Origin of the sequence: Pseudomonas sp. MWU16-30317 (genome assembly GCF_020515695.1) — a bacterium.
In the GTDB taxonomy this organism is placed as follows: Bacteria; Pseudomonadota; Gammaproteobacteria; order Pseudomonadales; family Pseudomonadaceae; genus Aquipseudomonas.
This window is the reverse complement of sequence record NZ_JAIWJA010000001.1, coordinates 1-112503: the sequence shown is the minus strand read 5'-3', so window position 1 is coordinate 112503 and position 112503 is coordinate 1. Positions and strand designations below refer to the sequence as shown.

The following is a 112503-nucleotide window of genomic DNA, read 5'->3' as shown; positions in this document are numbered from 1 at the left end:
TCGACGAGCGAGCGGATAACACCACGACTGACCAGATCGACGATGTCGTGGGCATCCTGCAGGGTCGAGCCGACCGAGCCCATGACCTGAATCTCGCGCACGATCAGGTCAATAGGGTGAACCTGCAGCACATCGGCGCTGTAGCCGACCAGCACATAACGGCCGCGGCGGCGCAGCATCTGCAGCGAGGCACGCAGGGTCGCCTCGCGCCCGACCAGTTCGAACACCACGTCGGCGCCGCCCGTGAGGGCCATGACCGCTGCTGCCACATCGACCTGCGCAGTGGCATCGATGACATGCTCGGCACCCAGGGTCGAGGCCAGCTCCAGGCGTTTGGCGCTGCGATCGATGGCGATCACCCGCCCGCCCATGTGCCGCGCATATTGCAGCAGTGCCAGGCCGACACCGCCGGTGCCATGGATCACCACCCAATCGCCGGGCCGGATGCGGGCCATCTTGCCGGCATGCACGGCGGTGGTACCGGCGCACGCCATGGGCGCGATCTCCTCCAGGCTGACATGCGCAGGGACCACTACACAGTTGGTGGCGCGCACCACCATATAGTCGGCGTAGCCACCATCGCTGGAAAACCCCGGCTGCGCCTTGACCGCCGGGCACAGCTGTTCGTCACCCGTGCGGCAGTATTCACAGTGGCCGCAGCCTTCGTAGTAGTAGACCAGCACCCGCTCACCCAGCCGGGCCGGATCGACACCTGCACCCAAGGCCTCGATCTCGCCCGCGATTTCATGGCCCATGGTCACGTCGCGGCAACCTAGGTCGAGCAGCCCGTCACGAAAGTGCAATTCGGTGTGGCACATGCCGCAGGCCTTGAGCTTGATACGCACCTGCCCGGCGGCGGGCTCGGGACGCGGTATCGATTGCAGGGAAAACGGCTGGCCGGGGCCCAGATATCTGACGGCGCGCATGTGCATGGTGAAGGCTTCCTAAGGGATCACGATGCGGGCTGTGCATACAAGAAGGGTGCCATCTCGATAAATGGCCTTGCCACAGCGATGTGTGAAACTCGGCAAACCCCAGCAATTATTGGAATTTAGCCAGAATACTTGAGAGATAGCGATATTTCCGTGTGTACTCAGCGCAAAGCCCTTTGCCACGCACGCAACAGCTATTAGGCTAGCGCCATCCTCCTTTGCGGCCCTGTACAGATGAAACGACGCGTCCCTACCCTCGCCAGCAAGATCCAGAGCCTGGTGCTCGATGAAATCCGCCAAGGCCAACTGGTACCGGGTATGCACCTGGAAGAACTCGAACTCGCCGAGCGCTATCAAGTGTCACGTACGCCGGTGCGCGAGGCGCTGCGCCAGCTCGATGCCTTGGGGGTGGTGAAGATCACACCGCGCCAGGGCGCCATCGTGGTCGACCACTCCACCGCCGATCATCAACGCGAAACGCTGGAGGTGATCGCCGACCTTGAAGCGAGCGCCGCCCGCTACGCCGCCAGCCGCCGCACCCCGGCGCAACGCAGCGAATTGCTCAAGCTCTCCGAACGTGCGCGACACATCCTGGCGACCGACGACCACGCCGCGTTCGATGCCCTCAACCTGGAGCTGCACCAACTGATCCATATGGCCGCCGCCAACGCTCTGTTGACCGAGACCATTGCCAACATGCGTCTGCGCATCGTGCCGTACACCCGTGCTGAACTCATGAGCAGCCGCGACTCGCTGGAAATCTCCTATCGCGAGCATGAAATGTTTCTTAATGCCGTGCTGCGCGGCGACACCGAGCTGGCCTATCACTCGATGCGCGCCCATGTATTGCGCACAGGGGTAATGGACGAAGATTTACTCGACGAAATAGGGTAAGCCCCGCTCTATGTATACTCAAACCACCAAATAGGTACTCCCATGTATTTTTTATATGTCTTCCAAAGCGCTTTTTTTGCTCACAAAAGCATCCGTCCGCACCTTTATAGATCATTCATACCTGCTTAAAACCCGCGCAAAATCGGGTAAAACCCAAATGTTCAGGTGAAGTCGCTCCGTATCCGCCCCGCGCATGCACAGGATTGTAAAATTCGCCGAGTGGCACAGCTATTGCTAACTCCGTGTATACACAGAGACTTCCCTCTCTGTTTCTACTCCCCGGAGCCAAGCGATGATTCAGACCTTGTTGAGCAAGCCGGTTGTATCGGCCACCGTAGCCGCTTTTGTTGCCCGTGAGCAGCGGATGCTCATTGGCGGGCAATGGTGCGATGCCTTGGGCGGCGACCCCATAGCCGTGCTCGACGCTGCCACTGGCGAGGTCATCGCCCACGTCCCCAACGGCATGCAGGCTGACGTCGACGTCGCCGTGGCGGCGGCTCGCAACGCGTTTGAAAAAGGCGCCTGGGCGTTGATGGGTGGCGCCGAGCGGGCGCGCCTGATGATGAAACTCGCCGACCTGATCGACGCCCATGCTGAAGAACTCGCCGAACTGGAAGCCTACGACACCGGCCGGCCGATCTACGAAACGCGCATGGTGGACATCCCTGGCTCATCGCTGATGCTGCGCTACATGGCCGGCTACGCCACCAAGATCACCGGCGAAACCCTCGCGACCTCCACGCCTTGGGAAATGTTCGCCTACAGCCTGCGCCAGCCCATCGGCGTCGCCGCCATTATCGTGCCCTGGAACTACCCGTTCGAACTGGCGGTATGGCGCATGGCGCCGGCCCTGGCCGCCGGCTGCACAGTGATCATCAAGCCCGCCGAGCAGACCCCGCTCAGCACCTTGCGCCTCGGCGAACTGGCCGAACTGGCCGGCTTCCCCCCGGGCGTGATCAACGTGGTCACCGGCTACGGCGAAACCGCCGGCGCTGCGCTGTGCAACCACCGGGATGTCGACAAGGTGTCGTTCACCGGTTCCACCGAGACCGGCAAACGTATCGTGCAGGCCAGCGCCGCCAGCAACCTTAAAAAACTCACCCTCGAACTGGGTGGCAAGAATCCCGCCGTGGTGTTCGCCGACGCTGATCTGGAGCAAGCCATTGCCGGTATCGCCAGCGGCATCTTCTTCAGTTCAGGCCAGGTCTGTACCGCCAGCTCGCGGGTGCTGATCCACCGCAAGGTCTACGACCAAGTGGTCGACGGCCTGGTCGAGCGTGCCCGCAACATGCGCCTGGGCCATGGCCTCAACCCCCATACCGAACTGGGCCCCTTGGTCAGCGCCGAGCAATTGCAGCGGGTGGCGGGCTACCTCAAGGCCGGCGCCGAAGCCGGTGCCGAAAACCTGGTGGGCGGCGAGGTCGTCGGCGACCGGGGTTACTTCATGACCCCCTGCGTGCTCACCCATGTCAGTGCGCAGATGAGCGTGTACCGCGAGGAAATCTTCGGGCCGGTGCTCTGTGCCATGCCCTTCGACAGCGACGACCTGGACGAAATCGCCGCACTGGCCAACGACAGCGATTTCGGCCTGGCGTCCAGCGTCTGGACCCGCGACCTCGCCACCGCCCACCGCATGGCCAAGAAGATCAAGGCCGGCAATGTCTGGATCAACATCCACAACTGCTTCGACCCGGCCCTGCCCATGGGCGGCTACAAGCAGTCGGGATGGGGCCGCGCCGCCAGCTTCGCGGCCGTCGAGGACTACACCGAACTCAAGGGCGTCGCGGCTCGCTTGTAATTCCGTCTACCGGTTTGAAGAGGAACCACCCTGTGAATGCAATCACCCAACAGCCGCTGCCGGCTGTGGCCAATCCTGCTGTCGGCACAACGCCTCCAGGCATCGTGGTCAAGGACTTGGCCCTGCGTTACGGCCAGCAGACCATTTTCGAGCATATGAACCTGGAGATCCGCAGCGGCGAGTTCATCGCCCTGCTTGGCGCCAGCGGCGTGGGCAAGAGCAGCCTGCTGAAGATCATTGCCGGCCTGGCCACGCCCAGCGCCGGCAGCGTGATGGGCAGCGATGGCCTGCCCCTGGCCGGGCGCATCGCCTACATGGGCCAGCAAGACCTGCTCTACCCCTGGCTCAATGTGCGCCAGAACGTCACCCTTGGCGCGCGTCTGCGCCGCGAAAAAACCGATGACGCCTGGGCCGACCACTTGCTCGAGCAAGTCGGCCTGGCCGGGCGCGACAAGCTGCTGCCCGCTGCGCTGTCCGGCGGCATGCGCCAACGCGCGGCCATCGCCCGCACTCTGTATGAGCGTCGGCCCATCGTGCTGATGGACGAGCCCTTCTCGGCACTCGACGCCCTCACCCGCGCCAAGGTCCAGGACCTCGCCGCCGAATTGCTGACCAACTGTACGGCCCTGCTGATCACCCACGATCCGCTCGAGGCCTGCCGCCTGGGCCGCCATTTGATCGTGCTGGCCGGTCATCCCGCCACCCTTGGCGAGCCCATCACCCTGGACGGCTTGCCGCCCCGCGCCCCCGACAACCCGCAAGTGCTGCAGAGCCAGGGTCGCCTGCTGCGAATTCTCACGGAGCTGCATCAATGAATCGCCTGCAACGCGGCGTGCGGCCGCTGATCATTTTCCTCGGCCTGTTGCTGATCTGGTATGCGGTGACCCTCACCGGTATTCCGAGCTACATGCTGCCGACCCCGTTCGCCGTCGCCAAGGCGCTGTGGAGCGGGCGCGAATCCCTCAGCCACCACTTTCTGGTGACGTTGTCGGAGATTGCCCTGGGGCTGTTGTGCGGCTTGGCGCTGGGCATGGTGCTGGCCCTGACCATGATGTTCTCGCCACGCCTGCAGCAGTGGTTGATGCCGGTGCTGATCATCAGCCAGGCGATCCCGGTGTTCGCCCTGGCGCCATTGCTGGTGCTGTGGCTGGGCTTCGGCATGGCGTCGAAGATCGTCATGGCCACGCTGATCATCTTCTTCCCGGTCACGGCTTCGTTTTTCGACGGACTGAGGCGCACCGAGCCCGGCTGGCTGGAGTTGGCGAAAACCATGAATGCCGATGGCCTCGCCGAACTGCGCCACGTGCGCCTGATGGCCGCCCTGCCCTCGTTCGGTTCGGGCCTGCGTGTCGCTGCGGCGGTGGCCCCGATCGGGGCAATCATCGGCGAATGGGTCGGTTCGTCCAGCGGCTTGGGCTACGTGATGCTCAACGCGAACGCCCGGGTGCAGACCGAAGTGTGCTTCGCCGCGCTGTTCCTGCTGGCGCTGATGGCCGTCGTGCTGGTGCAACTGGTCGATATCAGCGTGCGCAAGCTTTTGTACTGGGTACCCGATTCCAGCAATACCCGTTGATTCGCCCACCGCCTTTTCAAGGGAAACATCATGATCAAGAAGTTCGCCTTCGCTGCACTGATGACGCTCGGCACCGCCTCGGCCCAGGCCGATGAACATATCAAGTTGCTGCTGGACTGGTTCGTCAATCCCAACCACGCGTCGATTTTCGCCGCCGAGTACAGCGGCGCCTTCAAGCGCGCCGGGCTGGACGTCGAAATCATCCCACCGGCCGACCCGAGCGTGCCGCCACGCCTGCTCGCCGCCGGCCAGGCCGATCTTGCCCTGAGCTATCAGCCGCAGCTGTACATGCTCGTCGACAAGGGCCTGCCGGTCGAACGCGTGGGCACCATCATCAACTCGCCTCTCAACACCATCGCTGCCGTCGAAGGTGGCCCGATCAAGACCATGAAAGACTTCAAGGGCCGCAAGATCGGCTACTCGGTGGGCGGCCTTGAAGACGTCACCATCCGCAACATGCTCAAGTTCAATGGCGTCGATCCCAAGGATGTCGATCTGGTCGCGGTCAATTTTCAGGTGATCCCGGCACTGCTGACCCATCAGGTCGATGGCGCGATTGCCGTGTTCCGCAACTTCGAGACCACCGAACTCAAGGAAAAGGGTGTCACCCCGATCATCTTCAAGCCTGAAGAAAACGGCGTGCCGGCCTACGACGAACTGATCGTGCTGGCCAACAAGGCGCATGCCCATGACGCCAAGATCGTGAAGTTCATGGCAGCGCTGGCCGAAGGCACTGCCTACCTCAAGGCCCACCCTGACGACACCTGGACGGCATTCGCCAAGGCCTATCCCGACCTGAACAACGACCTCAACAAGACCGCCTGGAAAGACACCTTGCCGTTCATTGCCAGCAACCCGCTGACCTTTGATCGCACCCGCTACCAGGCCTTCGCCGAGTACATGAAGAAGAATGACCTGATCGATTCGGTCAAGCCGCTCGACGACTACGGCTATGAGCCCAAGCCATGAACACCACGACGCCCGAACCCATAGGCTGGACCCGCCATATCGACTGGGTCGAGGATATCGAAGCGGTGTCCTGGAGCGCTGGCGCGGGCCGCCCGATCGTCCTGATCCATGGCATCGGCCCGGGCACCTGCGGTCTGGCCAACTTCGAGCCGGTCCTTGATGCGCTGCTGGAACACGGTCAGGTGCACCTGCTGGACCTGATCGGCTTCGGCGCCTCGGGGCGCAAACACAGCGCGCCGCTGTTCGACGTCGAGCTGTGGCAGCGGCAACTGCGCACCGTGCTGCAACGCATCGGCACGCCGGCGACCTTGATCGGTAACTCCATCGGCGGCGCCCTCGCGTTTCGCTGCGCCGCCGGTGAGCCCTCTATCGTCGCCGTGCTGTCGATCGGCGCGCCGTTGTGCGCCAGCCCGCCTACCCAGGCGCTGCGCGACTTCTGGACGGTGCCGCAGACGCCCGCGGCGCTGGCCAAGGCCATGGCACCGATGACTGCCGCCGGCATCGAGCCCTCGGCGCAACGGGTCGCCGCACGCTTCGCGCCCTTCGCCGACTCTGCCTTTGCGGCGTATTTCGCCGAGTTGCTAGGCGATCCACAGCAAGCGTTGGCGGATGTCGCTCTGGACCTCGCGACGGCCCAGCGCATCACCTGCCCCATGACCCTGGTGCATGGTTGGCAAGATCGCGCCTGTCTGCTGGAACCTACGGCGCTGGCGTTCAACCGCCTGCGACCGGATGCCGACGCGGTGCTGTTAGGCCAATGCGGGCACAACGTGACCTGGGAAAGAACGGCCGATCTGTGCCGAGTGTTGACTGCGTTCCTGCAACGCACCGAGCTGGAGTAATTGCACCATGAGCAAGACATTCATCCGCTGCGGCCTGCTGTTCACGGCCACCGACAGTCAGGCCTTGAGCGACCAGACGCTGATCATCGACAATGGCCGCATCACCCATGTCGGCCCCACCCACGGCGCACCGGTGCCCGATGCCAGCGACCGCGTCGTCGACCACAGCGAGCGCTTCGTCATGCCCGGCATGGTCGATACCCACACGCACCTGAGTTACGGCTGCGCGGCCTCTGAAGAAGAAGTCGACCTGTACGCTACCCTTGAATTTCGTACCCTGCGCGCGCTGCACGCAGCGCAAAGCATGCTGCGCGCCGGCTTCACCTCGGTGCTCGACCCCGCGTGCTCGGGGATGGTCTCGCCGGCCGTGCGCGATGCCATCGATTGCGGCCTGTATCGTGGCCCCCGCCTGACCACCGCCGGCCCGGCACTCACCACCCACCAAGGGCTTTATGACTATTACCCGACCTGGATCGGTTCGCCGGACGTGTCCAGCGGCATCCTGGTCAAATCCCGCGATGAAGCCATCCAGCTGATTCGCAAACAGGCCAAGGACGGCGTGGACATGATCAAGATCGCCATGGACGGCACCATGGGCGACCGTGAGCGTGGCCTCTACGCGGCCTTCGATCAGGACGAGATCAGCGCCATGGTCCGTGAGGCCCATCGCCTCGGCCGCAAGGTCGGCGTGCACGCGCGGGGCACTGAAGGTGCCCTGTATTCCGCCCGCGCGGGGGTCGACGTGATCTACCACGGCTCGCGTATCTGTGAAGAAGGCATCCGCGCGGCACTGGACAACGGCACCGCCATCAGCCCGTCATTGCTGATGCTGGTCAACAATATTCAATTCGCCCAGCCCCTGGATCCCTCCTACGCCTGGTGGCCGAATATCCAGCGCAAGGAACTGGCTGCGGCCAGGCGCTGTATCGCCGCCGCATTCGAAGCCGGCGTGCCACTGCTCAACGGCTCGGAAAGCGGCTTCGCCATCACCTTGTACGGCGATTGGGCGGCCAAGGAGCTGGAAATCACCACCGATCTGCTCGGCCTGAGCCCGGCCGAAGCGCTGCACACCGCTACCCGGGTACCGGCCAGACTCTTGCGCGACAACCGAATCGGCACCCTCGAGCCTGGCCAGGCGGCCGACTTGCTGGTACTCAGCGACAACCCGCTGAGCAACATCAAGTGCCTACAGGATCGAGGCGCCCTTCAAGAGGTGTGGATAGCCGGCGAAACCTACGACCTGACACCGCCACCGCCTGCCCGCCGGCACATGAGCGAGGACTCGCAGGGTATGTGGAATCGGCGCTATACCCGCGACGTCGTCAGTCAGTTGGTCCCCCAGTCATTGGACCTGCACCCGGCATCCTGAATTGCTTTTGTTCACCGTGAAGAGGTCAACATGAACCCGCAAGACTACCATTGGCCAAAGGCCGACTGCACCCGCATACCCTACGGCATGTACCGCGACCCCGACGTCTACACCCTGGAACAGGAAAAGATCTTCCAGGGCCCGGTGTGGAACTACCTCGCCCTGGAGGCGGAAATCCCCAATGTCGGCGACTTCCGTACCATCGAGGTCGGCGACATTCCGGTGATCGTCAACCGCGCCCGCGACGGCAAGGTGCACGCCTTCGTCAACCGTTGTGCCCATCGTGGCGCCACGGTGCAGCGCTTGATCCATGGCAACGCCAAATCCCACGTGTGCTGCTATCACCACTGGGGCTACAACCTGGAAGGCAACCTGGTAGGGGTACCCTTCGCCCGTGGCGTCGAAGGCAAGGGCGGGCTGCCCGAGGACTTCGACAAGAGCGAACATTGCCTGCGCAAGCTGCGCGTCGAAACCCTCAACGGGGTGATCTTCGGCACCTTCGCCACCGAGCTCGAGCCGCTGGAGGACTACCTCGATACCACCTTCGTCAACCAGCTGAAACGCCTGTTCAACCGTCCGATCAAGATTCTCGGCTATCAGCGCCAGCGTATCCATGGCAACTGGAAGCTCTATACCGACAACCTGCGCGACCCTAATCACGGAGGTCTGCTGCACATGTTCCAGATCACCTTCGGCATCGCCCGCCTCAACCAGACTGGCGGCGCCAAGGTAGACAAGAAGGCCCGCCACAACATGTCGTGGGCCGCCCAGGACATGGGCAAGAACAACAGCGATACCGAGTACTCGACGCCCCGCGAGAACAATAACCTGACCCTCAAGGACGGCAGTCTGCTGCAATACCGCAAGGAATTCCCGGACGACTACAACCTGACCATCGCCTCGATCTTCCCCAACTGTATCTTCCAGCAGATCGGCAACACCCTGGCGGTACGGCAGATCCGCACCAAGTCAGTGGGGGAATTCGAGATCTTCTGGACCTTCTACGGCTATCAGGACGATGACAGCTCCATGGACCAGCACCGCCTGCGCATGTCCAACCTGGTCGGCCCCGGCGGGCTGGTGTCGATGGAAGACGGCGAAGCGATCGAGATCGTCCACCGCGCCATCGCCGCTGACGAAAACCGCCACGCCTTCGTCGAGTTCGGTGGCCGCGGCCCGGTCGGCGACCAGGACAACCTGGTGACCGAGGCGCCGATGCGCGGTTTCTGGATGCACTACTGCGACCTGATGGGCATCACCTTGGGAGACGCCACACATGCCGACGCCTGACGATTACTTTCAACTGCAGCGGCTGCTGGACCTCTACGCCCGGCTGATCGATGAGGACCGCCTTGAGGAATGGGTCGAGCTGTTCAGCCCCGAGGGCCGTTACGAGATCATTTCACGGGAGAACCTGGCCCAAGGCTTCGCCCTGCCTTTGATGCTCTGCGAGAATCGCAACCAGATCGCCGACCGGGTGATGTCGCTGCGCAAGGCCAACATCTACAACATCCACACCGACCGCCACATCATCTCCCAGCTGCACGTAGAGCGCAGTGACGATGGCTGGCGCGTAGGGGCCAACTACGTGTTGTTCCAGACCAACCAGGAAGGTGTCAGCAGCCTTTACAGCGTCGGCCGCTATGACGACCTGGTGCGCCCAGTGGACGGGCGCCTGATGTTCTTCAGCAAGCGCGTGATCGTCGACACCGGTGCGGTGCCTTCGCTGCTTGCCACGCCTATCTGAGGACCTGACATGACCGCCACGAAACACGAAATCTTCGTCCCCGGCATGGGCCCACCGCTCAGTCATTACTGTGACGCTGTAGCGATCGGCGAGCTGCTGTTCGTCTCCGGCATCCTGCCCCTGGACGACCAGTCGCAACTGGTCGGCGGCGACGATGCCCAAGCCCAGGCCGAGCAGGTGTTCGCCCGCCTCGAGCAGGTGCTGGCTGCGGCCGGCGCGCAATTCGCCGACATCGTCAAGGTGACGCTGTTCCTCACCGACGTGAACGACCGCGCCGCGATCAACGGGGTGCGCAAGCGCTACTTCGCCCAGAGCCGCCCCGCCAGCACCTTGGTCGAAGTCAGCGGCCTGATCACCCCTGGCGCGCGCCTTGAGGTGGAGGCCATCGCCCGCCTGCCGCGCCCCGCACCTTATGGAGTTTGAAGCTATGCAGACTATTCAATACCCGTTGCTTGTCGAGACTACCTTGACCCGCGTAATCGAAGCCGGCAGCGGCCCCGCCGTGGTGTTCGTGCATGGCCTCGGCGCCCGTTGCGACCGCTGGAGCGGTACCGTGGCGCGCATCGCCGATGCGGGCTACCGCGCTGTCACCTTTGATTTGCCAGGCCATGGCCTGGCGACCAAAGGCGCAGCCGATGCACCCGCCGATGTGCCGGCGTTGGCGCGTTATCTGGTGACGTTACTGGATCTGCTGGGCATCGAGCAGGCAGTACTGGTGGGCACCTCACTGGGCGGTCACATCTGCGCCTACGCCGCCACGCTGATCCCCGCGCGCGTGCCAGGCATCATGCTGGTCGGTGCCTTGGGCATCGCCCCGCTGAGTCGCGAAGCCGCCGAGGGCATCCAGCGCAGCGTCAAGGCGACCTCTCTGGAAGAGATCCGCGGCAAGCTCAATTATGTCATCGCCGACCCCACGCTGGTCACCGAGGGCCTGGTGCATGAAGAGTGGCGCATCAACAATTCCCCCGGCGCCAACGCCAGTTTCGTGCGCATGGGCAACTATGTGGTCGATGGTCTGGAGCGCGACTATGTCGCCAGCGAAGTCGCGGCGCTGTATCCGCCGGATAAAATCCGCCTGGTCTGGGGCGCTGCCGACAAAGCAGTGCCAGTCAGCATCGGCGAGCAATGCCGTGATTTGCTGGGCGGTGCGCCGCTGCTGCTGATCGAAGGCGCGGGCCATGCGCCCTACTTTGAAAAACCAGCGGCTTTCGATCCGCCGTTGCTGGAATTCCTCACCGCGCTGTATTGAGGACCACCGCGCCCTTGTGCGCGGTAGCGCGACAGTCATTGCCTGATCGTTGTTTGCAACACGCTTTCCCGCCGGCGGGCCGCCATTGATTGCGTAGCCCGCCGGTGGCGAAGCCGCGCGCCCGTCATTACAACAACCTGCAACTCTTATAACAATAAGCCTCCTTGGCAATTTCAATTCTGCTGCTGCCCCTCACCTTAATACTTATAAAGTTACAGGAGCTGTTTGCATGCGTGCAATAAAGTGGATCACCTTCTCGTTGGCAACTACCGCCGCCACCACCGGGCAATGGGCCATGGCCAGCGAGCAATCTGAAGCCTCGGGTTTTCTTGAAGGTAGCAAGCTCGACTTGCTCGACCGCAACTTCTATATCAACCGCGACTTTCGCAGCGGCAACTCGCCGGTGGGCAACAAGGGGCAACGTACACCCTACGGCGAGATCTGGGCCAACGGCCTGCGCGGCTTTTTTTCCTCGGGATACACCCAAGGCACAGTCGGTTTCGGCCTGGATGCCATCGGCTTCATGGGCGTAACGCTGGACAGTGGGGCGGGTCGGATTGGCGGCGTGTATACCGTGCCGGTGCGGGATAACGGCAAACCAGTGAACGAATTTTCGTCGCTCGGCCTGGCAGGCAAGATGCGCATTTCCAACACCGTGCTCAAGGTCGGCGACCAGGTCACTACCTTGCCGGTATTCGCTACGGACGACACCCGTATCGCTCCGGAGACCGCGCGCGGCATGCTGCTGACCAGCAAGGAAATCGACGGCCTGACCCTGCACGCAGGCAAGTTCGACGCCATCAAGGGCCAGCAATATGCAAGCCATGACAGCGTTGGCCTCAAGGATGCCAAATTTGCCGGCGGCACCTATAACTTCAGTTCAGCCCTGACGGGGGCCTTGTATTATTCCAACCTGGACGATGTTTTCCGCAAATACTATGGGGGCCTCGATTATACGCTGCCGATAGATGCCAATAACGCGCTGTCTACCAGTTTCAATCTGTATCGGACTAAATATGATTCAAACTATACCGGTACTGGCGGCGACGAAGACAACTCCATTTGGAGCGCAGCGATCGCCTACAGCTTGGGCGCTCATAAGTTGAGCCTTTCCTATCAAAAGTCTAAAGGCGGCTATATCAGCCCGACCGGGCGCCCGGTGGGTTATGTCTATGGGCCGGACGGCGGCGGTTCGATCTTCCTCGCCAACTCGATCCAATATTCGGACTTCAACAACAAGGATGAAGGCTCCTGGCAAGTGGCCTACAGCGTCAACTTCGCCACGCTGGGGGCACCGGGCCTGACGTTCGGGGCGCGTTTCGTCGACGGCCAGAACATCGACATGGGCAATGGCGCCGAGGCCGGCGAGCGGGAAACCGATCTGGACCTCAAATACGTGATCCAGAGCGGTACGGCCAAGGATCTCTCGCTGCGGATGCGCCAGGCGTTCTACCGCTCGCCGGACGTGCTCAACGGCGACGTCAACGACTTCCGTGTGATCGTCGAGTATCCGCTGAGCATCCTCTGACAGCCCGTAACGACAGGGCTTGCCCGGGCCCTGTCGTCGTGCTCCCGCCCGCACTGGCAAAGGCCATCGAGTCTGCCTCGCCCAGGCTTCGGTTTTTCCTAAGCAATGCCCAGCGCAAATGCTGGTTTCGCCAAATCAGGCACGATGTGAAGCTGGGACCATTCACCTCTCGTAGAGACACCAGACATGCCTACCCATACCCGCATCCGCATGTTCAACACCAAAGAAACCTACCCCAACCAATCCCTCGATAACGACCTGTGCCAGGCCGTGCGCGCCGGCAACACGGTGTATGTCCGGGGCCAGATCGGCACCGATTTCGACGGCAACCTGGTTGGCCTGGGCGACCCTCGGGCCCAAGCCGAGCAGGCAATGAAAAACGTCAAGCAACTGCTTGAAGAGGCCGGCTCGGATCTCTCCCACATCGTCAAGACGACCACCTACATCATCGACCCGCGCTATCGCGAACCGGTGTATCAAGTGGTCGGCAAGTGGCTCAAGGGCGTATTCCCGATCTCCACCGGCTTGGTGATTTCTGGCCTGGGCCAGCCCGAATGGTTGATGGAAATCGACGTTATAGCGGTCATCCCGGACGACTGGACCGCTGCCTGATCCACATGCCTTCAGCTAACGGAGCGGCCATGGCCACTGCATCGATCAAGCCCCTCGAACCCTGCATGGCGAGCCTCGCCGCCACGCCTGGGATCAATATCGCGGTGCAGCTGGACAAGGTGCTCAAGCGCTTCGGCGACTCGATCGCGCTGCATGAAGTGTCACTGAAAATCCAGGAAGGTGAGTTCGTCACGCTGCTCGGTCCCTCGGGCTGCGGCAAGACCACGCTGCTCAACCTGATGGCCGGCTTTGCCGAGGCGGATAACGGCGAGATCTTCATCGACGGCCAACTGGTCACCGAAACCCCGCCCTATCAACGGGAAATCGGCATCGTGTTCCAGAACTACGCGCTGTTCCCGCACATGAGCGTGGCCAAGAACATTGGCTACGGTTTGCGCATGCGCGGCGTCGCCAAGGTCGAGATCGCCGAGCGCGTCGAGCAAGCGCTGGCGCTGGTCAAGCTGCAGGGCTACGGCGAGCGCAAGCCGCGCGAGCTTTCCGGTGGCCAGCAGCAGCGTGTGGCGCTGGCGCGAGCGCTGGTGATCCGCCCCAAGGTGCTGCTGCTCGACGAGCCGTTCTCGGCGCTGGACAAGAACCTGCGCCTGTCGATGCAGATCGAGCTCAAGGACATCCAGCGCAAGCTCGGTGTGACCACGGTGTTCGTCACCCACGACCAGAGCGAAGCCCTGAGCATGAGCGACCGCGTGGTGGTGATGTCCGCCGGCCACGTACGGCAGATCGGTACCCCGGATGCGATCTATCGCCACCCGCAGGATCCGTTCGTGGCCAGCTTCGTCGGTGACGTCAATATCCTGCCCGGTCGCTACCTGAGCCGCGACGAGCTGGCCACCCTGGCGTTGGGCGATAGCAGCTTGCGCGTAGCGGCCGAGCGGGTGCATGCCGATATCGGCGAGCGCCTGGACATCTACGTGCGCCCGGAGAACATCCGCCTGGGCGCGCTGGGTGCGGACACGCTGCTCAGCGCCACGGTGATCACCCATGTGTTTCAGGGGGACCATGTGGATATTCATCTGGACGTTCCGGCGCTGGGCCACAACCGTTTGTTCGTGCGCCAATCCGGCCTCGACGCCCTGACCCGTTGGCCGGTCGGCGCGGCGGCGGGTTTGAGCTTCGATGCCGAGGGTGTCTGCGCCTTTGCCGCGGGGGCGGTGTGAGGATGCGGCAGATGATTATTCATCAACTGTGCGGGCTTCTTCGCGAGCAAGCTTTGCTCCCACCGGTGTACGGCTCAGGTCCGCCTGCACCCTGGGCGCGAGGTGGCGCGTTCGGCGGCGAAGAGGCCAATGCATACACCGCCGTTCTGAGCACCGTCTCACCCACTTATTGAATCAGGGCACTCCATGACCGCTAACCATTACACCGAGCAACCCGCATGAGCCTGCTGCCAGACACCATCACCGCCGTCATCGCCCACGAACCCGGCGGGCCCGAAGTGCTGCGCAGCGTCGAGCGGCCAATGCCGCTGCCTCGAGCCGACGAAGTCCTGATCCGCATCGCCGCCGCGGGCGTCAACCGCCCGGACCTGATGCAGCGTAACGGCATGCCGCTCCCGCCGGGTGTCACAGACGTGCTCGGCCTTGAAGCCGCCGGTACAGTGGTGGCCGTGGGCAGTGCGGTCAGCGACTTTGTACCCGGCGACCGCGTCATGGCCCTGCTCAATGGCGGCGGTTACGCCCAGTACTGCGTCGCCCTGGCCGGGCATTGCTTGCCCGTGCCCGCCGAGCTGGCGCTGGAAGATGCGGCGGGCGTACCGGAAGCGGCCTTTACGGTATGGCACAACCTCTTCGAGCTGGGGCGCCTGAAAGCGGGTGACACGGTGCTGATCCACGGCGCTGCGAGCGGCATCGGCAGCCTCGCCGTGCAGTGCGCCCATGCTGCGGGTGCGCGGGTCATCGCCAGCGCTGGTGGTGCCGAAAAAGTCGCCCTGCTGGAGGCGCTGGGGGTGTGGCGCGCGGTGGATCGGCATACCGAGGACTTCGTTGCGGTAGTCGCCGAGTGCACCGAAGGGCGCGGCGTCGATGTAGTCCTCGACAACGTCGGCGGCCCCTACGTAGTGCGCAATCTGGAGGCCATGGCGGCCGGCGGACGCCACGTCAGCCTGTCGTTTCTGCAAGGGGCCAGGATCGAACTCGACCTGCAGCTGTTGATGCGCAAAAGCCTGAGCCTCACCTCCTCGACGCTGCGCCCGAAAAGCATCGCAGAGAAGACCCGGCTGGCCCAGTGCATCCGTGCCAACCTGCTGCCGTGGTTGGCGTCGGGCCAGGTCCGGCCGCTTATTCATGCGCGCTTGGCTTTGAGTCAGGCTGCCGATGCCCATCGCCTGCTGGAGAGCAACGCCAATCTGGGCAAGGTGTTGCTGATTCCCTGAGTCACCTCGCTACAGGTCCTTCACTCATCCGGACGATTGCCAATGTTCAAACTGTATTACGCCCCGACGTCCCCCTACGTGCGCAAGGTCATGATCACCGCCCATTGCCTGGGGCTTGCCGAACAGATCGAACAACTCGCCTCGGCTGCCCACCCGATCAACCGCGACGAACGCATCGCCACCTTCAATCCGTTGGCCAAGGTGCCGGCGCTACAGACCGCCGAGGGCCTGACGCTGTACGACAGCCGGGTGATCTGCGAATACCTCGACAGCTATGCCGGTGGCTCACTGTTCCCGCGCGAAGGCCTACCTCGCTGGACCAGCCTGACGCGTCAGGCTTTGGGCGATGGTCTGTTGGACGCCGCGATGCTGATGCGCTACGAAGCCGTGGCGCGCCCGGCCGAGAAGCAATGGGACGCCTGGACCGACGGCCAACTGACCAAGGTCCGCGCCGCCCTGGCAGACATCGAGCGCCAGGTCGTGTCGTTCAGCACGGTGCCCGACGACATCGGCCTGATCACCCTCGGCTGCGGCCTCGGCTACCTGGATTTCCGCTTCGCCGACCTCGACTGGCGCGCCGACCACCCCGCCACCGCCGCCTGGTTCGCCGTATTCGAGCAGCACCCGGCCATGCTCGCCACCCGCCCTTTTGAATAACGCCTTGGAGTCCGCCATGCCCCATACCGTGTTTTTCCTCAACGGCCCCAACGCCAACCTCTACGGGCTGGACACCCAGGGCACCTACGGCAGCGAGAGCTTCGCCAGCATCGAGGCCCGCTGCCAGCGCCACGCCACCGCTTTGGGCCTGCAGCTGGAGTTTCGCCAGAGCAACCACGAAGGCGTGCTGGTGGACTGGATTCAGGAAGCGCGCCTGCGGGCCGACGCGGTGATCATCAATGCCGCCGGGCTGAGCTACAGCTCGGTGCCGATCCTCGATGCGCTGCTGGCGTTCGACGGGCCGATCATCGAAGCGCACATGAGCAATATCTGGAAGCGCGAGAGTTTTCGTCATCACTCCTACGTGTCCAAGGCCGCCACCGGCGTGATCGCCGGCCTCGGCGCGCTGGGCTATCGACTGGCGCTGACCGCGGTGGCGGAACTGCTGGACGACACACCAGAGGAGCCTCAGCCATGACCTCGACCCTGGTGTTCTACAGCCAGTTCGACAGTTTCGAAGAATGGCGGGACTTGCTCGCGCCGCAACTGCCCGGCGTGCACATCTGCCAGGAGCAGGACATCGACGACCCGGACAACGTCCACTATGTGCTGGGCTGGAAGCCGCCGCAGGGCTTCTTCGCGCGCTTTCGCAATCTCAAGCTGCTGGTCAACCTGGGGGCCGGGGTCGATCAACTGGTCGGCCGCGATGATTTGCCAAAAGTGCCCATCACTCGGGTTTCCGATCCCGATATGGGCCGCATGATGGCCAGCTACGTGCTGTTTGCCGTGCTGCGTTACGCCCGCGATATTCCAGCGTTCGAACGTGCCCAGCGCGAGCGGCGCTGGCACTACCTGCACCCGCGCGTGCCGGCGAGCATCCGCGTCGGTGTGCTGGGCCTGGGCGAGTTGGGCGCTTATGCAGCGCTGGAACTGGCGCGCCAAGGCTTCGACGTGCGCGGTTGGTCACGCTCTGCCAAACAGCTGGACAACGTCACCTGTGTCAACGGCATGGACAATCTGAACGGTTTTATCGCCAGCAGTGACATCCTCGTGGTGATGCTGCCACTGACTCAGCAGACCCGCGGCCTGCTGAACGCCGAGCGCCTGGCGCTGCTACCCGAGGGGGCTTGCTTCATCAATGTCTCTCGTGGCGCAGTGGTCGACCAGGCGGCGCTGACAGCGGCGCTGACCAGCGGGCAGATCGCGGAGGCGACCCTGGATGTGTTCGACCGCGAACCGCTGCCCCCTGTGGATCCGCTCTGGGCCTTGGACAACGTGCTGATCACCCCGCACATGGCCTCCATCGCCATCCCGGCCTCGGCAGCGCAGCAGATCGCCGACAACATTCAGCGCCTGGGCCGTGGCGAGCCGGTGTTGCACGAGATCGATCCACAGCGCGGCTATTGAGCACAGGCCTGCATCGCAAATCCTGAGGCACAGGTACAGCAAAGGTTGTTTTACCGATTTCATGGATCAACCTCATGATCGCTCAAAGCTGCCAGGGCGCAGCCCTGCCCCACCAGGTAGGCGGCGCCACCGCCTTGTGCGGGTGCTGCCCACGAGTTTTTTCATCCACCGCCCAGAAGGAAAAGAACATGCTGCGTAACGCCATTGCCTTGACCCTGTTGAGCGCCAGCCTGCTGGCCGCCACGCACGCCAATGCCGCCGACAAGCTGATCGTCAGCACCTGGGGCGGCAGCTTCAAGGACCTGATCGACGAAGCCATTGGCCAGCAGTTCACCCAGCAAACCGGCGTCGAGGTCGAGTACGTGACTGGCGGCACTATCGACCGCCTCAACAAGGCCAAGCTGGCCGGCACCGCCGAGACCGACCTGACCTTCACCACCTCCCACGTGGGCTGGCTGTACACCCACGACAAGCTGTTCGAAACCCTGGACATGAGCAAGATCCCCAACGCCGCCAACCTGGTCAAGCAGGCCAGGCTGAGCCCGTCGCACATCGGCGTGTGGGGCTACGTCTACACCATCGGCTATCGTCCCGACCTGGTGCCCAAGGGCGAGACCTTCAGCAGCTGGGAAGACCTCTGGAAGCCCGAGCTCAAAGGCACCCTGGCCCTGCCCGACTGGGACCCGAGCCACATCATCGCGATCGCCGCCAAGCTCTCTGGCAGCGACGCCGAGCACTGGGAAAAGGGCCAGGACAAGCTCAAGGCGCTGATCCCTAACATCAAGGCGTTCTACACCAACGATGCCAACAGCCAGCAGTTGATTGCCACCGGCGAAACTCCGGTGCAGGTCATGCTGTCGATGAACGCCTATCACATGATGGACGAAGGCGTGAACATCAAGCTGGCCATCCCCGAGGAAGGCGCGGTGCTGGGCGTCGACGCCATGGGCATCAACACCGGCAGCAAGCACGCCGACCTGGCCTATAAGTTCATGAACATCGCCTTGTCGCCTGAGGTGCAGGCCAGGATCGCCAAGATCAACCGCGGCAGCCCGGTGGTGACCAATGCCCATGTCGACCCCGAAATCGCCAAGCTGCCCGGCATGCTGACCACCCCGGCGCAGTGGGACGCGACCTTGAACATCGATCCCGAACTGCGCGCCGAGAAATCCGCCGAGTGGCGCAAGTGGTTTTCGGAAAACATCATGGCGCACTAAGCGTTGGTTGATCGTTTTTGCTTCAACGGCCTTGTCTGCAAGGCCGGTTGCCGAATCGCGGCGGGCATTTTCAGGGGCGAGCCCCCTCGCTACAGGAAACACCTCATGACCCGAAAACCTGCGTTCGTGCTGTGGTTCGTACTGCCTGCGGCAGTGACCGCCATCGGCCTGACCCTCGCGCTGCTGACCGTGCTGCAATACAGCGTGCGGGCTTTCATTCCCGGCTCGCTGGAGGTCGGCGGTTTCACGCTCGGCAACTTCCACGACCTGTTCAAGAGCCTCTATGCCGAGGCGTTCCTGAACACCGTGGCGCTGAGTTTCAAGACCGCGCTGTTCGGCCTGCTGCTCAGCTATCCGCTGGCCTATGCACTGGTGCGTACCCGCGCTGGCTGGTTGAAATCGAGCATTCTGATCATCGCCATCACCCCGTTGTTTCTCGGCGAAGTGGTGCGTACCTATTCATGGATCATCGTGCTGGGCAGTAGCGGTTTTCTCAACAGCCTGCTGCTGGGCATGGGCGTGATCGACACGCCGCTGCAGTTGATGTTCACCCAGACCGGCGTGGTCCTGGCGTTGGTCCACGTGACCATGCCGATCATGGTGCTGATGCTCGCCACCGGGCTGTCGCACATCGACCCGGCCTACGAGAAGGCCGCCACCAGCCTGGGCGCCGGACCGATCCGCGCCTTTCTTACCGTGACCCTGCCACTGTCGCTGCCCGGTATCGTCGCCAGCCTGACCACGGCCTTCGCCTGGACCTTCAGCGCCTTCGCTACGCCGCAGCTGATCGGTGGCGGCAAGGTCAGCACCATCGCCACGCTGGTGTACCAGCTGGGTTTTTCGTCGCTGAACTTCCCCTTCGCCGCGGCCCTGAGCGTTGCCGGCCTGGTGCTGACCGTGCTGCTGCTGGCCGCGCTCAAGCGCATGACCCGTTCCCTGCACAGCGTTGGAGATCACTGACATGACCCGTTCCCATCGCGACAAATGGCTGGGGTATGCCGGCCGCTTGCTGGTGACGCTGATTTTGCTGTTCGTGCTGCTGCCGACGTTTGTGGTGGTCATCTCCTCGTTCAGCAGTACCGCTGTGTTGTTCTTCCCGCCCAAAGGCTGGTCGTTGCGCTGGTTCCAGCGGGCGCTGAGCTACGATGATTTTCGTACCGGCTTTTACGCCGGGTTGATCATCACCGCCTGGGCTTCGAGCCTCGCGGTGGTGATCGGCACCACCCTGGCAATCGCCATTCACCGCTATGAGTTTCGTTGCAAGCGCGTGCTCGAAGGCGTGCTGCTGTCGCCGCTGTTCATCCCCCACTTCACCATCGGCCTCGGCTTGCTGATGCTGGTGGCGCAGTTCAATCTGGGCCGTGGCTATGCACTGGTGATTTTCTGCCACGTGATTCTGGTCTTGCCGTTCGTGCTGCGCAGCCTGTATGTGTCGCTGCACAACCTCGAGCAGCGGGTCGAGCTGGCTGCGGCGAGCCTGGGCGCTTCGCCGTTGCGCGTGGTGTGGACCATCACCGTGCCGCTGATGATCCCCGGGCTGTTCGGGGGTTGGCTGTTTGCCGCTATTCTTTCCTTCAACGAATTCACCGCGTCGCTGTTCGTCACCACCCAGGCGACGCAGACCTTGCCCGTGGCCATGTACAACTACGTGCGCGAGTTTGCCGACCCGACCCTGGCGGCGCTGTCGGTGATGTACATCGCCGCCACCGCGACCTTGCTGACCCTGGCCAATCGCTTCCTCGGCCTGGGCCGCGTGCTCAACGTCGAAGGCGCGCGCTGACGCGGCCGTTCAATCACTTAGCTGAACAGGATCTATCACCATGACCTTTTCCATCATCGGCCGCTGCGCCGAAACCGGCCAAATGGGCATCGCCGTCAGCTCGTCGAGCATCGCCGTGGGCGCCCGCTGCGCCTGGTTGCGTGCCGGCGTGGGTGCGGTGTCGACGCAGAACATCACCCTGCCCGCTATCGGCACCTACGTGCTGGATGCACTCGACGCCGGCGTGCTGCCCGAGCAGGCGCTGGCCTCCGTGCCGGCGTACGACCGCTACAGCCAGTTCCGCCAGGTGACCAGCATTGATCACTTGGGTAACACCGCGTTTTTCAGCGGCAGCCAGACCCTCGGTATCTACCATGCCACGGCCGGTGAGCAGTGCGTGGGCGCCGGCAACATGCTGGCCGACGTCAGCGTGATCGACGTGCTGGTGCAGACCTTCGAGACCACTGGCGGGCAACTGGCCGATCGCTTGATCGCGGCCATGCAAGCCGCATTGGCCGCCGGTGGCGAGGCCGGCCCGGTGCACTCCGCAGCGCTTAAAGTGGTGGGCGACGTGAGCTGGCCGATCATCGACCTGCGCGTCGACTGGGCCGATCAGGATCCGGTCGGCGCGTTGGCTCGGCTGTGGGCCGATTACAGCCCGCAAATGCAGGACTACCTGACCCGCGCCCTGGACCCGACCCAGGCACCGAGCTATGGCGTACCCGGAGACGAATAAATGAACAGCAAGGCACTGTTGAGCACGCTGATCGGCTTCGACACCACCAGCCGCGAATCCAACCTGCAGTTGATCGCCTTTGTGCGTGATTACCTCAACGCGCACCAGGTGCCCTGCGAACTGATCTTCAATGACGAACGCAGCAAGGCCAACCTGTTCGCCACGATCGGCGTCGACGATCGCCCTGGCGTGGTGTTGTCCGGCCACACCGATGTGGTGCCGGTCGACGGCCAGCCCTGGACCGTACCGCCCTTCGAGCTGACCGAGCAGCACGGCAAGCTATACGGCCGCGGCACTGCCGACATGAAGGGCTACATCGCCTGTGTGCTCGCCGCCGTGCCGGCGCTGCTGGCCGAGCCGCTGCGCATGCCGGTGCACATTGCCCTGTCGTACGACGAAGAAGTCGGCTGCCTGGGGGTGCGCAGCCTGCTCGCCGAGCTGGAACACCGCCCGCACAAACCGGCGCTGTGCATCATCGGCGAACCTACCGAGCTCAAACCGGTGCTCGGCCACAAAGGCAAACTGGCGATGCGCTGCGACGTGCATGGCGCTGCCTGCCACTCGGCCTATGCGCCGCAGGGGGTCAACGCGATCGAGTACGCCGCTGAGTTGATCGGCGAACTGGGCCGCATCGGCTCGACACTGCAAGCCGCCCATCTGCAGGACCCGCGCTTCGACCCGCCCTTCTCCACCGTGCAGACCGGCGTGATCGGCGGCGGCAAAGCGCTTAACATCGTCCCGGCCGATTGCCGCTTCGATTTCGAGATCCGCAGCTTGCCCGACCAGGACGCCCACGCCGTTGCCCAGCAGTTGCAGGCCTACGCCCGCGAGCACGTCGTGCCGAAAATGCAGGCGGTGAATGCAGGTACCGGGATTCGTTTTTCCGAGTTGTCGTCCTATCCGGGGCTGGCGACCGATGCCCACAGCGAAGCGGCGAAGCTGATTGCCGAGTGCTGTGGCTCCAGCGAATTCACCACGGTGGCCTTCGGTACCGAGGGCGGGCTGTTCGATGCCATCGGTATCCCGACCGTGGTGTGCGGGCCGGGGAGCATGGATCAGGGGCACAAGCCGGACGAATTTGTCAGCGTTGCACAGCTGGCGGGGTGTGATCGGATGCTGGAGCGATTGGTGGAGGTGTTGCGGGCTTGAAGATTGTCGAGCGCAGCTCAAGCTGCGCTCGCCTCGGCCGATAGTTGTACAACTGATAAAGGTTGCACAACCTTTGCATCCGCCATGAGGCTTTCATGAACCTTCGGTCCATCAACATTGCACCTCGCGCTTCGCTGTGTTTCGCGGCGATCACCTGCCTCTTGATTGCTCTCGGGGTGTTTGCCTACCTGCAACTCAACCAGTTGCGGGGGACGGAACAACTGATCGAAAAAAATTTGCTACCCAGCATCCAGGTCGGCGATGACCTGCAAATCGCCCTGCTCCACGCCCGCCTCGAAAGTATTCGCCTGCTCGCGACCAGCGACCCGGCCGGCCACCAGACGGCACTGACCAACCTCAATGCCGCTAGAAAGCAGATGGATGAGCGCACCGATGTCTACCGTCGCAACTTTGTGAGCGAGCCGGATGACGTGATCAAGTTCGACAAGGCGGCGGTGCTGATGAAGCGCTACCTGTCGGGCCTCGACCAGATCGTCGCGCTGGATGTGAGCGATCACGACCGGGCCGTGGTGTTCGCCAACACCGACCAAGCCGAGCACGCCGCGGCCTACCAGGCAGAGCTCACCGCCCTGCGCGATGCCGACAATCAGGAGGCTGCCCAAGCAGGTGCCAACGCGCAGGCCGTGTATGACAAGAGCGTTTCGGTGGTGATTTCAGTCGTGCTGATCGCCTTGGCGCTGACTGTGCTGTTGGCGATACTGCTCACCCGCAGCATCACTCGTCCTATCAATGCGTCGCTGCTGCTGGCGACCCGAATTTCGCGCAGCGACCTGACCGGCACCATTGACAACAACGGGTCGGACGAGGCAGCGCGGCTGATGCGAGCCCTGCAACTGATGCAGACCAACCTGAGGATGACTATCCAGCAAATCGCTGGTTCTTCCTCTCAACTCACCACCGCCGCACAAAGCATGAGCACCATTACGCAGAGTGCCAACCGCACCCTGCAGCAGCAAAACAGTGAAATCGAACAGGCCGCCACGGCGGTGAACCAGATGAGCGCGGCGGTAGATGAGGTCGCGCGTAACGCCACTTCAACCTCGCAGGCGGCCAAGGACTCAACCGAGGCTGCGGCGACAGGCAATCAGAAGGTAGGTGAAACACTGCAGGCAATGCGTACCCTCACGGATCGTGTCGAACTGACTTCAGAGCAGGTACAAGGGCTCGCCGTACAGGCACAAGACATCAGTAAAGTGCTCAGCGTGATTCGCGCGATCGCCGAGCAGACCAATCTACTGGCGCTGAACGCGGCTATCGAAGCCGCCCGCGCAGGTGAGCAGGGCCGCGGCTTCGCCGTGGTCGCCGACGAAGTCAGAGCCCTTGCCCATCGCACGCAGACATCGACCCAAGAGATCGAGCAGATGATCTCGACCATACAGGCGGGTACTTCCCAAGTGGTGGAATCGATGGGCAGCAGCACGCGGGAGGTGCACAACACCCAGCGCAGCGCTGACGAAGCCGGGGTGTCCCTGAAGTTGATCACCGCCACCGTGCAAGTGATCGATGAGCGTAATCAACAGATCGCCACGGCTTCGGAAGAACAGGCCCATGTCGCACGCGAGGTCGACCGGGCATTGGTCAGCATCCGCAACTTGGCTGACCAGAGCAGCGCGGGTACCCAACAGACGTTGGCAGCCAGCCATGAGCTTTCGCAGTTGGCGGTCAGCCTCAAAGCGATGGTCGACCAGTTCAAGACCTGATCTACTAGCGCGCGGCTTACTGCGCCGGCACCGGGCAGCTCAGGTCACCTTCCTGACACTTGAGATACTCCTTCAGCGCCTCGGTACGCGACGACGTTTGCGCCGTCAGGCAATTGAGGTGGACTAGCGGATAGACGCTGCCACCGCTGACTCCAGAGGCCGCGAATTCGCACTCGGCGTCGCGCCAGCTGACCCAGGATCGTTGTGCGCCGACCAGCCGCTTTTTAGTGTCAGCAGCGCCTTTCAAGCGCTGGGTAATCTGCTGATAAACGCTATTGAGTGTTTTATCGGCCGCCTGGTACTGGCGGCCGGCGCAGGCGTTCATATCGGCCTGGGTGGTAGCGTTGTCACAGTCTTCGGCATAACCCAGCGGGGTGAACAGGCACGCCATCAAAGGTAAAAGGCACAGCGATTTCATGTTGTTTTTCATCTTCAATTCCAAACGGGGCCAAATGCGGGACTTCATCCAGAGCGGGTATTATCGAGCATCAAGCCGGATAAAATCCTGCTGGTACATTTCGTTCTATCAACAAGGTGCCGAAACTTGGAACCTTCATCCGACCTGAGCTACCTAATCTCTGCGTGCGCATCTAGCGCATCACCATGGCTGCCTCTTGGGCCTGAGCCGGGCCGTCCAATCGGAGATATTGAAATGACCGACGTTCATAAAGAAACCATCAAGGTACTCAATGACCTGATCGAGACCTCGAAGGATGGGGAAGCGGGCTTCAAGGATCTGGCTGAACACACCAAAAACGAACACCTGCGCAGCGTATTCACCAGCCGCGCGGCGGATACCGCGAGCGGCGCTGCCGAGCTGCAAAGCCTGGTAAGAGGCCTTGGCGGTGATCCAGAGACCACCACCAGCGTGAGTGCCGACCTGCACCGCCGCTGGGTCGATCTGAAATCGGCAATTACCGGTAAAGATGACGCCGCACTGCTCAATGAAGCTGAACGCGGTGAAGACGTGGCTAAAAAGAGCTACAGCAAGGCGTTGGAAAATCAGGATCTGACTCCGGACATCCGCGCAGTCATTCAAAAGCAGTATGACGGCGTGCTGCGTAATCACGACCAGATCAAAGCGCTGCGTGATCAGGCCCGCGCTCAGAAATAAGTCGATGGCCCGGGCAACCTCAGGTTGCCTGGGCCGCTGTCAAACCCGTCGTTTTTCATCACCTCCTTGACCGTGCCGGTGGCGTTGCCCGCCGCGCAGACGATCTTGGCAAACATGCTTTTCGCACTATCCGCCCTCCCCCCCAACGCTGTATGCGCTTGAACTCGCCCCGCCTCGATCACCCAGCTTAAAGGCCCACTCCAGAGCCTTCGAGCGTACTTATCCGACTGAAGACCAATCACCACGCCCTTTTCTGGCTGAGCAAGGCAACGATGCTGGCCAACCCTGAGCGGCCACCGGGAAGTCCGCTTGAACTTCCCGCCAACCCGCTCGCTCACTAGATCACCATTCATAAAAAGGCAGACCGGTCATGAGAGCACTCACCTACCACGGCGCTCACAATGTCAAAGTAGACACCGTTCCCGATCCAGTGCTGGAGCAGCCGGATGACATCATCCTGCGGGTGACGGCCACGGCGATCTGCGGCTCGGATCTGCATCTGTACCGAGGCAAGATTCCCGCAACCGAGCATGGCGACATTTTCGGGCACGAGTTCATGGGCATCGTCGAAGAGGTCGGCGCCGGTGTCACTGCGGTGAGCCGTGGCGATCGAGTGGTCATTCCCTTTGTCATCGCGTGTGGCAGTTGCTTCTTCTGCCAGCTGGATCAGTTTGCGGCGTGCGAAACGACCAATACCGGGCGTGGCGCGATCCTCAACAAGAAAGCCATCCCGCCAGGCGCTGCTCTGTTCGGATTCAGCCATCTGTACGGCGGCATTCCGGGTGGCCAGGCTGAATACGTGCGTGTGCCTCAAGCCAACACGGGGCCATTCAAGGTCCCTGGGGCCTTGGCCGATGAGAAGGTGCTGTTTCTTTCGGACATTCTGCCCACCGCCTTCCAGGCAGTGAAGAATACCGAGATTGGCCAAGGCTCGAGCATCGCGATCTATGGCGCGGGGCCGGTGGGCCTGCTATGTGCTGCAGTCGCCAGGATGCTCGGCGCTGAACGGATATTCATGGTCGATCACCATGCTTACCGTCTGGCGTATGCCCAGCAAACCTACGGGGTGATCCCCATCAATTTCGATGACGATGATGACCCTGCCGATACCATTATTCGCCAGACCCCGGGTAACCGAGGTGTAGACGGCGTGGTCGACGCCGTAGGCTTCGAGGCCAAAGGCAGCACCACCGAAACCATACTGGCCACGCTCAAGCTCGAAGGCAGTAGCGGCAAGGCACTGCGCCAATGCATCGCTGCGGTCAGGCGCGGTGGCGTGGTGAGCGTTCCGGGCGTCTACGCCGGCTTCATACACGGTTTTCTGTTCGGTGATGCCTTCGACAAGGGCCTGACCTTCCGGATGGGCCAGACGCACGTGCAACGCTACCTGCCTGAGCTGCTCGAGCACATTGAAGCCGGCCGCCTGGCCCCGGAAGCGATCATCACTCACCGTATGTCGCTCGAACAGGCCGCCGAGGGCTACAAGATCTTCGACAAGAAGGAAGAAGAGTGCAGAAAGGTCATTCTGACGCCTGGCGTTACGGTCAGCGACTTACCGGTAAGCGATGTCATCAGCAGTGCGCCGACGGCTTGAGTCTGGGGAGAGATGGATTTCAGGGCTATGGATTTCGTTGAATTGCTGCAATGGCCAGCCATGGCTATCACCGTGCTGGCGGCATGGTTCATGGGTTCGTTGCGCGCGAAGCGCCGGGTAGTCGCATTCTGGTGCTTCACGGCCGGCAACGTCATGTGGGTCGTCTGGGGCTTGGGTCATCACGCCTATGGCTTGATCACACTGGAAGTCATGATGGCGCTGATGAACATGAGAGGCTTGATGAAAAACCTCAGGTTAAGAAAGGCGTCAGCGCACGGATTGTCGGTGCCTCCAAGGTGAGTCAGCTGGACGATGCGATTACCGCGCTGGAGTTGTCGTTGAGCGCCGAAGAAATCACCCACCTTGAAGCACGCTATGTGCCGTATGCCATGACCGGATTTGCCTGAATACCCGGGCGCCAGCTCATTGTGACAGCTGCCTGAGCCAGGCAGCTGCCGCAATGGCCCGGTATTTCAGAGCTTGAAGCTACCCACCAATCCCTGCAGATGAACACCCAGGCGCGCCAGTTCGACACTGGACGAGGCCGTCTCTTCGCTGGCTGCCGAGGTCTGCTCGGAGATATCGCGCACATTCAAGACGCTGCGGTTGATCTCCTCGGCGACTGCTGCCTGCTGCTCGGCTGCGGCAGCGATCTGTTGGTTCATGGACTCGATGGAAGACACCGAGCGGCTGATATTCATCAGCGAAGTGCCTGCCCGGCGCGTCAGCTCAACGCTGCTGTCGGTCAGCGTGCGGCTGTTTTCCAACGTGGTGGACACCTGCTGGGTACCTTTTTGCAGGCCGTCGATCAGGCCTTCGATCTCTTCAGTGGAGGCCTGGGTACGCTGCGCCAGGCTGCGCACTTCATCGGCGACCACGGCAAAGCCGCGGCCCGCTTCGCCTGCCCGTGCGGCTTCGATGGCGGCGTTGAGCGCCAGCAGGTTGGTCTGCTGAGCGACGGCCTTGATCACGTCCAGCACAGTGCCGATCTTGTCGCTTTCGCGCTTGAGCTCGGTCATCGCTGTGGTGGAATGCCCTACTTCGGCGGCCAGGCGCTCGATCTGGGTCATGGCCTGGGCCACCACCTCATCACTGTCTCGGGCATCGTTGCTGGCCGTCACGGCCGCCTGCGAAGCTTGTTCGGCGTTGCGTGCGACTTCCTGCACGGTGGCCGCCATCTCGTTCATGGCCGTAGCCACCTGGTCGGTTTCGACCTTCTGACTGTTGACCCCGGCGCTGGTTTGCTCGGTGACCGCCGAGAGCTCTTCGGCCGCGCTGGCGATTTGCACCACGCCATCGCGAATACCGCCGATCAGGCCGCGCAAGTTCACGGTCATACTCTGCATGCTGTTTTGCAGCTGCCCTAGTTCGTCACGGCGAGTGACGATCAAGTCCTGGCCCAGATCACCACGGGCAACACGCTCTGCGGCCTCAAGGGTGACCCTCAGCGGGACGACGATCAGGCGAGTGATCAGCCAGGCGGCAAGGATGCCGAATACCAGCGCCAAGGCAGACGCGGCACCCAGCCACAGGTTGGCTTGATTGACGTCGTGGTCACGTTTGGCGGTCTGCCCCGCCGACAACGCTTTGCTGGCTTGCAGCAAGGCGCCGATGTCGACGTTCAAGGCGTCCTGGGCCTGGCGAGACTTATCTTCGTTCTGCGTTTGCACGGCCTGAGTGAAGTCGCCGAAGTGGGTGCGGTACTGGTCCAGCGCCCGATCGGCCTGATCAACCAGGCGCAGGCTTTCGGGTGTCTCCAATTGGGTACGGATATCGTCGATCTGGCGATCCAGAGTGTCTGCAGCTTTGAGCACGGCCGCAGCGTGCTCGCTGTCGGGCTTCAGCGTGTAGGACAACCGCGCAATGCGCATGTCCCGTGCCTGCTCGTTGAGCTTGGTGATCTCGATCAGCTTGTCGCCGCGCTCACTCAGGGCTGCGAGGCCGCGCCACCCGGTCAAGGCAATCAGCACGGTCAGTACTAATACCAGCGCAAAACCCAGCGTCAGTTTTGCGCGAACGCTGATGTTTCCCAACCCTTTTGCTATCGATCCAAACATCACGCTATCTCTGCTATTGAGTGTCATTGAGCGCGGCGGTCACGCAGTCGTCTGCGGCCCTTCATGCTGGCGTGTAGTGAAACGCCAGCATCGCGATATCAAAATGACACCATGCAGATAGCGTGGTTCCTTTGACGTCAAATTTATTGGCGTCCTTCCCGCTGTGCGGCAAAGATCATCAAGGCGAAGTGACGGTCACCACGTACATGCCGGAGGTAATCGTTCTGCCCGCCTTGTCGACCAGCACATAGTTCTGGTTGTAGTACCGACTGTCGCCTCGGGACTCCTCGATCAGCCGAGCGGTGATCTGGGCATCCTCGACGTTGCCCTGCACTGGGCCGACGCTTTTTACCTGGAAGGTGCTGCCCTGACTGGCGGAGGGACAACGGCTGAGTTCGATGACCGATTGCGCCGAGACAGCTGTGTTGCAACCGACCTCGACGATGCTGCCTTCAAAATGAATGACGCCCTGAGTCGGGAGCGATGCGGCGCTGCAGGCCCCGGCCATCACGAGGCACACAACTGCGGGGAAAGACTGGCGTTTGATATTCATTGGCATGCTCCATGGGGGGTAACCATGGTGTCGCCGGTTTGCTGGAGAACTTGAGGGGTGGTTACAAAGTCATCGGAGGCCTGGGGCTGGGTCACACGGGTGGGCAGCGACATCCCCAAGTGTCACGCTTTTGTGAGCACTGCCCCGCCTTTATTGTGCTAGTCCCCCGCGGCGCAACTTCCTATAGTCAATCCATACCCCGCCGCCGCTTACAAGGATGCGTTCGATGACTGACTTGCACGATCTCTCGGCCTCGCAACTGCTGGCCCTGTATGCCAGCCGGCAGCTGTCGCCGCTCGATTATTACGATCACCTGATCAGCCACGTGCAGCGCTGGGAACCGCAGATCAACGCGCTGTTCGCCTTCGATCCGCACAGCGTACATGCCCAGGCCCGCGCGGCCACCGAGCGTTGGCACACGGGCGAGCCCAATGGCCCGCTGGACGGGGTGCCGGTCACCATCAAGGAGCTGATCGCCAGTCAGGGCACCTCGGTTGCGCTGGGTACCGCGGCCACCAGGCTCAAGCCTAGCCTGGTCGATGCACCGCCCGCAGCACGGATGCGCGAGGCCGGGGCGATCCTCTTTGCCAAGACCACGGTGCCGGATTTCGGCATGCTGTCCTCCGGGCTGTCGAGCCTGCACGGCGTGACCCGCAACCCCTGGAACACCGCCAACAACACGGGCGGTTCAAGCTCTGGCGCGGCCGCAGCAGCGGCGGCCGGCTACGGGCCCTTGCACATCGGCACCGACATCGGCGGCTCGGTACGCCTGCCCGCTGCGTGGTGCGGGCTGGTGGGCTTCAAGCCGACCTTGGGGCGCATCCCCATCGACCCGTATTACACCGGCCGTTGCGCCGGGCCCATGACCCGCACCGTAGACGACTGCGTGCTGATGATGGAGTACCTGGCCCGCCCGGACCGCCGCGACGCCACCGGGCTGCCGCCGCTGAGCACGCCGTGGCGCAACGATCCGCTAAGCGTCAAGGGCCTGAAGATCGGCCTGATGCTCGAACCCGGCGCAGGCCTGCAACCAGAGGGGTTTGTCTGCGAGGCGGTGGAACAGGCCGCGCGGCTGTTCGAAGCCCACGGCGCCAGCGTGCGGGTGATCGCGCCGATCATGGACCGCGCGCAGCTCGACGGCCTCGACCGTTTCTGGCAGGCGCGCCAATGGGCCGAACTGTCGGCGCTGAGCCCGCAGCAGTTGGAGCAAGTGCTGCCGTATATCCGCGAATGGGCCGCACCCGGCGAGCAGTTGACTGCCGTGCAAGCGGTGCAAGGCTTCAACCAGACCTTCGAGATGCGTCGCCGCACAACCCAGGTGTTCGAAGACGTCGACCTGATCCTTTCGCCCACCAATCAGGTCAATGCCTTCCCCGCCGAGTGGCCGTCACCGACGCGCAATCCGCGCCAGCCGTTCGAACACATCGTCTTCACCGTGCCGTGGAACATGGGCGAGCAGCCGGCGCTGTCGATCAACTGCGGTTTCGCCGCCGATGGTATGCCCATCGGCCTGCAGATGGTCGCGCCGCGCTTCAATGACCAATGGCTGCTGCAAGTGGCCAAGACCTATGAGAGCTGGCGTGGCGCAATCCACCGCTGGCCGACACCTGCATCCCTCTGACACTGCCCAACCAGACCCGCCGCCCCGCAGCGCGACGGGTACCTACGCATGACTTTCAAGGGGCACGTATGCACAGCCAGTCAACGTCTCAAGGCACTGCCAGCGGCAAAAGCATCTTTGCCGTGGTGCTGGGCAATGCCGTGGAGTTTTTCGATTTCGGGGTGTACGCCACCTTCGCCGTGATGATCGGCCACACCTTCTTCCCCAGCGACAACGCCTTCCTCAGCCTGATGCTGACGGTCACCGCCTTTGGCATAGGCTTTGTGGTACGCCCGCTCGGCGCGGTGCTGATCGGTTCTTACGCCGACCGCGTCGGACGCAAGCCGGCGATGCTGTTGACCCTGGTGATGATGGCCGTGGGTACCGGCAGCATCGCCATCCTGCCGGGCTACGACAGCATCGGCGTCGCCGCGCCGATTTTGCTGGTGCTGACCCGGCTGATTCAGGGCCTGGCCTGGGGCGGAGAAGCCGGCCCGGCCACCACCTATATCCTTGAGGCCGCCCCCGAGCACAAGCGCGGCACCTATGCCTGCTGGCAAGTGGTCGCCCAAGGCGTCGCGGCGATGGTCGCCGGCCTGGTGGGCTACACCCTGACCCGCGTGCTGTCCCCCGAGGACCTCAACAGCTGGGGCTGGCGCGTGCCCTTCGTGTTCGGCCTGCTGGTGCTGCCGATCGGCATCTACATCCGCCGCAACCTGGCCGAGACTTTCCACGGTCAAGGCGAGAGCGCCAGCACTGCCGCCTTGGTGCGCGAAATCCTCGGCCAGCATCGCCGCGCCCTGGTGCTGGGTTTGCTGATCCTCTCGGGCAGCACAATCACCCAGTACTTCCTCAACTACATGACCACCTTCGCCATCACCGAACTGCACCTGCCCACCGGCATCTCGATGCTCTCCACCTTGGTGGCCGGCGCCGCCATGGCAGTGTGCGCGGTGGCGGGCGGCATGCTCTGCGACCGTTATGGCCGAAAGCGCATCCTGATGATCCCGCGCATTATCCTGCTGCTGGTGCTGTTCCCGGCTCTGCAGTTGATGACCGCGCACCCCAGCCCGAGCACCTTCCTGATCACTTTGGCAGTGCTCTCTGGCCTGCACGGTATGAGCGGCGCGGCGTTGATCGTGCTGCTGGTCGAGAGCTTCCCCAAGGCGGTGCGTTCCACCGGATTCTCGATCGTCTATGCCTTCGGCGTCGCGGCCTTCGGCGGCACCGCACAGATCATCATCACCTGGCTGATCGGCACCACCGGCGATCCGATGTCGCCGGTCTGGTACCTGCTGGTGGCCAATCTGGTGTGCCTCACCTCGGCCTGGTTCGCCCACGAAACACGTCCCACTCAGGCTGCGCAGACAGCCCTTGCGCCAAAGCTCCGAGAAGCCGGCGTACGCTGAACATCCCTCTTTAGCTAGCTGCCCCAACCACTTTTAACGACCGATACCGGCTGCCCGCACAGCAGCCGGGGCGGCCGTCTGACGTCTTCGATTTGGGGGTTCATCATGTTCCAACGGCTTCTGTTCACCGCCACCCTGGCCTGCGGCACCAGCGTGCTGACCGAGACCGCCAGCGCCGACAACGCTCAGGCCCAAGCGACGGGGTTTATCGAGGGCAGTGCGCTGGACCTCAATCTGCGCCATTACTACTCCAGCCAGCACACCAAACGCTCCACCCACCTGGTCATCCAAAAACCTGGCGGCAACCAGCCTACCCGCACTCGCGAGACCTGGGTGCAGACCAGCATGCTCAAATACAGCTCGGGCTACACCCAGGGCCTGATCGGCTTCGGCGTCGACGCCAGCCTGTTCAGCGCCGTGACCCTGGACCGCGGCCACGGCGACGTCGCCAACGGTGGCGACCGCGTGCTGGTCAACGGCAACGGTGACGCACTGCCGACCTGGAGCCGCCTCGGCGTCGGCGACATTCGCCTGCGGGTGTCCGGCACCGAACTCAAGGCCGGCCGCCTGATGACCGAAAACCCCATGCTGCGCTACAAGGACAACCGCGCCCTGCCCTCCAGCTTTCAGGGTGTAGCCCTCTACAGCAACGAATGGGACCGCCTGGCCCTGCAAGCCGGCACCTTCGAGCGCGCCATCCCACGCACCGGCACTGGCGCCGAACGCCTGACCACCACCTTCGGCAACCGCGCCTATACCGGCGAGCGCATCAGCTACGTCGGCGGCACCCTCAAGCCCGGCTACGGCCTGGAAGCCAGCCTCTACGCCTCGCGCTTCGAAAATATGTGGGACCAGACTTATCTCGGCATCACCCAGCGCAGCGGCGACAAAGCCAAGGTCGCCCTCAAGACCGCCTTCAACTACTACCACACCCGCGACCAAGGCGATCAGCGCCTGGGCTACATCGACAACAACGCCTACAGCCTGGCCTTGACCGGCACCCACCTGGCCCATAGCGTGACCCTGGCCTGGCAGCAGATCTTCGGCGATGAATACTTCGACTACGTCTGGGAGTCCACCGGCAACTACATGGCCAACTCGCTGTACTCGGACTACAACGGCCCCAACGAAAAATCCTGGCAACTGCGCTATGACCTCGACCTGGCTGCCTACGGCCTCCCCGGCCTGACCGCCACCCTGTGGCACGCCAAGGGCTGGAATATCGATGGCACCCATTACGACGGCGACCGTAATGGCCGCAACACCGGCTACAACGTGCGCGGGCTGGATGGCGCCAAGCATGACGAGAACGGGTTGATGGTGGCGTACACCGTTCAGTCGGGGCGGCTGAAGAATGCGGTGTTACGTACCATTGTTTACAACCATCGGGCCAGCGGCGGGCAGATTGATGGGAGCTATGACGAGTTTCGGTTGGTGGGGAATGTGCCGATCAATATTTTTTAGGGGGTGAGGCCGTAGATTTTGGCGTCTGGTCGTCTTGCACAACATACAGGCAAAAAAAACCGCCATCGCTGGCGGCTCGATTTGATGCAGAGAACGACCAGGCACGTGCCCCTGCTATCCGGCCAGCAGGCTCAAGGTCTTTACCTTTTGCAAGGCTCACTGACAGGAATTGGCGCTCAATATTAGAAGCGACACCAGCCAAGCGACGCGCTTCGGCTTGGTACTGGGCAGCAAGTAACGGCTTTGCGGTGCGCTTAGAAGCCTTCATGGAAAACCTCGGGAATGGATTTGATGTTCATGTTATCAGTCCGTAGCTGCGCATAGCTGCGGCCAGCATCTCCTGGCACTTGAGCGAGGCGCTGGACTGCGGGCGGTTGCGGTATACGCACAAGTCGATGCGCACGCGGCCCAGGTCGTCATCGGCGATCGGCACGGCTATGAGGCCATCGCTCAGGTCCCGTGCTTCGGCGTCTATCTGGGGCAGGATCAGCACCGCCGAGCCAAGGCGCGCCAGGCTCTTCTGGGTTTCCAACGAGCTGGTGGTGAACACGGGCGTGAAGCTGACGCCACGCTTTTTCGCCGCCAATTCCAGCGCCTGACGCACCCCATAGGCGGCATCGGGGATCGCCAACGGTTGACCCTGCAATTCGGCCAATTCGATGCTGTCGCGGCTGGCGAAGGGGTGTTCGGCGCTGACCAACACGCGGTGCCAGAGCTCGCATTGCGCGGTGACTTCGACATCGGCGCGCTCAGGCAGGTAGAAGGCCAGGCCCAGATCGGCCTCGCCGCTGCACAGCGCGTCGACCGTGGCTGAAGCACTGGCGATGACGATATTGAAGGTGACCTTGGGGTGGGCGCGGGACAGCGCTGCGAGGACTGGCGCCAGCATGGTCGAGACGATGCTTTCCGAGACAAAGATGCTGATGTTGCCGGCGATCTGACTCTGGCGGCTGCTGATGACTTCGCGCACCTGCTCCATCCCCCGCAGGGTGATCGCGACTTGCTCGGCCAGGCATTGGCCGTCGGCAGTGAGGCGGATGCCGCGAGCACCACGTTCGATCAGGGTTGCACCGAAGAAGTGCTCCAGGTGCTCGATTTGTCGGCTGACGGCAGTGGGGGTGACATAGAGGCGCTCAGCGGCTTTGCGCAGGGAGGCGCAGCGGGCGACTTCGTGGAAGTAGCGTAGGGCTCGGAGTTGCATGGTGGGGTTCGCTTTTAGGGGCGCAATTGCATTTGCCTTGCAAGATGCGTCCCGGAGTAGATGCAGAGGCATGATCGGCATCCCTGGAAAACTCCTACGGCGACCTGCCACGCTGGTGAGACCTGTACGTGCTCACTAGGCGACAAGCACCTTGCGCATGAACACCCTTGGGAAGCCATCCTCTATGGCTCGATGCGTCTCTCGATAACCAAGCTTTCGGTAAATCTCGACGTTTTCAATCATCAGCTCATGGGTGTACAGCCTGATGGCCTGTGATCCGACAGCCCGCGCATGCTCCTCACAAAACGCCATCAACATTTTACCGATGCCTTGGCCCTTCTGTCGGGGCGCCACCGCCACGTTCACGAGCAGCAGCACCGCGCCCTCTTCGACCATGACCAGCACCCCCACGATTTCAGTGCCGCGAGTAGCGACGAAGACGTCGTTCTCGACCACGACGTTGCGGTAATCATCCAACATCGGAGCGGGCTTCTGCCCGATTCGGGCGATGTAGGGCTTGTAGGCGTCGATGACGAGCGTTGAGATAGCCCCCGCGTCCTCAATGGTGGCCCTGCGCATGGAGAGTAGTTTCACGAGACAGCTCCAGAGGTCGACTTCTGACGTTTGCAGCGCTCAGAGCAATAACGAACTTCATCCCAGCAGCGCGCCCATTTCTTGCGCCACGAAAAAGGACGGCCGCAAGTAGCGCAATTCTTGGAGGGCAATTCACTTTTCTTCACGGAGACTCTTACCTTTTGGCCACGATCCCACATTCCTGGATTTACACGCCTGCGTGTCCGGTCTGCATGGCGTCCCCAGGAATTGTATGCTTCGGTACGTTGCCTTGCATGACGGCCTTGATAACAGGCCGCCAATACCGAAACCGCCTGACCTTGCGCCGACGTCCATCGCGCGGTGCAACGCGCATTTTTGTCACCCCGAGGGCAGCCCTGGCCTTGAACGCTTGTGGTCGAGCGGCGAGAGGGTTAACCTCTCGGCCCTCGCTGCTCATCAGCGATGTGGGCTTGGCGGCCCAATCAATACAGCGCAACAGCGCTCAACTCCGTTTTGCAGGCGCATTTTTTTCGCCTGCATTTCGGTGCTATGGCGAATTGCGCAGGGACCTCCTCGGAGGTGCCGGTTTCCGTATTGTCCGGTCCGCCAACCTTGCGTAATTCGCCACCCAATTCTGCTTGGCGGCAGACGGTGGCGATCCTTTAATCACAATCCGGATCCTTACTCAATGACCCAAACCAATCTCCACACCGCTGGCACCACCCCTTTCGGCCGCTCCCTTGACGGCCACAAGCTGTTCACTGTCAACCCTGACATCCCCGCCATCGACGCGCTGGAACACGCCTCCATCCTGCAGGACTGCGCCAACAAACTGATGACCGAAGCCGCGTTTGGCGATCCTACCGGGCATGCAGCCTTGTCCGCCGTTTACCTGAACGAAATGGGCAAGGCGCTGATGGATGATGTTGCTCAAGCGATGGCGGCAGCGGTCTGATCTGCTTCTCCCGCGCCAATCTGATGTGCAGGCGAGACTCTGCGCGGGCCTGACCGGGCGCTGAAATTGTCCAACAGGGTGTTGGACAATTCCTCGGGGTCATATCCAGTGCTGCTTGCCAAGCTGAACGCCCCACAGCAGCACCGCGCCTGCGCTAAAACGGCCGTTAAGCCGCTGGCTGCCAGGCTTGCGGCCCCACAAAAAACGCCCGCGCATTATCCTCGAGCGATTCCAGGTGATAGCCACCCTCCTGAACAATCACGCACGCCAACCCGAGGCTGCGCACCCGCTCGCCCAACCGCGCAAAGCCCTCGGTCGTCACTGCCACCTTGCTCTGCGGATCCAGCTCGTAGATATCAAAGCCCAACGACAACACCAACACTTCGGCTCCGAACGCCCGAACCGCCTCAAGCGCTTGCTCCAGCTTGTCCATGAACACCGCTTCAGACGAACCATGAGGCATCGGCAAGTTGACGTTGCACCCTTCCCCCGCGCCGCTGCCGCGCTCGTCCTCGAAGCCCGCCACACCCGGATAGAAGTTGGTCGGATCGCCATGAATCGACACATACAACACATCATCCCGATCGTAGAAGATCTCCTGAATCCCCTGCCCGTGGTGCATGTCGCTGTCCAGCACCGCAACCTTGCCATAACGCACCCGCAACGCCTGGGCTGCCACCGCCGCACCATTCACATAGCAAAACCCACCCGCGGCTTCGGCGCGGGCATGGTGCCCCGGCGGCCGACACAGCGCATAGGCAGCGGGTTCACCATCGATCACCGCCTGCGCCGCCGCCACCGCACATTGCGCGGACCAATAGGCCGCGCGCCAAGTGTGCTCCCCTACGGGGCAGCTGCCATCCGCCAGGTAGCGGCCGGCCTGGGCGAGAATGCCGCGCAACGCATTGGGCTCACGGACGAAGATGTTCGACATGACCTCATCGCCCCAGTCTTCGGGGACCTCTTTCCAACGCTGGTGGGCTTCCTCCAAAAATGTCAGATAGGCAGCACTGTGCACCGCTAGCAGCGGCGCCAATCCAAAGTCAGCCGGTTGCTCGACGACGAACCCCAACGACTTAGCCGCCTTGACCAGGTTCAACGCCCGCTCAGGCACTTCCTGAGGCGTGCGCATCTGCCCCCGCGAGTAATAACTGCGCGGATGGTGAAGCAGTTGTTCCGGATGAAAGAAACTACGCATGACATTTACCTCCAAGAATTAGTGTGCAGTGGCCATTTCAAGCCCGTGAGCCAACGCATGCCGACGCGCCAGCGCCAACACGCAAATCAGCGAAGTCCCGGCAATCAAGGTGTAGAACACCGCCATCGGCCACCACTGGCCCGGGTAGGAATGGGCCAGCCAGGTGCCGATCAACGGCGTCAAACCACCCGCCACCGCACCGCACACCTGATACGCCAAGGAGATCGCGGTGTAGCGCACGCGGGTCGCAAACATCCCACTGACGAACCCGGCGATCACCGCATAGAACGACGCCATGCACACCACCGCCAAGGCGATGCCGACAATGATCTTGCTTGGCTGACCACTGCTGACCAGCACGAACATCGGGTACGGCGAGGCCATCGCCAAGGTCGCCATCACCGCCAAAAACCGTGTGGCGCCCACCTTCTCGGCAATCCACGCAGCAGCCGGCTGAATGCAGAACTGAATGATCGAGACCACGAACAGGCATTCCAGGATCAGCGAGCGCGGCAGCCCGAGTTGCTGGGTGCTGTAGGCGATCATGAAGGTATTGGTGAAGTACACCCCAGCGATGCCGAGAGTGTTGGCGCCGATGCACAACAGCAATGGCCGCCAGGCCGTTTTCAGCACCTCGACCACGGGCGCCTGCTCGGTGTGGCCGACCAGGCTGCGGGCTTGTTCAGCCTTGGCCTTGCCGTCGAGGAACTCCGGCGATTCATTGACCCCAAGGCGAATCACCAGACCCACGATCAGCAACAACGAACTGGCCAGGAATGGCAGGCGCCAACCCCAGCTCATCAGGTCGGCTTCCGGCAAGCGGGTGATGGCGCTGAATGCCAGCAGCGAGAGAATCAAACCGGCCGGGCTGCCCAGTTGCGCAAAGGACGCGAAGAAGTTGCGCCGGCCTTTGGGAGCGTGCTCGCCGGCCATCAGCACCGCACCGCCCCACTCGCCGCCGACGGCGATGCCTTGCACCACGCGAAGGAAAATCAACAGCACCGGCGCGGCGACGCCGATCTGTGCATAGCTGGGCAGCAAGCCGACGCACACGGTGACCACGCCCATCATCAGTAAGGTGATGATCAAGGACTTTTTGCGCCCGATGCGATCACCCACATGGCCAAAGATGATGCCGCCCAGCGGCCGCGCGAAGAAGCCCACGGCGAAGGTGCCGAAGGCGGCCATGGTGCTGAACAGTGGGTCGCTGGAGGGGAAGAACAGTTGGCCGAACACCAGAGCGGCGGCCGTGGCGTAGATGTAAAAGTCGTACCACTCGATCATGGTGCCGATAAATGCGGCGGCCGCAGCTCTGCGTGGCTGCGACTGAGCAGGACGGTTCATGGAATTGACTCCCTTGAGGTTGTTTTTTTGGCAGGAGAAAGGCGAGCAACACCGGCGCTCTGATGGCGCTTGGCGGATTGATTTTTTGGCCGGGGGCTATGATTAGTCAATGTTCTATTTATTATGCATATTATAAATTTGAATTATGATCGGAAATTCCAATGGAAGATGTACGCCGCGAGTTGCCCCTGCTCAACGATCGTCTGGACTGGAACCTGCTGCGCACCTTCAGGGTGATCGGCCAGGAGCTGAGCATCAGCCGTGCAGCAGCGCGCTTGCATCTGACGCAGCCTGCGGTAAGTCAGGCCTTGAAGCGGCTGGAGGAGCAGCTCGGGTATCAATTGATCGCCCGCCGCGGGCCGCGTTTCGATCTCACCGAGGCCGGGCACAAGATCTTCGCCATGGCAGGCGAGATGTATGGCCAGGTGTCGCAGATGAGCCACACCCTGGAGCAGCCGGGGGATGACGTGGTGGGCAAGGTGCGCATCCTGATGGTCAGCCGCATCGTCAATGCGCGTTTCGATAACTACCTCGCCACGTTTCACCGCCAGCACCCGCGGGTGGATTTCGAGATCGATGTGATGCGCAGTTCGGATATCGTCAGTGCGCTGCTGGAGAAGACGGCGAGCCTGGGCATCAGCCTCAATCGGCGGCCGCAGCCGAGGCTCGAACAGCAGCTGTTTCAGCGTCAACGCTATAGTTTTTACTGCGGCCAGCAGCATCGGCTGTTTGGTCAAGCCGGGCTGACGCTGGAGCAGTTGCAGGCGGAGAATTTCGTCAGTTTTACCAGTGATCAGATCGGCGGGATGCTGTCGCCGTTGACCATTTTCCGTGATCAGCAGGGGTTCAGCGGGCGGATCGTGGCGTCATCGCCGAGCCTGGAGGAAATACGCCGCCTGGTGATCGCCGGAATGGGCTTGGGGTGTTTGCCGGAGCATGTGGTGGCCGAGGATCTACGCAATGGATTGCTGTGGCAGGTGCCGCCGTACGAAGGGGTGGCTGATGTGGATATCCATCTGCTATGGAATCGGGATCAGCGCCGCACGCGGGCGGAAACGGTGTTTATCGAGGGAGTGGTGCGCTGCATGGCGGACGCGTGACGCCCACTCCCCTTGCAGCGCGGGGATGTGGGGGTATCAGACTACATCAGCTGGCGAGCCTTCGATCACCTGCTGGAACGCCTCCAGAAACACCGTCTCCGCCCGGCTCATCCGTTGCTCGCGGTTCCACATCAAAAACACGTCCACATCCACCACCCCTTCTGCGGGCGGCAAGCGCCAGATCAACCCGTTGTGCAGATCGATATCCACCAAGTGCTCCGGCAGGCACCCCACGCCATACCCCGCGATGATCAACCGGCGAATCTCCTCGAAGCTCGACGACGAAGCGACGATCTTCCCGGTAAAACCCTGCTGGTCGCGAAACATGGTCAGCGGCGACAGATTCCCGCCCACTTGGTCACTGGTAAAACTCACAAAATTCTCGCTCTGCAAGGCTTCCAGCGGCAGTTTGCGCTGGCCAAACAACCGGTGGCGCTTGCCGCAGAAAAACGCATAGCGCTGACGCAACAGCCGCACCCGCTCCAGCTTGGTCTGCGGAAACCGGCAAAGCCCCAGCCCGACAGTGGCGGTGCGCTGGCTCAAGGCACTCTGGATGTCGGAGCTGCGCATCACCTCGACCTCCAGTTCGACGCGCGGATGGTCACGATGAAACTGCACCAGAAAATCGTCGTACAGCGCCGACTGGACCCGGCTGATGGTGAGAATGCGCACCTTGCCGACCACGTCATCCTCAGGGTTCTTGAGGGTTGCCGACAGCCGAGCGACATTGCCGTAGATCTCCTCGGCGATGCGCAGCACTTCTTCGCCGGCAGGCGACACATCGAATCGCGGCCCACGGCGCAGGATCAATTTGCACTCCAACTGCTCCTCCAGTCGCTTCAACGACTGGCTGACCGCCGATTGAGTCAGAAACAACCGCGCCGCCGCCCGGCTGATGCTCTTCTCCTGGCCGATGACCAGGAAGGCCCGCAGCAGATTCCAGTCCAGGCGATCGCTCAAAAACCGCCGGCTCTGCCAGTTCTTGAGGCCCGCTTCCACGTCCTGATCGCTCATCGCTCACCATCAGTAATCTCGCTAATAGTTAGATTAAGTATTAGCAAATTGATTAAAGATGCAGGGTAAGGGATAAAGACTGCAAGCGCCACAGAGCGCAACGTGATCAGCCTCGACACCCTGCCAGAACACTAAAAACCAAAGGGCCTTGCATGCAGACTTCATCGACCCAGCCCCGTCGCGCGGCGGCTGCAGCCTTCGTCGGCACCACCATCGAATTCTATGATTTCTATATCTACGCTACGGCCGCAGCGCTGATCCTCGGCCAAGTGTTTTTCCCTAGCAGCGACCCGACCGTAAATACCTTGGCGGCGTTCGGCACCTTTGCCGTCGGCTTTATCGCCCGCCCCCTGGCGGGCATGGTGTTCGGCCACTTGGGCGATCGCCTCGGTCGCAAAAAGATGCTGCTGCTGACCATCGTGTTGATGGGCCTGGCGACCACCGGCATCGGCCTGTTGCCCAGCTATGCCAGCGCGGGCATCTGGGCGCCGATCGGCCTGGTGGCGCTGCGTATCATTCAGGGCATCTCGGTGGGCGGCGAATGGGGCGGCGCGGTGCTGATGGCCAGCGAGCACGCACCGGCCAGGCGCAAGACCTTCTACGCCTCGTTCGCACAACTGGGCAGCCCGGCCGGCCTGCTGCTGGCACTGATCGCGTTTCGTCTGGTGACCTCGCTCGAACCCGCGCAATTCGCCGACTGGGGCTGGCGCCTGCCGTTTCTGGCCAGTGGCGTGCTGATGCTGATCGGCCTGGTGATTCGCTTCGGTGTCGATGAATCGCCCGAGTTCAAAGAGGTCGCCAAGCGCGGCGCGACCGCCCAGTACCCGGTCGCGCAAGTGATTCGCACTTGCTGGCGGCAGATCCTGTTCGCCGCCTGCGCGGTGACCATTGGCTCGGCGGGCTTCTTCTTCACCAACACCTTCATGATCACCTACGTCACCCAATACCAGGGCATCTCCCGAGCGACCATCCTCGACTGTCTGTTCGTGGTGACCCTTTTGCAGTTCATCTCGCAACCGTTGAGCGCGCTGCTGGCCGAGCGCATGGGTGAAGGGCGCTTCCTGATGCTCACCGCGCTGCTGTCGATGGTGATGCCCTATCCGATGTTCGTGCTGGTCGGCACCCAGAACATCGTGCTGATGACCCTCGGCATCGCCATGGCGGTAGTGACGTTGTCCGGCCTGTACGCAGTGATCGCCGGCTACATGGCCCAGGCCTTCCCGACCCATTTGCGCTACAGCGGCATCTCGCTCGCTTACCAGCTGATCTGCGCGATTGCCGGCGGCACCACACCGATCATCGGCACCCTGCTCGCTTCCCATTTTGCTGGCCAGTGGTTGCCACTGGCCCTGTTTTTCACCCTGCTGTCCGCCGTGTCGCTGTTCGGCGTGTGTGGTCTGGCGCGCCTGCGTGGCGAGCACAACGCACTGCCGCAGACGGCGATCTGACAAGGAGCTCCCCATGCATCAACCCGAGCACATCGACCCCGTGGAATGGCAGGCGCGCTGCGAACTCGCCGCACTGTACCGACTGGTCGCGCACTTTCGCATGACCGACCTGATCGACACGCATATCACCCTGCGCATCCCCGGCCCCGAGCATCACTTTTTGATCAACCGTTACGGGGTGATCTTCGAGCGCATGAAAGCCAGTGATCTGGTGCGCATCGACCAGCACGGCAATGTGGTCAACGGCGATCTGGCCACCAGCCGCGTCAATGCCGCAGGCTTCGTGATCCACTCGGCCATCCACATGGCACGCCCGGACCTGGCCTGCGTGATTCACACCCACACCGCCGCCGGCATGGCCGTCGCCGCGCAGGAGCAAGGCTTGTTGCCGATCAGCCAGCATGCGCTGCGCTACTACGGCAACCTGGCGTACCACACCTATGAAGGCATCGCCTTGTCGCTGAGCGAGCGCGAGCGCCTGGTGGCCGACCTCGGCCCGCACAAGGCGATGATCCTGCGCAACCACGGCCTGCTGGCCGCGGGCACCAGCGTCGGCCATGCCTTTCAGGAGATCCACTTTTTGGAGCGTGCCTGCCAGGCGCAAGTCCAGGCCTTGTCTGGCAATAGCAAGCTGGTCTATCCCAGCGAAGAAGTCTGCCGCTTGACTGCAGAACAATTCGCCCGCGATGAAGCCGATGAAATCACCCACCTCAGTTGGCTCGCCACTCTGAGCCTGATCGAAGACCAACGCGAGTCCTACTGCTCATGACCACTGTGGTGCTGCTCAGCAAAGACGAGCGTCTGCTGCAACAACTGCAGGCCGCCTTCGCCACCCACGCGCCTCATCTGCGTGCGGTACTCGCCGACGATCCGGCGGCCAACGATGCCGTTGCGGCAGCGTGCTGGTATCCGCCCGCAGGCAGCCTCGGGCGCTTGCCAAATGTGCGCCTGGTGCACTCGGTCGCAGCCGGCGTTGACCATTTGCGCACCGACCGCAGCGGCGCCGACCTCCCCATCTGCCGGGTGGTCGACCCTGATCACCGACGTGGCATGACCGAGTACGTACGCTGGGCCGTGCTGCACTATCACCGCGATTTCGATCGGGTCATCGCCCAGCAGCGGAACAGCCAGTGGCAGCGTCATCCGCAACGCGCGGCCGGGCAGTTCAAGGTCGGGGTCATGGGCCTTGGCTCGCTGGGCGCGGCCATTGCCGGGGACCTGGCCGGTGCCGGCTACGACGTGCGCGGTTGGGCGCGCAGCGAGCGGCAACTGACCGGCGTGGCCTGCTATCACGGCGATGGGCAGTTCGCCTCCTTTCTCGATGGCCTCGACCTGCTGGTCAATCTGCTGCCCCTGACCGATGTCACGCGCGGCATTCTCAACGTCAGCACCTTCGAAAAACTCGCCCGCGGCGCAGCCATCGTCAACGGCGGTCGCGGTCAGCACCTGCTCATCGACGATCTGCAACAGGCCCTCGCCAGCGGCCAGTTGCGCGGCGCGGTGCTGGATGTGTTCGAGCACGAACCGCTGGCCGCCGATCACCCACTGTGGCAGATGCCCGGCGTGGTGGTGACGCCGCACATGGCCTCGGCCGCCGCCCACGATTGCATCGTGCGCCAGGTCGCGGAGAACACCCGGCGGCTGCTCGGCGGCGAAGCCCTGAACAACCTGGTCGACCCTTCATTGGGTTACTGAAGCACCGGCAGGAGAGACTTTATGAACGTATTGAAATGCAACGGCGAACGCTTGTGGAGCAGCCTGATGGACATGGCCAAGCTCGGCGCCACCGACAAAGGCGGCAACTGCCGGCTGGCCCTGTCCCAGGAAGACAAACTCGGCCGCGAGCTGTTCATCGGCTGGTGCACCGAGGCCGGCATGAGCACCGCCTTCGACGCCATCGGCAACCTGTTCGCGCGCCTGCCGGGCCTCGACGACAGCTTGGCGCCGGTGGTGATGGGCAGCCACCTCGACACCCAGCCCAAGGGCGGGCGTTTTGACGGTATCTATGGCGTGCTCGCCGGGCTTGAAGTGGTGCGCAGCCTCCAGGATCAGGGCTTGCGCAACAAGCGTGCGATCGAGATTGCGGTGTGGACCAACGAAGAAGGCGCGCGCTTCACACCGGCCATGTTCGGCTCGGCGGTGTTCACCGGCAGCTTGGCGCTGGACACCGCGTTGAATGCAAGGGACAGCGCCGGCATCAGCGTACGCGACTCGATAAATGAAATCGGCCATGCCGGTGACTCGCCATTCCAGCGGCCCTTCGATGCCTATTTCGAAGCGCATATCGAGCAAGGCCCGATTCTCGAAGACAACGGCCTGCCCGTGGGCGTGGTCACCGGTGGCCAGGCGATCTGCTGGCTCGACGTGCAGGTGCAGGGCCAGAGCGCCCACGCCGGCACCACGCCCATGGCGTTGCGCAAGGATGCGCTGTTCGGTGTCGCCGAGATGGCCGCACAACTGGAAGCGCTGGCGCTGGACTTCAGCCCCAAGGGCCTCGTCACTATCGGCCAGGTCGCGATCGCCAAGTCGTCGCGCAATACCATCGCCGGCAACGTGAGCTTTACCGTGGATCTGCGCCATCACCAGGACGCGCAGATCGCGATCATGGAACAGGGCGTGTTCGAGCGCTTCCAGGCGATTGCCGACGCGCGCGGCCTGACGTTGAACATCGAGCGCCACTGGCTGAGCCCGGCAACCCCCTTCGACAGCAATTGCGTCGATGCGGTGCGCCGCGCCGTCGAGGCACTGGATTATCCCCATATGGACATCGTCAGCGGTGCCGGCCACGACGCCATCCTGCTGGCCCGCCACTGCCCCACCACCATGGTATTCATCCCGTGCGTGGGCGGCCTGAGCCACAACGAAGCCGAGGCGATATTTCCCGAGGACGCGCGCAAGGGCTGCGACGTGCTGCTCAACGCGGTGACCGAACGGGTACAACGCTGAACTGAACCACAGCAAAGCTGCAAGGGCCCGGCGAGGCCCTGCTCCCCAATAAAAGCTTCACTGCACCAGCGCCCGGACGCGGGCGCCGCACTACTCGCACTCTGCCAATCAAAAACACTATCCGTTGAGCATCGGCTCATTTTGGAGACATAAGGCATGAACAGTTCTGCGCGCATACCCGATCAGGTGCTGACCCAGGCAGCCCCGGTCAACATGAAAAAAGTCGCGGTGGCCAGCGTCATCGGCACCACCGTCGAGTGGTACGACTTGTTCGTCTTCGCCACGGCATCCGCCCTGGTGTTCAACAAGATCTTCTTTCCGGCGTTCGATGCGCTGGTGGGCACCTTGCTGGCCTTCGGCACCTTCGCCTCGGCGTATGGCGCGCGGATCGTCGGCGCGGCGTTGTTCGGCCACTTCGGCGACAAGCTCGGGCGCAAGTCGATGCTGTTGATTTCGCTGCTGGTGATGGGTGCGGCGACCTTCGCCATCGGCCTGTTGCCAGACTACGCCGCCATCGGCGTGTGGGCGCCGATCCTGCTGCTGAGCCTGCGCATCATCCAGGGCCTGGCGCTGGGCGGCGAATGGGGCGGCGCGGTGTTGATGGCGGTGGAGCATGCGCCGGCTCACCAGCGCGGCTTGTATGGCTCGTGGGTGCAGATCGGAGTACCGGCCGGCACCATGATCGCCAACCTGGCCTTCCTCGCCATCGCCACCTCGCTGTCGCCCGAAGACCTGCTGGCCTGGGGCTGGCGCATCCCCTTCCTCGGCAGCGCCTTGCTGATCGCGGTGGGCTTGTACATCCGCCTGACCATCACCGAGACCCCCGCCTTCAACCAGGCCAAACAGACCGAACCTGCGGTCAAGGTGCCCCTGGCCGAGATCTGCCGCAAGTACTGGAAGCAGGTGCTGCTGGGCGGTATCGCGACCATGTCGACCGGCTCGTCATTCAACATCATCGTCGCCTTCGGCCTGACCTACGGCACGCAAACGTTGGGCTTCACCCGCCCGGTGATGCTCAGCGTGGTGCTGGCCTCGTGTGCGCTGTGCGTGTTCATGCTGCCGGCCTTCGGGGCGTTGTCCGATCGCTGGGGTCGCAAGCCGGTGATCATCGGTGGCATCGTCGCCGAAGCACTGGTGGCCTTTCCGATGTTCTGGCTGATGGACACCCGCGAGCTGCCGTTGGTGTTCCTCGGCTACATGCTGCTGATGACCGCGTTTGCCGCCAACTACGGCCCGATCGCGACCTTTCTGGCCGAGCTGTTCGGCACCAAGGTGCGCTACTCCGGACTGTCGGTGGCCTACATGCTCTCCGGCCTGCTGGGCAGCGCCGCGACGCCCATGGTCACCACCGCGCTACTGAACTGGACCGGCAAGGGCTCGTCGGTGGCCTGGTACATGATCGGCACCGCCCTGCTGTCACTGATTGCGTTATTGCTGCTGACCGAGACCTTCAAGCGCGACCTGACCGCCACCGCTGCCAAGCCGGCCTGAACGCCATAACCCGGCGGCTGCAAGGCAGCCGGGCCCTGCATTGATGAGGTATGACATGAAGCGCATTACCGCCGCCCCCGGCACCATCGGTCCCGTGGGCCCCTATTCGCAAGCGGTTGTCAGTGGCCACCTGGTGTTCACCGCCGGACAGATCCCCGCCAGCGAAAGCCTGGATTCGCAACCCGAGACCTTTGAAGAACAAGTGCGCCAGACACTGCGTAATCTGGAAGCCATCCTGATCGCCGCCGGCTCCGACTTCGACCACGTGATCAAGGTCAACGGCTACCTCACCGACCCGGCGCAACTCGAACCCTTCAACCGTGTGTACACCGAAGTCCTCGGCCATGCCCCGCCGGCCCGCACCACCGTGTGCGTGTCGCTGTGGGGCGTGAGCCTGGAAATCGACTGCGTGGCCGAACTGATCAATCACCTTGGGGTGCAAGCATGAGCGTTGAACTGGAAGCAAAACTGCAGCGGGTGAGCTTCGCGACCTTGGGGCATTTTCTCGAGGAGGGGTTTGTCAGCCACCTCGTTCGCTCACAACTGACAGGGGTGAAAGTGGTCGGACGTGCCCGCACGTTGCGGTTGGTCAACGCCGATGCGTTCGCGGTGAATCACGCACTGGTCAGCCTGTTGCCTGGCGAGGTGCTGGTGATCGACATGCAGGGCGACCATCACCACGCTTGCGTCGGTACGGTGACGGCCTGCGCGGCTACGGCCAAGGGCGCCCGCGCGATTGTGGTCGACGGTGTGGTCACCGATATCGTGGAACTGCGCGCCGCCGGGCTGCCAATCTTCGCGCGTGGGACCAGTTTGTTGACCACTAAACTGCGCAGCGATCCTGCCAGCGCGCAGAACGTCGAGATTCAGTGTGGTGGCGTGACTGTCGTGCCTGGCGCTTGGGTCCTGGGCGACGACAACGGCCTGTTGATCGCCTCGACCGAGGCGCTCGAAGCGGTGATCGATATCGCCCTGGCCAGTGATGCGGCGGAGCCGGCGTTGCTGGAGCGGATGCAGGATGGCGAGGCGATCGAGACGGTGTTGCGGATGGTTTGAATCTGACATCTGGCGTTTGCATGACGTATCACGCTCGAACGCCTCGACAACTTGCTCAGCGCCAGCTCACTGCCCCTCCAACAGGCCCAGCAAGCGCTGCGCATTGCGCGTCAAATGCCCGCTGCGCCAGATGAAATACAAGCTCGAGCGCCCCGCCTCACCCAACGAATGCACCCGCACTGCCGTACGCCCCGGCAAGGTCTCGAGCATCGCCCGCGGGATCCAGGCCGCGCCAGCGCCTGCGCTCACGCAGGCCAGCATGGTGTGGTACGACTCCATCTCGATCAGTTGCAATGCCTCGCCGCCCGAAGCCTCCAGCCAGCGATCCAGGCGCAGTCTGAACGAGCAATTCTGCCTGAAGCCGTAGATTTCACGGCAGTTCAGATCAGACGCGAGCACGACCCGCGGATGGGCCTTTTCGGTGATCAGCACCAAGTCGTCGGCAAAGGCATAGCAACTGTCCAGCGCCGGGGACTGCACCGGGCCATCGGTGAGGGCGATGTCGAGATTGCCCTCGGCAACCTGGCTCATCAGCACCTCGGACACATCGCAGCGGATATCCATGCTCACCAGCGGATGGTGCTGACGAAAGCGCCCCACCAGTTGCGGCATGAACGCCACCAGGCCGACGTCCAGCGCACCCACGGTCAGGTGCCCGCCCACTTCCTCCTCGCGGATCAACGCCTTGGCGCTGTCGCTGAGCTCGACGATTTGCCTGGCCCGCGGCAGAAAGGCGCGGCCTGCCGGCGACAGCGTCAGGCGCTGGCGTTCGCGCACGAACAGCTGGCACTCCAGATCGGCTTCAAGCTGCTGGATGCGCAAGGTCACGCCAGATGGCACCCGGTGCAGTTCCTTGGCGGCGGCGGTGACCGAGCCGGTTGTGGCGACGGCGCAAAAGGCGCGTAGTTGTGAAAGCTGCATTGACCGTTCTCTTTTTCGAAAAACCCGGCTCAATATATTTCAATTTCCACAACAGATGTAAACGCCTAGGGTGGGCTCATCGACTTTCAACTGCCTCCAGGAGAGCTCCCCCATGTACGAAGACCTGATCCAGGCCCTGCTACCCCGCGAACCCGCCCACTACATCGGCGGCCAATGGCAGCCAAGCATCGAGGCCAGCGAAGTGCTCAACCCGGCCACCGAAGCGCGCATCGGCCAGGTCGCCGAAGGTGACGCCAAGACCGCCGAGCAAGCCGTCGCCGCCGCCGCCAAGGCGCAAAAGGGCTGGGCCCGCCTGGGCCTGGCGGCACGCGCCGACCACCTGCAACGCCTGCTCGAACAGGTGCAGGAAAACAGCGAAGCCTTGGCGCGCCTGCTGGTGACCGAACAAGGCAAGCCGATCAAGGAAGCCCGCGCCGAAGTGCAAATGGCCCTGACCATGCTGCGTTACCACGCCGGCCTGGGCTTCCGCCAGACCGGTCAGGTGATGGCGAGCGGCACACCGGGGCGCACCATCAGCATCCGCGAAGAACCCTATGGCGTGGTCGCGGCGATCATTCCGTGGAATTTCCCGCTGGCGATGTTCCTGCGCAAAGTGGCGCCGGCGATCGTCGCGGGCAACGCCATCGTGGTCAAACCCAGCGAGAACACCCCGCTGTCGTCCCTGGCCATGGCCACCCTGTGCCAGCGCGCCGGCATCCCCGCCGGTGTGGTCAACGTGGTCACCGGGCCGGGCAAATCCCTCGGTGATGCCCTGGTTCGCCATGCACAAACCCACCTGGTAACCATGACCGGTTCGACCCGCGCCGGCATGCAGATCCTCCACGCCGCCGCCGACAAGATCGTCCCGGTGTCACTGGAACTGGGCGGCAAGGCGCCGTTCATCGTCATGGCCGACGCCGACATCGAACGCGCCGCCAAGGACGCCGTGGCCTCGCGCATGACCAACTGCGGCCAGGTGTGCATCGCCAACGAGCGCACCTACGTGCACAGCAGCGTGCATGATCGCTTCGTCGACGCCGTGGTCCGTGAGGTCAAGCAACTGCAATTGGGCGACCCGCAGGCCGAAGGCACCGATATCGGCCCTAAAGTCAGCGCCGCCGAGCGTGACAGCGTCAACCAGCACCTGAAACGCGCCCTCGAACAAGGCGCCCATGTCGCCTTCGGTGGCCCGCAAGCCCTGCCGGCTGGATTGAACCAGGGCTATTGGGTCGCGCCCACGGTGTTGACTGGCGTCGCCAGCGATGCGGATATCCTCGCGGCAGAAGTGTTCGGTCCGATCCTGCCGATCGTCGCGTTCGAGTCCGAGCAACAGGTGATCGACCTGGCCAATGCCAGCGAGTACGGCTTGAGCGCCTATGTGTACACCCGCGACCTGGGCACGGCCAATCGCATGGTCGACGAGTTGGAGAGCGGCGAGGTCTACGTCAACCGCATCGGCCCGGAAGAAATCAACGGCTTCCATGCTGGGTGGAAACGCTCCGGTCTGGGCGGTGACGACGGTGAGCAAGGCTACCGCACCTATGTGCGTACCAAGGTCACTTATCTGGATTACAACCAGTAAGCTCACCTGAGTCCGCCAGCCCGCAGCGACGATCCTGGCACGGCTGCCCATGGCAGCCATTGCCGTGACCCTGAAGATCGCCAATGAAAAGCCGCCGAGGCATGCACCTCGGCGGCTTCTTCGTGACTGCAACTGCTTAGTTGAACTGCGTCACCAGCTTGGTGTTCAGATACGCCTCGATCGCTTCCGTCCCGCCTTCCGAACCATAGCCCGAATCCTTGACCCCACCGAACGGAATTTCCGGCAGGCCGATGCCCTGGTGGTTGATGGACAGCATGCCCGCTTCGATCCCGTAGCTCAGCGCGTGAGCGGTGCGGGTCGAGGTGGTGAAGGCATAGGAGGCCAGGCCGTAGGGTACGCGGTTGGACTCGGTAATGGCCTCTTCGACCGTGTCGAATGGCACCATGAGCGCTACCGGGCCGAAGGGCTCGTCGTTCATGATGGTCATGTCCGGCGTCAGGTTGGACAGCACCGTCGGCGCAAAGAAATTGCCCAGGCCTTCACCCGCCTTGCCGCCCAGTTCGACCTTGGCGCCCTGCGCTACGGCCTCGCCGACCAGCTTCGTCAAGGCCGTCACGCGCCGATCATTGGCCAGCGGGCCCATGGTCACACCATCGCTCAAGCCGCCGCCGACCTTGATCTGCCCGGCCAGCGCGACGAACTTCTCGACGAACTGCGCGTACACCCCACGCTGCACCAGAAACCGCGTGGGCGACACACAGACTTGCCCGGCATTGCGGAACTTGGTGCCGACCAGCACCTTGACGGCATTGTCGATATCCGCGTCGGCGAACACGATGGCCGGCGCATGGCCGCCCAGCTCCATGGTCGCGCGCTTCATGTGCTGACCGGCCAGTGCCGCCAGTTGCTTGCCCACTGGCGTGGAGCCGGTAAAAGTGACCTTCTTGATCACCGGGTGGGCGATCAGATAGCTCGATACCTGCGCCGGATCACCGTAGACCAAACCGATGACGCCTGCTGGTACGCCGGCGTCGGCGAAGGCGCGGATCAACTCGGCCGGCGATGCCGGGGTTTCCTCGGGGGCCTTGATGATGATCGAGCAGCCCGCCGCCAATGCCGCAGATAACTTGCGCACCACCTGGTTGATCGGGAAGTTCCACGGCGTGAATGCGGCTACCGGGCCGACCGGCTCGCGGATCACCTTTTGTTCGACGTTGGGGCTGCGCCCCGGAACGATACGCCCATAGGCACGGCGGCCTTCTTCGGCCATCCAGTCAATGATGTCCGCCGCCGAGGCGACCTCGGTCAGGGATTCAGCCAGCGGCTTGCCCTGCTCCTGAGTCATCAGGTTGGCGATGGCCGGCTGGCGCTCGCGCAGCAGCTGCGCGGCCTTGCGCATGATCTTGTAACGGTCGAAGGCACCGACCCGACGCCAGGCGGCAAAGCCTGCTTCAGCTGCGGCAAGGGCCTCGTCCAGATCGGCGATATCGGCATGGGCGACCGTGCCGATGGCCTCGTTGTTCTCGGGGTTGAGGACGCGGATGCTGCGCCCGTCCTTGCTGTCTCGCCAGGTGCCATTGATGAACAGCTGTACGTTGGGATACATCGCTACCTCGACTTGGCTCGCCATCAACCATGGGATGAGTGTTCAAGCTGGGCCGACATAATAGGGGTATATACCCACATTATCCAGCCCCTCGAGTTGGTGGAGGGTAACGCTTGCAACGGTGCGGATAAAGCGCGCGCCTGACGAAAGATAATTCCTGGCGCGCATTAATTTGAGGCACGTTCAATCGTCTTTGCTGGATCGTCGCGCACGATTGCTGGATGATGGCGACGCGCTATTCCAGTCCCTTGATCGGCAGTACCGTGACTCACTCCTCATTCCATCGCACTCGCAGCAGGTCCACTGGCGCCCGACACGGCGCCTGGCTCGGCCTGTTCGCGATGTGGATGATCTTTGTCGGGCCGCTGATCTCGCAGACCCTGCCAAGCATGGCAGCGCCCGCCATGACCATGTCGATGCCTATGGGCATGTCGATGTCCATGGGCAGCAGCCTGCAAGCGTCTGCGGATTCGTCTCATGACCATGATCATGGCCAGCAAGGGGAACTGCACGCGCTGTGGGAAAAGTGCGGTTATTGCAGCTTGCTGTTCCACTCTCCTGCGGCTGGCCACACGTCGCCGACCTCGCTGTTTACGGCACTGGCTCCGGCCACCGCTGCGGTGCCGCGCTCCCTGCGCGGCCATCGCCAGCCCCTCGCCCTGTTTATCGCCGGGCCCCGCGCCCCGCCCGCCCTGTACCTGGGTTGAATCACGGCGAGGCGCCGCCCGGTTGGGCCGTACTTGCCATCTGACTTCTACTTGAAGCGCGCTCCAGCGGCCTTTTTCATGCCGCGCGGGAGAATCACGCTCACCTGTGCCTGGCCAGTCGACCCGACCCGCCGGCGCGGCGGCGTACGCGCTTGCGTTCAGGGATATCGCACCATGTTTCAACGCTTTTCACGCCACACCCTGCGGGCCTCGGCGCTGTTCGCCTTGCTGCCGCTAGAGCTTGCCATGGCCGACACCGCGCCGGCCGCCGGCTCGACACTCACATTGGGCACCGTCAATTTGGCTACCGTCAACGTCTCCGGCAGCGCGAGCGGCCCGTTAGCGACCAGCAGCGTCTTGAGCTCCGTCGATATCCTCGGCGGCGACCTGATCGAAAAAATGCCGGTCGCCTATAGCTGGGAGCTGTTTCGCCGCACGCCTGGGGTGACCCTCACCGAGTTCAACCAGGGCACTACTTCAGGCAAGATCTCCTTTCGTGGCTTCAACGGCGAAGGCGAAGTCAACGCCGTCAAAGTCCTGATCGATGGCATCCCCAGCAACAGCAACGACGGCAATATGCCGTTCATGGACATGATCTTCCCGCTCGACATCGACCACATCGAAGTGGTCCGCGGCACCAGCGACCCGCGTTATGGGCTCAACAACATCGCTGGCAACGTCAATATCAACACGCGCCTGGGCGGCGACTACACCAAGGCGCGAGTCCGGGTGGGCAACTACAACACCCAGGAGCTGCAACTGGCCAAGGGCATCGAAACCAGCAACTGGACGCAGAATTACTTCTTCGCCTACCAGAAGAGTGACGGCTATCGCGATCACGCCGATGCCGACAAATTTTCACTAGGCGGCAAGTGGTTCTACACCCCTGATGACGGCAGCTACCGTGTGGGCCTCATCGCTCGTCACTACGAAGCCGAGGCGCAAGAGCCGGGCTACCTCACCGAACAGAACGCCCACGACCACCCGCGCATGACCAATGCCTACAACGACAGCGACCAGGGCACCCGGCGCATGAACCAGCTCAGCCTGCACCTGGATACCGACCTCACCGAGCAACTGGCCTGGGGCGCCAAGACCTACGTCAACACCTTCGACGACCGCCGCTGGACCCAATACTGGCGCACCACCGCGCAGCAGGAGCGCGACGCCTATGAAACCCAATACGGCGCCATCACCACCCTGACCTGGCGGCCTGTGGTCCGCTGGCTGAACGACTTTGCCCTCGAAGGCGGCCTGGACGTGCAGAAGCAGGACAACCAAAGCGAGCGCTACCGTACGGTCGAGCGCGTGCGTCAGGCGCAGACCCGCGATCAGCAGTTCGATTTCGACACCTATGGCGGCTACGTGCAGGCGGTGATCCAGCCCGTCGAATCGTTGAAGATCATCCCCGCCTACCGGGTTGATCGCGTCGCGGGCGACTTCACCAACCGCATGACCGGGCAGCACTACGACATCAACGATTACGGGCTGATCAAGCAACCGAAAATCAGCGTGGTCTACTCGCCCTGGCAACAGGCAAGCCTGTACGCCAACTGGGGGCGCACCTTTCAGGTCGCTACCGGTTCGGCGGCGTACAAGGTGCCGCCGAACAACGACGATCTGGCGCCATCGCTCAACGACGGCTGGGAAACCGGGATCAAGTTCGCCTCTGCGCAGTGGATAGACGGGCGCGTCGCCTATTGGCAACAACAAGCGTCCGGCGAGTTCAGCCGCCGCCTCAACGACCCCACCGGTGCCTCCGACAACGTCGGCAAGACCCGGCGCTGGGGCTACGACGCGCAGGTCAACCTGCACCCCGATACCCGCACCGATGTGTGGCTGGCCTACTCCTGGCAGTACTCGAAAATTCTCGAGCCGGGGGGTACTTACCCGGACAGTAAAGGCCGCGAGATCGACCACGTGCCGCACCACCTGTACAGCGCCGGCGCCAACTATCAACTGAGCAAGAAGCTGCAGCTGTCGGCGTGGATGAACGGCCAAAGCAATTACTATCTGGAGAAGAACAACACCCAGGGGACCTACGGTGCATACGTGCTGATGAACCTTGGCGCGAGCTACAGGGTGAGTGACTCGGTGAGCGTCGATGTACAGCTGAAGAACGTTGCCAACCGCTACTACGAATATGTGTGGTATGACCCCGATGGCGCTGTTGCGGCGCTGCACTCGCCGGGGGATGGCCGAGCGCTGTACACCGGCGTGACGTTCGATTTTTGAGCTGATTTCGCGGGCCTCTTCGCGGGCAAGCCTCGCTCCCACAGGTGTACGACGTTGGAACAGTTCCATCAGCTGTGGGGCAAGGGTGCGCGTTCGGCGGCGAAAATTCAGGCCTCGCTCAACGCCTTCACTTGCGCCGCGCTGAGCTTCAGCGTTGCCGCCCTAGCGAAGCTCTCTACCTGAGCCACGCTGGTGGCACTGGCGATGGGCGCGGTCACACCTTCGCGGGCGATCAGCCAGGCCAGGGCCACTTCTGCGGGCTTGGCGCCATGATCGGCCGCGACGCCGTCCAACACTTCGAGCAGCGCCAGGCCACGTTGGTCCAGGTACTTGCCGACTTTCTCGCCGCGCTTGCTCTGGCTCAGGTCGGCCTTGCTGCGGTACTTGCCCGAGAGAAACCCCGACGCCAGGCTGTAGTAGGTGACCACGCCGATAGTGTTGTCGATGCAGGTCTCGCGCAGCGCGCCATCGAAGCTGGCGCGGTCGTACAGGTTGTACTCCGGTTGCAGCACCTGATAGGCCGGCAAGCCCTGTTCCTTGGCCACCTTCAGCGATTCCTGCAACTGCGCGGCGTCCAGATTGGACGCGCCCACCGAGCGGATCTTGCCGGCCTTGAGCGCGGCGTCATAGGCACTCAGGGTTTCGGCATAGGGCGTCTGCGGATCGGGCCAGTGGGAGAAATACAGGTCGATATGATCGGTGCCCAAGCGTGCCAGCGAAGCGTCGAGCGCCTTGGGAATATAGGCACCGGACAGACCCTTGTTGCCCTGGCCCATGTCGGCACCGACCTTGGTGAAGATCGCCACCTTCTCACGTGCACCAGGGCGCGCCTTGAGCCAGCGACCGATAATGGTTTCGGATTCACCCCCCTTGTTGCCGTCGGCCCAGGCCGAGTAGACATCGGCGGTATCGATGGCGTTGAAGCCATGATCGACGAAGGCATCGAGCACGGCGAAACTGGTCTTTTCATCGATGGTCCAGCCAAACACATTGCCGCCGAACACCAGCGGGACGATATCGATACCGGTATTGCCAAGTGGACGCTTGTGCATTTCGCTCTCCTTGAACGAGGGATGGAAACCAGAAGGTATGAAAGCTGACGCCATCTTGCGCCTTTGGTTCGCACTGGCTGGATGAAATCTGCTCTCAGGTCGGCTCAGGTGACACCTGTGCGAGCAAAGCTTGCTCGCGAAAGGGCCGCCAGCATCGCCGCAGACGTCACTGGCAAAATCACCACCCCACTCAACCACTGAACCCCACAAACCACTGACTCAGCGCCTCGATGAACAACCCCACCTTGCGCGACTGCGCGGAGCGCACCGGGTGTATCCCGTAAAACGACACCGGCTCCGGTTCGTACGTGTCGAGCACGGTGCACAGGCGGCCGTCGGCAACCTGGGCCGCCACTTCCCACCAGGACTTCTGGGTCAGGCCCAGGCCCTGCAACGCCCAGTCGATGGGCAGCTCGGAGTTGCTCGCCACCAGCGCGCCCTCGACCCGCAAGGTCTGCGCCTGTGCCCCCCGGCCGAAGCGCCAGTCGGCATGAAAGTGCCCCTCGTGATTGAACAGCAGGCAACGGTGTCGATGCAGATCCGCAGGCGTCACGGGCGTACCGGCCGCGCGCAGATAGGCAGGACTGGCCACCACTACCCGGCGTGTGTCGAACAACTGGCGACCGGTGAACTGGCTGTCGATCAGCGGGCCGCCGCGCACGGCGATATCGAAGCCCTCGCCGACGATGTCGCTGAAGCGATCGTCGAGGGTCAAGTGCACCTGAATCTGCGGATGCGCCTGGCAGAACGCGCCGACCAAGGGCGCGATATGCCGCCGACCCAGCGGGCCCGGCGCCGTCACCCGCAGCGGGCCGCGCGGCGCCACGCTGGCCTCCAGCACCAGGGACTCCAGCGCGGCGATGTCGGCGACGATGTCCTGCGCCCGCTCAAGGTAGAGCTGCCCGCTCTCGGTAAGCATCTGGCTGCGGGTGGTGCGGTGCAGCAGCTTCACACCCAGGCGGCTTTCCAGGGCCTTGACCCGATCGCTGACCACCGAGCTGGCCAGGCCCAGGCTACGCCCCGCCGCTGAGAATCCACCCTGGCGGGCCACCTCGACGAATACCGCCATATCGGAGATTTCATGCATGGCAATTGTCCGGTTTTTCGGAAAGACATTCCGAGAATATCCGGTTTCTGCCATGGGCGCTGTTGCCGATACTGGGGCTTTCCCACAGGAGATTGCCCTATGGCCCTGAATCGCCGCTTCGCCTTGCCGCTGTTGACCCTCACTGCAGTGCTGGCCGCCAATGCCGCCAACGCCGCTCCGCCTGCGTTGATCACCACGCAAAAACTGCCCTGGCAGACCGCTGAACAGCTAGCCAGCAAGGCGGTGCAGATCTGCGCGGCGCGGGGCTATTCGGTGACGGCCGCGGTGGTCGATCCATCCGGGCACGAACAGGCGGTGATCAAGGGCGATACGGTGCCGTTGCAGTCGTTGTCGGTGTCCTATCGCAAGGCCTATACGGCGTTTTCCTATGGCCAGGCGTTCGACAAGAACAGCACCAGCGAGCTGATCGCCGCGCATCTGGACGGCCCCACCAACGGCGCGCTGAATACCGTGCCCGAGGTGTTGTTCATTCCCGGTGGCGTGACCTTGCGCCGTGCCGATCATCAGGTGATCGGCGGTCTGGGGGTGTCCGGGGCGCCAGGTGGCGACAAGGATGAAGCCTGCGCCAGCGAGGCGGTGAAGGCGTTTCAGGCTTCTTTCCAGTAAGCACTGACGACCTTGAATGTAGCGAGGGTGCTCGCCCCGAAAGCTCAAGATCCGCGCAGAGAGCAGATGTGGGGCGAATCCCTGTTACGGCGCCCCCTCGCTATTATTCCAGCAGTGACGGTCACACCTTGAACTGCCTCAACAACCCATTCAACTGCTCACTCAAGCCCTTGAGCTGCAAGCTCGCCACGTTCGATTGCTCCGCCGCCAGCGCCGCATGGCGAGACAGTTGCGCGGCCTGGGTGACGTTCTGATTGATGTCCTCTACCACATGGGACTGCTGCAAGGTCGCACTGGCGATCGACGCATTCAGCCCGTTGATATTGCCTAACGCATTGCGAATCGACGTCAGGCTGTTACCCGCCAGCTCCGCTTGCTCGATGGTCAACTGCGAGGCGCGACTGCTGTCGCCGATCACTTTCACGGCGGCATCGGAATGGCTCTGCAGGCGCTCGATCATGCTGTGGATTTCAGCGGTGGATTTCTGCGTACGCTGGGCCAGCAGGCGCACCTCGTCTGCCACCACCGCAAAGCCACGGCCCTGATCCCCTGCCCGCGCTGCCTCGATGGCGGCGTTGAGGGCCAGCAGGTTGGTCTGCTCGGCAATCGAGCTGATCACTTCCAGCACGCTGCCGATCTGCGTGCTCTCGCTGGCCAGGGTGCGGATCACCCCGACAGCTTGATCGATGGTGCCGGACAACGCGCCGATCTGGCGCAGGCTGCTGTCGATATTCGCTTGCCCTTGCTGCGCCTGGGATTGCGCGTCGCGCATCTCGCTGGCGGCATGCTCGGCGTTCTTGGCCACATCCTGAACGCCATAAGTGACCTCGTTGACCGCAGTTGCCACCAGCTCCATCTGCTCGGATTGCTGCTGGCTGCGCGCTTGCGCCTGATCGGCGTTGCTGCCCAGTTCCAGCGATGCCTGGCCAAGGCCAGTGGCCGATTGCTGCAGCTCGCCGACCACCCGGCGCAGCTTGGCGGTGAAGCCATTGAAGTGCCGGGCCAATTGGGTGACCTCGTCATTGCCATCGGTGGACAGGCTGCGCGTCAGGTCGCTTTCGCCGCTGGCGATATTGGCCATGGCCTGCACGGTGGTATTGAGCGGGCCGAGAATGCTGCGCGAGATCATCACCAGCAGCGCCATCATCGCCACAATGATCGCCAGACTGATCGACGAGGCTTTCCAGACCTGATGCACGAACTCGGCCTGCACGTCGTCGACATACACCCCCGAGCCGATGATCCAGCCCCAGGGCGCGAACAGGCTCACGTAGGAGGTCTTGGCCACCGGCTCACTGGCGCCCGGTTTGGGCCAGCGGTAGTTGATCATCCCTGCGCCCTTGGTCTTGGCCACGGTGACCATCTCGTTGAACACCTGGAAACCGTCCGGGTCCTTGATGCCCGACAGATCCTGGCCCACCAACTTGGGGCTGGTCGGGTGCATGATCATCACGGGGCGCAAGTCGTTGATCCAGAAGTAATCGGTCTGGTTGTAGCGCAGCGCGCGAATGGCTTCGATGGCCTGTTGCTGGGCCTGTTCACGGGTCAGGGTGCCGGCCTTTTCGAGGCCCTGGAAATACTCCAGCACGCCATTGGCGGTCTGCACCACGTGCATGGTTTTCAGTGCCTTGGCGTCGTAGAGGTCATCGTGAATCTGCTTGAGCATGGCCCCGGACATCACCACTAGCATCAGCACCGCGACAACCAGAATGAGCCAAAGCCGTCGACTGATGGAAAGACTACGCATATTCATGACCCTCGATGGAGTTATTGCTTTTGTTATAGGCATAGCAGGTCGGCGCACGAATGCGCTGTTACTTCCAAGGCTGTCGGCGTCTTTCGATTAAACATTAGCGCAGCGCCCCACTGTGCTGGATTACGGCAGAAGCGTCGTGACCCAGTGGTGGGCCGTACAGCCAGTCGATTCGGGGCAGGCCCCTTCACTGCACTGCCCGCGGTACAAGCCCGAGCCCGGTCGCGAGAGGGTTGGCCCCCGAAGGCGTCAGGCACTCGGCAAGCATATCCAGCAGCGCCCGCACCTTGGGCTGCATCTCGCGGCTCTTGAGCCACACCAAATTCATCTGCAAGCCATCGGTGGCCAGGTGCGGCAGCACTTCCACGACACTGCCGTCCTGCAAATACCGCGACGCCAGCCAGGTGGGCAGCTGCGCGATGCCCTGCCCGGCCTGCACCGCCATCAACTGCCCCTCGCCGTCACCGACCGCGATGCGCGCGGGCATGACGCGCCGCTCCATCTCACCCGGTTGCGCGCCAGCGAAATACCAGGGATTGGCCATGCCGTTGCCATCGCCGTAGACCACGCAGCTGTGCTGCTCGAGGTCGCGTTCGTCGAGTGGCTCGCCATGGGCCTGCAGGTACTGCGGCGAAGCGCAGAATATCAAGCGCTGCGCACCCAGATAGCGATGCCCGAGGGCGGCCGGCCAGGCGTCAGGGCCGCCAATGCGCACGACGATATCGATGCCCTCTTCCACCGGCTGGACGAAGCGATCGGAGAACGAGATGTGCGGCAGCAACAGTGGGTGATCAGCGACGAAGCGCAGAATGGCCGGCAATACATGCAGCCTGCCGTATGAGGCCGGCAGGTCGATACGCACTCGCCCACGGGGTTCGGTGTTCTCGATGTCCAGCGCCAGCTCGGCCTCTTCGAGATCGGCCAGCACCTGAGTGCAGGTGCGATAAAAGGTTGTGCCGGCATCGGTCAGCGCCAGTCGCCGGGTGGTGCGTTGGAACAGGCGCGTGCCCAAGCGATTCTCGAGGCGCGCAATGCCCTTGCTGACCGCCGAGCTGCTGAGATTGAGGCGCTCGGCCGCTGCGGTAAAACTGCCTTGGTCGGCTACGCAGACAAACACATCGATGCCCTTGAGGCGTTCTGAAGCAAACATGGCGAGCCCTATTGATGAATCTGATTCCGGCTATTCGAGCATATATAGCCAGGATCCGCGCTTAATTCTTCAATAGACTCGCGCAAATTTCTTTTCGAGTGTGATTGCGATGCCAACCTCTTCCACGGCGCAAGCCCCTGCACTGCCGCGCGCAGGCAGTGGCCTGCAGATTCTGATCATGGCCGTTGCCGCGTTCATTATCGTCACCACTGAGTTCCTGATCGTCGGCCTGCTGCCGGCGCTGGCGCGTGACATGAACATCTCCGTCGCCCTGGCCGGCCAGGTGGTCACCCTGTTCGCCTTCACCGTGATGCTATTCGGGCCGTTCCTGACCGCGCGCCTGGCTCATCTGGATCGCAAGAAGCTGTTCATCGGCATCCTGCTGGTGTTCGCCGCGTCCAACGCGCTGGCGGCGCTGTCGACCAATATCTGGGTGCTGGCTCTGGCGCGCTTCATTCCGGCGCTGGGCTTGCCGGTGTTCTGGGGCACCGCCAGTGAGACCGCCGGGCAATTGGCCGGGCCGGGCAACGAGGGCAAAGGCGTGTCCAAGGTGTACCTGGGCATCAGCGCGGCGCTGGTGTTCGGCGTGCCGCTGGGCACCCTGGCGGCGGACACGGTGGGTTGGCGCGGCAGTTTCTGGATTCTGGTGGCGCTGTCGCTGCTGATCGCGGCGTTGTTGCAACTGTGCATGCCGACATTGCCGGCCTCGCCGGTCAAGGCAGCCGGTGAAAAGCAGACGGCGATCCTCAAGGAACCGCGTTTTCTGGCCCACGTACTGCTGTCGATTCTGGCCTTCACGGCGATGTTCACCGCCTACACCTACCTGGCCGACATCCTCGAACGCCTGGCGCACGTGTCGGCTGGCCAGGTCGGCTGGTGGCTGATGGGCTTCGGTGCGGTGGGCATGATCGGCAACCAGATCGGCGGGCGGCTGGTGGACCGTACACCGTTGGGGGCGATGGTGCTGTTTCTGTTGGTCCTCGCTGCCGGGATGCTGGCGACCGTGCCCCTGGCGGACAATCGTGTTGGCCTGGTGCTGGCGCTGATCGCCTGGGGTGTCGCTTACACGGCGCTGTTCCCGATCTGCCAGGTGCGCGTGATGCAGGCCGGGGCCAAGGCTCAGGCGCTGGCGGCAACCATGAACATTTCGGCTGCCAACGCCGGGATCGGCCTGGGCGCGATCTACGGTGGCATCGGGATTGGACACTTCGGCTTGCAATCGCTGGGGGTGATCGCCAGCGCGATTGCGGCGGTGGGTGTGGTGCTGGCGGTGTTGATGATGCGTCGTAGACAGGCGCCGGGCGTATCGGCCTAACCGCCGCGCTGTGTACCTGCTTGATCGGCAATCTCGTTCCACAGGTGCATGGCGGCATAGGCCCGCCAGGGTCGCCATCCTTCACTGCATACTGCCTGCTGCGCGGGCTTGAGCAACGTCGGATGTTGACGGGCAATGGCCTGCATCAGTACCAGGTCGCTGCCGGGCCAGGCGTCGGTATCGCGCCAGGCGCGCATGGCCACGTACTCCACCGTCCAGGGGCCGATGCCCGGCAACCCCAGCAAGGCCTTGCGCAGCGCCGCAATATCGCTGGCCCCGGTCGCGAGGGCAGGTGCGTCGATGGGCAAACCGTCAGCCACGGCCTGGGCAAAATTCTGCAGAGCCGCAACACGCTTGGTCGGCATGCCGATCAGGTTCAAATCCGCCGCTGCCAAAGCGGCCGGAGTCGGGAACTGCCACGCCGCGCCCTCATGACTGGGGCCCTCAGCCGGTCGCCCTGCCCGCGCCACCAGGCGCCCAGTGATGGTGGTCGCGGCCTTGACGCTGACCTGCTGGCCGACGATGGTGCGCACCACCAGTTCAAAGGCCGACCATGCGCCAGGAATCCGCAGCCCCGGCGCCTGGCGGGTCAAGCGCTGCAACCAGGGATCCCGACTCAGGCCCTCGCGCACCTGGGCCGGGTCGGTGTACAGGTCGAACATGTGCATCAGCTTGCCCTCCAGCGCCGCCAGATGACGACTGGCAGGGCCTTCGAGTCGCGCGATCAGGCACGGTCGATGTGAATCCTGGCGCACCCGCAGCAGGCCGCTGTCACCCTGCCAATCCAGGGTCCTGATATAGCAGCCATCCTCTACCGTCTCGACTCCGGCGCTGGAGCGCCCGCCGTAGAATCGCAGCATGCGTTGCCAATCGAAGGGCGCGCGCAATGGCAGTTCGATCTCGTCCACGGGCATGCCCGCTACCTGCTTCATACGCTGCCCTCAGAAATCCAGTGACTGCTGCATCTTCGCCTGCTCGGCAGTGACCCACTTGCTGCGCTTGCCTAGCGTACCGGTGCCGAGCGCTACGGCCCCCGCACCAAACTCGATCTTCAACAGCACCTGCTTGGCCAACAAGCCACCGGCGAACCCGGTCAGTTCCCCCGATGCACCGATCACCCGATGGCAGGGCGCGACGATCGAGATGGGGTTGCGCCCGTTGGCGGCGCCCACCGCGCGCACCGCAGTGGGATGGCCGATCTGCGCGGCGATCTGCGAATAGGTGCGGGTCTGGCCGAAGGGAATGGTCAACAGCGCCTGCCAGACTTTCTGCTGGAAGGCCGTGCCGACGAAATCCAGTGGCAACTCAAAGCGCTGCCGCTGACCGGCGAAGTACTCATCCAGCTGCCGCGCGGTTTCATCCAGCACTACGTGGCTGTCGACCGGCATCATCTCGCCCAGGCGCACGCGATTGGGGCGCTCGACCTCCCAGAGGATGGCGGTCAGGCCGCTGTCACTGGCGACCAGAGTGAGCACGCCGACGGGGGATGGCAGGGGCTTGCAGTAGTAGGCCGTGGCCAAGGGAGATCTCCTGAGGGGCTGCAATGTTGGCGACTATAGCTCAATCGTCGAGGTACAGAACCTGCCGCGCCGGCGTTCAGGGGGCCGGCGAGTGCCCGCGCAATGACCTGGAACTTGCGCCTCCACGACCCCGCCGCGTTATCGGTAAAGTACTCACTTCAGAGAACTTGCAAACGGATAGGCGATACGCACTGCCCAATACGCGAGCAACCACGAACGCAACTACAAATCAATGTGGGTCCCACTCAAGTTGTATTTATGTGGACTCAGTCTCAATAGCCAAGGCACCTACAGAATATGTAAATGATATCTGTTTTCAACTGTTGCAGCCGTCTAGTCTTTTTGCTAGATTGCGCGCCACGAAAATTCATCAAGGACGTGGAATGTTTTTTATCGTATGGCAAGGATGGGGCTTTCTGGCAGTGGCGATCCCGGTCGTCTGCACGCTGCTCTTCCCCAAACTCCCGTTTGGCATGGGCCTTGGTTTATTGGTAGGTGCTGCCCTCAGCGCGTATATCGGCCACCGCTTGAATAATCAAGCGGGTAAATCCTACATCGACAAAGATACCGGCAACGAAGTGGTGTTTCGCAAGAAGCACACGCTGTTCTGGGTGCCGATGCAGTATATCTCCGTAGTGTGGGTGGTGATGGCTATCTATCTAATGGTGGTTAGCCCGCACTGAAGCGGTAGAAGATTGATATAAGTTCTACCATTTCAAAAACATCACCGCGACGCTCGGCCTCCACGACGGAGGTTTATATCGTTTTTTACAGGGATCCGTCATGAAAGACTTCGTTATCAGCGTCAACAACACCGTCCTCTACATTGCCTTGGGCGTGATCTGGCTCACGGCAATCGTCATGGTCTTCCACAGCTTTCTGGCGGGCGTGGGCACCTTCGTGGTCGGCACGCTCAGCTGGTGCATCGTATCGGGCTTCTGGTTCGTGCAGTCCGCGACCTATGAAGAGCTGCGCAAGCTGAACGCCAAGAGCAACTGAAACAATCAGGCCGCTGAGACCCGTGCTGGCTTTCTACGCTCGCTGGGTCAATGGCTGACGCTATTTACCTTGGCATCACACTTGCCCTCGACCCGAACGGACAATCGCTCACCCACTCAGCCCCCCCGATCCAGCGCAATCTGCGCCTACACCGCATCCCGCAACTCAGCCACAAAACGCCCCGACATCCCCTCGTACAGCGTATTGGTGAACGTCACCACGCGCAGGTCCTGCGCAGCGTCCATCCACCACGAATGCCCATAGGCCCCGCCCCAGCGCAGGCTGCGCACCGACTCGGGCACTACGTTCATTGGCCACGCTCCCGGCCGCCAATAGATACAAAACGCAGCGGCCTATAGCGCAACGGTATTTTTGCCGACACTGGCGCTCGGCATAACCTCGTGCGCTATTTCCGTCGTCTGCCGCAGGTGTCCCGCATGTCCCATACGCTCCATGTCGAACCACTGGCCTTGAGCATCGGGGCACTGATCAGCGGCGTCGACTTGCGCGAGCAGTTGCCCGCCGAACAGGTCGCGGCGATTCGCCAGGCGCTGATCCAGTGGAAGGTGATTTTCTTCCGCGACCAGCCCCTCAGCCATGAGCAACACATAGGTTTTGCCCGGCAGTTCGGCGAACTCACCGTCGGCCACCCGGTATTCGGTTCGGTGGAGGGCTACCCCGAGGTGTATTCGGTGAGCAAGACGCGCTTTGGCAAGCGCTTCGAAGGCCCCAAGCTGATCCGCCCCTGGACCGGCTGGCACACCGACGTAACTGCGGCGATCAATCCCCCGGCGGCCTCGATCCTGCGCGGCGTGACCATCCCGCCCTTCGGTGGCGACACCCAGTGGACCAACCTTGAAGCCGCCTACGACGCCTTGTCGCCGACCCTGCGCGGCTTCCTTGAAACCCTGCGCGGCGAGCACCGCTTCACTGCCCCCGAAGGCATGGCCGGCAAGCGCGAGTTCCATGACAAGGTGGCCGCGCGCGAACTGGTCAGCCTGCATCCGCTGGTACGCGTGCATCCCGAAAGCGGGCGCAAGAGCCTGTACGTGAGCCCGGGGTTTCTCAAGCGCATCGACGGTCTCACCCCGCGCGAAAGCGAGCAGTTGCTGGCGCTGCTGTTCGAGCACGTGATCCAGCCGGAATTCACCGTGCGCTTCAAATGGAGCGAAGGCGCCATCGCCTTCTGGGATAACCGTTCCACCGCGCATCTGGCGCCCAGGGAGCTCACCGAGTTGAATCACGACCGCCAGCTCTACCGCATCACCCTGGTCGGCGATATTCCTGTCGGCGTGAATGGTTTGCACTCCGAGGTGCTGGCGGGCGAACCAGTGCTGGCCTATGCCGCCGCGCAGGGCTGACGTGACCCCTTGCACACCCCTGCGTGCCCGGTAAAACGTTGCCTGGCACACACCCCGACATCCTGCTCTTTACTCAGACCGCGCGCGCCGTTCTAATAGCCGGCTTCGCGCCGGGGCCGACTCCAGAGCCCTGCGCTGCACACAAGGAAGCGTGGTCATGATTATCGGCATCGACCTGGGCACCACCAACAGCCTGGTCGCCGCCTGGGATGGCGAACAGGCGCGCCTGCTGCCCAATGCCCTGGGCAACTTGCTCACCCCCAGCGTCGTCGGCCTCGACGACCAGGGCCAACTGGTGGCCGGCGACATCGCCCGCGAACGCCTGCAGACACACCCTCATTTGACCACCGCGCTGTTCAAGCGGCACATGGGCAGCGCCCAGGAAACCCGCCTGGGTACCAAGGCCTATCGCCCCGAAGAGCTCTCGGCGATGCTGCTCGGCAGCCTCAAGGCCGACGCCGAGCGCGCCTTGGGCCAACCGGTCACCGAGGCAGTGATCAGCGTGCCGGCGTACTTCAGCGACGCCCAGCGCAAGGCCACGCGTATCGCGGGCGAGCTGGCCGGGCTGAAGGTCGAAAAGCTCATCAACGAACCCACCGCCGCCGCCCTCGCCTACGGTTTGCACCAGAAGGACGAGACCACTTTTCTGGTCTTCGACCTGGGGGGCGGCACCTTCGACGTGTCGGTGCTGGAGCTGTTCGAAGGGGTGATGGAGGTGCGTGCCAGCGCTGGCGACAACTTCCTCGGCGGTGAGGATTTCGATGATCGCCTGGTGGCCCACTTCATCGCCAAGCTCGGTACCGCCTTGCCGGATACCACTCGCCCCGGCATCAACCAACGCCTGCGCCGCGAAGCACAACGCGTGCGCCACGCTCTGGGCACCACCCAGCAGGCGCGGTTTACCCTGCGCGCCGATGATCAGGAATGGCACCTGGACCTGACCCAGGATGATCTGTTCGAGATCGTCCAGCCGTTGCTCGATCGCCTGCGTGCGCCCATCGAGCGCGCCCTGCGCGATGCGCGGATCAAAGCCGCGGACCTCGACGAAGTGCTGCTGGTCGGCGGCACCACGCGCATGCCGCTGGTGCGCAAGCTGGTCGCCACCCTGTTCGGCCGCATCCCGGCGATGCAGCTCAATCCAGATGAAGTCGTGGCCCAGGGCGCGGCCATTCAGGCAGCGCTCAAGGCCCGCGACGCCTCGCTCGAAGAAGTCGTCATGACCGATGTCTGCCCTTATACCTTGGGTATCGAGACCTCGGTGCGCCAAGGTCAAGGCTATCAGGCGGGTCACTACCTGCCGATCATCGAACGCAACAGCGTGGTGCCGATCAGTCGCTCGCAAACCGTCTCCACCCTGCGCGACGAGCAGAGCGCGGTCATCGTCAGGATCTACCAAGGCGAAAGCCGGCTGGTGAAGAACAACATCTACCTCGGCGAGCTGGAAATCGCCGTGCCGCCGCGCAAGGCTGGCGAGGTCGACCTCGAGGTGCGCTTTACCTACGACAACAACGGTTTGCTCGAAGCCCAGGTGCATTTGCCGATCAATGGTGAAACCCGCCTGCTGGTGATCGAGAACAACCCCGGCGTGCTCGCCAAGGAAGAGATCGCCCAACGCCTGGCCGCCCTGCAGGCGCTCAAGGTGCACCCGCGCGACCAGCAGACCAACACCCTGCTGCTGGCCCGCCTCGACCGTCTGTACCAGGAAAACCTCGGCGACCGCCGCCAGTACATGGCGCACCTGGCCGGGCAGTTTCAGCAGTTGCTGGACACTCAGGACGAACGCCAGATCCGCGAGGCGCACAGCGATATCATGGCGCGCCTCGTGCAATTCGAGCTCGAGGGGTAGGCGGCCATGGGGCACTGGCAACTCCTGCAACTGGAACCCGAAGCCGACGAGCGCAGCATCAAGCGCGCCTATGCGCGGCTGCTCAAGATCCATCGCCCGGACGAAGACGCTGCGGCCTTTCAGCGCTTGCGCGAGGCCTACGATGCAGCGCTGCAAGAGGCACGCTGGCGCGCCGACGTGTACGCGCAAGAACCGATTGAATCAGCGCCCAGCCCGGCGTTGACACCGGCGCCCGAGGTTGCGCCGCAGATGGCGCCGACGCTCGAACCGCTGGCGACCCCGGCGCCAACCGTGCCACCGCGGCAACCGTCCCCCACCCAGGTCAACCCTGCGCCTTTCGAGTTCATATCCAGCGCCAGCGCCCCGGATGTCTCCCTGGCGCAGATGCGTGAATGGCTGGCCGAGGGGCATGAACGTCCGGTGTTCGAAGCCTTGCAGCTGTGGCTCGCCAGCGATTGGCTGCTGCCGTTCGATCGTCGCCAACAGTTCGAACAGGACGTCCTCGAATGGCTCGAAGGTGCACCACGCTGGTCGCCGGCGTTTTTCGAGCGTGTGTCTCAAGCGATGGGCTGGGATGAGGAGCGCGGTGATCTGCCGTGCAACCACTGGCGCTGGGGCGCGTTGATCCGCCGCTGCGAAGCGGCCGCCTGGGCCGATACCCTGCAGCGTGAGCTGCAACAGGACCCCCCCAAGCAAGCGCGTGAGCGGGCTGCGGCGTTTCTGCTCAAGCCCATGAGTGACGCCCGCCGCCGCGCCATGGCGGACCGTTTCAAGGCCGAAGACTGGCAAGCCTGCGAAGCGCTGAGCGATGACCTCGCCTACCAGTACCCAGAGGTAGCGCAACACCTTGGCATGCCGTTGCTGGAAAACTGGCGGGACTGGCAAAGCGCCCCACTCAATAACGCGATCTACTTCTATCTCTGGCTGGCTATTGCGCTGGTGATGGCCTGCGCCAACGTGCTGGCACCGACAGGTGACAAACCGGGCGATCTCGGTGCCACACTGGTGGTCGACTCGGTGGTCATGGTGCCGCTGCTGCTGTTCGCCGGTACCGCGCTGCACTGGCTCTGGCGCCAACTGGCCATAAAGATGAGCCGCCTGGATATCTGGCTGACCCGCAAGATGCTGCCGCAACACTGGTATTGCCAAGGCACGCGGCTGCTGGTGTTGCGTCATTTGTTGCCCTGCTGGGTATTGGCGGACTTCGCCGCCGACCGTACTGCGGTCGTCCCGGGGTTCTATTGGCCGACCTTCGCGCTGATATTCGCAGGGGGTGCACTGCTGACCCGCCTGTCCCAGCGCGGTCAGGTGCCCGTACCCTGGGCCAGGCCCACCTATGCTGCAGCCGCCTGGTTGCGCAAAGCGGCGGGCGGCAAAGACGAACTGAAAGAGCGCGCCAGGATAGGCTTCTTCCTGCTGATGATAGTGCTGTACATCGTGGGCAAGATGCTGGGTCACTGACCAGGCATATTATAAATATTACGAATCTCATCAAGTCCCGTTATTAAAATAGATCATCTGGAAAGATCTGAGGTTATTCACAAAAAGACTTTCACTGGCGTTTTTAATACCCCTAGGATGGGCCGGCCAATCGCTATTTCGGACGCCCCATGACTACTTCCCAGCGCTCTGCGTCGGCCACGCTGATCATCGATAAACCGGCCGCCGCAGTAGCGCGAGCCGCAGCACGAAAACCCCGGCTGCCTGCTTGGGTGATTCGCTGCATCAGCCCGCTGGCGATACTGCTGCTCTGGCAACTGAGCTCGCAGCTTGGCTGGCTGCCCTCGCGTGTCATCGCCGCGCCCTCGCAGATCGGCGATACGCTGTGGGCGATGATCCTCTCCGGCGAGCTGGCGAAAAACCTGCTGGTGTCGCTGCAACGGGCGGTGGCGGGGCTGGTGATCGGCGTCAGTATCGGCGTGGTTGCCGCATTGATCAGTGGCCTGTCCAAGCGCGGCGAGGTGATCCTCGATTCACCCATGCAAATGCTGCGCACCATCCCCTCCTTGGCGCTGGTGCCGCTGTTCATCCTCTGGTTCGGCATCGGCGAGTTCACCAAGGTCGCCCTGATCGTACTGGGTACCACCTTCCCGGTGTACCTGAACCTTTTTTCCGGTATTCGCAACATCGACCCCAAACTCATCGAGGCGGCCAACACCCTGGGCCTCAATCGCGCCGAATTGATCTGGCACGTGATCCTGCCGGGCGCCCTGCCGTCGTTCTTCGTCGGCCTGCGTTACGCCTTGGGTGTGTCGTGGCTGGCATTGGTGTTCGTCGAGCAGATCAACACCACGGCCGGCATCGGTTTTCTCGCAAGCGACGCGCGGGACTTCATGCGCACCGATGTGATCGTCATCTGCTTGCTGATCTATAGCGTGCTGGGGTTGTTGATCGATGGCCTGATTCGCACCCTGGAACGTTTCGCGCTGGCCTGGCGCCCCACTTTTACAAGGACTTGACGCATGGCAATCGCTGACGCTTCCGGGAGCCTGAACGCGCCGGTGCAGTTGCACAATCTGGTGCGCCAGTTCGGCGACCAACGCGTGCTCGACGGCCTGGACCTGAACATCGCTGCGGGTGAATTCGTCGCTTTGCTGGGTGCCAGCGGCTCGGGCAAGACCACCTTGCTGCGCACTCTCGCGGGCCTGGACAGCATCGACAGCGGTCGCTTGCGCGTGCCCAAGGCGCGCGCGGCGGTGTTCCAGGAACCGCGCTTGATGCCCTGGAAGCGCGCCTGGAAAAACGTCGTGCTGGGTTTGCACGTCGACAACGCCAAGGCCCGCGCCATCGAGGCACTGACCGAGGTCGGCCTGGCCCATCGCCTCAATGCCTACCCGGCGACCTTGTCCGGCGGCGAGGCGCAGCGCGTGGCCCTGGCCCGCGGCCTGGTGCGTGAACCGGAACTGCTGTTGCTCGACGAACCCTTTGCGGCGCTGGATGCACTGACGCGGATCCGCATGCACGAGTTGATCATCGAGCTGTGGCGCAAACACAACCCTGCGGTGCTGCTGGTGACCCACGACGTGGATGAAGCCATCCTGCTGGCCGACCGAGTGATCGTGCTGGCCGACGGGCGTATTGCCGAGCAGTTGCCGATCGATCTGCCGCGCGCACGCCACACCGGTCAGCCCGGCTTTCAGGCGTTGCGGGCGAAGTTGCTGGGCCAGTTGGGTGTGCAGTCGCAGGCCGAGCCGGTGCGCGAGGCAGCGCGCTATGCGCACGGGTGAATAGTCGCAACTGGATATCGAGACAAAGGGCCCCTACGCTCAGTGCCGCCAAGAGCCATGGGGCAGTTCCACCTGCCGCTCTGCCGCAGCCAGCGCTTGCTTGAGGCCAGCCCCGTCAAACGGTTTGCAATAGGCCGGCTTGGCCCGTTCGAAGCGCCAGCTGTCATCCAGATTGCCGGCATCCACTGCGTCGAAACCGAGCTCATCGAGCAACTTGATGACCTGCTGCGCGGCCTGCGCATCATCCGCTGCGATGGGCAGCGCGCGGCGGTCGGCGGCGCCGCGGGGGCGGCCGTCCTGCAACAGATCCTGGGCCAGGATCGCGTTGAACACCTTGACCACCCTCGCCCCGCACAGATGTTCGGCGAGCAGGCGGCTGGTGGTGGTTTCGAAGCGATCCAGCGCGGCGATGTGGCCGTCGCGTTCCGGGTAATAATTGTTGGCATCCAGCACCGTCTTGCCCTCCAGCCACCGGGCCGCGATGCTGCGGTAATGCTCGAAGGGGATGGCCAGCAATACCAAATCGCCAAACTGCGCCGCCTGCTCGACGGTACCCACCTGACTGCCCGGCAGATTACTCATCACACTGCTCAGACTCTCTGGCCCGCGAGAATTGCTGAGCATTACTTCATGCCCCGCCGCGAGGGCCAGTTGCGCGACACTGCGGCCAATGAAACCTGCACCGATGATTCCGATTTTCATGTGAATACTCTGCTGTTGAACAAGACAAGGTCTATGATGATTCGCCATCAAGCGTAGATAAATCGCCATTGCCGACTTAGTCTTGTTACCAGGAGTAGTGAATCATGGACCGCCTGACCAGCATGGGCGCTTTCGTCATGGCTGCGGAATCGGGCTCTTATGCCAGCGCTGCCGAGCGCTTGGGCCTGTCGGCGCAAATGGTCGCCAAGCATGTCGCGGCGCTTGAACGACATCTGGGCGCGCGCCTGCTCAACCGCACCACTCGCCGGCAGAGCCTGACCGAGCTGGGCAGTGCCTATTACGAGCGCTGCAAGCACATTCTGAGCGAAGCCGAGGCCGCCGATTCGCTGGCGCAGATCATGAACGACACCCCACGCGGCAAACTCAGGATCACCGCGCCGGTAGCCTTTGGTTCCTACGTGCTGATGCCGTTCATCACGCAATTTCTACGGCAGCATCCCGAGGTCGAGATCGACCTGCACCTGACCGATCGCTTCATCGATATCGTTGAAGAGGGTTACGAAGTGGCCTTTCGCATCGGCCCGCTGAACAACTCCAGCCTGACTGCGCGGCCGCTGGCACCCTACCGACTGGCGGCCTGCGCGGCGCCGCGGTATCTGGCCGATCGCGGCACACCACGCACCCCCGCCGACCTGCAGGCGCACGAATGCCTGAGCTACACCTACTGGGCACGCCCCGCCGAGCGCGAATGGCAATTCAGCCAAGGGGCTGAGCACTACAGCGTGCGGGTCAACAGCCGCTTGCAGGTCAACGAAAGCAAGGCCCTGCTCACCGCCGCTCTGGACGGCTTCGGCATTGTGCTGGGGCCTGTGGACTTTCTCCAACCGGCGCTGCAGAGCGGCGAACTGGTGCAACTGCTCACCGACTACGCGGCGCCGAGCCGCGAGATGCATCTGCTGTACACCGCCAATCGCCAGCGCACGGCGAAGCTGAGGCGGTTTATCGAGGCGGTGCTGGTGAGGTTTGGGCGCGGGTGAATTCAGTCAGACCGGACGGAGCTGTCTTCCAGCCGTACCAGAGGAACTTGAAATCCTCTGCGCTTAAACCCCCGCTCCACCTATCCCGTCCAGCTCGCCCAGCACCTCGCTCGGCAGCGCCAGCTCGGCCGCCGCCAGATTCTCGCGCAGGTGAGCGACCGAGGAGGTGCCCGGGATCAGCAGGATGTTCGGCGCGCGTTGCAGCAGCCAGGCCAGTGCGACCTGCATCGGTGTGGCCTGCAAACGCTGTGCGACCTGGTTCAGCGCCTCGGATTGCAGCGGGCTGAAGCCGCCCAGCGGGAAGAACGGGACATAGGCGACGCCTTGAGCGGCCAGCTCGTCGACCAGCGCGTCATCGCTCCGTTGCGAGAGGTTGTAGAAGTTCTGCACGCAGACCACCTTGGCGATGCCTTGCGCCTGCTTGACCTGCGCGGCCGTGACGTTGCTCACGCCCAGATGGCGGATCAGGCCTTGCTGCTGCAACTGGGCCAGCGCCGAGAACTGCGCCTCGAGTGACTCTTCCTTGGGCTCGTGCATATTGCCCCAGGCGCGGAAATTCACCACGTCCAGAGCCTCGAGGCCGAGGTTGCGCAGGTTGTCGTGCACCGCCTGCACCAGCTCGGCCGGGCTTTGCGCCGGGTTCCAGGAGCCATCGCTGCCGCGCATGGCGCCGACCTTGGTGACCAGCGTCAGGTCCTGCGGGTAAGGCGCCAGCGCTTCGCGGATCAGTTGATTGGTGATGTGCGGGCCGTAGAAATCGCTGGTGTCGATGTGATTGACGCCTGCCGCAACGGCCTCGCGCAGCACGGTGAGCGCCGCCTGGCGATCCTTGGGCGGGCCGAACACCTGGGGGCCGGCCAGTTGCATGGCGCCGTAGCCGACGCGGTTGACCTGACGGTCGCCAAGCTGGAAGTGCAGTGCATGAGGCATATGAGTCTCCTGGGGTAAACGCTGGATATGAGCACCCAGGCACTATAGGCGTTGACCCCCTGCGTGATAATGGAGTGAAATCGGCACGGGTTGTACGGGAGAGCGAACAATGAAAACCGATCTGCAAGACCTGCTGGCCCTGCGCGCCGTGGTGCAAGCCGGGGGCTTTCGTGAAGGTGCGCGGCTCAGCGGCAAGTCCGCCTCCAGCCTCAGCGACGCCGTGCGCCGGGTCGAAGCCCACCTGGGCGTGCGCCTGCTCAATCGCAGCACCCGCAGCGTCGCCCCTACCGAAGCCGGCAGCCGCCTGCTGGAGCGGCTGGTACCGGCGCTGGACGAGGTCGAGGCAGCGCTGGATGTGGTCAATCACTTTCGCGACCGCCCCGCTGGCACCTTGCGCCTCAACGTGCCGGTCAGTGCCGCGCGCCTGGTGCTGCCGGCAATCATTACGCCGTTCCTCCAGGCCTACCCGGATATCCGCCTCGAGGTGGTCGCCGAGGAAAGCTTCGTCGACATGCTCGCCGCCGGTTTCGACGCCGGCATCCGCTACGACGAGCGCCTGGAGCAGGACATGATCGCCGTGCCCATCGGCCCCCGCGTGCAGCGCTTCGCAGCAGCCGCCGCGCCGGCTTACCTGGACCGCGCCGGCCGCCCCGCGCACCCCCGCGAGTTGCTCGATCACGCGTGCCTGCGCGGCAAGTTCCCCAGCGGCAACGTACCGGTCTGGGAGTTCGATCGCGGCGAAGACAGCCTGCGCGTCGACCCTACCGGGCCGCTGCAGGTGAGCATCGGCAGCGCCGTCGACCTGGCAGTCGATGCCGCCGTGCGCGGCCTGGGCGTGGTGTATCTGTTCGAAGACTGGCTGCGGCCGTACCTGGACAGCGGTGCACTGGAGCCGGTACTCGAAGAGTGGTGGCCGGCGTTCAGCGGGCCGTTCCTCTACTACCCCGGGCGCAAGCACCTGCCAGCGCCACTGCGGGCGTTCGTGGACTTCATCAAGGAGCGCAACGAACCCTGAGCAGAAATGATAAACCCCGCGTGTGCGGGGTTTATCGGCAGCGTTCAAGCGCGAGGGATCAGAGCGTCCACTTGAGCGAGAACATCAGGTTGCGTGGGTCGCCGTACTGGCCGGCGCCGCCGGATTTCGGGATACCTTGCCAGTAGCGTGTATTGAAGACGTTGTTGAAGTTCACACGGCCATCCCAATGTTCATCGAACTTGTAGCCGGTCATCAGGCCGACGATGCCGTAGGCTTTCTGATCGGCAGTGCCGGTCCCGACTCGGTTGAATGTCGCACTCTGCGCGAACAGGTCCGCCCCCACCCGCCATTTGTTCAACTCACCCGGCAAGTTGTAGTTGGTCGCCAGTTTGAACAGGTGCTTGGGCTGCTCAGGTGCGAACAGCTTGCCTTCGTTGCTCTTGGTAGCGTCCTCGACGTACTGGCTGAGCACGTAGGTATAGGACGCGGAGAACTGCCAGTCGGGCGTGAGGGCCCCCGTCAACTCGGCATCGATACCCTGGCTGCGGACCTTGCCTGCAGCGGCGTAGCACGCCTGGGGATAGGATGGGCAATTGATCTGCGGGTCCTGAACCGCGTAGGCGCGGTCTTTCTGAACCATGTCGAACAACGCCACCGAGGCGTTCAGGGTCTTGTCGAAATACTCGCCCTTGAGGCCGATTTCGTAGTTTTCACCCGACATCGGATCCAGCACGGTCTTATTGACGTCCAACTGGCTCTGCGGCTTGAAGATCTGCGTGTAGCTGGCATACAGCGAATAGGTGTCGTTGAGGTCGTAGATGACACCGGCGTACGGTGTCACCTCCTGACTCACGTTGTAGTCACCCGTCCCCGACCGGTCGTCGTAGTCGTACCAGCTGATACGGCTGCCGATGATGACGTGCAGCGGATCGATCGGATTGAAACGGGCGACCGCATAGGCGGCCTTTTCGGTGGCCGTATTTCGCAACTGCCATTTAGTCATGTCGACGCTGGGCTTGGCGATCGCGCTGTGATCCAAGTGATAGATGTCGATCGGCGTGCCGTCGGTCCAGCCACCGTATTGGTCGAACTTCTCGCGCCGATAGCTCGCCCCCACCGCCAGTTCGTGCTCGCGTCCGAACAATTGAAACGGCCCCGAGAGAGAAGCATCCAGGTTGGTCTGATCATCACTGTCGATGTACTTGCCCGAATACTGGCTCCAGCCGGTGGCGGAGCTGTAGCCCGGATAGCTGGAAAAGGTGTCCGCATCGGCCCAGATCTTGGCGGCAGCCAGTTTGCCGGTCCAACCGTTATCGAAACGGTGGGTCACATCAGTGAAGACACTGACGTTGTCCTTGTCCCAGTACGACCAGTCGTTGCTCAGAAAGGTCGAGCGCGCCAGGTGCAGGTCTTCACCGTTCGGCCCGCTGGGCAAGCCGCCCCAGTCCGAGGTGTTGTCGTCCCGCTGCTTGGAGGCGCCCAGGGTCCAGGTGGTGCTATCGCTGAGGTCGGCTTCGAGAATGCCGTAGAACGTCTGGCGCTGGTTCTCGCGCACGTCGGCGAAGCTGTGCTGGTCCTGATAGGCCGCGACCACGCGACCGCGCAGAGTGCCCGAGTCGTTGAGCTTGTTGGAGGCATCCACCTCGGTGCGATAGCGATCCCAGCTACCCGCGCTGGTAGTGACGCTGACCTGCGGCGTGGCGGTCGGACGCTTGCGCACCAGGTTGAGAGTAGCCGCCGGGCTGCCGGCGCCGGTCATCAAGCCGGTCGCCCCGCGCACCACCTCGACGCGGTCGTAGATGCTCAAGTCCGCCGACGAGATCACGTCTTGGGTGTAGGTGCTGATGCTGGTCGGCAGCCCGTCGTACATGATGTTGTCGATCTTGAAGCCGCGCGCCAGAAACTCCTGCCGATCGGAGGCGGTCTTGTGCAAGGTCACCCCTGGCGCGAACTTGACCACATCGTTCAGGTCATTCATGCCCTGATCTTCCATGCGCTGACGAGTGATCACGCTCACCGACTGCGGCGTCTCGCGAATCGACAGATTGAGCTTGGTCGCGGTGTTCATTGAACCGGTGGTGTAGGACTTCGTACCTTCGGTGGTGGCGACACCGGCGAGGCTGGTGTCTGCGTTAGCGTTGATGTTGACACCGTCCAGGGTCACCGCTCCCGACGCCTGCTGCACGACGCGTACCGAATGGCCCTCGACGCTTGAGGTCAGCCCGCTGCCCGCCAGCAACTGTTGCAACGCCTGTGCCGGCTCCAGATCGCCCCGCAGCGCTTGCGCGTGTTTGCCGGCCACGGTTTGCGGATCGAACGTCACCTGCAGGCCGCTGGCCTTGCCAAGCTGACTCAGAGAAGTCGCCAATGGCTGGGCGGGCAGATCCAGATGAACAGGCGCTGCCGATGCAGCGGTGGACAGACCGATCGCAACGGCTGCGGTCAGGGCGGACAGAACGGGACGGAGCATCTTGTGGTTCCTGAGCTAGGCAAAATGCACTTTGCCCCTTGGCGGAAACCGGCGCGCTAGACGTGCGGGTAGATGGCCAAGGGCTACGTGTGGGAGCGCAAATGTAACAAAATACTCAGGTTTGTAAATGGTAATTAGTCGCAAATGTTAAAACTTCTGGTTATTGATCTTACATCCTCGATACAAAATATCGGGTCGAGCCCACCACTGCGCAAGACACACCTTGAGGCGCGCGCCTCGATTTTTGCTGATTACCGACAAGTCCACGACGCCGAAGCGTTACGCCGCTACTGCAATCAATCTCGAATGCAGCCCGTCATCCCGCCGCGGTCAATGAAACGCGAATCAAGCCTGGCTAACCCAGGCTGTTTGAGGTCGTTCTGCTTGCTTTTGTGCGAACAGCCTGATCAGGCCATGCTCACTATTGTGCACGCGACAAGAGGTCTTTCTCACATACAAGCCTGAGCCACGACTGGTACTTTCCCGGTGCTGGTCGAGGATGTGGGGTTCGAGATCGTCGAGCGGGGGACGGCTTAGGCTCTTTGGTGCCTGAGTGTTCAGGTATGTTCCGGGCCCCGAATGTTCGGGGCCTTTTTTATTGCGCGTTCGCCGGCTCCGTTACGCTGACGGCGTCCGTCTGCTGGCGCTGCCCCCTGCGCCAATACCCCAACGCCAACTGCTGATACAACTCCGGTCCCAGCCGCGAGCTCACCGCCTTGGCGATCAGGGCCACGGCCATCAGGCTGATGACCATGCTGTGGCTGTCGATCATTTCCATGACGATGATGGCCGAGGTGATCGGCGACTGGGTCACCGCGGCCAGAAAACCAGCCATGCACAGCGCAATGATTGGTTGCGCTGCCAGATCGAACAGCTGCGCGACGTTGCCGCCCAGCGCTGCGCCGACGGCCAGCGACGGCGCGAAGATGCCGCCGGGGATGCCGGAGAAGTAGGTTGCGAGCGTGGCCAGGAAGCGCGCCGGCGCCGAATACCAGGGGATGCTTTGGCCGTGATTGATGATGTCGTTGGTGACCCCGTAGCCGCTGCCGAACGACAGGCCGCCGGTGGCCCAGCCCAGGCTCGCCACCAGCAAGCCACAGATGCCCGCGAACCACACCGGATGGCTGCTGCGCCAGCGCCAGACCGCGTGCTGGCCATTACGCTGGGGCATCAGCAGCAAGCGACTGAACAGCCCGCCGAGCACGCCGCACAGCAGCCCGAGGCAGAGCACCGGCAGAATGATCGCGCGGCTGTCGGCAACAGCGTTGAGGCGACCGAAATAGTTGTAATCGCCCTGCACGCCGATGGCGATCATGCCCGATAGGATGATGGTGCTGAGCAGCACGCCGCTGGTGCGGGTCTCGAGTTTGCGTCCGAGTTCTTCGACGGCGAAGGCAATGCCGGCCAGCGGTGTGTTGAACGCGGCGGCAATGCCCGCGGCGCCGCCGGCAAGAATCATGTCCTGCACGCGGATGACCCGGCTGTTGGGCAAAAAGCGGTGCGCGGCGTGCATCAGCGAAGCGGCAACCTGCACGGAAGGGCCTTCGCGGCCGGCGGAAAAACCACCCGTCAAGGCCAAGGTGCCAAGGCCGATCTTGGCCAGCACGATGCGCAACGACACCAGGCCACTGACCGGCTTGCCCACTGCGCTCAGACGCGTGGCGGCGATCACCTGCGGGATGCCGCTGCCCTCGCTGCCGGGAAACAAACGCCGGGTGAGGAACACCACCAGCATGCCCAGCGCCGGCGTCAGCAGTAACGCCAGCCAGCTGCGGCCGCTGGTGATCTGGGCGAACAATGCGAGGGCCAGATCGGCCAGCCGGGCGAACATCACGACACACAAGCCGGCGACGGTGGCGGCGATCCACAGCGTCAGGCGCGTACGCCAGCGCGCCGAGGTAAAACGCCGGCGCAGAGGCGCGAAGAGCTGTTTCATGCGGACAGCCTTGTACAGGGGCGGAAGGCGGCAAAGTCTGCGGCGCAGGGCTTGAGGTGTCAAATGACACTGGCATTTGGTCGCAAAGTCGCCGCGTCACTTTGACGGTCCGTGATCCCGGGCCTATACCAACACCTCCCCTCGCAAGAACAACAACAGGTGGTTTATGGAAAACCTCACACCTGGTCGTTCTCTGCCTCGCAGCCGCCCTGCATTCGACTCCTGTGCATCCACGACCTTCGGCAACTGCTCGCTCTCGCCATTCACCGCGCTACTGGTTCTGTCGCTGGGCAGTCTGCTCAGCGATCAGGTGGAGGCCGCCGACAGTTGTCGGCGTGGCACCACGGTGATCAACGGGCCGGTGAGCCTCGGCTGCAGCCTGCAAGACCACGACGCACTGACGCTAACCCCGACCGGCAGCATCGACGTCGCCAGTGGTGCGGCGGTCATCATCAGCGATGCCGCGGTGCGCCAGGTGTTCAACCAGGGCCGCCTCGCCGGCACCCTCGGGATCGCCATCGATGGCAGTGACGGCGTCGGCAAGATTTCCAACAGCGGTACCATCAGTGGCAGCGTCACGGCCGTGCAGATCACCGACAGCCGGCTCAGCGGCGCCTTGATCAATTCCGGGACACTGCAATCACCCAGCGACGGCTATGGCGACACCATCGTCAAGCTCGATCGGGTAGTGCTCGAACGGGGCTTTGCCAATAGCGGCACCATCGACGCGCGCGCGGCCGAGGTCGGCGTAGCCATCCTCGACAGCGCCGTCACTGGCAACGTCGACAACAGTGGCCTGGTATACGGCGGCTCCCAGGGGGTGCTCATCCAGGGCAGCCGGATCAACGGCTCGGTACGCAACACCGGGACCCTCGATACCGCGCTGGGCAACAGCCTGCAGATAGAGGGTTCGCACATCACCGGCGACGTCTTCAACAGTGGCTCGATTGCCGGCTACACCTTCCTCGCGCAAAGCACCGTCGAGGGGCGCTTCATCAACGCCGGGCAGTTGCGCGACGGTATCAATGCCTTCGATATCTACCAGTCGACGGTGAGCGGCGGCGTTTACAACAGCGGCTGGATCTACTCCGGCGAGGGCGTGCAGATACGGGACTCGGTGCTCAAGCGCTTTGAAAACACCGGGGTATTTTCAATGAGCGAGGACGACCTGAGCTTCAACCGCACGACGATCCAGGGTGATCTGGTCAACCGCGGCAGCATCGCGCCCAGTTCCGACGGGTTCGGCGGGCTTGCGGTGTACGGTGGGGATATCCAGGGCAACCTGATCAACAGCGGGACCATCGAAGGCGGTGTGTTCGGGCCCGCGTTGCGCACGGATCTGCAGGCGCGGATTGCCGGCAGCCTGATCAACAGCGGACGCTTGATCGGCGGTTACGGGGTCGACATGACCAGCAGTACGATCGGCGGCGATTTCATCAACCGCGGCAGTATCATCGGCAACTTCCAGCCGGACGAGCATCACGGCAGCGGCTTGCTGCTCAAGGACAGCAGCCTCGGCGGCAGCCTGCTCAATACCGGCCTGATCAGCGGCCTGGAGCAAGGCGCGGCCTTGAGCAATGTGCAACTGGCGGACTTCACTAACCGCGGGCGCATCATCGCGGCCCGGGAAGCGTTGAACCTGACCGATACCACCGTGACTGGGCGCTGGAGGAACTACGGGTATATCGGGGTCGATCCTGACGCCAATGTCGTCGACCTGTCCGCCGATGCCAACGGCATCACTGTCAGCGGCTCGACCTTGCAGGGCCGCGCTACCAACCTCGGCACCGTTCGAGGCAGTGCCATTGGCCTGAATGTGATCGACAGCCAGTTCAGCGATGGCCTGGTCAACGCCGCAATCATACGCGGCAGCAACTATTCGCTGTATGTGGACGACAGCAGTCGGCTCGACAATCTGTATATCGCAGGCAACGGTACAGCGCGATTCCAGGGCACGGTATATGCGCCCGCCACCACCGCGACGCTCTATTCCGATGCGCGCTACCGTCTTGAGGCCGGCGATGTGTGGCAGGTCAAGAGCCTGGTCAACCGCGGCACTCTCGAGCTGGCGGCCCCGGCGCTGACGGGTGGCGCTTCGGCGATGCTGGCGGGTGACTACGTGCAAAAACCCGGTGCGGTGTTGCGCACGCAGGTGCAGGATAACGCCCACTATGGAAGCCTGGCGGTCTACGGCACGGCCACCCTACCCAGCCAGGCGCGCATCGATGTCGATGTCACTCAGGCCCGACAGCCGTTCACGACCAGCAGCCTGAACTATGTGCTGACGGCCACCGAGTTGGTTTCGGACGGCACCTTCGCGGTCACCAGCAATTCGGCGCTGTTCAACTTCGGCGCGCGCAAGGTCGATAACCGGGTCGACCTGTTGCTCACGCCCAAAGCCAGCAACGGCGTGGCCAGCGCCGCACGTGAGGCAGGGATGTCGGCGTCGACCCAAGGGGCGGCGCGGGTCCTTGATCGGCAGCTGGCATTGGGCAGCGCCAGCACCTTGGCGCCCTACTTCGTCAGCGCCACCAGCACCGCGCAAGTGGCAAGCAATCTGAACCAGGCACTGCCGCAGGACAACGCTGCACTGCGGGCCAGTCAGGCCACCCTGGCGTCGATCGGTTATGCGGTGAAAAACCGTCTGGACGATGTCACCGGGCTGAGCACGCTGGGCGTCGCGTCAGGGCAGAATCCACCGAGTAAAGCCATCAATGGCTTCTGGAGCCAGCCGTTCAGCTATAGCTCGGGCATGGGCAACAGCACGGTCGAGGGCGCCACCGGCACGGTCATCGGCTTCGACCTGCGCACCTCTGCGCAGCAACGCAGCGGCTGGGCGTTCGCCTATGCCAATGGCGGCACTGGCTCGCTGCAGCCGAACGGCCAGCAACGCTCGCGCCTGGACCTGTGGCAGTTCCTCGGTTACAACAGCTACACCGTCGCGCCGGGGACCGAGCTGATGGTGTATGGCGGTGCCGGACGCAACAGTGTGGATGCCGATCGGCGCCTGGCCATTTCCGGGGTCAGCGGCAGTGCCAAGGCCGAGTACGACAGCTTGATGGCCACCCTGGGCACAAGCATCGGCCATGCCCTGCAGTTGAGCGACAGCACGCGGCTGATCCCCTCTGCGCGGCTGGACTACAACCATATCCGCGACGCTGCCTACAGCGAGCGCGGCAGCAGCAGCCTGGCGCCGTTGCTGCTCAATGTGGCGGCGCGCGAGACCGATCAGTTGATCGCCGGGTTCGATACCAAGCTGGAACATAACGTCACCGCCAGCACGCGGTTGCGGGTGAATATGGGGGTGGGCTACGACCTGATCAACCGCCCGGCCAGCACCACGGCAGCGTTTGCCGGCGCAGCAGATCAGCGCTTTCAGGTGACGGGCGAGGCCACCAGCCCGTGGTTGATGCGCGGCGGCCTGGGCGTGGCCACTCGCTGGCGCAACGGCGCCGAACTGTCGCTGGACTATGACGCGCAAACGCGCATGGACTTTACCGATCAGGTGGCATCGGTGCGCGCGAGTGTGCCGTTCTAAGATGCGCACCTGTAGCGAGGCAGCTCGCCACCTCGCTACAGGAGGGCGGCGCCCAGTCCTTCGGCCACGCACACCCGATTGCGACCCTGCGCCTTGGCGCGGTACAGCGCTTGATCGGCGCGGTGCAGCAAGCCGTGCAGGTCCAGGTCATCGCCATCGGACGCCGCCACCCCGAGGCTGGCGGTGATGCCGCGGGCGCGTTCGATCTGCAGTCCGCTCAAGGCTGATATCAGCCTCTGACTCATGGCCAGCGCATCGGCCAGCGAAGTGTCCGGCAGCAGCACGGCGAACTCCTCGCCACCGAGCCGGCCATGCACGTCGGCGGTACGAAACGACTGGATGATCACCTTGCCCATCTGCCGCAGCACTTCGTCGCCGACCTGATGACCGTAGGTGTCGTTGATCAGCTTGAAGTGATCCATGTCGAGCATCACCGCGCACAGCGGACGTTGCTGGGCCTGGCATTGGGTATAGAGCTGCTGGGCGCGCTCGAAGAACGCCCGGCGGTTGTTCAGGCCGGTGAGTTCGTCAATGCGCGCCGCCTGCGCCGACAGCCGGTGGGCCCATTCCATTTCGCGGGTCACACGAAAGGCCCTTTCCAGCGCATCGGCCAGGCTCATGGTGGCGTTGATCACAAAGATGGAAAACACCAGCACCGCCACGGCGATGCTCAGTTGCATTGTCGAGGGCTGCTGCAACATCCACAGCGCGCACGGCAGCAAAACCAGGCCGATGGCGGTCAAGGTCATGTAGCGATAGGGGGAATAGCACGATACCGCGCTCACCGACATGCCCACCGTGAACAGCACCACCAGGACTTGGGTCAGCAGATCGTGGGCGGGCATCAGCGCCAGCGCACCGCCCCCCCAGATGCCTGCCGACAGCACCAGCGTGACCCAGTAGGTGCACTCCCAGCGTTGCGGCGTGCGCTCACTTTCGGGGGTTCTGAAGTACACCACGAACATGGCGATGCGCAGCAGCGCCGACGCGCCGAGCAGCCCGATCCAGAGGATCGCGACCTGATGATCGAAGCGTTCCCAGCACAACCAGCACAGCATCAACGCGGCGACAAAACTGCCAAAGACGGCCAATACCGACTGCCGGAACAACTGTTGCAGTCGATCCGTTCGCACCATTTGCGCAATGTAGCCAGCCTGCGCGTGCTTGAGTTCGAAGCAATCCATCTGATGCGCCCGGCCTTGATGGGGAGACGGGCGCTATTGTGGCACCTTGCCATTGTTGCAAACAACTGCGTATTGGAGGCGATCGCCCTGCAAAACGAAGTTATTGGCAGATATTGAGCGTTTACGGTGGGCTTGTCGGCCTCAGCGCGGCAGATTGAACGGCGTGACGATGTGCACCTCGGCGCTCGGAATCGGCCCGGCCTTCCACAACCGATGAAACTGCAGAATGTGCATCAACAGGTGCCGCGCATCGATGTCCAGGTGATGGGCGATCACCGCAGCCATCTTTTCTTCGGCCAGCAGTTGGCGGTTTTCGGCGTCCAGGTCGTGCCCGATAAACACCTCCAGCGCCCGGCCCTGAGCTGCGAAGGCGTCGACGATGGCGCGGTTGCCGCCGCCCACGCAGTACACCGCCTTGAGCTGCGGGTGCTCCTTGAGTGCCTGGCTGACGCGCGCGAAGGTCGGCTCGTACACGCCCGCACCGCCGCTGATATCGAGCACGCGCAGATGCGGCGCACGCCCGCGCAGCCAGGCGCGAAAGCCCATCTCGCGCTCTTCTTCGCCACGAAACAGCTCGCTGCCGATGACCACCGCCACGGTTTGCGGCGTCGGGTCGAGCCAGCGCGATAGTAGATAGGCGGCGGTCTGCCCGGCGGTGCGGTTGTCCATCCCGACATAGGCCAGCCGCTCGCTGCGGGGCAGATCGGTGACCAGGGTCACCACCGGTATACCGGCTGCTGTGACCTGATTGACCGCCTGGATGATCGCGGGCTCATCGGCGGCCTTGAGCACGATGCCCTGAGTGCCCTTGGCGGCGCAGCGGCGGATCAACTCGGCCATGCGTTTGCTGTCGATGTCCTCGAAAAAATGAAAGCGCGGGAAGATCCGCAGCGGCGCCAGGCCGCCCAGTTGCGAGGTAATCGCTGCCTGCACGGCGCTGCTGAAGCGTTGCGGGGTGTGCATGATCACATCCACATGCACGGTGCGGCCCACCGCCAGGCCGGTCTGCTCTTGGGCATCGAGCTCGTCGAGGGCCTGCTCGATGCGCCGCTGGGTCTGGTAGTGGACGCTGCCGCGCTGGTGCAGGACGCGGTCTACCGTAGCCTTGCTGACCCCGGCCTGGGCGGCGATCTGTTTGATGGAATGGTGCTTGGCACGTTCGAGCAAGGACATCGCAGCGCCTTTATTGAGGTTTTATTGATGTTTTTTCGGGCTTTTATGCGGCACAGGCAATGCTAGTCTCAGATTCAGTCGCAGGCTAGCCCTGGCGCCCATAACAACAACAGCAGGAGAACCTCATGTCGGCAGCGTCCCTATCCCATCCGTTCAAACAGCAATTTTTCGTGGTCACCGGCAGCACCCAGGGCCTTGGCGCCGCCGTGGCGCATACCCTGGCGCAGCGCGGTGCCGCCGGGCTGATCATTTGTGGGCGCAGCCGCAGCAAAGGCGAAGCGCAGGTCAAGCAACTGGCAGCGCTCGACTGCCAGGCGATTTTCGTCGAAGCCGACCTCGAGAACGTCGACGATTGCCGGCGCATCATCGCCGCTGCCGACCAGCATTTCGGCCGTCTGCACGGGCTGGTCAACTGCGCCGGGATGTCCGATCGCGGCACCATTCTCGATACTTCACCGCAGCTCTTCGACCAGCTGTTCGCGGTCAATGTGCGGGCGCCGTTCTTTCTCATCCAGGAAGCGTTGAAGCTGATGATCCGCGACGGCGTCGAGGGCTCGATCGTCAATATCCAGAGCGTCAGCGGCCATGGCGGGCAATCGTTCCTGTCGGCCTACTCGACCACCAAGGGTGCGTTGGCGATCCTCACCAAAAACGTCGCGTTCAGCGTATTGCGCAACCGTATCCGGGTCAACGGCCTGAACATCGGCTGGATGGACACGCCCCACGAAGATGAAATCCAGCGTCAGTATCACGGTGCCCAGGACGGCTGGTTGCAGGCCAGCGAGCAGGCGCAGCCGTTCGGCCGCTTGCTCAAACCGCAAGAGGTGGCGCAAAGCGTGGCGTTCTTGTTGTCCGCCGAATCGGGGATGATGACCGGCACGGTGATCGACCTCGACCAAGGCGTGCAGGGCTGCGGCGACAGCAGCACGCCCCGCCCGGACGCCGCGTTGCAGTGGCCGGTGGGTGGGAGCCTGTCATGAGCGGCTTCGTCAGCCTGGCGGATGTGTCGCTGCCGGCCTTCGCCGCACTGTGCGAGCAGGACACCCGCGCCGAGGATTTCCCCCATTGCCGCGAGGTTCTCCACAAGGTGCTGATCTACCAGGCCAGCACCTTGCGGGACGCCCTGGCCAGCGACCCGCGGCCCTTGCTGAGCGAGCTGCACCGGGCCTTTCGCCACGGCCCTGGGGTGGTGGTGGTCAAGCAGGCGTTTACCGACGGCGCGCTGGTCGACCGCCACAGCGAAGTGTTCAACCGCATCCTCGCCGACGAAGCTCAAGGTGGCAGCGGTGGGGATCATTTCGCCAAGGCCGGGGCCAACGGGCGAATCTGGAATGTCCTGCAAAAGGCCGCGATCCAGGCGCCGGAATCCTTTATCGAGTACTACAGCAATCCGCTGCTGGGTATGCTCGCCGAGGCCTGGCTGGGGCCGCATTATCAGGTCACTGCGCAGGTCAACGTGGTGCGCCCGGGCGGTCAGGCGCAGCAGCCGCACCGTGATTATCACCTGGGGTTTCAGACGGTCGAGGTGCTGGAGCAGTACCCACTGGACGTGCAGGTGATGAGTCAGTACCTGACCTTGCAGGGCGCCGTGGCTCATACCGACATGCCGCTGGACACCGGCCCGACGCAACTGCTGCCCTACTCCCAGCAATACGACCTGGGCTTCATGGCTTGGCGCGATCCGGCCTTTATCGAATATTTCCAGGCCCACGCCGTGCAGTTGCCGCTGCACAAGGGCGACTTGTTGTTCTTCAACCCGGCGCTGTTCCACGCCGCGGGCACCAACCGCACCCCGGATCAGCACCGCATGGCCAATCTGCTGCAGATCTCTTCGGCGTTCGGCAAGCCCATGGAGGCGCTGGACCACGACCGCATGATGCTGGCGCTGTACCCTGTGCTGCTCGACCGCGTTGAACATCAGGAGCTCGATGCGCACGGTTTGCACGCGGTGATCGCCACGGCCGCCCAAGGCTATTCATTCCCGACCAACCTGGACAGCGACCCGCCACTCAAGGGGCTGGCCCCGCAGACCGGGCAGCAGTTACTGCATCAGGCGTTGGCCGAGCGTTGGACACTGGCGGCGTTTGCGCAAGAGGTGGAGCGGATGCGGCTGCGGCGACGGGCGTGAATCAGAGCGGGTCAGCGGCGCTTGATCGAGCCTCTTCGCGCCGCAAACTCACAGCGGCGGCGCATAGCCCTCAAGCGCATCAGGCCATAGCGTCAGCACCTCGCAGCCTTCGTCCGTTACTGCCACCATGTGTTCCCACTGTGCCGACAGCGAATGGTCCTTGGTGACCACGGTCCAGCCGTCGGCCAGGGTTTTGACGTGCCGTTTGCCGGCGTTGAGCATGGGCTCGATGGTGAAGATCATTCCGGCCTTGAGCGTCATACCCTGCCCCGGATAGCCGTAATGGAGGATCTGCGGCTCGTCATGGTAGACCTTGCCGATGCCGTGGCCGCAGTACTCGCGCACTACGCTGTAACCGGCGCCTTCGGCCACCGCCTGGATGGCGTGGCCGATATCGCCCAGGGTAGCGCCTGGGCGCACGGTGCGAATGCCCGCGCACATGGCATCGTAGGTGGTGTGCATCAAGCGCAGCGCCTGCTCGTCGGGCTGCCCCACCCAGTACATGCGGCTGGTATCGCCAAACCAGCCATCCTTGACCACTGCCACGTCGATATTGACGATGTCGCCCTCCTTGAGCACCCGCCCCGATGGAATGCCGTGGCACACCACTTCGTTCACCGAGATGCAGACCGTCTTGGTGAAGCCGTGATAGCCGACGTTGCCGGGCACGGCCTTCTGCACCTGGACGATGTAGTCGTGGCAGATCTGGTCCAGGGCTTCAGTGGTCACGCCGGCAACCACATGAGGGGTGATCATCGCCAGTACCTGGGCGGCCAGTTGGCCGGCGGCTTTGGACTGAGCGATTTGCGCGGCGGTGTTGATGACGACGGGCGTTCTCATTGTTGGCCACCTGCTGCCAGCAGCGCCGGGCTTTGTTCGAGATCGCACAGCTGCGCCAGGTCGAGGCCGCCGGCCAGTTCGGCGCGCACGAGCATACGGTTCAGGGCGCGGTGATCGAGGTCGGGGAAGAATTCGGCGAGCATGCCGATGCGCATCCAGTGCTCGGCCTGCGCGTTGATGGAGCGACTCAGTGCGTTGCTGGCGATCCGCAGTTTTTCATGCAGGTCGTCGGAGATTTTAACGATGCCCATGGCGGGGATATCCAATACGAAATATATACAAAACGTATATTACGTTCACCGGACATCCCTTGGCAATCGCGCCGATGGTTTCAGCCCTTGTTGGGGTTCTTCGCCCCGCCCTGCCGGGCCTTGAAGCGCGGGTTGGATTTGCAGATCACGTAGATACGCCCCCGGCGCTTGACGATCTGGCAGTCGCGGTGACGGTTCTTGGCTTCTTTGAGAGACGAAAGGACTTTCATGGTGGCGCTCCAGTTAATATGTAATAACATAACATTATCCATAAACATCGCTGTACTGCAAGCTCGGCCTCAAGCGCTGCCCGGCCTCGACCGATCACGCTGATTTTCGCGCCTTGGATACCGCTTGAGTTGCCCTTCTCAGTGTTCTGTTTTAGGCAACGATAAACATAAATTCCAGTATTGGAGTGCGCTCCAGGGCATGCGCATACTGGCCATGCACCAGATAAAACGCGGCCTCGGGCACTTGTTCAGCGATGATCCACTCATCGCCACGAACACCACCGCTGGCACGCCATAAAAAGATTCAGCCCGCACGCCGGGCTTCCATGTCCGCATGGATTTGCACACTGCCCCGGGCGCCAACACGCCCCCTGATAAACACAACAACTATTGATACGGCCGACAGGTCATTCAGCAGGCTAGGGGATCAACATGCAGCACGCACACGCCGTTACGCTGGATAACAGCCAGGCTGTTTCCGCGACCGTAAAACTGTACATCTGGGCGGCGATCATCCTGATCGTGGCCGAATCCCTTGGCGCGGTCAGCATTCCACTCGGGCCCGGCAAGGTGGTGTTGCTACCGATGGTCTGGGCCCTGCTGCTGGGCGCCGGCGTGGGTATCGCCAGCAAGCGGCTGCCGGGCACGATCGGTATCGACAAGCGCGCCCAGTTGCGCGCTGCCTCGATCCTGCAACCGGCGCTGCTGATCTTCATCGCCAAACTCGGTCTGGTGGTCGGCGGTTCGTTGCCGGTGGTGTTCGCCTCCGGTTGGGCGTTGGTGTTCCAGGAGTTCGGCCACTTTGTCGGCACGGTGATCCTCGGCCTGCCGGTGGCCTTGCTGCTGGGCATCAAGCGCGAAGCGGTCGGCGCGACCTTTTCGGTGGGCCGCGAACCCAGCCTGGCGATCATCGGCGAGCGCTATGGCATGGACTCTCCTGAAGGCCGCGGCGTGCTGGCCGAATACCTCACCGGGACGCTGTTCGGCGCGCTGTTCATCGCCATTGTCGCGGGCTTCGTCACCAGCCTGGGGATCTTCCATCCCGCCTCGCTGGCCATGGGCTCGGGCATCGGCTCAGGCAGCATGATGGCTGCCGCTGCCGGGGCCATCGCCGCCCAGCAGACGCCGGAAATGGCCAAGCAGGTGATGACCCTCGCCGCCGCGTCCAACCTGATCACCACCACCCTGGGCACGTACTTCACGTTGTTTATCTCCTTGCCGCTGGCGGTCTGGGGCTACCGCGTGCTCGAGCCGCTGATCGGCCGCACCACCAAGGCCTCGGCGACCACTGACGGCCCGGACGCCAACGACGTCGCCGTTGAAATCAGCGAGCTCGGCTGGGCCGGCAAGGTCAGCGCCTGGCTGGCCGCTGCGGCCCTGGCGTTGATTGCCAACTACGTAGGCTACAAGACGCTGTCGGCCGATGCCTTCGCCGGCATGGGCGTGATGATCTTCGCGGTGTTCGTCGGCGAGCTGCTGTGCACCCTGATCCGCCGCAAGGTGCCAGCGGTGTGCACCGTCTCGATCGTCGCGATGTTCCTGACCTCGCCGCTGTGCCCTTGGGCCGCGCAGATCGCCCGGATGACCAACAGCATCAACATGCTGGCGGTGATCACGCCGATGCTGACCTTCGCTGGCCTGTCGATCGCCAAGGACATCCCGGCCTTTCGCCGCCTGGGCTGGAGGATCGTGCTGGTGTCGTTTCTGGCCAACTTCGGCACTTTTATCGGTGCGGTGATGATCGCTGAGTTTTTCCACTGATCCGCGCGGTAAACAGTCGCGTGCTTTGGTGGCTGCGTTTGCCCGCAAAGAGGCCCTCGGCTTCACCACGTCAAGGAAAGTGTACGGCCCACTCTTCCCCTCGCTGTAACGCTCCTGCCCTTGGGTTTTATGGATAAATAGGCACCCGATAAAAACAACCGGCGAGCCCTTATGAACTCCCGCGACAACACCGGCATGGCCCTGGGCCTACTCGGAGTGATCATTTTCAGCCTGACCCTGCCCATGACCCGCATCGTGGTGCAGGAAGTCGATCCCTTGCTCAACGGCCTCGGCCGCGCGCTGCTGGCAGCCATCCCCGCCGCAGCGTTGCTGCTGTGGCGCCGCGAGCGCTGGCCCACCCGGCGTCAGTGCAAGGCACTGTGCTTCGTCATCCTGGGGGTCATCCTCGGCTTCCCGGTGCTCTCGGCCTGGGCGATGAAAACCCTGCCCTCCTCCCACGGCGCGCTGGTCAACGGCCTGCAACCGCTGGTGGTGGCGATGTACGCCGCGTGGTTGTCGCACGAACGGCCGTCCAAGGCGTTCTGGGCCTGCGCCGCGCTGGGCAGCGCGCTGGTGCTGGTGTATGCGTTGATTCAGGGCGCCGGCAGCGTCAGCAGCGGCGACCTGTTGATGCTCGCCGCCATCGCCCTGGGTGGCCTGGGCTATGCCGAAGGTGGCCGCCTGGCGCGGGAAATGGGCGGCTGGCAGGTGATCTGCTGGGCGCTGGTGCTGGCCTTCCCGCTGCTGCTGGGCCCCGTGCTGTATCTGGCGGCGCAGCATCACGGACCGATCAGCGCCCCGACCCTGTGGGCGTTTGCCTACGTCACGCTGTTCTCGCAGTTCATCGGCTTTTTTGCCTGGTACGCCGGGCTGTCCATGGGCGGCATCGCCCGTGTCGGGCAGGTACAACTGCTGCAGATCTTCTTCACCATCGCTTTTTCAGCGTTGTGGTTTGGCGAGCATATCGAACCCGTCACCTGGCTGTTCGCGGCGGGGGTAGTGGGCACGGTGATACTCGGGCGGCGCACGGCGGTGAAGGCTGCGCCGGTGCTCAAGGTGCAGCCTTAAGGTCGTGGGCAAGCTGTACTGGCCTCTTCCTCTCAACGCTTAGGCACCACCTGCCCGTGCATTTCCAGCGTAAGGCTTTCGATACGCTCGGCCAGTTGCTGGGTCAGCTCGGTCAACCGAGTGTTCTGCTCCAGCAGCATCAGCAAGCGTTCGGCGTTTTGCTCGGCCAGCACCTGGCGCTGCTCACTGGCCACGGCCAGCGCTTCGCGGTGCTGGGCATCCGCTTCGGACTGCGCCTTGTCGCGCGCCGCCTGACGGGTCTGCGCCAGCAAAATCAAGGGCGCGGCATAGGCTGACTGCAAGCTGAAGGCCAGGTTGAGCAGAATAAAGGGATAGACATCGAAGTGGCTGAAGCCCAGCGCGTTGACCGCCACCCACAGGATCACGATCAGGGTTTGCGCACCGAGGAAGGTCGGCGTGCCGAAGAAGCGCGCGAACGCCTCGGCCTTGAGGGCAAAATTATCGTTGCCAAAGACACTCGCTAGGTGGGCGTGGGGCCGATGGAAGCGCAAGGCATCGTGCTTGGGTTTCGAGCTGCTGGTATCGGGGGCATTCACGGGAGGGGAATCGTCGACGGGCTGGTTCATTGCGAGCTCTATAGACCATGTAATGCCCATCCTTAAGTGGATGCGTGGGCGCGAAGTCCCAGTATGGTCGAGTATGGCTCGCGCGTTGGTGACGATCGCGACAGGAAAGAACCGGGCATCACGCCCGGTTTTTCCGGCTACATGCCTGATCAGCCGTTGAGAAACTTCATCACGTCGCTGCTGTAGCGCTCGCCAGCCACTGCACCGTGACCTGCGAAAATGGCATCCAGCTGCTGGCGTTCATCACCGCTCAAGCTCACCGAGGCCGCCGCGACGTTGCTCTCCAGGTACTTGCGCTGCTTGGTGCCGGGGATCGGGATGATGGTGTCGCCTTGGGCCAGCACCCAGGCCAGCGCCAACTGCGACGCGCTGATCCCTTTGGCAGTCGCCAACGCCTGAACCCGCTCGACCAGCGCCAGGTTACGGTCAAAGTTATCGCCCTGAAAACGCGGATTGAAGCGCCGGTAATCATCGGCGGCGAAATCCTCGAACGTGCGCAGTTCGCCGGTCAGAAACCCCCGGCCCAGCGGGCTGTAGGCAACAAAAGCGATGCCCAGTCGCTGGCAGGTGGCGAGCACATCGTTATGTTCAGGGTCGCGGGACCATAGTGAATATTCGCTCTGCACTGCCGCCAACGGATGCACCTTGTGCGCGCGCTCGATGGTCGCCGCGCTGGCTTCGGAAATACCGATATGGCGGACCTTGCCGGCTTTGACCAACTCGGCCATGGCGCCAATGGTCTCTTCGATCGGCACCTGGGGGTCGATACGGTGCTGGTAGTAGAGGTCCAGGTAGTCGGTGTTCAGGCGCTTGAGGCTGCCGTCGATGGAGGCGCGCACATAGTCGGGACGGCCATTGACGCCGCGGGCGTGGGGGTCGTCGCTGCGCACGATGCCGAATTTGCTGGCCAGGATAATCCCCTCGCGCTTGCCTTGGAGCGCGCGGCCAAGCAACTCTTCATTACGGTGGGGGCCGTAGCAGTCGGCAGTGTCGAGGAAGGTGACGCCTAGCTCCAGCGCGCGATGCAGCGTGGCAATGGATTCCTGTTCGTTGGCGCCGGTGGTATAGAAGTCCGACATGCCCATGCAGCCCAGGCCGATGGCAGAAACGTGCGGGCCATTACGGCCGAGTTGACGAGTGATCACGTGTGAGTTCCTTGACGGTTGAAGACTCAGCCAGTGTCGGCTCTATGCTTTTCTGGATAAACCCTGATTTATTGGTTTAACTATTCGTCTGATCTAAACAATCGAGGCGAAGATGGATCGTTTACAAGCCATGCAGGTATTCACCCGCATCGTCGAACTGGGCGGCTTCGGCAAGGCGGCCGACGCCCTGGGGCTGCCACGCGCCAGTGTCACCCTGGCGATCCAGCAGCTTGAGGCGCACCTCGGCGTGCAGCTGTTGCAGCGCACCACCCGGCAAGTGCGCCCGACCCTTGATGGCGACGCTTATTACCACCGCTGCCAGTTGCTGCTCGACGACCTCGATGACCTCGAAAGCTCGCTCTCGGCCCAGCGCGGTAAACCTCGGGGGACCCTGCGGGTCGACATGCCGGCGGCCTTCGGGTGTATCTGGATCGTGCCGCGGCTGGCGGACTTCTATCGTCGCTACCCCGATCTGCAGCTGGATATCGGCTTTCATGATCGTCAGGTGCACTTGCAGCGCGAAGGGGTCGATTGCGCCATTCGCGCCGGCACGATCAGCGACCTGTCACTGGTGGCACGCCCGCTGGTGCGCATCCCGCAGCTCACCTGTGCCAGCGCCGAATACCTGGTGGCCTGGGGCACGCCCCGGCGGCTGGAAGATCTGGCGGAGCACCGGGCGATCAATTTTCCGGCGAGCAGCGGGCGGTTCTTTCCGTTCGAGCTGGAGGTGGCCGGGGAAGTACGCGAGATACCGATGCCGGCGGTGCTCACCGTCAACAGTGCGGACGCCTATATCGGCGCCTGCGAGGCGGGGTTCGGGTTGATTCAGGCGCCGCGTTATCACCTGACCCGGCAATTGGCGGCGGGCAGCCTGGTGCAGGTGCTGGAGCAATATCCGGTGCCTGCGTGGCCGATTTCGGCGGTGTATCCGCCGCACCGGCAATTGTCACCGCGGGTGCGGGTGTTCGTCGATTGGGTGATGGAGCAGTTGCATGGGGTGGCGGATGTCAGTCCGCAACTGATGGTGCGCCTCTGACACCCCCCCTCGCTACAGGGTCTGAGCAGATCTAGGCGAGGCGCGCCAAGCGCTCGGTCAACAAATCAAAGAACCCCTGCGCATCGCCGTCATCGATCCAGAACACATTGCTGTCCTGCTTCAACTTTCCATACCAATCGGCGACGGTCTGCCCCAGGCCGACGCCTTCGCGGTTATCGATCGCCACATGGATCGCCTTGCCGCTGAACAGTTCGGGCTTGAGCAGCCAGGCAATCACGCTGGCGTCGTGTATTGGGCCGCCCGGCAGGCCGTAATGGAGCATGTCGGCCTTGACGTAAGCATTCAGAATCGCCCCCACCAACGTACCGGCGTGATTGTTCAGGGCCTCGATCTGCCGCAGCCGTGCCTCGCTGGTGAGGATCTTGTGGGTCACGTCCAGCGGCACGTAGGTCAGCTTGACGCCGCTGGCGAGCACCACCTTGGCGGCGTCAGGGTCGACGTAGACATTGAACTCCGCCACCGGGGTGATATTACCGCCATTGAAGTGCGCGCCGGCCATCACCACCACTTCCTTGATGCCCTGGACGATGTCCGGCTGCTGGATCAGCGCCAGTGCCAGGTTGGTCTGCGGCCCGAGCATGGCAACGGTGATGCTGTGCGGCTCGGCCTTGCTCAGGGTCTCGATCAGGTACTGCACCGCGCTACCGTCCGCAAGCCCTTTGCCGGGTTCATGCACCGCAACACCCGGCAGCCCTTCGTTGCCATGGATGTGCTCGGCATAGATCGGCGGGCGCACCAGCGGCTTGCCGGCACCGGCGTACACCGGCACCTCTTCGCGCCCTGCCCACTCGCGGGCCAGGCAGGCATTGCGCGAGGTCTTGTCGATGCGCACATTGCCGGCCACCGTGGTGATCGCCAGCAGGTTCAATTGCTCGGGCGACGCCATGGCCAGCAGCAAGGCCACGACGTCATCGGCGCCCGGGTCGGTGTCGATGATCAGGTTGCGTTTTTCGGCTGCCTGAGCGGCAGTGGTGGCGAGAAGGGTCAAGGCCGATAAGCTCCAGAGCGGTCGGGAAAGAGCGACAGGTTTGCACAGGCAATGGCCTATTCCAAGAATTACCTGCCGCCTGCGGTCGTGTCAGAACACCACACCTGCCACCAGGGCGATATTGCTGTAGGGCTGGCATTCGCCGGTCCGCACGATGGCTTTGGCGCTGCGGCTGAGCACTTTCAGCTCATCGTGGCTGAGTTGCCGCCGCGCCCCCAAAGCACCGCTGGCGTGCAGCGCTTCAAGGGCCGCAAGCGCCGGGGGCTGCTTGACGAACATCTCATCGGCCAGCACGTGGCCTTCGACCTGCATTTCCGTGAGCACCGTCTCCAGCACCGTGGTGAAATCCGGCACGCCACGGGTCAGCGCCAGGTCGATCAGCTCCACGCCAGGCGGCACCGGCATGCCGGCATCGACGATCATCAGCACGTCGCCGTGGCCCAAGGAGGCCACTAGCCGGGACAGCGCGATGTTGAGCAGAGGGGTCTTTTTCATGGTGCAAATCCTTGGACGTCAACAAGTGTCGGAATGGACGGCTGCGCCCCGGCCCGAGTGACCGACAGCGCAGCGGCGATCTGCCCGAAGACGATGGCCTGCCCCTCGGTCTTGCCCTCGGCCAATGCGGCGGCAAAGCCACCGACGAAGGTATCCCCCGCCGCCGTGGTATCGACCGCCTGCACCGCTGGCGCCGGGAAATGCTGGGACTGCGCGTGGGTGGCGAACAGTGAGCCTTGCGAACCCAGGGTGACGATCACCTTGCCGGCGCCGGCCTTGATCAATGCACTGGCGGCGATATCGGCGCTGGTCACCGAATCCACCGCCAGCCCGCTGAGCACGCTGGCTTCACTCTCGTTGGGGATCAGATAGTCGATCAACGGGTACCAGTCAGCCGATAGCGGCGCAGTGGCCGGTGCCGGATTGAGGATGACGATCTTGCCCAACGCGCGTGCGCGCTTGAGCACGTGGCCGACGCTGGCCAAGGGTACTTCCAGCTGGCAGATGATCACCTCGGCGTGGTTGAGCAGCGCCTCGAAACTGTCGATCAGCGTGGTCGTCAACTGGCCGTTGGCACCCGCCACGATCACGATCGCGTTCTGGCTGTGGTCATCCACCAGGATGGTCGCCACGCCGCTGGGCTGGTCGTCGATCACCGTCACCCCTGAGCAGTCGATGCCTTCGGCCAGCAAGCCGTCGCGCAACTGCTGGCCGTAGGCATCGGCGCCGACGCAACCGATCATCGCCACGCGGGCCCCCAGGCGCGCAGCCGCCACCGCCTGGTTGGCGCCCTTGCCGCCCGGCACGGTCACGAACGACTGCCCGGCCAGCGTCTCGCCCGGGCGCGGCAGACGCGGCAGACGGGTGACCAGGTCCATATTGAGGCTGCCTACTATCACTACCTTTGCTTGCATGAGGTTTACTCTTCTAGCCGCCGTGCACTTCAAAAAAGGATCAGCGAAATTGATCAAAAGCGCGGCTCGGCGCCGCCGTGGATTCGCGTAGCACCATACTCGGAGCCACCACCCATTGCTCGACCGGCGTGCCCGGTGCAGCGATACGCCGCAGCAGCACCTGCGCCGCCCGCTCGCCGAGTTGCAGAATCGACTGGCCGACCGTGGTCAGCGCCGGGTACACGTAACGGCTCATCTGAATATCATCGAAACCGATGACCGACAACTCGCCAGGTACGCGAATATTGCGCTCGGCCGCCGCCCGCAGCACGCCGAAACCGACCATGTCGTTGGCGGCGAAAATCGCGCTCGGCCGTCCCTCGTCAAGCAATTGCACCGCCGCCGCATAGCCGCTGGGGCTGGTGAAATCGCTCTCCTTGATCCACCGCGTCGGCACCTCGATATTGGCCGCCGCCATGGCCCGTCGATAACCGGCCAGGCGCATGCGGGCCACGCTGGTCGCGGTGGGCCCGCAGATACAGGCGATGTGCCGATGGCCGAGTTCGAGCAAGTGCTCGGTCGCCAGGTAAGCGCCCAGTTCGTGGTCGATGCGGATCAAGTCAGCCGGCAGATTTTCCAGATCGCGGTCGACGATCACCATCGGCGTGCGTACTGCGGCGAGGCCCTGCACCAGGCCGTTGTCGCCGCCTACCGACGACACGATCAGGCCGTTGTCGCCGCCTACCGACGACACGATCAGGCCGTCGACGCGTTTCTCCTGCAACACCCGCAGATAGTTGCGCTGTTTGTCCGGATCGTCGTCCGAATTGCATAGAATCACGCAAAAGCCGTTGCGCTCGCAGTAGTCCTCGATGCCCCGCGCCAGCTCGGCGAAATACGGGTTGATGCCGTTAGGGATCAACAAACCGATGGTCGAGGTGGCCTGGGCCTTGAGCGAGCGCGCCACGGCGCTGGGCACGTAGCCGAGCTGCACGATGGCGGCCTCGACCTTGAGCCGCACCTCATCGCTTACTGGTCGCGAGCTGTTCACCACATGGGACACTGTGGTGTAGGAAATCCCTGCCAGTGCCGCCACGTCCTTGATGGTCGCCATATCAGCCGCGCCGCTTGGCGCGGTTGCTGCGATAGGTATCGAGTACCACCGCCACCACGATCACCAGGCCGGTGATGATGCGTTTGGTCGGCTCGGTGGCGCCGATCTGCGCCAACCCCGCCGCCAGCACCGAGATGATCAGCACGCCGAAGAAGGTGCTGATTACCGAGCCACGGCCGCCCATCAAGCTGGTGCCGCCGATCACCACCGCGGCGATGACCTGCAACTCCAGACCCGAACCTGCATTCGGATCGGCCGCTTCCAGCCGCGATATCTGGAACAACGCCGCTACGCCCGCCAGAAGGCCCATCAGCGAGAACACCAGGATCTTGTAGGGCTTGGGGTTGATGCCGGCCAGGCGCACGGCCTCTTCGTTGGTGCCGATGCCGATCAGGTAGCGGCCGAATACGGTGCGCGTGAGCACAGCCTGAGCGACGAAGATCACCACCAGCGCGATCACGAACGACGGCGAGATGCCGAAGGCAAACGGGTTGGATAGCCAGGCGTATGAGTCACCGATGTAGGCAGTGCGCGAGTCGGTCAATTGATAGGCCACGCCACGGGCCATTTCCAGCACACCCAGGGAGACGATGAACGACGGTATGCGCCAGGCCACGGTGATCGAGCCGGTGATGGTCCCGGCTACCGTCGCGCACGCGATGCCCAGCAATGCCGCCGGCAGCACGCCCCAGCCCCACCCGAGCATCGCCACGCTGACCGCCGACGCCGCCAGCGCCAGCACCGAGCCCACCGACAGATCGATGCCGCCGATGATCAAGATGAACGTCATGCCCACTGCCAGCACCATCAAGTCGGGGATCTGGTTGGCCAGGGTGCTGAAGGTCTCGTACGAGAGAAAATGATCGCTGAGCAGCGAGAACAGCACGATCATCGCCAGCAAGGCACCGGCCAGCCCGAGGTAGGTGCCGAGGCCGAAATAATTGCCGCTGCGCTTGCCGGGGGATGGCAGCGTGGCAGGGGTTGCTACGCCTTTGGAGAGAGAGGTTTTCATGCATCGATCCTGGGCGCCGCGTCGGACAGCAGCGCATCACGTTTCTGGTAGCCGGCAAACGCGGCGGCAAGCAATTGATCCTGGGTCCAGCTGTCACGCTCGAAGGTGTCGATCAGGCGCCCGGCCGAGAGCACGCCGATGCGGTCACAGATCAGCATCAGCTCGCGCAGGTCGCTGGACACCACCACCAGCGCGCGGCCCTGGCGCGTCAGCTCGCCCAGCAAGGTGTAGATGTCGAACTTGGCGCCCACGTCGATGCCACGGGTCGGCTCGTCGAACAGCATCACCGGGCAATCGCGCTCCAACCAACGGCCGATCACCACTTTCTGCTGGTTGCCACCGGACAGCTCCGAGACCAGCTGCGTGGGGCTCGAACTGCGGATGCGCATGGCGTCCACCTGACGCTGGGCCAGGCTCATCTCGGCGCGGCCATCGACCACGCCGCTGCGGGAGATCGCCGCCATATTGCCCAAGGCGATATTGGCGCTGATGGATTGCGACAGCAGCAAGCCCTCACCCTTGCGATCCTCGGTGATCAGGGCGATGCCATGGCCGACGGCGTCGACCGGCGAGCGCACGCTGACGACGTGCAACGGGCTGCCGACGGCGATGCTGCCGCTGTCGGCGATGTCGGCGCCGTAGATAAGCCGCAGCAACTCGGTACGCCCGGCCCCGATCAGGCCGCTGATGCCGAAAATCTCGCCGGCGCGCACCTCGAAGGACACATCGCGAACCTTGTCCGCGCGGCTCAGGCCCTTCACCGCCAGCGCCACGTCGCCGATCTGCCGCGGGCCCAGGTCGATCTGTTCGCCCAGCTCGCGACCGACCATCAGGGTCACCAGTTGCTCGCTGTTGTAGTGGGCCATGGCATCGACGCACACCAGCTTGCCGTCGCGCAGCACGGCGATGCGCTGCGCGACCCGGGCCAGTTCCTCGAGGCGATGGGAGATGTACACGATCGACACGCCGCGCGCCTGCAGGCGGGTGATCTGCTCGAAGAGCATCTCCACTTCGCGGGCGGTCAACATGGCGGTAGGCTCGTCGAGGATCAACACGTGGCAGTCGCCGATCAGGTTGCGGGCGATCTCGACCATCTGCTGATGGCCAATACCCAGCTCGCTGATCAGCGTGTCGGGGTCGATGGCTTCCAGGCCGACCTGGGCCATGGCCTTGATCGCCTCGCTGCGCAGGCGCTTGCGATCGATCCAGCCAGCACGGCTGGGCAGGTTGTCGAGGAACAGGTTCTCGGCCACCGACAGGGTCGGCAGCAAGTTGAGCTCTTGCATGACCATGCGCACGCCGAGCTTTTCGGCCTGCGCGCGGCTGGCGGGTTGGTAGGGTTGCCCCTGGAATTCCATGGTGCCGGTGGTGGCCGTGACCAAGCCGCCGATGATCTTCGACAAGGTGCTTTTGCCCGCGCCGTTTTCGCCGGTCAGGGCCAGGACTTCGCCGCGCATGAGCGTCAGGTCGATGTCACCGAGCACCGGTTGGGCGTAGGTCTTGCCGATGCCGCGCACGGACAGCACGGCGGCTTGAACGGATACAGACATGAGGCTCCCCACGCGCCGGCTTGAATGGCAAGGCCGGCGCAGTTGGTGTTTGAGGTTCAGGGGTTTGTGTTGGCTGGGCCGGCCTCTAAACCCGACAGGCTTACGGCTTGGTCACCAACTCGACTGGCGTCTCGATCACCCCGTCCTTGATATCCAGCTTCTCGCCCTTGACCATCTTCAGCGCCGTATCAATCCCGAACACCGCCTGCTTGGCCGCAAACTGATCCGCCGTCGCCAGCACGCGACCGTCCTTGAGCATCGGTTTGATGGCATTGATGTTGTCATAGCCCACCACCTGTACTTTCCCGGCCTTGCCCGCCGCCCGCACTGCCGATACCGCGCCCAGCGCCATGCTGTCGTTACCGGCCAGCAGCGCTTTGAGGTTCGGATATTCGTTGAGCATGGCCGCGGCCACCGCGTTGCCCTTGTCGATCTCCCAGTTACCCGATTGCGTAGAGACGATCTTCATCTGCGCGCCATCCATCGCGTCCTTGAAACCCGCGGTGCGCTGCTGCGCATTGGTGGTAGTCGGCACGCCTTCGATGATCCCCACCTGATCGCCCGCGCTCATCTGCTTGGCCAGGTAATCGCCCACCAGCTTGGCGCCCTTGCGGTTATTGGGGCCTACGAACGGGACCTCCATGCCCTTGCTCTTGAGCACATCGACATCGAGCTGGTTATCGATATTGACCACCTTGATGCCGGCATCCATGGCCTTCTTCAGCACTGCGGCCAGGGCTTTGGAATCGGCCGGCGCGATGACCAGCGCATCGACCTTCTTGACGATCATCTGATTGACGATATCGATCTGCGCGGCGGTGTCGGATTCGTTCTTGATGCCGTTGGAGATCAGGTCGAAGTCAGCGGAATGTTCTTTCTGATAGACCTTGGCGCCGTCTTCCATGGTCAGGAAGAACTCGTTGGCCAAGGACTTCATCACCAGCGCCACGGTGGGCTTGTGGGCGTCGTCGGCTTGGGCGGATGAGAGGGGTAATATGAAGGCCGTGGCGGTGAGCATGGCGACGGCGAGCAGGCGTGCAGCAAAGGGCAGCTTCATGGGGTGACTCCGGCGATATGATTATTTTTATTAGGCAAAGCTGACGCCTGGGGGAAGGCGCAAACGTTTGCGTGAGGGAAATATGAGCAGGATTAGCGGATTTGTCAAACGGGAGATGGACGAATGGTGTGCGGGATGGGGCTAGCGTTCGCAGGCCTTTACGCAGTTGGGCGAGCTGGGCTAGATCCAGCGGTTCAGCTATAATCACGCACTGAACGCTAGCGAGGTCCTGCTAATGTCCATCACACTTGAAACCAAGAAAGCCTATGCGGCCAAGACGCGCAAATCCAACTATGCGGCGAGCCTGCGCCTTGAAGGCTACAAGATGAACCCGGCAGACGGTGATCGCGACCTTCCTACCCGTGAAGAAATTCTGAAAGCTTTCACCAAGATCGAGCGTAATGTCTGATAAGTACGGGGTCGGCCAAGACCCCTACTGTTATCCTGGCTCAGATGTCCTGCGTAACAAGCTCGATATACGTGATGATCCGACCCTTAGCGAGGCTGAATAACAGCTCTCTGCCGTTGCAGCCGAACATCTGGATTTCAGCCCTCCGCCTTATGATTTGACCTATCTCCAAAATATTCATCGTGCCCTGTTTTCGGATCTGTACGACTGGGCTGGATCTTTGAGAACGGTGGGCATATCCAAGCAAACGACACGCTTTTGCCAACCGCAGTACATGGCAAAAGAGTCGGCCAAGATTTTTCAGATTATGGGGACAGCCAATTGGTTCGAGGGAATGGATCGCCGACGGCTAATTGTTGCACTCGCCGAAACATACTCCGATCTTAATGTCGTCCACCCCTTTCGGGAGGGTAATGGCCGGACGCAGCGTATCCTGTTTGAACATCTGATCATGAACGCCGGATTTGAAATCAGCTGGTGGGGAGTTGAACCTGATCAATGGATCCACGCGAACATCGCTGCTTTCAACTGTGATCTCGGCCCCATGGAGGACGTTTTCGAGAGATGCATTGGCCGGCCGATTCAAGCTTGAACGCTTCTTGCGAGGCTATCGAACTCATACATTCCTGCTACAAGGCGACATCACGGCACTATTGTGATGTCGACAGTCGCGTAGGCCGCACACGACGTGGCTAGCCCTGTTGGGCCCCGTCAGCTATCAGCCCCCTTCCTGCCCCGAAACACCACAAACACGACCACGGTCAACGCCACGATGGTCGCGAAGGCAATACTGCAAAAGCCTTTCATGCTGGGGGACATCTGATCTATAAAGGGGAACCACTCAGCCAAAGTTGTCACAACGCCTCCCGGCATCTGCACGTCATAAATTGAGCGCAATCATACGCTATAGCCGTCAGGTCGTGGCCTCCCGGACCTTGACGCACGATGGATGGACGCTCGAAAAACGCTCGGCAAGGAGCCCATCCGCATGCCCGTCGACTCGTTACTCCGCATCGCAATGACCAACCCCCTCAACGCCGAAATCACCGCCCGCCTGCCCTCTCTGGGCCTCGATCAGTGCATGCTCACCGCAGGCTGCCTGTTCCAGGCGGTGTGGAATCATCAGTCCAACCTGCCTCCCGAGTGGGGCGTGAAAGATTATGACGTTTTCTATTTCGACGAGGATGTGTCCTGGGAGGCCGAAAACGAAGTGATCAATCGAGCCCGGTCGGTGTTTCAAGACTTGGGTGTCGATATCGAATTCAAGAACCAGGCCCGCGTCCATCTTTGGTACGGCCAGCGTTTCGGTCGCCCTTATCCGCCGTTGCAGTCGGCGAAAGACGGCATCGACCGTTACCTCGTGGCCGGGACCTGTATCGGGCTGGATGTTTGCACTCGCGAAGTCTATGCCCCCTACGGCCTCGACGATCTGCAGCAGGGCTTGTTGCGTATCAACCCGGCAAATCCGGAACCGGACCTGTTCATTCAAAAGGCCAGGAGTTATCAGGCGCGCTGGCCTTGGCTGACGATTCTGGATTACGAGAGTCATGCTGATGCTTGCACTGACCGCTAGAGAGGTAGGCCAGCTGCTGCGCGAAGTGATCTTCGAGCGTCGGACAATGCTCGTTGCACGTAGCCCGGCGGGAGATCAGCCTCAGGCGTGGCGCATTGTCGTGGAAATCGATGGATGGCTCGTCACGTTACACAGCGATAACGGCGACCTTGACTACTGCGAGGGATGCGTTTGCCCGGACGGTCGGCACTGGACGTTCGACTCTGGGGATCGATATGGGACTGACCCGGTGGCGCTCCTGTCGACATGGGAACACCAGAAACTGAATGATCTTCTAAAAGCAGCACGCAACCCGCATTAAGGCGATGGCCCGGGCATTTCGGTTGCCCGGGCCAAACTATCCGTCAGTGTTTTTTTACTGCGTCTTTGACTTTGCCAATGGCCTGCTGAGCTTCACCCTTCTTCTCCTGAATAGTGCCTTTGACTTCAAGTTCGGTGTTACCGGTGGCCTTGCCTACACTTTGCTTGACGTTGCCAATCGCTTCGTTCGCTACGCCTTTGATCTTGTCAGAAGTGCTGCTCATGATTTAACTCCGTTCGGCAGTGATGTCAAAGTTGACGCCTCTGTTGACTGCGAAAGCGCGCAAGGAGTTTCGCTTCCTATCGTAAATTTCATGAAGCGATGTGCCGAACATGCCCATGGCGGACTATGGCGCGATGACGCCGTGCCACTGGACGCCAGTGTCAACCTGCAATGGCGTGCCACTGGACGCCAGTGTCAACCTGCAATGGTATGTGCAACAGGCTAAAGAGGCCGAGGCGGCCAGGTTCGACTTTCTGTTCATCGTCGATAGCCAATACATCACCCCCTGAACATCGCTCGCTCGCGACAAGGGCAGCCCCCCCTGATCCAGGCGGGTACTTCACCGGAGGGCCGGGACTTGAGCGCGCGGGTCGCCGACGTCGTGTTCAGCTTCGCCAGAACCCTAGGCGAATCGCTGGAATTGGCATCGGATGTGCGAAGCCGAGCCCGTGAGTATCAGCGCAACGTGGACGAAATTCTGTTCATGCCGGCCCTGAACGTCGTCATTGCCAACACCTTGGAGGAAGCGGCCAGGATCGAAGCGTCGCGCTCTGCGGCCCTTAGCCTGGAGAAAATGCACGAGGCGCTGTCGCGGCAATTCAACGGGCGTGATTTTCGTCACTGCCCGCTGGACGAGCCTTTCCCGGTGATCGATGGCGTCGATGCGTCCTCTTCGGGACTCACTCAATTTCGCGACGAGATCGAACAAGGACGCCAGCGAGGGCAGACCCTTCGGCAAGTGCTGTATTCATTGCAGACGCCGTGGCTGCGGCTGGTGGGCACGCCCGAAAGCATCACCGGCCTGGTGGACGATGATTATCAGGGTGTGACGCTGCGCGAGCATCTAGGCATCAGCGTGCCTGATCACAGACACGCTGGCCTGCACCCTGAGGCACCGGTCGAGGCTGCCGGCGCGCCTGCGGTCGAAACTGCCCGCGAAGCACTGCCGGGGTAACGGACGGCTACGAACGCTTGACCCACGACTCGACCTCTTCGTGCCCGAACTGAGCCTTCCAGGCCCCCAGCAGCTTGTTGTTGCCACCTTTGCTCTCGACAATCTCGCCAGTCAGTGGGTTACGGTACACCTTGATCTGTCGCGCCCGTCGGGTGCGCTTTTCAGGTGTGGCGCGCACCACCTGCTTCGCGGTGCCCGGCTCGATGATCGCGATCACGTCCTGCAGACCCTTCCCGTAGTGAGCCAGGAGGTCGTGCAGCTTGGTTTCAAACTCTATCTCCGTGCTCAACTCAGGATCATTCTTCAGCACTGCAAGTTGATCTCGGTGGCGAGCGATCTGCTGTTCGAGTTTGCGGAATTCGGCGAGGCGGGACATGTTTTCTCCTAGGCTCTTACTCTGTCAGGTTATGACAGCAGGTCAGCGGCAAAATCCGCTCTCTGGCAACTAATTTTCATGGAGTCGGAAAATAGCGCCGGGCAGCGCGCAATTGCTCTCTGACACGCGGCTGTAATGGATCGCTACCGTGAGTTTCATAATTCCAGCCGAACTTCTCGCCGATACATTTCATCGAATAAACAAGCCCAGGAAAGAAGGATGGATCCCGTGACCACAATCAATCACACCGCACTGATCAGCGTCGACCCCGAAGCCGTTTGGCATCTGCTGCGCCAGTTTGGCGTCATCGATGCCTGGCACCCTCAAATCGATTCGTGCGTCATTGAAGGGGGCAACTACTCTGGAGACGGAGGATCGATCAGAACGTTGCACTTGCTCGGCAGCAAGGTCGTCCATGAGCGTCTGCTCGCTATTGATAACGATCGGATGACCATGACCTACGGCCTGACTGATTCAGGTATCCCCCTCGATCATTTTTGCGCAACGGTCGGCGTCAGCCCCGCAGGAGATGGCGTACAGAGCACGGTCAACTGGACAGCCCGCTTCGAGGCCCGTGACGCAACGGTCGCTGCCGAGTATGAATCGCTTATCGGCGAGTTCATTCTCAATGGCCTCGACGGCTTGGCTGACCATCTTGGCGCACCCATGGAACTGGAGACTTGCGTTTAGCGAACTGACGGCAACCGGACCAGGCGCTTGCCACCCAGCAGCGTGATCGACAGCAAAAATCCAGTCAGCCCGACACCGCCCAGCGCCCACCAGGTCTCAACTGCGCTACGGTTCAAGATCAGCCAGCTACCGACGTAATAACCGGCCCCGCCGCCCAAGGCCCCCGCAGCGCTCAACACGCCAAAAAACGCGCCTTGGCAGCCCTGCGGCGCCAGCGACGCGGTCATGGTTTCAAACGTTGGCAACAGAATGGTTTCGATCACCGTATAAACAACGATAAACACCAGAAACCCTGCAATACCCTGCACCATCGACACGCTGGCAAACGCCACTGCCGCCGCCAGGTAAGCACCGACAACCAGCAACGCCGGGGCAGCACTCACCCACCAGCGCTTGGACAACGACAGGAAAATCAGCCCGACCAAACCGTTTACTACATAGATCGCAGAGACGGCATACGGCCCTGCCAACTTGCCCCCATACATCGGGAACGCCACATACAACTGCGGAAAAAGAAAGAACCAGGGCAGCGATACCAGTATCAATCGCCATAACCCTGGATGCCTGACGGCAGTGTTCAAACTCTTGAGTGCAGACTGGCGCTCGAAAGCAACAGGGGCGCCCGCATCGCTACGCGCCGACACAATCCCCAAGACCGTGAATACCAAGGCGCTAAGTCCAAAAGCAATTCGCGGATCGATCAAGCCGGCCAGGCCACCGATGATCGGCCCAACTGCGGCGCCTATGTTCAACATCTGGTTGTTGGCGGCAAACACACGTGCCAGAGAGGCCTTCGGCTGTCGACCAAACAACGCATAGAGGCCGCCCTCATAGCAGGCGACACCGGTGCCGGCCAACATCGCTGCCCCCACCCAGGCCGCCACGTCGTCGAACGTGCAAAAGCCCAAAAAGCCTACGCCTCTGAGCCACAGCCCCACCGTGATCAATCGATGCGAGCCCATGCGATCAGCGATTGCCCCGGCCGCCACCGGCAATACTTGCGCGCACAGCAGGTTTGCCGACATCACGGAGGCCAGCGCCACCGCGCCGAACTGCAGGTGAGCCGACATATACAGCGCCAACAGAGGAATCGTCATGAAATGCGAGGCGTTCATCATCCCCTGCATCCACAGCAATCGTCGTATCGTCGCAGGCCAAGCAGCGTCTTCCCTGATCATGTTGCAGTACCGTAACCAGCAATGATATTTTGATGGTTACTCACATTCAGCACTTTTGCAACCGAGGGATACGATGCCAGCCCACAATCAGACAGCGCCCGGCGAGCTTGAAGACGTGCGGCGATTCGTCAACTCCTGGTCCATCCCCAACCAGACGCGGATCGAAACGGACCAACTGCCCCAGTGGGCGAGCGATTCGCAGGCGTGGGCACGCGAGCTGTCGCGCTGTCCGCTCCACCCTGAAGATCAACTCGATACATTGCTTGAACTACGGCTGGCGCTGCGAGAATCCTGCGCCAACCATGATCACGACAGCGAGGCGTTGAATACCTGGTTCGACAAGGTGCCGTTGTCAGCCTTTATCGAATCCATCGAAAGCGTGGCACGCTTGCGGTTGAAACCGCTGCAATCTACTTACCGCGGTCATATTCTTGCGCTTGTTGCGAATGCCATTGCATCGGGAGAATGGTCGCGGCTCAAGACGTGTGGCGACTGCCAGTGGGCTTTCTACGATCACACCCGCAATGGCAACAAGCGCTGGTGCGGCATGAGCAAAGGCGGGCCAGATGGCCGAGCCTGCGGGACTATCGCCAAGGTGACTGCGTTCCGGCTGCGCGCGGCGGACAAGGCTCGCAAGGCAGCGGAATAAACGGCTAGACCATCTGCCGAACACCCCCGCAGCTAAAACGTGACGGGCAAATGCCGCTCACGTGAGCAGCGCCGCCCACTGCCACACCGTCATTTTGCTGACCATCATCAGCACGATCACGAACATGCCCGCAAACCCGGCAACGCCCATCCAGAACCAGGCGCGGTAGATCGGGCGGTAGCTCTGCGGCAGTGCCCCGCCAGTGGCGACGGCTTGATCGGCCAACCGCTCCAGGCGCTTTTGCAGCACCAGCACAGGCAACCACAGCGCCCCCACGCAAACAAAGATCACCAACGAATTCAGCACCCAACCGTTCCACATCGACAAGCCGGTCAGGCGCATCAGTCCATAACCGCTGAGCACCTGGATAAAACCGGCCGGCGTAGTGATCCAGGTGTCGAAGCGCACCACCATGCGCGCTACGTGGGCGATCACCCGGGGATTGGCGCTACGGCTGGCGGCGATCAGGTACAGGTAAGAGCCCATGCCGAAGCCGAACAGAAAAACCGCGGCGATCACATGGACGTATTTCAAGGCTAGATACAGCATGATGCTCAGGCCCTCTTCGCGAGCAAACTTTGCGCCCCCACAAGCGTGCGACGCTATCCGGCCTTCCCAGCCGAAAACTGCACGTCCAGCGAGATGTTCGTCGGCTCGTTGATCGCCGCCAGATACTCAGCCACGCTGATCTCGCCCACGCAGGCCCGGGCGCCGGGCTCAGGCCGGTAGCCGAGTGCCATCTTGGCGGCCAGGGCGACTGCGGCGCAGCTGGGGATTTGCGGCCCGGTGTCGTTCAGCGCCGTCAGTAGCGCCTGCATCTGCAGCGGCTGGTCGTTGTGGTCAACGCCATTGACCTCGATATACATCGCACTCTTGCGATCACCCAAGCCTTCAAAGCGGGTGCCCAGTCGATGCAGCCGAGTGGCCCATGGCGTCGGATCCTTCACCCAACCCCGGCGCACCGTCCAGGCCAGCAGATAGTTGGCGATCACCCCCAGCTTCAACCCGGAGCCGGCCTTGAAGCGCAGCGTCTGGGCCTCATACCGCGACGCGAACACGTCGATATCCGGCGCGTCGACGTTGGCCAGCAACCGCGTGCCCATGCCGGGTATCTTGCGCAGCGTCAGGTCCATCCAGCCCGGCACTTCATGCACTTTGCCCGCCTTTAACTGCTTGATCGGCCGCCCCGCATAGGCCAGCACGCCGAGCACCGTGGACAGCCCCGGCATCTTTGCCGCAGACGAAATACCGTGCTCGATCGAGTCGATCCGCCGGAAGCGCGCGCGGTGCTCATCGATTATCGCCGCCGACAGACTCGGCACCGAACTGCAGCCACTCAACACGCTCACCCCCGCTTCCCGTGCGCTGGCGTCGAGGCTGGCGATGCCGCTGACGAAGGTGCGGCAGTCCGACAGATCGCAGTAGTGCACACCGGCGTCGATGCAATGACGCGCCACGGCATAGGATTGCTGCTGGAACGGCCCGCCGGTGTGGATCACCAACTGAACGTCCAGGGCACGCAGCGCTTCGCTCACGCCTTCTTGCATCACATCCACGCACCAGCTCTGGCATGTCTTGCCGCTCAGCGTCCGCAGCTCGGCGACCTTGCGCGCCAACTTGCCGCTGTCGCGCCCGGAAACCACCAGCTCGACGCCCTGATTCAACACCAGGTGGTTGCAGATCAGACTGCCGAAATTACCATAACCACCAATGACCACTACCCGGAATGCCATTTACCGTCCTTGATTCGATGAAGGTCGAGCGCGCCTCGGGAGGCGAGGCAGTGGGGGATTTTACCCGGATATGAGCGCAGGATTTCAAGGATCCTGCGAATTGCCCTACCGGCTATACGCCAAAAACAACTGATCAAGCCGCGTCGTGTAACTCGCGCTCATCAAATCCCGGCGCATCGCCCACTCCGGCTGCGCCGGCACACTCGCCGCCCTTAATGTGCCGCGCCCCCAGCGGCCGTTTATTTCATCCAGCACGCCCATCACCTTCCCTGCCGCCGCTGGCTGCTCGGGGGCGAACAGATCGCCAGAGAACTCCCCTGACTGGCGCAGATCCATCAGCAGCACCTCGGCCTTGCTGTATTTGAAGCCGGGACGGAACAGGCGATCGATGGCTTCGGTCGCCGCTTTGGTCATCAGCCGCACGTCATTGGTAGGGTAAGGCAACTCCACCAAGGCGGCATTGGCGTATTTGGCTTCGTCCGGGTTGAACATGCCGGTGCGGATGCTGACGCGGATCTTCTTGCAAAAGGAATTTTGCGCGCGCAGCTTTTCGCCCGCGCGCTGAGTGTAGGTGGCGACGGCCTCCTTGATCGGCTCTATAGCCGTGAGGCGCGCGCCGAACATGCGGCTGCAGCAGATTTCCTGCTTGGGCGGGTCCGCTTCGCCCAATTCCAGGCAAGGAGTGCCAGCGAGCTCGCGGGCGGTCTTTTCGATCACCACGCTGAATTTCTCCCGCAATGTTCTGAGATCGGCCTGGGCCAGGTCCATGGCGGTCTTGATGCCCATGCCCACCAGGTGCGCGGTCATGCGCCGGCCGATGCCCCAGACTTCACTAACATCCGTGTTGCGTAGCGTCCAGTCGCGCTTGAAGGGGTCGCAGATGTCTACCACTCCGCCAGTCTTGGCCAGCAGGCGCTTGGCGGTATGGTTGGCCAGCTTGGCGAGGGTCTTGGTGCGCGCGATGCCGACCCCGACCGGAATGCCGGTGCGCTTGTAGATAGTGGCGCGGATGCTGCGCCCGAAGGCCGTCAAATCGCCAGGCATGCCTGTCAAATCGGCAAACGCCTCGTCGATCTAAAGGAAAGATGATGCGGTATGGACATTACCGCACATCAAGCTGGGCCGACCTTTGCTCTGATTCGCCCATGTCCATACCAATCCTCACTTTCTCAAAGAAACGTCATCGCTATGTCCATAGCTCCAGCCCCTCCATGCTACTTTTGTCGCGGGTTTCGGGGTGGCAGGGCCGAGCAGGGCTTTGGCGGATTGGCAAGACCCCATTTACGCTAAAATGTCCAAAATGCTATCTGATTTTCCCCTCGACACCATCGTTGGATGAACTTAGGTCGCCTCACAGCCGAAACGGAACCGTCGGAACTGCTCACCCGCAACGCCTAGCTGAGCGCGCCACCCGTATTGAGTCCGGTGGGGTTTATGGAGCGCTTACAGTCATTCAAAACCGCATTCATCCGTTGCCTTAAAAACAACGGGGCCAGTATCCTAGTCAAATATCAGCGTTGAGATTCCGCACCCGCGCGGCACCGTAAAAATGAGCTGGCCGGACGGTTACCAATGATCGTGCTTTGCGAGCGACGTTGGTTGGGCAGATCTAGTTAAGGTGATGATTTTCAGTGCTCGTGGCTCGTCCCTTATCCTTTCACTGCTATCATCGATGTCGAAAAAATCTGATCTATTTGTACTACCACTGAATTCAATATGTTTTCATCGCCAAAGACGTATCTCCGCCCACCGTATAGGTGATAGACGAACACGGTGGTAGCAGCAGAAGTGTAGCGGTCGAGGCGTTCTAGCGGCTCCATTTGCCAATGCTCGCTCTTGTTAATGTGACCCGGGGAGACCAGCAAAACGCTATCCACAAGCACCGTCACCCCATGGAGGCCTAGGATGGAGCTCAACATCGGTTCGCTGCACGCCATCACCATGGAGAAAGCGTCAGCCTGTTCCCCCAGCTCGGTCGTAGCCACGTAAAACCACGGGCGCTGGAGGGTATGCTCTACATAAGCCCACGCCGAAAAATTCGGTGCGTACAGCCCTAATCCGTCAATCTGTGCCTGCTGATTGGTCAAAAACATACCTAAATCTCAAAATATACTGAATACAGTATAGAGCAAAACATCTTTGTGCTGCTTTATCGTTCCTTTTGCGGGCTGTTGGCATGCGATTGGAACTAAAACGTGCACTCGGTACCTCGGTAAGGTCGTACAGGCTATTGCGAGACCTACCTCAGGAAGGCTTGGGCCCGAGCCAGCCATATATCAGCAACCTGGAGGCGGGTAGAGGCAGTGCATCCCTAGAAAAGATTGAACAGATGGCTGAGGTTTTAGGGATCCATTCCATTAGCTTGATAGCTGCGGCTTACATCACGTCGACAGAGGGCCTTAGCGCTGAAGATCTTCTGGACCAGATCCGCACGGAGCTCAAAGTGATAGGGCTTTGAGGAGAACATCGCAGGCAGCGCCAAAATAGTTGGGATAGGCTAATCCGTTCGACCTGACGGAATGCAGTGAGGGTGTGGCGCACCTAGTTGAACGAGCCCCATGAAAGACAGGACACCGTTCCCCCCTTAAGATAAGGGATAGGCAAACGGGTATGTAGTGGTCAACTGATCCCGGACACTGAATTGAGTTTTCCCTCAGCGACCGCAGGCGCTAGCCCTTTGTTGAACTGATGCGGTCGCCGCCAGTTGTATCGCTCCATTAGGAATCGGCCGATATCCT

Annotated in this window: 111 protein-coding genes and 4 pseudogenes (1 of these 115 only partly in view); 69 read left to right on the top strand and 46 right to left on the bottom strand. The window is 62.6% G+C overall.

Features of this window, described 5'->3' with window-relative positions; all coding sequences use genetic code 11:
- A protein-coding gene (locus LIX93_RS00565) for an alcohol dehydrogenase catalytic domain-containing protein (RefSeq protein ID WP_226502069.1) crosses the window boundary here: on the bottom strand, positions 1 to 932 show its 5' portion. It extends 91 nt beyond the left edge of the window; the window shows 932 of its 1023 coding nt (coding positions 1-932); it begins with the start codon at positions 930 to 932; its stop codon lies off the left edge, out of view.
- A 234-nt stretch (positions 933 to 1166) separates the two neighbouring features.
- On the opposite strand from LIX93_RS00565, the gene LIX93_RS00560 reads away from it, so the two are divergent.
- The 24 genes from LIX93_RS00560 to LIX93_RS00445 all read left to right on the top strand — a co-directional run bounded on the left by LIX93_RS00560 (position 1167) and on the right by LIX93_RS00445 (position 24548).
- Positions 1167 to 1826, top strand: coding sequence for a GntR family transcriptional regulator (locus LIX93_RS00560; RefSeq protein ID WP_226502068.1), 660 nt, complete (start codon positions 1167 to 1169; stop codon positions 1824 to 1826).
- A 292-nt stretch (positions 1827 to 2118) separates the two neighbouring features.
- The gene (locus tag LIX93_RS00555) at positions 2119 to 3624 is read left to right on the top strand and encodes an aldehyde dehydrogenase family protein (RefSeq protein ID WP_226502067.1); all 1506 of its coding nucleotides are present in this window, start codon (positions 2119 to 2121) and stop codon (positions 3622 to 3624) included.
- A 32-nt stretch (positions 3625 to 3656) separates the two neighbouring features.
- Positions 3657 to 4439 (top strand): ABC transporter ATP-binding protein, encoded by a 783-nt coding sequence (locus tag LIX93_RS00550; RefSeq protein WP_226502066.1) that lies wholly within the window; start codon positions 3657 to 3659, stop codon positions 4437 to 4439.
- Positions 4436 to 5197, top strand: a complete 762-nt coding sequence (locus LIX93_RS00545) for an ABC transporter permease (protein ID WP_226502065.1) — start codon at positions 4436 to 4438, stop codon at positions 5195 to 5197. Before LIX93_RS00550 ends, LIX93_RS00545 begins: the two co-directional genes overlap by 4 nt.
- Before the next feature lie 30 nt (positions 5198 to 5227).
- Entirely contained in the window at positions 5228 to 6166 is a 939-nt protein-coding gene (locus LIX93_RS00540; RefSeq protein ID WP_226502064.1) for an ABC transporter substrate-binding protein, read from the top strand.
- The gene (locus tag LIX93_RS00535) at positions 6163 to 7008 is read left to right on the top strand and encodes an alpha/beta hydrolase (protein ID WP_226502063.1); all 846 of its coding nucleotides are present in this window, start codon (positions 6163 to 6165) and stop codon (positions 7006 to 7008) included. Before LIX93_RS00540 ends, LIX93_RS00535 begins: the two co-directional genes overlap by 4 nt.
- A gap of 7 nt (positions 7009 to 7015) precedes the next feature.
- Positions 7016 to 8377 (top strand): amidohydrolase family protein, encoded by a 1362-nt coding sequence (locus LIX93_RS00530; protein WP_226502062.1) that lies wholly within the window; start codon positions 7016 to 7018, stop codon positions 8375 to 8377.
- 30 nt (positions 8378 to 8407) lie between these two features.
- The gene (locus LIX93_RS00525) at positions 8408 to 9667 is read left to right on the top strand and encodes a Rieske 2Fe-2S domain-containing protein (protein ID WP_226502061.1); all 1260 of its coding nucleotides are present in this window, start codon (positions 8408 to 8410) and stop codon (positions 9665 to 9667) included.
- Positions 9654 to 10124, top strand: a complete 471-nt coding sequence (locus LIX93_RS00520) for an aromatic-ring-hydroxylating dioxygenase subunit beta (protein WP_226502060.1) — start codon at positions 9654 to 9656, stop codon at positions 10122 to 10124. Before LIX93_RS00525 ends, LIX93_RS00520 begins: the two co-directional genes overlap by 14 nt.
- Positions 10125 to 10133: 9 nt before the next feature.
- Positions 10134 to 10547, top strand: a complete 414-nt coding sequence (locus LIX93_RS00515) for a RidA family protein (RefSeq protein ID WP_226502059.1) — start codon at positions 10134 to 10136, stop codon at positions 10545 to 10547.
- A 4-nt stretch (positions 10548 to 10551) separates the two neighbouring features.
- Positions 10552 to 11373: an alpha/beta fold hydrolase gene (locus LIX93_RS00510; RefSeq protein WP_226502058.1), complete on the top strand. Its 822-nt coding sequence runs from the start codon at positions 10552 to 10554 to the stop codon at positions 11371 to 11373.
- Positions 11374 to 11602: 229 nt separating this feature from the next.
- Entirely contained in the window at positions 11603 to 12901 is a 1299-nt protein-coding gene (locus LIX93_RS00505) for an OprD family porin (protein ID WP_226502057.1), read from the top strand.
- Between the two features lie 186 nt (positions 12902 to 13087).
- Complete coding sequence (locus tag LIX93_RS00500) at positions 13088 to 13513, top strand: RidA family protein (RefSeq protein ID WP_226502056.1); 426 nt, start codon at positions 13088 to 13090, stop codon at positions 13511 to 13513.
- A 29-nt stretch (positions 13514 to 13542) separates the two neighbouring features.
- Positions 13543 to 14688, top strand: a complete 1146-nt coding sequence (locus tag LIX93_RS00495; protein WP_226502055.1) for an ABC transporter ATP-binding protein — start codon at positions 13543 to 13545, stop codon at positions 14686 to 14688.
- A gap of 218 nt (positions 14689 to 14906) precedes the next feature.
- Entirely contained in the window at positions 14907 to 15902 is a 996-nt protein-coding gene (locus tag LIX93_RS00490; protein WP_226502054.1) for an NAD(P)H-quinone oxidoreductase, read from the top strand.
- Positions 15903 to 15944: 42 nt separating this feature from the next.
- A complete protein-coding gene (locus tag LIX93_RS00485; protein ID WP_226502053.1) occupies positions 15945 to 16559 on the top strand; it encodes a glutathione S-transferase in 615 nt (204 codons plus the stop codon).
- 16 nt (positions 16560 to 16575) lie between these two features.
- Positions 16576 to 17037: a type II 3-dehydroquinate dehydratase gene (locus tag LIX93_RS00480; protein ID WP_226502052.1), complete on the top strand. Its 462-nt coding sequence runs from the start codon at positions 16576 to 16578 to the stop codon at positions 17035 to 17037.
- Positions 17034 to 17966: a glyoxylate/hydroxypyruvate reductase A gene (locus LIX93_RS00475; RefSeq protein WP_226502051.1), complete on the top strand. Its 933-nt coding sequence runs from the start codon at positions 17034 to 17036 to the stop codon at positions 17964 to 17966. The genes LIX93_RS00480 and LIX93_RS00475 overlap by 4 nt, the downstream gene beginning before the upstream one ends.
- A gap of 188 nt (positions 17967 to 18154) precedes the next feature.
- Entirely contained in the window at positions 18155 to 19183 is a 1029-nt protein-coding gene (locus LIX93_RS00470; RefSeq protein ID WP_226502050.1) for a polyamine ABC transporter substrate-binding protein, read from the top strand.
- Positions 19184 to 19288: 105 nt separating this feature from the next.
- Complete coding sequence (locus tag LIX93_RS00465) at positions 19289 to 20143, top strand: ABC transporter permease (RefSeq protein WP_226502049.1); 855 nt, start codon at positions 19289 to 19291, stop codon at positions 20141 to 20143.
- Between the two features lies 1 nt (position 20144).
- Positions 20145 to 20963: an ABC transporter permease gene (locus LIX93_RS00460; RefSeq protein ID WP_226502048.1), complete on the top strand. Its 819-nt coding sequence runs from the start codon at positions 20145 to 20147 to the stop codon at positions 20961 to 20963.
- 40 nt (positions 20964 to 21003) lie between these two features.
- The gene (locus LIX93_RS00455; protein WP_226502047.1) at positions 21004 to 21678 is read left to right on the top strand and encodes a DUF1028 domain-containing protein; all 675 of its coding nucleotides are present in this window, start codon (positions 21004 to 21006) and stop codon (positions 21676 to 21678) included.
- Positions 21679 to 22827, top strand: a complete 1149-nt coding sequence (gene argE / locus LIX93_RS00450) for an acetylornithine deacetylase (protein ID WP_226502046.1) — start codon at positions 21679 to 21681, stop codon at positions 22825 to 22827. It abuts the gene before it with no gap.
- A gap of 95 nt (positions 22828 to 22922) precedes the next feature.
- Positions 22923 to 24548, top strand: a complete 1626-nt coding sequence (locus tag LIX93_RS00445) for a methyl-accepting chemotaxis protein (RefSeq protein WP_226502045.1) — start codon at positions 22923 to 22925, stop codon at positions 24546 to 24548.
- Between the two features lie 16 nt (positions 24549 to 24564).
- Here LIX93_RS00445 and LIX93_RS00440 read toward each other — a convergent pair whose 3' ends face one another.
- Positions 24565 to 24978: a lysozyme inhibitor LprI family protein gene (locus LIX93_RS00440; RefSeq protein ID WP_226502044.1), complete on the bottom strand. Its 414-nt coding sequence runs from the start codon at positions 24976 to 24978 to the stop codon at positions 24565 to 24567.
- Between the two features lie 222 nt (positions 24979 to 25200).
- Here LIX93_RS00440 and LIX93_RS00435 point away from each other — a divergent pair, with 222 nt between their 5' ends.
- Complete coding sequence (locus LIX93_RS00435; protein WP_226502817.1) at positions 25201 to 25662, top strand: PA2169 family four-helix-bundle protein; 462 nt, start codon at positions 25201 to 25203, stop codon at positions 25660 to 25662.
- On the opposite strand, the gene LIX93_RS29500 is transcribed toward LIX93_RS00435, so the two are convergent.
- Positions 25653 to 25778 carry a hypothetical protein gene (locus LIX93_RS29500; protein ID WP_260524618.1) on the bottom strand — a complete coding sequence of 42 codons (126 nt, stop codon included), beginning with the start codon at positions 25776 to 25778 and terminating at the stop codon, positions 25653 to 25655. The two genes, LIX93_RS00435 and LIX93_RS29500, sit on opposite strands and share 10 nt — an antisense overlap.
- Positions 25779 to 26032: 254 nt before the next feature.
- Between LIX93_RS29500 and LIX93_RS00430 the strand changes: the two genes are divergently transcribed.
- From LIX93_RS00430 to LIX93_RS29675, 3 genes and pseudogenes are all read left to right on the top strand, one after another.
- Positions 26033 to 27256, top strand: a complete 1224-nt coding sequence (locus tag LIX93_RS00430; RefSeq protein ID WP_226502043.1) for a zinc-dependent alcohol dehydrogenase — start codon at positions 26033 to 26035, stop codon at positions 27254 to 27256.
- A 27-nt stretch (positions 27257 to 27283) separates the two neighbouring features.
- Complete coding sequence (locus tag LIX93_RS00425) at positions 27284 to 27556, top strand: hypothetical protein (protein WP_226502042.1); 273 nt, start codon at positions 27284 to 27286, stop codon at positions 27554 to 27556.
- A pseudogene (locus LIX93_RS29675) lies at positions 27514 to 27663 on the top strand (aldo/keto reductase); the annotation flags it as partial. The gene LIX93_RS00425 and the pseudogene LIX93_RS29675, both read left to right, overlap by 43 nt.
- A gap of 66 nt (positions 27664 to 27729) precedes the next feature.
- Here the strand turns inward: LIX93_RS29675 and LIX93_RS00420 are convergent.
- Positions 27730 to 29313, bottom strand: coding sequence for a methyl-accepting chemotaxis protein (locus LIX93_RS00420; RefSeq protein ID WP_226502041.1), 1584 nt, complete (start codon positions 29311 to 29313; stop codon positions 27730 to 27732).
- 178 nt (positions 29314 to 29491) lie between these two features.
- Entirely contained in the window at positions 29492 to 29866 is a 375-nt protein-coding gene (locus LIX93_RS00415; protein WP_226502040.1) for a type 1 fimbrial protein, read from the bottom strand.
- A 226-nt stretch (positions 29867 to 30092) separates the two neighbouring features.
- Between LIX93_RS00415 and LIX93_RS00410 the strand changes: the two genes are divergently transcribed.
- From LIX93_RS00410 to LIX93_RS00400, 3 genes are all read left to right on the top strand, one after another.
- Positions 30093 to 31487: an amidase gene (locus LIX93_RS00410; protein ID WP_226502039.1), complete on the top strand. Its 1395-nt coding sequence runs from the start codon at positions 30093 to 30095 to the stop codon at positions 31485 to 31487.
- A gap of 68 nt (positions 31488 to 31555) precedes the next feature.
- On the top strand, positions 31556 to 32875 hold the full coding sequence (locus LIX93_RS00405) for a citrate-proton symporter (RefSeq protein ID WP_226502038.1): 1320 nt from the start codon (positions 31556 to 31558) through the stop codon (positions 32873 to 32875).
- 105 nt (positions 32876 to 32980) lie between these two features.
- Positions 32981 to 34339, top strand: coding sequence for an OprD family outer membrane porin (locus tag LIX93_RS00400; protein WP_226502037.1), 1359 nt, complete (start codon positions 32981 to 32983; stop codon positions 34337 to 34339).
- Here LIX93_RS00400 and LIX93_RS00395 read toward each other — a convergent pair.
- The 4 genes from LIX93_RS00395 to LIX93_RS00380 form a co-directional block, all read right to left on the bottom strand.
- On the bottom strand, positions 34326 to 34607 hold the full coding sequence (locus LIX93_RS00395; RefSeq protein WP_226502036.1) for a hypothetical protein: 282 nt from the start codon (positions 34605 to 34607) through the stop codon (positions 34326 to 34328). The two genes, LIX93_RS00400 and LIX93_RS00395, sit on opposite strands and share 14 nt — an antisense overlap.
- Positions 34608 to 34634: 27 nt before the next feature.
- Positions 34635 to 35540 (bottom strand): LysR family transcriptional regulator, encoded by a 906-nt coding sequence (locus tag LIX93_RS00390; protein ID WP_226502035.1) that lies wholly within the window; start codon positions 35538 to 35540, stop codon positions 34635 to 34637.
- A gap of 135 nt (positions 35541 to 35675) precedes the next feature.
- Entirely contained in the window at positions 35676 to 36134 is a 459-nt protein-coding gene (locus LIX93_RS00385; protein ID WP_346015204.1) for a GNAT family N-acetyltransferase, read from the bottom strand.
- Positions 36131 to 36280, bottom strand: a complete 150-nt coding sequence (locus LIX93_RS00380; RefSeq protein WP_226502034.1) for a DUF2256 domain-containing protein — start codon at positions 36278 to 36280, stop codon at positions 36131 to 36133. The genes LIX93_RS00385 and LIX93_RS00380 overlap by 4 nt, the downstream gene beginning before the upstream one ends.
- Before the next feature lie 503 nt (positions 36281 to 36783).
- On the opposite strand from LIX93_RS00380, the gene LIX93_RS00375 reads away from it, so the two are divergent.
- Positions 36784 to 37050: a DUF3077 domain-containing protein gene (locus LIX93_RS00375; RefSeq protein ID WP_226502033.1), complete on the top strand. Its 267-nt coding sequence runs from the start codon at positions 36784 to 36786 to the stop codon at positions 37048 to 37050.
- A 166-nt stretch (positions 37051 to 37216) separates the two neighbouring features.
- Here LIX93_RS00375 and LIX93_RS00370 read toward each other — a convergent pair whose 3' ends face one another.
- A complete protein-coding gene (locus tag LIX93_RS00370; protein WP_226502032.1) occupies positions 37217 to 38248 on the bottom strand; it encodes a histone deacetylase family protein in 1032 nt (343 codons plus the stop codon).
- Positions 38249 to 38266: 18 nt separating this feature from the next.
- Positions 38267 to 39592: an MFS transporter gene (locus LIX93_RS00365; RefSeq protein WP_226502031.1), complete on the bottom strand. Its 1326-nt coding sequence runs from the start codon at positions 39590 to 39592 to the stop codon at positions 38267 to 38269.
- Between the two features lie 161 nt (positions 39593 to 39753).
- Here LIX93_RS00365 and LIX93_RS00360 point away from each other — a divergent pair, with 161 nt between their 5' ends.
- Positions 39754 to 40692, top strand: a complete 939-nt coding sequence (locus LIX93_RS00360) for a LysR family transcriptional regulator (protein WP_226502030.1) — start codon at positions 39754 to 39756, stop codon at positions 40690 to 40692.
- 36 nt (positions 40693 to 40728) lie between these two features.
- On the opposite strand, the gene LIX93_RS00355 is transcribed toward LIX93_RS00360, so the two are convergent.
- Positions 40729 to 41706: a LysR family transcriptional regulator gene (locus tag LIX93_RS00355; RefSeq protein WP_226502029.1), complete on the bottom strand. Its 978-nt coding sequence runs from the start codon at positions 41704 to 41706 to the stop codon at positions 40729 to 40731.
- Positions 41707 to 41858: 152 nt separating this feature from the next.
- Between LIX93_RS00355 and LIX93_RS00350 the strand changes: the two genes are divergently transcribed.
- The 7 genes from LIX93_RS00350 to LIX93_RS00320 all read left to right on the top strand — a co-directional run bounded on the left by LIX93_RS00350 (position 41859) and on the right by LIX93_RS00320 (position 48647).
- The gene (locus LIX93_RS00350) at positions 41859 to 43154 is read left to right on the top strand and encodes an MFS transporter (RefSeq protein ID WP_226502028.1); all 1296 of its coding nucleotides are present in this window, start codon (positions 41859 to 41861) and stop codon (positions 43152 to 43154) included.
- Positions 43155 to 43167: 13 nt separating this feature from the next.
- Positions 43168 to 43923, top strand: coding sequence for a class II aldolase/adducin family protein (locus tag LIX93_RS00345; RefSeq protein WP_226502027.1), 756 nt, complete (start codon positions 43168 to 43170; stop codon positions 43921 to 43923).
- Positions 43920 to 44849, top strand: a complete 930-nt coding sequence (locus tag LIX93_RS00340; protein WP_226502026.1) for a glyoxylate/hydroxypyruvate reductase A — start codon at positions 43920 to 43922, stop codon at positions 44847 to 44849. Before LIX93_RS00345 ends, LIX93_RS00340 begins: the two co-directional genes overlap by 4 nt.
- Positions 44850 to 44870: 21 nt before the next feature.
- Complete coding sequence (locus LIX93_RS00335) at positions 44871 to 46100, top strand: Zn-dependent hydrolase (RefSeq protein ID WP_226502025.1); 1230 nt, start codon at positions 44871 to 44873, stop codon at positions 46098 to 46100.
- A 156-nt stretch (positions 46101 to 46256) separates the two neighbouring features.
- Positions 46257 to 47591, top strand: a complete 1335-nt coding sequence (locus LIX93_RS00330; protein WP_226502024.1) for an MFS transporter — start codon at positions 46257 to 46259, stop codon at positions 47589 to 47591.
- Positions 47592 to 47646: 55 nt separating this feature from the next.
- On the top strand, positions 47647 to 48039 hold the full coding sequence (locus LIX93_RS00325) for a RidA family protein (RefSeq protein WP_226502023.1): 393 nt from the start codon (positions 47647 to 47649) through the stop codon (positions 48037 to 48039).
- Positions 48036 to 48647, top strand: coding sequence for an RraA family protein (locus LIX93_RS00320; RefSeq protein WP_226502022.1), 612 nt, complete (start codon positions 48036 to 48038; stop codon positions 48645 to 48647). The genes LIX93_RS00325 and LIX93_RS00320 overlap by 4 nt, the downstream gene beginning before the upstream one ends.
- Positions 48648 to 48713: 66 nt before the next feature.
- Here the strand turns inward: LIX93_RS00320 and LIX93_RS00315 are convergent, their stop codons facing one another.
- Positions 48714 to 49568, bottom strand: a complete 855-nt coding sequence (locus LIX93_RS00315) for a LysR substrate-binding domain-containing protein (protein WP_226502021.1) — start codon at positions 49566 to 49568, stop codon at positions 48714 to 48716.
- Positions 49569 to 49680: 112 nt separating this feature from the next.
- Between LIX93_RS00315 and LIX93_RS00310 the strand changes: the two genes are divergently transcribed.
- Positions 49681 to 51150 (top strand): aldehyde dehydrogenase family protein, encoded by a 1470-nt coding sequence (locus tag LIX93_RS00310; RefSeq protein WP_226502020.1) that lies wholly within the window; start codon positions 49681 to 49683, stop codon positions 51148 to 51150.
- Positions 51151 to 51286: 136 nt separating this feature from the next.
- Here LIX93_RS00310 and LIX93_RS00305 read toward each other — a convergent pair whose 3' ends face one another.
- Positions 51287 to 52717, bottom strand: a complete 1431-nt coding sequence (locus LIX93_RS00305; RefSeq protein ID WP_226502019.1) for an NAD-dependent succinate-semialdehyde dehydrogenase — start codon at positions 52715 to 52717, stop codon at positions 51287 to 51289.
- 221 nt (positions 52718 to 52938) lie between these two features.
- Between LIX93_RS00305 and LIX93_RS00300 the strand changes: the two genes are divergently transcribed.
- Together LIX93_RS00300 and LIX93_RS00295 are read left to right on the top strand one after the other, a co-directional pair.
- Positions 52939 to 53424, top strand: coding sequence for a DUF2946 domain-containing protein (locus tag LIX93_RS00300; RefSeq protein ID WP_226502018.1), 486 nt, complete (start codon positions 52939 to 52941; stop codon positions 53422 to 53424).
- Positions 53425 to 53598: 174 nt separating this feature from the next.
- Positions 53599 to 55659: a TonB-dependent receptor gene (locus tag LIX93_RS00295; RefSeq protein WP_226502017.1), complete on the top strand. Its 2061-nt coding sequence runs from the start codon at positions 53599 to 53601 to the stop codon at positions 55657 to 55659.
- A 107-nt stretch (positions 55660 to 55766) separates the two neighbouring features.
- On the opposite strand, the gene LIX93_RS00290 is transcribed toward LIX93_RS00295, so the two are convergent.
- Positions 55767 to 56711: an aldo/keto reductase gene (locus LIX93_RS00290; RefSeq protein ID WP_226502016.1), complete on the bottom strand. Its 945-nt coding sequence runs from the start codon at positions 56709 to 56711 to the stop codon at positions 55767 to 55769.
- A gap of 190 nt (positions 56712 to 56901) precedes the next feature.
- Positions 56902 to 57798 carry a LysR family transcriptional regulator gene (locus LIX93_RS00285; RefSeq protein WP_226502015.1) on the bottom strand — a complete coding sequence of 299 codons (897 nt, stop codon included), beginning with the start codon at positions 57796 to 57798 and terminating at the stop codon, positions 56902 to 56904.
- A gap of 99 nt (positions 57799 to 57897) precedes the next feature.
- Here LIX93_RS00285 and LIX93_RS00280 point away from each other — a divergent pair, with 99 nt between their 5' ends.
- Positions 57898 to 58425 (top strand): heme-binding protein, encoded by a 528-nt coding sequence (locus LIX93_RS00280; protein WP_226502014.1) that lies wholly within the window; start codon positions 57898 to 57900, stop codon positions 58423 to 58425.
- Positions 58426 to 58546: 121 nt separating this feature from the next.
- On the opposite strand, the gene LIX93_RS00275 is transcribed toward LIX93_RS00280, so the two are convergent.
- Both LIX93_RS00275 and LIX93_RS00270 read right to left on the bottom strand, forming a co-directional pair.
- Positions 58547 to 60178 (bottom strand): methyl-accepting chemotaxis protein, encoded by a 1632-nt coding sequence (locus tag LIX93_RS00275; RefSeq protein WP_226502013.1) that lies wholly within the window; start codon positions 60176 to 60178, stop codon positions 58547 to 58549.
- A 187-nt stretch (positions 60179 to 60365) separates the two neighbouring features.
- Entirely contained in the window at positions 60366 to 61328 is a 963-nt protein-coding gene (locus tag LIX93_RS00270) for a LysR substrate-binding domain-containing protein (RefSeq protein ID WP_226502012.1), read from the bottom strand.
- 109 nt (positions 61329 to 61437) lie between these two features.
- Here LIX93_RS00270 and LIX93_RS00265 point away from each other — a divergent pair, with 109 nt between their 5' ends.
- Positions 61438 to 62643 (top strand): MFS transporter, encoded by a 1206-nt coding sequence (locus tag LIX93_RS00265; protein ID WP_226502011.1) that lies wholly within the window; start codon positions 61438 to 61440, stop codon positions 62641 to 62643.
- On the opposite strand, the gene LIX93_RS00260 is transcribed toward LIX93_RS00265, so the two are convergent.
- Positions 62640 to 63575 carry an AlkA N-terminal domain-containing protein gene (locus tag LIX93_RS00260; protein ID WP_226502010.1) on the bottom strand — a complete coding sequence of 312 codons (936 nt, stop codon included), beginning with the start codon at positions 63573 to 63575 and terminating at the stop codon, positions 62640 to 62642. The two genes, LIX93_RS00265 and LIX93_RS00260, sit on opposite strands and share 4 nt — an antisense overlap.
- A 9-nt stretch (positions 63576 to 63584) precedes the next feature.
- Positions 63585 to 64163 (bottom strand): methylated-DNA--[protein]-cysteine S-methyltransferase, encoded by a 579-nt coding sequence (locus LIX93_RS00255; RefSeq protein ID WP_275948739.1) that lies wholly within the window; start codon positions 64161 to 64163, stop codon positions 63585 to 63587.
- Between the two features lie 383 nt (positions 64164 to 64546).
- Here LIX93_RS00255 and LIX93_RS00250 point away from each other — a divergent pair, with 383 nt between their 5' ends.
- The gene (locus tag LIX93_RS00250; RefSeq protein ID WP_226502009.1) at positions 64547 to 64846 is read left to right on the top strand and encodes a hypothetical protein; all 300 of its coding nucleotides are present in this window, start codon (positions 64547 to 64549) and stop codon (positions 64844 to 64846) included.
- 100 nt (positions 64847 to 64946) lie between these two features.
- Positions 64947 to 65162: a hypothetical protein gene (locus LIX93_RS00245; protein ID WP_226502008.1), complete on the top strand. Its 216-nt coding sequence runs from the start codon at positions 64947 to 64949 to the stop codon at positions 65160 to 65162.
- A 146-nt stretch (positions 65163 to 65308) separates the two neighbouring features.
- Here LIX93_RS00245 and LIX93_RS00240 read toward each other — a convergent pair.
- Positions 65309 to 65461: pseudogene (locus tag LIX93_RS00240) on the bottom strand (serine hydrolase); the annotation flags it as partial.
- A gap of 138 nt (positions 65462 to 65599) precedes the next feature.
- Between LIX93_RS00240 and LIX93_RS00235 the strand changes: the two are divergent.
- The 5 genes from LIX93_RS00235 (at position 65600) to LIX93_RS00215 (ending at position 71596) form a co-directional block, all read left to right on the top strand.
- Positions 65600 to 66523, top strand: a complete 924-nt coding sequence (locus LIX93_RS00235; RefSeq protein WP_226502007.1) for a TauD/TfdA family dioxygenase — start codon at positions 65600 to 65602, stop codon at positions 66521 to 66523.
- A 157-nt stretch (positions 66524 to 66680) separates the two neighbouring features.
- Complete coding sequence (locus LIX93_RS00230; protein ID WP_226502006.1) at positions 66681 to 68369, top strand: molecular chaperone HscC; 1689 nt, start codon at positions 66681 to 66683, stop codon at positions 68367 to 68369.
- 6 nt (positions 68370 to 68375) lie between these two features.
- The gene (locus LIX93_RS00225; RefSeq protein ID WP_226502005.1) at positions 68376 to 69830 is read left to right on the top strand and encodes a J domain-containing protein; all 1455 of its coding nucleotides are present in this window, start codon (positions 68376 to 68378) and stop codon (positions 69828 to 69830) included.
- A 149-nt stretch (positions 69831 to 69979) separates the two neighbouring features.
- Positions 69980 to 70828 (top strand): ABC transporter permease subunit, encoded by an 849-nt coding sequence (locus LIX93_RS00220; RefSeq protein ID WP_226502004.1) that lies wholly within the window; start codon positions 69980 to 69982, stop codon positions 70826 to 70828.
- A 3-nt stretch (positions 70829 to 70831) separates the two neighbouring features.
- Positions 70832 to 71596 carry an ABC transporter ATP-binding protein gene (locus tag LIX93_RS00215; protein ID WP_226502003.1) on the top strand — a complete coding sequence of 255 codons (765 nt, stop codon included), beginning with the start codon at positions 70832 to 70834 and terminating at the stop codon, positions 71594 to 71596.
- A gap of 39 nt (positions 71597 to 71635) precedes the next feature.
- On the opposite strand, the gene LIX93_RS00210 is transcribed toward LIX93_RS00215, so the two are convergent.
- A complete protein-coding gene (locus LIX93_RS00210) occupies positions 71636 to 72346 on the bottom strand; it encodes an NAD(P)-binding domain-containing protein (RefSeq protein WP_260524632.1) in 711 nt (236 codons plus the stop codon).
- Positions 72347 to 72402: 56 nt separating this feature from the next.
- Here LIX93_RS00210 and LIX93_RS00205 point away from each other — a divergent pair, with 56 nt between their 5' ends.
- A complete protein-coding gene (locus LIX93_RS00205) occupies positions 72403 to 73296 on the top strand; it encodes a LysR family transcriptional regulator (protein ID WP_226502001.1) in 894 nt (297 codons plus the stop codon).
- A 63-nt stretch (positions 73297 to 73359) separates the two neighbouring features.
- On the opposite strand, the gene LIX93_RS00200 is transcribed toward LIX93_RS00205, so the two are convergent.
- Positions 73360 to 74226: an aldo/keto reductase family oxidoreductase gene (locus LIX93_RS00200; protein WP_226502000.1), complete on the bottom strand. Its 867-nt coding sequence runs from the start codon at positions 74224 to 74226 to the stop codon at positions 73360 to 73362.
- A 109-nt stretch (positions 74227 to 74335) separates the two neighbouring features.
- Here LIX93_RS00200 and LIX93_RS00195 point away from each other — a divergent pair, with 109 nt between their 5' ends.
- Positions 74336 to 75241, top strand: a complete 906-nt coding sequence (locus tag LIX93_RS00195; protein WP_226501999.1) for a LysR family transcriptional regulator — start codon at positions 74336 to 74338, stop codon at positions 75239 to 75241.
- Positions 75242 to 75299: 58 nt separating this feature from the next.
- On the opposite strand, the gene LIX93_RS00190 is transcribed toward LIX93_RS00195, so the two are convergent.
- Together LIX93_RS00190 and LIX93_RS00185 are read right to left on the bottom strand one after the other, a co-directional pair.
- Complete coding sequence (locus tag LIX93_RS00190; RefSeq protein ID WP_226501998.1) at positions 75300 to 77672, bottom strand: TonB-dependent siderophore receptor; 2373 nt, start codon at positions 77670 to 77672, stop codon at positions 75300 to 75302.
- 595 nt (positions 77673 to 78267) lie between these two features.
- Positions 78268 to 79608, bottom strand: a complete 1341-nt coding sequence (locus tag LIX93_RS00185) for a chloride channel protein (protein ID WP_226501997.1) — start codon at positions 79606 to 79608, stop codon at positions 78268 to 78270.
- Positions 79609 to 79774: 166 nt separating this feature from the next.
- On the opposite strand from LIX93_RS00185, the gene LIX93_RS00180 reads away from it, so the two are divergent.
- The gene (locus tag LIX93_RS00180) at positions 79775 to 83146 is read left to right on the top strand and encodes an autotransporter outer membrane beta-barrel domain-containing protein (RefSeq protein ID WP_226501996.1); all 3372 of its coding nucleotides are present in this window, start codon (positions 79775 to 79777) and stop codon (positions 83144 to 83146) included.
- 35 nt (positions 83147 to 83181) lie between these two features.
- On the opposite strand, the gene LIX93_RS00175 is transcribed toward LIX93_RS00180, so the two are convergent.
- The gene (locus LIX93_RS00175) at positions 83182 to 84330 is read right to left on the bottom strand and encodes a diguanylate cyclase (protein WP_226501995.1); all 1149 of its coding nucleotides are present in this window, start codon (positions 84328 to 84330) and stop codon (positions 83182 to 83184) included.
- Positions 84331 to 84471: 141 nt separating this feature from the next.
- Complete coding sequence (locus LIX93_RS00170) at positions 84472 to 85497, bottom strand: LacI family DNA-binding transcriptional regulator (protein WP_226502815.1); 1026 nt, start codon at positions 85495 to 85497, stop codon at positions 84472 to 84474.
- Positions 85498 to 85628: 131 nt separating this feature from the next.
- On the opposite strand from LIX93_RS00170, the gene LIX93_RS00165 reads away from it, so the two are divergent.
- Both LIX93_RS00165 and LIX93_RS00160 read left to right on the top strand, forming a co-directional pair.
- A complete protein-coding gene (locus tag LIX93_RS00165) occupies positions 85629 to 86483 on the top strand; it encodes an SDR family oxidoreductase (RefSeq protein WP_226501994.1) in 855 nt (284 codons plus the stop codon).
- Positions 86480 to 87631 carry a phytanoyl-CoA dioxygenase family protein gene (locus LIX93_RS00160; RefSeq protein ID WP_226501993.1) on the top strand — a complete coding sequence of 384 codons (1152 nt, stop codon included), beginning with the start codon at positions 86480 to 86482 and terminating at the stop codon, positions 87629 to 87631. Before LIX93_RS00165 ends, LIX93_RS00160 begins: the two co-directional genes overlap by 4 nt.
- Positions 87632 to 87679: 48 nt before the next feature.
- On the opposite strand, the gene map is transcribed toward LIX93_RS00160, so the two are convergent.
- The 3 genes from map to ykgO all read right to left on the bottom strand — a co-directional run bounded on the left by map (position 87680) and on the right by ykgO (position 88952).
- A complete protein-coding gene (gene map, locus LIX93_RS00155; RefSeq protein WP_226501992.1) occupies positions 87680 to 88471 on the bottom strand; it encodes a type I methionyl aminopeptidase in 792 nt (263 codons plus the stop codon).
- Positions 88468 to 88722 (bottom strand): ParD-like family protein, encoded by a 255-nt coding sequence (locus LIX93_RS00150; protein ID WP_226501991.1) that lies wholly within the window; start codon positions 88720 to 88722, stop codon positions 88468 to 88470. Before LIX93_RS00150 ends, map begins: the two co-directional genes overlap by 4 nt.
- Before the next feature lie 80 nt (positions 88723 to 88802).
- Complete coding sequence (gene ykgO / locus LIX93_RS00145) at positions 88803 to 88952, bottom strand: type B 50S ribosomal protein L36 (RefSeq protein ID WP_226501990.1); 150 nt, start codon at positions 88950 to 88952, stop codon at positions 88803 to 88805.
- Between the two features lie 432 nt (positions 88953 to 89384).
- Here ykgO and LIX93_RS00140 point away from each other — a divergent pair, with 432 nt between their 5' ends.
- Together LIX93_RS00140 and LIX93_RS00135 are read left to right on the top strand one after the other, a co-directional pair.
- The gene (locus tag LIX93_RS00140) at positions 89385 to 90713 is read left to right on the top strand and encodes a DUF3100 domain-containing protein (protein ID WP_226501989.1); all 1329 of its coding nucleotides are present in this window, start codon (positions 89385 to 89387) and stop codon (positions 90711 to 90713) included.
- A 171-nt stretch (positions 90714 to 90884) separates the two neighbouring features.
- Entirely contained in the window at positions 90885 to 91781 is an 897-nt protein-coding gene (locus tag LIX93_RS00135) for a DMT family transporter (RefSeq protein ID WP_226501988.1), read from the top strand.
- A 32-nt stretch (positions 91782 to 91813) separates the two neighbouring features.
- Here the strand turns inward: LIX93_RS00135 and LIX93_RS00130 are convergent, their stop codons facing one another.
- Together LIX93_RS00130 and LIX93_RS00125 are read right to left on the bottom strand one after the other, a co-directional pair.
- Positions 91814 to 92368 (bottom strand): DUF1003 domain-containing protein, encoded by a 555-nt coding sequence (locus tag LIX93_RS00130; protein WP_226501987.1) that lies wholly within the window; start codon positions 92366 to 92368, stop codon positions 91814 to 91816.
- Between the two features lie 149 nt (positions 92369 to 92517).
- Positions 92518 to 93513 (bottom strand): aldo/keto reductase, encoded by a 996-nt coding sequence (locus tag LIX93_RS00125; RefSeq protein WP_226501986.1) that lies wholly within the window; start codon positions 93511 to 93513, stop codon positions 92518 to 92520.
- 112 nt (positions 93514 to 93625) lie between these two features.
- Between LIX93_RS00125 and LIX93_RS00120 the strand changes: the two genes are divergently transcribed.
- Positions 93626 to 94549, top strand: coding sequence for a LysR family transcriptional regulator (locus LIX93_RS00120; protein WP_226501985.1), 924 nt, complete (start codon positions 93626 to 93628; stop codon positions 94547 to 94549).
- A gap of 31 nt (positions 94550 to 94580) precedes the next feature.
- Here LIX93_RS00120 and LIX93_RS00115 read toward each other — a convergent pair whose 3' ends face one another.
- From LIX93_RS00115 to LIX93_RS00085, 7 genes are all read right to left on the bottom strand, one after another.
- Positions 94581 to 95558, bottom strand: coding sequence for a nucleoside hydrolase (locus tag LIX93_RS00115; protein WP_226501984.1), 978 nt, complete (start codon positions 95556 to 95558; stop codon positions 94581 to 94583).
- A 90-nt stretch (positions 95559 to 95648) separates the two neighbouring features.
- A complete protein-coding gene (gene rbsD / locus LIX93_RS00110) occupies positions 95649 to 96053 on the bottom strand; it encodes a D-ribose pyranase (protein WP_226501983.1) in 405 nt (134 codons plus the stop codon).
- A complete protein-coding gene (gene rbsK, locus LIX93_RS00105) occupies positions 96050 to 96967 on the bottom strand; it encodes a ribokinase (RefSeq protein ID WP_226501982.1) in 918 nt (305 codons plus the stop codon). The genes rbsD and rbsK overlap by 4 nt, the downstream gene beginning before the upstream one ends.
- A gap of 40 nt (positions 96968 to 97007) precedes the next feature.
- Positions 97008 to 98060, bottom strand: coding sequence for a LacI family DNA-binding transcriptional regulator (locus LIX93_RS00100; RefSeq protein WP_226501981.1), 1053 nt, complete (start codon positions 98058 to 98060; stop codon positions 97008 to 97010).
- Between the two features lies 1 nt (position 98061).
- A complete protein-coding gene (locus tag LIX93_RS00095; RefSeq protein WP_226501980.1) occupies positions 98062 to 99072 on the bottom strand; it encodes an ABC transporter permease in 1011 nt (336 codons plus the stop codon).
- Positions 99069 to 100622: a sugar ABC transporter ATP-binding protein gene (locus LIX93_RS00090; RefSeq protein WP_226501979.1), complete on the bottom strand. Its 1554-nt coding sequence runs from the start codon at positions 100620 to 100622 to the stop codon at positions 99069 to 99071. The genes LIX93_RS00095 and LIX93_RS00090 overlap by 4 nt, the downstream gene beginning before the upstream one ends.
- 100 nt (positions 100623 to 100722) lie before the next feature.
- Positions 100723 to 101679, bottom strand: a complete 957-nt coding sequence (locus tag LIX93_RS00085; RefSeq protein ID WP_226501978.1) for a sugar ABC transporter substrate-binding protein — start codon at positions 101677 to 101679, stop codon at positions 100723 to 100725.
- Positions 101680 to 101914: 235 nt separating this feature from the next.
- On the opposite strand from LIX93_RS00085, the gene LIX93_RS00080 reads away from it, so the two are divergent.
- From LIX93_RS00080 to LIX93_RS00065, 4 genes and pseudogenes are all read left to right on the top strand, one after another.
- The gene (locus LIX93_RS00080) at positions 101915 to 102088 is read left to right on the top strand and encodes a YhfG family protein (protein WP_226501977.1); all 174 of its coding nucleotides are present in this window, start codon (positions 101915 to 101917) and stop codon (positions 102086 to 102088) included.
- Positions 102081 to 102680, top strand: a pseudogene (locus tag LIX93_RS00075) (putative adenosine monophosphate-protein transferase Fic). The gene LIX93_RS00080 and the pseudogene LIX93_RS00075 overlap by 8 nt, the downstream one beginning before the upstream one ends.
- Before the next feature lie 390 nt (positions 102681 to 103070).
- Positions 103071 to 103661 (top strand): nucleotidyltransferase family protein, encoded by a 591-nt coding sequence (locus tag LIX93_RS00070; protein WP_226502814.1) that lies wholly within the window; start codon positions 103071 to 103073, stop codon positions 103659 to 103661.
- Positions 103636 to 103962: a hypothetical protein gene (locus LIX93_RS00065; protein ID WP_226501976.1), complete on the top strand. Its 327-nt coding sequence runs from the start codon at positions 103636 to 103638 to the stop codon at positions 103960 to 103962. Before LIX93_RS00070 ends, LIX93_RS00065 begins: the two co-directional genes overlap by 26 nt.
- Before the next feature lie 43 nt (positions 103963 to 104005).
- Here the strand turns inward: LIX93_RS00065 and LIX93_RS00060 are convergent, their stop codons facing one another.
- On the bottom strand, positions 104006 to 104185 hold the full coding sequence (locus tag LIX93_RS00060) for a CsbD family protein (protein ID WP_226501975.1): 180 nt from the start codon (positions 104183 to 104185) through the stop codon (positions 104006 to 104008).
- A 109-nt stretch (positions 104186 to 104294) separates the two neighbouring features.
- On the opposite strand from LIX93_RS00060, the gene LIX93_RS00055 reads away from it, so the two are divergent.
- Together LIX93_RS00055 and LIX93_RS00050 are read left to right on the top strand one after the other, a co-directional pair.
- The gene (locus tag LIX93_RS00055; protein ID WP_226501974.1) at positions 104295 to 104474 is read left to right on the top strand and encodes a hypothetical protein; all 180 of its coding nucleotides are present in this window, start codon (positions 104295 to 104297) and stop codon (positions 104472 to 104474) included.
- A complete protein-coding gene (locus LIX93_RS00050) occupies positions 104459 to 105139 on the top strand; it encodes an LLM class flavin-dependent oxidoreductase (RefSeq protein ID WP_226502813.1) in 681 nt (226 codons plus the stop codon). The genes LIX93_RS00055 and LIX93_RS00050 overlap by 16 nt, the downstream gene beginning before the upstream one ends.
- A gap of 7 nt (positions 105140 to 105146) precedes the next feature.
- Here the strand turns inward: LIX93_RS00050 and LIX93_RS00045 are convergent, their stop codons facing one another.
- A complete protein-coding gene (locus LIX93_RS00045) occupies positions 105147 to 105515 on the bottom strand; it encodes a histone-like nucleoid-structuring protein, MvaT/MvaU family (RefSeq protein WP_226501973.1) in 369 nt (122 codons plus the stop codon).
- Between the two features lie 228 nt (positions 105516 to 105743).
- Here LIX93_RS00045 and LIX93_RS00040 point away from each other — a divergent pair, with 228 nt between their 5' ends.
- On the top strand, positions 105744 to 106205 hold the full coding sequence (locus tag LIX93_RS00040) for an SRPBCC family protein (protein ID WP_226501972.1): 462 nt from the start codon (positions 105744 to 105746) through the stop codon (positions 106203 to 106205).
- On the opposite strand, the gene LIX93_RS00035 is transcribed toward LIX93_RS00040, so the two are convergent.
- Entirely contained in the window at positions 106202 to 107323 is a 1122-nt protein-coding gene (locus LIX93_RS00035) for an MFS transporter (protein WP_226501971.1), read from the bottom strand. The genes LIX93_RS00040 and LIX93_RS00035 overlap by 4 nt on opposite strands.
- A gap of 133 nt (positions 107324 to 107456) precedes the next feature.
- Here LIX93_RS00035 and LIX93_RS00030 point away from each other — a divergent pair, with 133 nt between their 5' ends.
- The gene (locus LIX93_RS00030) at positions 107457 to 108032 is read left to right on the top strand and encodes a CGNR zinc finger domain-containing protein (RefSeq protein ID WP_226501970.1); all 576 of its coding nucleotides are present in this window, start codon (positions 107457 to 107459) and stop codon (positions 108030 to 108032) included.
- Between the two features lie 57 nt (positions 108033 to 108089).
- On the opposite strand, the gene LIX93_RS00025 is transcribed toward LIX93_RS00030, so the two are convergent.
- The 4 genes and pseudogenes from LIX93_RS00025 to LIX93_RS00010 all read right to left on the bottom strand — a co-directional run bounded on the left by LIX93_RS00025 (position 108090) and on the right by LIX93_RS00010 (position 111858).
- Positions 108090 to 108581, bottom strand: coding sequence for a DUF2269 domain-containing protein (locus LIX93_RS00025; protein ID WP_226501969.1), 492 nt, complete (start codon positions 108579 to 108581; stop codon positions 108090 to 108092).
- A gap of 53 nt (positions 108582 to 108634) precedes the next feature.
- The gene (locus LIX93_RS00020) at positions 108635 to 109765 is read right to left on the bottom strand and encodes a saccharopine dehydrogenase NADP-binding domain-containing protein (protein ID WP_226501968.1); all 1131 of its coding nucleotides are present in this window, start codon (positions 109763 to 109765) and stop codon (positions 108635 to 108637) included.
- A 105-nt stretch (positions 109766 to 109870) separates the two neighbouring features.
- Positions 109871 to 110839: pseudogene (locus LIX93_RS00015) on the bottom strand (DUF4113 domain-containing protein); the annotation flags it as partial.
- Positions 110840 to 111414: 575 nt separating this feature from the next.
- A complete protein-coding gene (locus LIX93_RS00010) occupies positions 111415 to 111858 on the bottom strand; it encodes a hypothetical protein (RefSeq protein ID WP_226501967.1) in 444 nt (147 codons plus the stop codon).
- An 83-nt stretch (positions 111859 to 111941) separates the two neighbouring features.
- Here LIX93_RS00010 and LIX93_RS00005 point away from each other — a divergent pair, with 83 nt between their 5' ends.
- On the top strand, positions 111942 to 112223 hold the full coding sequence (locus LIX93_RS00005; RefSeq protein WP_226501966.1) for a helix-turn-helix domain-containing protein: 282 nt from the start codon (positions 111942 to 111944) through the stop codon (positions 112221 to 112223).
- Positions 112224 to 112503 lie beyond the last annotated feature (280 nt).

Bases quoted from the DNA above. Each gene is read 5' to 3' on its own strand.
- LIX93_RS00560 (WP_226502068.1), top strand. From the start codon at position 1,167: ATGAAACGACGCGTCCCTACCCTCGCCAGCAAGATCCAGAGCCTGGTG.
- LIX93_RS00555 (WP_226502067.1), top strand. From the start codon at position 2,119: ATGATTCAGACCTTGTTGAGCAAGCCGGTTGTATCGGCCACCGTAGCC.
- LIX93_RS00545 (WP_226502065.1), top strand. From the start codon at position 4,436: ATGAATCGCCTGCAACGCGGCGTGCGGCCGCTGATCATTTTCCTCGGC.
- LIX93_RS00540 (WP_226502064.1), top strand. From the start codon at position 5,228: ATGATCAAGAAGTTCGCCTTCGCTGCACTGATGACGCTCGGCACCGCC.
- LIX93_RS00535 (WP_226502063.1), top strand. From the start codon at position 6,163: ATGAACACCACGACGCCCGAACCCATAGGCTGGACCCGCCATATCGAC.
- LIX93_RS00530 (WP_226502062.1), top strand. From the start codon at position 7,016: ATGAGCAAGACATTCATCCGCTGCGGCCTGCTGTTCACGGCCACCGAC.
- LIX93_RS00525 (WP_226502061.1), top strand. From the start codon at position 8,408: ATGAACCCGCAAGACTACCATTGGCCAAAGGCCGACTGCACCCGCATA.
- LIX93_RS00520 (WP_226502060.1), top strand. From the start codon at position 9,654: ATGCCGACGCCTGACGATTACTTTCAACTGCAGCGGCTGCTGGACCTC.
- LIX93_RS00515 (WP_226502059.1), top strand. From the start codon at position 10,134: ATGACCGCCACGAAACACGAAATCTTCGTCCCCGGCATGGGCCCACCG.
- LIX93_RS00510 (WP_226502058.1), top strand. From the start codon at position 10,552: ATGCAGACTATTCAATACCCGTTGCTTGTCGAGACTACCTTGACCCGC.
- LIX93_RS00505 (WP_226502057.1), top strand. From the start codon at position 11,603: ATGCGTGCAATAAAGTGGATCACCTTCTCGTTGGCAACTACCGCCGCC.
- LIX93_RS00500 (WP_226502056.1), top strand. From the start codon at position 13,088: ATGCCTACCCATACCCGCATCCGCATGTTCAACACCAAAGAAACCTAC.
- LIX93_RS00495 (WP_226502055.1), top strand. From the start codon at position 13,543: ATGGCCACTGCATCGATCAAGCCCCTCGAACCCTGCATGGCGAGCCTC.
- LIX93_RS00490 (WP_226502054.1), top strand. From the start codon at position 14,907: ATGAGCCTGCTGCCAGACACCATCACCGCCGTCATCGCCCACGAACCC.
- LIX93_RS00485 (WP_226502053.1), top strand. From the start codon at position 15,945: ATGTTCAAACTGTATTACGCCCCGACGTCCCCCTACGTGCGCAAGGTC.
- LIX93_RS00480 (WP_226502052.1), top strand. From the start codon at position 16,576: ATGCCCCATACCGTGTTTTTCCTCAACGGCCCCAACGCCAACCTCTAC.
- LIX93_RS00475 (WP_226502051.1), top strand. From the start codon at position 17,034: ATGACCTCGACCCTGGTGTTCTACAGCCAGTTCGACAGTTTCGAAGAA.
- LIX93_RS00470 (WP_226502050.1), top strand. From the start codon at position 18,155: ATGCTGCGTAACGCCATTGCCTTGACCCTGTTGAGCGCCAGCCTGCTG.
- LIX93_RS00465 (WP_226502049.1), top strand. From the start codon at position 19,289: ATGACCCGAAAACCTGCGTTCGTGCTGTGGTTCGTACTGCCTGCGGCA.
- LIX93_RS00460 (WP_226502048.1), top strand. From the start codon at position 20,145: ATGACCCGTTCCCATCGCGACAAATGGCTGGGGTATGCCGGCCGCTTG.
- LIX93_RS00455 (WP_226502047.1), top strand. From the start codon at position 21,004: ATGACCTTTTCCATCATCGGCCGCTGCGCCGAAACCGGCCAAATGGGC.
- argE (WP_226502046.1), top strand. From the start codon at position 21,679: ATGAACAGCAAGGCACTGTTGAGCACGCTGATCGGCTTCGACACCACC.
- LIX93_RS00445 (WP_226502045.1), top strand. From the start codon at position 22,923: ATGAACCTTCGGTCCATCAACATTGCACCTCGCGCTTCGCTGTGTTTC.
- LIX93_RS00440 (WP_226502044.1), bottom strand. From the start codon at position 24,978: ATGAAAAACAACATGAAATCGCTGTGCCTTTTACCTTTGATGGCGTGC.
- LIX93_RS00435 (WP_226502817.1), top strand. From the start codon at position 25,201: ATGACCGACGTTCATAAAGAAACCATCAAGGTACTCAATGACCTGATC.
- LIX93_RS29500 (WP_260524618.1), bottom strand. From the start codon at position 25,778: ATGTTTGCCAAGATCGTCTGCGCGGCGGGCAACGCCACCGGCACGGTC.
- LIX93_RS00430 (WP_226502043.1), top strand. From the start codon at position 26,033: ATGAGAGCACTCACCTACCACGGCGCTCACAATGTCAAAGTAGACACC.
- LIX93_RS00425 (WP_226502042.1), top strand. From the start codon at position 27,284: ATGGATTTCGTTGAATTGCTGCAATGGCCAGCCATGGCTATCACCGTG.
- LIX93_RS00420 (WP_226502041.1), bottom strand. From the start codon at position 29,313: ATGTTTGGATCGATAGCAAAAGGGTTGGGAAACATCAGCGTTCGCGCA.
- LIX93_RS00415 (WP_226502040.1), bottom strand. From the start codon at position 29,866: ATGAATATCAAACGCCAGTCTTTCCCCGCAGTTGTGTGCCTCGTGATG.
- LIX93_RS00410 (WP_226502039.1), top strand. From the start codon at position 30,093: ATGACTGACTTGCACGATCTCTCGGCCTCGCAACTGCTGGCCCTGTAT.
- LIX93_RS00405 (WP_226502038.1), top strand. From the start codon at position 31,556: ATGCACAGCCAGTCAACGTCTCAAGGCACTGCCAGCGGCAAAAGCATC.
- LIX93_RS00400 (WP_226502037.1), top strand. From the start codon at position 32,981: ATGTTCCAACGGCTTCTGTTCACCGCCACCCTGGCCTGCGGCACCAGC.
- LIX93_RS00395 (WP_226502036.1), bottom strand. From the start codon at position 34,607: ATGAAGGCTTCTAAGCGCACCGCAAAGCCGTTACTTGCTGCCCAGTAC.
- LIX93_RS00390 (WP_226502035.1), bottom strand. From the start codon at position 35,540: ATGCAACTCCGAGCCCTACGCTACTTCCACGAAGTCGCCCGCTGCGCC.
- LIX93_RS00375 (WP_226502033.1), top strand. From the start codon at position 36,784: ATGACCCAAACCAATCTCCACACCGCTGGCACCACCCCTTTCGGCCGC.
- LIX93_RS00370 (WP_226502032.1), bottom strand. From the start codon at position 38,248: ATGCGTAGTTTCTTTCATCCGGAACAACTGCTTCACCATCCGCGCAGT.
- LIX93_RS00365 (WP_226502031.1), bottom strand. From the start codon at position 39,592: ATGAACCGTCCTGCTCAGTCGCAGCCACGCAGAGCTGCGGCCGCCGCA.
- LIX93_RS00360 (WP_226502030.1), top strand. From the start codon at position 39,754: ATGGAAGATGTACGCCGCGAGTTGCCCCTGCTCAACGATCGTCTGGAC.
- LIX93_RS00355 (WP_226502029.1), bottom strand. From the start codon at position 41,706: ATGAGCGATCAGGACGTGGAAGCGGGCCTCAAGAACTGGCAGAGCCGG.
- LIX93_RS00350 (WP_226502028.1), top strand. From the start codon at position 41,859: ATGCAGACTTCATCGACCCAGCCCCGTCGCGCGGCGGCTGCAGCCTTC.
- LIX93_RS00345 (WP_226502027.1), top strand. From the start codon at position 43,168: ATGCATCAACCCGAGCACATCGACCCCGTGGAATGGCAGGCGCGCTGC.
- LIX93_RS00340 (WP_226502026.1), top strand. From the start codon at position 43,920: ATGACCACTGTGGTGCTGCTCAGCAAAGACGAGCGTCTGCTGCAACAA.
- LIX93_RS00335 (WP_226502025.1), top strand. From the start codon at position 44,871: ATGAACGTATTGAAATGCAACGGCGAACGCTTGTGGAGCAGCCTGATG.
- LIX93_RS00330 (WP_226502024.1), top strand. From the start codon at position 46,257: ATGAACAGTTCTGCGCGCATACCCGATCAGGTGCTGACCCAGGCAGCC.
- LIX93_RS00325 (WP_226502023.1), top strand. From the start codon at position 47,647: ATGAAGCGCATTACCGCCGCCCCCGGCACCATCGGTCCCGTGGGCCCC.
- LIX93_RS00320 (WP_226502022.1), top strand. From the start codon at position 48,036: ATGAGCGTTGAACTGGAAGCAAAACTGCAGCGGGTGAGCTTCGCGACC.
- LIX93_RS00315 (WP_226502021.1), bottom strand. From the start codon at position 49,568: ATGCAGCTTTCACAACTACGCGCCTTTTGCGCCGTCGCCACAACCGGC.
- LIX93_RS00310 (WP_226502020.1), top strand. From the start codon at position 49,681: ATGTACGAAGACCTGATCCAGGCCCTGCTACCCCGCGAACCCGCCCAC.
- LIX93_RS00305 (WP_226502019.1), bottom strand. From the start codon at position 52,717: ATGTATCCCAACGTACAGCTGTTCATCAATGGCACCTGGCGAGACAGC.
- LIX93_RS00300 (WP_226502018.1), top strand. From the start codon at position 52,939: ATGATGGCGACGCGCTATTCCAGTCCCTTGATCGGCAGTACCGTGACT.
- LIX93_RS00295 (WP_226502017.1), top strand. From the start codon at position 53,599: ATGTTTCAACGCTTTTCACGCCACACCCTGCGGGCCTCGGCGCTGTTC.
- LIX93_RS00290 (WP_226502016.1), bottom strand. From the start codon at position 56,711: ATGCACAAGCGTCCACTTGGCAATACCGGTATCGATATCGTCCCGCTG.
- LIX93_RS00285 (WP_226502015.1), bottom strand. From the start codon at position 57,798: ATGCATGAAATCTCCGATATGGCGGTATTCGTCGAGGTGGCCCGCCAG.
- LIX93_RS00280 (WP_226502014.1), top strand. From the start codon at position 57,898: ATGGCCCTGAATCGCCGCTTCGCCTTGCCGCTGTTGACCCTCACTGCA.
- LIX93_RS00275 (WP_226502013.1), bottom strand. From the start codon at position 60,178: ATGAATATGCGTAGTCTTTCCATCAGTCGACGGCTTTGGCTCATTCTG.
- LIX93_RS00270 (WP_226502012.1), bottom strand. From the start codon at position 61,328: ATGTTTGCTTCAGAACGCCTCAAGGGCATCGATGTGTTTGTCTGCGTA.
- LIX93_RS00265 (WP_226502011.1), top strand. From the start codon at position 61,438: ATGCCAACCTCTTCCACGGCGCAAGCCCCTGCACTGCCGCGCGCAGGC.
- LIX93_RS00260 (WP_226502010.1), bottom strand. From the start codon at position 63,575: ATGAAGCAGGTAGCGGGCATGCCCGTGGACGAGATCGAACTGCCATTG.
- LIX93_RS00250 (WP_226502009.1), top strand. From the start codon at position 64,547: ATGTTTTTTATCGTATGGCAAGGATGGGGCTTTCTGGCAGTGGCGATC.
- LIX93_RS00245 (WP_226502008.1), top strand. From the start codon at position 64,947: ATGAAAGACTTCGTTATCAGCGTCAACAACACCGTCCTCTACATTGCC.
- LIX93_RS00235 (WP_226502007.1), top strand. From the start codon at position 65,600: ATGTCCCATACGCTCCATGTCGAACCACTGGCCTTGAGCATCGGGGCA.
- LIX93_RS00230 (WP_226502006.1), top strand. From the start codon at position 66,681: ATGATTATCGGCATCGACCTGGGCACCACCAACAGCCTGGTCGCCGCC.
- LIX93_RS00225 (WP_226502005.1), top strand. From the start codon at position 68,376: ATGGGGCACTGGCAACTCCTGCAACTGGAACCCGAAGCCGACGAGCGC.
- LIX93_RS00220 (WP_226502004.1), top strand. From the start codon at position 69,980: ATGACTACTTCCCAGCGCTCTGCGTCGGCCACGCTGATCATCGATAAA.
- LIX93_RS00215 (WP_226502003.1), top strand. From the start codon at position 70,832: ATGGCAATCGCTGACGCTTCCGGGAGCCTGAACGCGCCGGTGCAGTTG.
- LIX93_RS00210 (WP_260524632.1), bottom strand. From the start codon at position 72,346: ATGGCGAATCATCATAGACCTTGTCTTGTTCAACAGCAGAGTATTCAC.
- LIX93_RS00205 (WP_226502001.1), top strand. From the start codon at position 72,403: ATGGACCGCCTGACCAGCATGGGCGCTTTCGTCATGGCTGCGGAATCG.
- LIX93_RS00200 (WP_226502000.1), bottom strand. From the start codon at position 74,226: ATGCCTCATGCACTGCACTTCCAGCTTGGCGACCGTCAGGTCAACCGC.
- LIX93_RS00195 (WP_226501999.1), top strand. From the start codon at position 74,336: ATGAAAACCGATCTGCAAGACCTGCTGGCCCTGCGCGCCGTGGTGCAA.
- LIX93_RS00190 (WP_226501998.1), bottom strand. From the start codon at position 77,672: ATGCTCCGTCCCGTTCTGTCCGCCCTGACCGCAGCCGTTGCGATCGGT.
- LIX93_RS00185 (WP_226501997.1), bottom strand. From the start codon at position 79,608: ATGAAACAGCTCTTCGCGCCTCTGCGCCGGCGTTTTACCTCGGCGCGC.
- LIX93_RS00180 (WP_226501996.1), top strand. From the start codon at position 79,775: ATGGAAAACCTCACACCTGGTCGTTCTCTGCCTCGCAGCCGCCCTGCA.
- LIX93_RS00175 (WP_226501995.1), bottom strand. From the start codon at position 84,330: ATGGATTGCTTCGAACTCAAGCACGCGCAGGCTGGCTACATTGCGCAA.
- LIX93_RS00165 (WP_226501994.1), top strand. From the start codon at position 85,629: ATGTCGGCAGCGTCCCTATCCCATCCGTTCAAACAGCAATTTTTCGTG.
- LIX93_RS00160 (WP_226501993.1), top strand. From the start codon at position 86,480: ATGAGCGGCTTCGTCAGCCTGGCGGATGTGTCGCTGCCGGCCTTCGCC.
- map (WP_226501992.1), bottom strand. From the start codon at position 88,471: ATGAGAACGCCCGTCGTCATCAACACCGCCGCGCAAATCGCTCAGTCC.
- LIX93_RS00150 (WP_226501991.1), bottom strand. From the start codon at position 88,722: ATGGGCATCGTTAAAATCTCCGACGACCTGCATGAAAAACTGCGGATC.
- ykgO (WP_226501990.1), bottom strand. From the start codon at position 88,952: ATGAAAGTCCTTTCGTCTCTCAAAGAAGCCAAGAACCGTCACCGCGAC.
- LIX93_RS00140 (WP_226501989.1), top strand. From the start codon at position 89,385: ATGCAGCACGCACACGCCGTTACGCTGGATAACAGCCAGGCTGTTTCC.
- LIX93_RS00135 (WP_226501988.1), top strand. From the start codon at position 90,885: ATGAACTCCCGCGACAACACCGGCATGGCCCTGGGCCTACTCGGAGTG.
- LIX93_RS00130 (WP_226501987.1), bottom strand. From the start codon at position 92,368: ATGAACCAGCCCGTCGACGATTCCCCTCCCGTGAATGCCCCCGATACC.
- LIX93_RS00120 (WP_226501985.1), top strand. From the start codon at position 93,626: ATGGATCGTTTACAAGCCATGCAGGTATTCACCCGCATCGTCGAACTG.
- rbsD (WP_226501983.1), bottom strand. From the start codon at position 96,053: ATGAAAAAGACCCCTCTGCTCAACATCGCGCTGTCCCGGCTAGTGGCC.
- rbsK (WP_226501982.1), bottom strand. From the start codon at position 96,967: ATGCAAGCAAAGGTAGTGATAGTAGGCAGCCTCAATATGGACCTGGTC.
- LIX93_RS00100 (WP_226501981.1), bottom strand. From the start codon at position 98,060: ATGGCGACCATCAAGGACGTGGCGGCACTGGCAGGGATTTCCTACACC.
- LIX93_RS00095 (WP_226501980.1), bottom strand. From the start codon at position 99,072: ATGAAAACCTCTCTCTCCAAAGGCGTAGCAACCCCTGCCACGCTGCCA.
- LIX93_RS00090 (WP_226501979.1), bottom strand. From the start codon at position 100,622: ATGTCTGTATCCGTTCAAGCCGCCGTGCTGTCCGTGCGCGGCATCGGC.
- LIX93_RS00085 (WP_226501978.1), bottom strand. From the start codon at position 101,679: ATGAAGCTGCCCTTTGCTGCACGCCTGCTCGCCGTCGCCATGCTCACC.
- LIX93_RS00080 (WP_226501977.1), top strand. From the start codon at position 101,915: ATGTCCATCACACTTGAAACCAAGAAAGCCTATGCGGCCAAGACGCGC.
- LIX93_RS00065 (WP_226501976.1), top strand. From the start codon at position 103,636: ATGCTGATGCTTGCACTGACCGCTAGAGAGGTAGGCCAGCTGCTGCGC.
- LIX93_RS00060 (WP_226501975.1), bottom strand. From the start codon at position 104,185: ATGAGCAGCACTTCTGACAAGATCAAAGGCGTAGCGAACGAAGCGATT.
- LIX93_RS00055 (WP_226501974.1), top strand. From the start codon at position 104,295: ATGCCCATGGCGGACTATGGCGCGATGACGCCGTGCCACTGGACGCCA.
- LIX93_RS00045 (WP_226501973.1), bottom strand. From the start codon at position 105,515: ATGTCCCGCCTCGCCGAATTCCGCAAACTCGAACAGCAGATCGCTCGC.
- LIX93_RS00035 (WP_226501971.1), bottom strand. From the start codon at position 107,323: ATGATGAACGCCTCGCATTTCATGACGATTCCTCTGTTGGCGCTGTAT.
- LIX93_RS00030 (WP_226501970.1), top strand. From the start codon at position 107,457: ATGCCAGCCCACAATCAGACAGCGCCCGGCGAGCTTGAAGACGTGCGG.
- LIX93_RS00025 (WP_226501969.1), bottom strand. From the start codon at position 108,581: ATGCTGTATCTAGCCTTGAAATACGTCCATGTGATCGCCGCGGTTTTT.
- LIX93_RS00020 (WP_226501968.1), bottom strand. From the start codon at position 109,765: ATGGCATTCCGGGTAGTGGTCATTGGTGGTTATGGTAATTTCGGCAGT.
- LIX93_RS00010 (WP_226501967.1), bottom strand. From the start codon at position 111,858: ATGTTTTTGACCAATCAGCAGGCACAGATTGACGGATTAGGGCTGTAC.
- LIX93_RS00005 (WP_226501966.1), top strand. From the start codon at position 111,942: ATGCGATTGGAACTAAAACGTGCACTCGGTACCTCGGTAAGGTCGTAC.